Genomic DNA, 110,796 nt, shown 5'->3' with positions numbered 1-110,796 from the left:
TGCCCCTCGTGCCGGAACAGCGGAGCGAGGTCGTCGGCGGTCCGCGGCCGGGGAACCCGCATCACGACGGTCACCTGCAGGTCCGAGTCGACGAGCACGTCGAGGGCGAGGTCGACCGGGTCGGTCCCGGTGGCCTCGGCCGCGTCGGCGAGCGTCCGGCCCTGCAGCGCGTGGAACTCCGCGGCCGGCACGTGCGAGAGCGTGATCTGCTCGGTCCACCCGGTGCCGAGGTCGGCGCGGCCGAGCACCCGGTCGAGCACCGCGCCACGGACACGGGCACGACCGTCCTCGTCGGCGATCGCCCGGGCGAGGTCCGGCGTCCCCGGGCGGGCGAGGGCTGCCGGCAGGAGCAGCATCGACAGGATCGTGCAGCCCCGGGAGTACGGGTACGCGTCGAACGACATCGGGGTGCCGGTCCGCTCGAGGTCGGCGAGCGCCTCGAGGAGCAGGTCGACCGGGGCGTGCAGGTGCGACACGTGCGCCCGGACCCCTGACGACCGGACGATCGCGGCGATCTCGTCGAGCCCCGCGCGGGCGTTCGCCTCGTAGCCGCCACGCATGTGCGACACGTAGAGCCCGTCGACGGCCGCGACCTCGGTGCACAGCGCGGCGAGCTCCGCCGTGTCGGCGAAGAGCCCCGGCACGTAGTCGAGCCCGGTCGCGAGCCCCACGGCACCGGCGTCCAGGCCAGCACGCACCTCGACACGCATCGCCGCGAGCTGCTCGGGCGTCGCGGGACCGTCGACGTCGCCCATGACGTGCTGCCGGACGGTGCCGGCCGGAACGAGCGTCGCGACGTTCACCGGGGTCGTCCCGTCGTACGTGTCCAGCAGGGCGCCGATGCCGCCGCCGCGGTACGTCGGGTGTGGGCCGTCGATCGCGGCGAAGTACGTGTCCGCGTAGGACCCGTCCCCCGGGGCGGGCCCGACGCCGTCCTGCCCGGTGACGATCGTGGTGACGCCCTGGCGGAGGAGCGCGTGCTGGACCTCCGGTTCGAAGACCAGCGACCCGCCGTGCGAGTGCGCGTCGACGGAGCCCGGCATGACGAGGCGCTCGCCGCAGTCGACGGTGGTCGCGCCGGTCGGGACGTCGAGGTCGGTCCCGACCCCGGCGACCCGGCCGCCCTCGACGAGGACGTCCGCTCGGAGCACCCCGGTCTCGCCGACGACCGACCCGCCGCGGAGCAGGACGCTCGTCACCGTGACAACCCGGCGACGAGCCGTTCGGCCCGTCCGCGGAGCGCGTCGAGGTCGCCGGACGTCAGCGCGTCGCCGACGAGCGGGGAGCCGAGGCCGACCGCGACCGCACCGGCGGCGAGGTAGTCGGCCGCGTCGTCGACCCCGATGCCCCCGGTGGGGATGACGTCCACGAAGTCGAGCGGCGCGAGCACCTGCTTGAGGAACGCGGGGCCGCCGAGCGGTGCGGCGGGGAAGACCTTCACGGCCCGGGCACCGAGCCGCCACGCACGGACGATCTCGGTCGGTGTCGCGGCGCCGGGGTACCAGCCGAGCCCCCGCTCGTGCGCCCGTTCGCCGATCGCCTGGTCGGTGTGCGGGCTGACGGCGAAGGTCGCTCCGGCCGCCACTGCCTCGTCGAGCTGTCGTGTGTCGAGCACGGTGCCGACGCCGATCGACGCGGCGCTGCCGTAGCGCTCGGCGGCCCATGCGATGCCCTCGCGCCACCGCGGGGTGTTCGTGGTGATCTCGATCGCGCTCACGCCGCTGTCGACCAGCGTGCGGATGACGTCCTCGACGTGGTCACCCGTTCCGCCGCGCAGGATCGCGATCGTCGGGCCGGCGTCGTGACGGTGCCGCTGGGGGCGTGTGGCGGGGGATGCGGTGTCGGTCATCGTGCGTTCCTTCTTCGGATCGTGGTCAGCGGTCGACGCGGTCGTGGACGGCGTGGTCGATGCCGGCCGGGTCCACGACGCCGAGCGCTGCAGGGTCGGGACGGCGCCAGTCGCCGTCCACCGTGCAGGCGAGCGCACCGGCGTCCGCGGCCCGGTCGAGGGCCTGGTCGGGGGAGTCGCCGGCCAGGTCGGCGGCGAGCCAGGCGGCGACGAACGCGTCACCGGCGCCGACCGGGTCGACCACGGCGACGGGGCTCGCCGCGCGGCGGTGCAGCACGCCGTCGATCGAGGCGACCGCACCGCGCGACCCGAGCTTCACGACGGCACGACCGTTCGCGAGCGCGGCCAGCTCGTGCGCCAGCGACTCCTCGTCGCCGTCGTCCGCGTCCCGTCCGAGGACCAGCCGTGCCTCGTCGTCACCGGCGAACACGACCGACGACCGCGCTGCGACCGCGCGGTAGTACCCGCGTCCGGTCACGTCGTCGACGAGCTTCGGTCGGTGGTTGACGTCGAACGCGATCGGCACTCCGGCGTCGTGTGCCCGGACGACCGCGGCGTGCACGGTCTCCCGAGCGGTCTCGGAGAGCGCCAGGGTGATCCCGCTCACGTGCAGGAGCGACGCGCGCTCGACCAGCCCCGACGGCAGGTCCGCCGGCGTGAACGCGGAACCGGCCGAGCCGCGCCGGTGGTAGGTCACACGGGTGCGGCCGTCCGTCAGTCGTTCCTTGACCATGATCCCGGTCGACCGCTCGGGGTCCCGCACCGCGACCACGTCGACGCCCTCGGCCGCGACGTCGGCGAGCACCCTGTCACCGGCGGGGTCGGCGCCGACCCGGCCGATCCAGGTCACGTCGACCCCGGCGCGGGCCAGACCGATCGCGACGTTGCTCTCGGCGCCGCCGGTGTCGACGCGCATCGTGTCCAGGTCGGTCAGCGCTCCGCGTCCGGCGAGGAGCAGCATCGTCTCGCCGAAGGTCAGGACGCCGGTCACCGGGCGCCCCGCGCGAGGGCGAGCTGCGCGGACGACGACCCGAGCGCCACCGAGATCTCCAGCGCGGTGCGGACGACACCGTCACCGAGCTCGCGGACCGCCGTCGTGCGGAAGCGGGAGGCGAGGCCCGAGATGCTCATCGCCCCGACGACCTGGTTGGCGTGGTCGAAGACCGGGGCGGCGACGCAGCGGATGTCCGGCTCGTTCTCGCGGTCGTCGATGCCGTACCCGCGTTCCCGGGTCCTGCCGATCTCCTGCCGCCACCGGTCGTCGTCGGTGATCGAGTGCTCGGTCATCGCGGTCGCCGGGTGTGCGAGCACGCGGTCGAGCAGCTCGGGGTCCCCGAACGCGACCATGGCCTTGCCGGAAGCCGTGTTGCGCATCGCCAGGCGGTTGCCGATCCTGGACCCCATCCGGACGGTCCCGCGGGTCTCGACCTTGTCGACGTAGACGATGTCGGTGCCGTCCGGCACGACGAGGTGGCACGTCAGCCCGGTGCGTTCTGCGGTGCGTCGCAGGAACGGTGCGGCGGCCGCGCGGAGGTCGATGCCCTCGAGGTAGCTCTGGCCGAGCAGGAGCGCCCCGAGCCCGAGCGTGAACCCGGCGTCCGCGGTCCGGCGCAGCAGGTCGTTCTCGATCATGGGCGCCGTGAGCCGCAGGACCGTCGACTTCGACGTGCCGAGCTCGACGCTCAGGGTCGTGAGGCTGACGGACGGCTCGCCGTTCCTGGTGCGGTCGGCGACGAGGTCGAGGATGCGCAGGCCGCGGCGCAACGACAGGGCGGCGTTGCGGGCCGGCAGCTCCTGCGCGTCCGTCACGGTCATCAGAACCACGTCGCGATCGTCTCGCGCACGGTGTCGTCGTCGTCGATGACGTGCACCTGCCGCCACTTGTCGAACACCGTGCACGGGTGCGAGATGCCGAACACGACGACGTCGCCCGGCGTCAGGGCCACCCCCGTCGCCAGCGCGAGGTAGCAGTGCTGGTCGTCGAGACGGGTGACGGTGACCGACCCGGGAACGGGCGCGGTCCCAGGATCCTGCGCCGAGCCTCCAGGCCGAGCCGGCCGGATCTGCCGGACCACCGGCAGCCCCTCGTCGAAGGAGATGTCGCGCTTGCCGACGGCCACGAGTGCCAGGCCGGGCTCGGGGCACGACGTGACCCGCCCCCATACCTCGATCGCTGCGCGGAGCGCGCCCTCCGTCGGGTGGCGGTGGAACGGCGTGCGCTCCTCGTAGAAGCCGTCGTCGTGGGTCAGGTACGCGCCGGAGCGGAGCAGCACGTCGAGGTCGTCGGGGCGGGCCGCGACGGCCTCGCTCACGGCGTCGAACCAGGCGCTGCCGCCCATGCTCAGCAGGGCACGCGGGCCGGCGATGAGCGGGCGGACGGCTGCTGCCACGTCGAGGACGCCGGCCACGTACGCGCGGGCCTCGTCGACGCCGGGCAGACCGCCCTCGTACCCGGAGACCCCGCGGAGGACGAGACCGGCATCGGAGGCGGCTTCCGCGACCGACGCCGCTGCCGCCGCCGATCGGGCGCCGGTGCGACCGCCGGGGAACCCGACCTCGACCAGCACGTGGAGTTCGCCGTCGACCTCGGACGCGGCGGAGGCGGCCGACTCGACCCCGGCGGTCGAGTCGACGTAGCAGAGCACGTCCGACGAGGGGTCGACGGTGCGGCGCGACGCGAGCCAGCGGAGCCCTGCCGGGTCGAGGACCTCGTTCGCGATCAGGACGTGCCGGAGCCCGTGCTCCCACGCGACCATCGCCTGCTGCACGGACGCCAGCGTGACGCCCCACGCGCCGGCGTCGATCTGCCGCTGGGCGAGTGCCGGCGCCATGTGCGTCTTCATGTGCGGCGCGAACAGGAGCCCGTGCCGCTCGACGTACGCCTGCATGACGGCGGTGTTGTTCGTCAAGGCGGACTCGCGGAGCGTCATCACGGGCAGGTGCGCGTCCTGGAGCACGTGGTGCGGCGCCGGAGCGCTCGGCTCCCACGAGCCCTTCGCGGTCACGGTGGCGGGGGTGGTCGGCATCGATCCTCCTTCGACGGGTCCCACGCTGGTCCAGCGGCGCTCGCGCGGACAACGTCGTCACGTCCACCGTTCCACATTGCAGAACGTGTTGTGGTGGTGGCGGGCATAGCATTCGGTCTGACATGACGAGGACGACATCGACAGCAGCCCCTGCCCGCCGACGCACCGGGAGCACCGCGGTCGCCGTGCTCGTCGCGGGGACGTTCTTCATGGAGCTCCTCGACGGCACGATCCTCGCCACCGCGGCGCCCGCGATGGGTCGTGACCTCGGGGTGGACTCGGCGGCGATCGGCATCGCGATCACCGCCTACCTCGTCACGCTCGCCGTGTTCATCCCGGTGAGCGGCTGGCTGACCGACCGGTTCGGCTCGCGCACGGTGTTCGTGGGTGCCATCGCGGTGTTCACGATCGCGTCCGGACTCTGCGCGCTGTCGACCGGACTGGTCGAACTGACGATCTGGCGGATCGTACAGGGGATCGGCGGGGCGCTCATGGTGCCCGTCGGACGGCTCGTCGTGCTGCGGAGCGCCGGGCGCGAACAGCTCGTCACGGCGATCGCGATCCTGACGTGGCCGGCCCTCGCGGCGCCGATCATCGCGCCGTTCGTCGGCGGTGTGCTCGTCGACACCCTGTCGTGGCACTGGATCTTCCTCGTCAACATCCCGCTCGGGGTGATCGCCCTGATCGCCGCGCTCGTCCTCGTGCCGCAGGAGCGGGCGGCCCAGCGCGTGCCGTTCGACTGGCCGGGGTCGTTGCTGGCGTGCGTCGGCCTCGGCGGGGTCGTCGTGATGGCGTCGCTCCTCGCGCTCGACACCGTGCCGGTCGTCGCCACGATCGTGTCCGGCGTGGTCGGGGCCGCCTGCTGCTGGCTCGCGATCCGGCACTTCCGGCGGGCACAGCACCCGATCATGGGGCTCGACGCGTTCCGGCTCGAGACCTTCCGGGTGTCGCACGCGGGCGGCAGCCTGTTCCGCCTGGCCGTGTCGGCGGTGCCGTTCGTGCTGCCCCTGCTCTTCCAGGACGCCTGGGGGTGGACGGCCGTCGAGGCCGGGAGCGCCGTGCTGTTCGTCTTCGTCGGCAACCTCGGCATCAAGCCCGCGACCACGCCGTTCCTCCGCTGGTTCGGGTACCGGCCGGTGATCATCGTGTCGTCGGCGATCGCGGCGCTGACGGTCGTCGCGATGACCTTCCTGACGCCGGACACCCCGTTCTGGCTGCTCGCCGTCCTGCTCGTCGTGAGCGGCGCGGCACGCTCGGTGGGGTTCACCGCGTACAACACGATCGCCTTCGCCGACGTCGAGCAGGCCGACATGACCCCGGCGAACACGCTGTCCTCGACGCTGCAGCAGACGGCCGCCGGGTTCGGTGTCGCCGTCGCGGCCGTCGTCATCCGCGCCGGTGCCGGGCTCGCCGGCGACGGCGCGTACGTCCTGACGTTCTGGGTGATCGCGGCGCTGCTCGTGGTGGCGTGCATCGAGGGCGTCGTGATGAGCCGGACGGCGGGGGAGACCGTCCGACCGGCACGACGGGTGCGCGCATGAGGCCCGCGTCCGGGTCTCACGTCGCCACGACCGTTCGTGTCGCCGTCACGCGCACGAAACCCCGCAGGCGCTACAGTCTCAGAAACTGCTTGAGGTCGACGAGTACCGTTGCCGCGGCAGACTGAGCGGGACGCAGGGACCCCACTCCGGAAGGAAGGCAGCATGGCCGTGCCAGACCAGCAGGGGACGATCCCGACGGACACCGACGTCCGACCCACCACCATCCGCGTCGTCAGCTACAACCTGCGGGAGCACACCGCGAACGGCGAACTCGCCGCCCTGGCCGAGGCATCGGAGGCCGACGTCATCTGCGTGCAGGAGTGCGACAGCAACGACCTCGCGCCGTCCGTCGGCGGGCTCACGCTCGCGGCGTCGACGAAGGCGAACCGGCTCGGCCTCGCGATCTACAAGCGCGACGACCGCTTCGACGTGCAGGACTTCAGCATCCACTCGCTGCAGAAGTCGCTCCACGACCGGGTCCTCGCGCCGGCGCACGAACGACTCATCGCGATGCACCTCCGCGACCGCGAGGCATCGACCGACGTGATCGTCGCGTCGTTCCACGCCTCGCCCCTGACCGCGACGAACTCCCTCCGCCGCAAGCAGATCGAGGCAGCGCACCAGTTCGTCCGTGACCTGTCGAGCGAGGCCCCCGCGATCATGGTCGGCGACTTCAACTACCCCTGGTTCCAGACGAACCTCCGCCGCAAGATCGAGTCGCACGGCTTCGCGCTCTCGCTCTCCGACCAACCGACGTACCTGCGGTACCGGAAGTTCACGGGGCACTTCGACTTCGCCACGAGCGTCGGGCTGCACATCGCCGGGGTGGAGACGCTGCCGGCCGGGATCTCGGACCACCGCCCGATCCTGGTGCGGGCGCACTACGAGGCCCCGGCAGCGTCGTCGTCCCGTTCCGTCGAGGCCGACTCCGCCGCGTGACGGGCGCGGGCACGGGCCGCGTCCCGCTTCCCGTCCTGCGCGTCCCGTCCCGTGCCATCCCGTGCCGTCCCGTGCGCGGTCCGTCGAGGTTCCGAAATTCCGGCATCTCGAGGGCGTCTACACGCGCGTCGTGGCATCTCGACGGAACTGAGCGGCGAGTCGTGGAACCGCGCCCAGACCCGGACGGGAGGCACGCCCCACCTCCGCCCCCCACGTCTCGACCGACGTCCCGCGCGTCCACCCGCACGCACGAGATCGCACTCCGTGTCGCGTCCGTCATACGGGAGGCGACACGAAGTGCGATCTCAGGGGGGCCCGACTAGCGCCGGAGCGTCGCCCGCGCCAAGCGGTTGCCGATGAACTGCCCGAGCTGCACGATGACCACGATCGCGGCCACCGACACGTAGACGATCCACCAGTCGTACCGCTGCGAGCCGTACGTGATCGCGTACTCACCGAGGCCGCCGCCTCCGATCAGCGCACCCTGCGCGGTCATGTCGACGATGCCGATGAAGATGAACGTGTACCCCAGGATGAGCGGCCCGAGGCCCTCGGGGATGAGCACGGTCAGCAGGATCGAGATCGGGTGCGCACCCGAGGCCCGCGCTGCCTCGACGACGCCGGGGTCCACGGACAGCAGGTTCTGCTCGACGATGCGGGCGACCGCGAACGCCGCCGCCAGCGAGATCGCGAACGTCACGGCGGGGACGCCGATCGTCGTCTGCACGACCACGCGGGACAGCGGTGCGATCGCCGCGAGGAAGATCACGAACGGGATCGGACGGACGATGTTCACGACCAGGTTGATGATCGTGTACGCCGTCCGGCTGCCGAGCAGGCTGCCCGGTCGGGTGGCGTACAGCGCCAGACCGAGCGCCAGGCCGATGAGCCCGGCGATCACGAGCGAGACGAGCGACATGACGATGGTGTCGCGCACCGAGGACAGGAAGACGTCGAACGTGTCGATCACGCTCTGGAAGGAGTTGTTCACGCTCGGTCCTCCTCGTCGGTGGTGACCCCGTCGGCGCGGAGTGCGGCGACGGCGCGGTCGATCGTCGCGGCGGAGTCGCCGGACAGCTCGTACGTCAGGGAACCGATGCGGCGCTCCCGGATCTCACCGACCCCGCCGTACACGAGCTCTGCGGTCACCCCGGCGGACCGGAACACCTGGTCGATCCGGTTCTGCAGGCCGACCTCGTCGGTGATCTGCACGGTCACGAGCCGACCCGGGTGGCGTTCCCGCAACCGCGCCAGGGTCTCGGGCGACGGCCGGTCGTGCAGTGCCGTGCGCACGAACCGCTTCGTCGCCGGGTTGGTCGGCGTGGAGAAGACGTCGTACACGTCGCCGACCTCGACCACCCGTCCCTGTTCCATCACGGCCACCCGGTCCGCGATCTGCCGGACGGCGTCCATCTCGTGCGTGATGACGATGATCGTGACGCCGAGTTCCCGGTTCACGCGACGCAGAAGGGCCAGCACCTCGGAGGTGGTCTCCGGGTCGAGGGCGCTCGTGGCCTCGTCGGCGAGCAGCAGGTCGGGGTTGCCGGCGAGCGCACGGGCGATGCCGACGCGCTGCTTCTGCCCGCCGGACAGCTGCTCGGGGTAGGCGTACGCCCGGTCGAGCAGTCCGACGAAGTCGAGGAGCTCGGCGACACGGCGGTCCCGCTCCTCCTTCGCCACACCGGCGACCTTGAGCGGGTACGCCACGTTGCCCGCGATCGTGCGCGACCGGAACAGGTTGAACTGCTGGAAGATCATCCCGATGCGACGACGCGCCAGACGGCGATCCCGCTCGGGGATCGCCGTCAGCTCCTGGCCGGCGACCGTCACGGTGCCCGAGGAGGGCAGCTCGAGGGCGTTGACCAGGCGGACCAGGGTGGACTTGCCGGCACCGGAGTACCCGATGACGCCGAGGACCTCGCCCTGTTCGACGTCGAGGGACACGTCCTCGACGGCGACCACGGTCTCGCCGGTGTCGGCGCGGCGGTAGTGCTTCGAGACGCCGCGGAGTTCGACGAGGGCAGCCACTACTTCGTTGCCGCCTTCGCGTCCTTCTCGACGGACACGAGTTCCTGCTGCAGGGACGCAGCGCTCTCGTCGCTCGACACGGCGTCCGGGTAGTCCTTCGCGAAGACCTTCTGCACGGCGTCGTCCTGGAACAGCTTCGCCAGGTCGAGGTACGTCGTGTTGTCCTTGTCGGCGTCACGCACCGCGAAGACGTTCACGTACGGCTTGGCGGAGGCGCTCTTCGGGTCGTCCTGGAAGATCGCGTCCTTCGTGTCGAGCCCGGCCGAGGTGGCGTAGTTCACGTTGACGATCGAGCCCTCGACGGACCCCTGCTGCAGCGCGTTCGCGGTCTGCGAGGCGTCGAGCGTCTGCACGTCGACCTTGTGCGAGGTGATGTCGGCGGTCGTGGAGAAGGCGCTGCCGCCGTCCTTGAGCTCGAGCAGACCGGCCGACTGCAGCACCAGCAGTGCACGCGCCTCGTTGATGGCGTCGTTCGGGATCGCGATCTTCGCGCCGTCCTCGAACTCCGACACCTTGGAGACCTCCGTCGAGTACAGCGGCAGCGGGTACACGGCCGTCGCGCCGATCGGCTGCAGGTCGTCGTCCGAGGTGACGTTGTAGTTCGCCAGGTACTGGATGTGCTGGAACTGGTTGATGTCGATCTGCTTGTCCTTGAGCGCAGGGTTCGGCAGCGAGTAGTCCGAGAAGTTCTGCAGCTTCACGGTGACGTTGAGCTTGTCCTTCGCGAGCTTGACGTACGTGTTCCAGTACGGCAGCGACTTGTCGGAGACGCCGATCGTCACGGTCTTCGGAGCGGCGCCCGATGCGGCACCGTCGCTGTCACCGCCGGAGCGGACCGCGACGGCGACGACGGCGACGATGATCGCGACGACGACGATCGCCGCGGCGACGATCCAGCCGATCGGGCGCTTGCGCTTCGGCTTCTGGGGCAGTGCGGGGGCGGTCATGGGTGCTCCTCGTGGGGCGGGGGCCTCGCGGGCCGTGCTGCGGGGTCACACGGTCGTGACTGACCACGAGTGTGACGCGCAGACCGAGCCGCGGCGACTTGCGTTCCGCCGTGTTACATCCGTTGCGCAGGCGTGCGTGGGCAGACTCGATCCGTGCGGAGCATCGAGCTGGTCCTGGACGACGATTCGGATCGCGTGGTCCGTGCCGCGTGGAACGCCCTGACCGAGGCGGACCTGCCGAGCCTCGGGCGCTCCGGCACGAACGACCCGCACGTCACGCTGGCGGCCGGGGAGTCCCTGCCCGTCCCGGAGGGCTTCGACGTGCCCCTGCCGGCAGTGCTCCGTGTCGCGGGGATCCTGCTCTTCCCCGCAGGACCCGGTCGGCACGTGCTCGGCCTCGGCGTGGTCGTCGACGAGCCCCTCGCACGGTTCCACCAGGCGGTGCACCGCCTCTCGCCCGGGTCGCTCGACCCCTCGGCACCCGGACGGTGGGCGCCGCACGTCACGCTCGCCCGGCGCATCCGCGACGTCGACCTGCCCGCCGCGCTCCGGGCGCTGGCAGCGATCGGGCCCCTCCCGCAGACGCTCACCGTCGGCGGTCTCCGCCACTGGGACGGCGACGCGAAGGTGGTCACCCCGCTGGCGTGAGCGGGGTGGCGGGCCGGTGCGGAGCCTCCAGACCGGCGCTCGGACGGGAGGCCCGGGTCAGGTCCGCAAGACGCGCTCGCCGAAGGCGGACGCGAACGTCCGGTCCGGGTCGGCTCGGCGGACCAGATCGCGGAACGCGGCCAGCCGCGGGTAGAGCGCTGCCACCGCATCCGCGTCGAGCGAGCTCATCTTGCCCCAGTGCGGACGGGCGCCGAAGGGGGCGAGTCGCGCCTCGAGGTCGGGGAGGAGTGCCGCGACCTCGACGGGGTGCTTCTTCCACGTGAACGCGATGCAGAACACCTCCTCGTCCTGCGTGGGGGAGAGCCAGAGGTCGTCGGCCGCCATCGTGCGGAGCTCGGCGACGTGCAGGTGCGGCTGGATCCGGTCGGCCAGCCCGCGCAGGGCGTCGAGGGCGGCCGCGGCATGACGGAGCGGCACGAAGTGCTCGCTCTGCACCTCGGACCCGTGCGACGGGACGGTGCCGATCGGGAAGTGCGGGAGTCGATCCCACCACGGACCCATCGACCCGTCGCGGGCGGTGCGGTGCTCGTCGCCTGGCGTGCCAGGGAGCCGCGGCGCGCCGACGAGCTCGTCGGGCACGTGCTCGCTGCGGGTCTTGACGAGCACCTCGCTGATCTCGTCGCCGAAGCGCGTGTACGAGCAGACCGAGGTGCCGGCGGCGTGGATCTCGGCGGCGTGGTCGAGGAACGTCCGCCACGGGAAGGGCCCGTAGGCGTCCTGGCGCATGGCGTAGGTCGGCTCGAGGTCGAGCGTCACCCGGGTCACGATGCCGAGCAGGCCGAGGTGCAGGATGCTGCCGGCTCCGTCGGGGGCGTCGCTCGTGATGGTGCGCGTCTCGCCGTCCGGACCCAGGAGCTCGAGGGCGCGGACCGCCGTGGACAGCGACCCGAGTGCGGTGCCGGAGCCGTGCGTGCCGGTGGCGATCGCACCACCGATCGAGATGTGCGGGAGCGACCCCATGTTGTGGAGGGCGAAGCCCGCCTGGTCGATGGCGGGGGCGACGTCGCCGTACCGGGTGCCGGCGCCCAGTGTGGCGGTCGCGTGGCCGTCGGGCGTGCGGTCGATCACCAGGTCGGTCGGGATCGCCGTCAGGTCGAGCAGCACCCCGGGAGCATCCGCGACGTCGTTGAACGAGTGCCGGGTGCCGAGGCCGTGGACGCGGGGTTCCCTGGCGACGATCGTGGCGGCTTCGTCCAGCGTGCTCGGGCGTTCGACGCGCTCCGATGTGTACGTGACCGTGCCGGACCAGTTGAGCTCGCTCGTCGTCGACCGCATGCGCCCACGATGCCACGCGCGGCCGTGCGCCGCGGCGCTGTGCGGCGGGGAGCGGCGCCCGGCCAGGGCGCCCGCCGGCCGCGGCGCCCGCACAACCGAAAGCCGTCCGCGCCGCGGCGTTGCGCGGCGCGGACGGCTTTCGGTTGTGCGCAAGCGATTCGTGCCGCGGAGGCCAGAGGGTCGGCGGGAGCGCGGGCGGGCTGACCACAGGTCGCGCCCCGTCGCGAACATCGCGCCCCGTCGTGGCGGGGCGCGATGTTCGCGACCGGGTGCGATCGCGCGCGCAGCGCCGAGGGCGCGCTGGGGCCGGCGGCGGGCTAGTGCGCCGGCGGGGGCGTCGGGGCGCCCTCGGGCAGCTCGGGCTTCCGCACGAAGCAGGCGGTGAGGATCCCGAAGAGCGAGATGACGCCGCCGACGAGGAACGCCGTCTTCACGCCGGAGGCCGTCGCGAGCGCCACGCCCTCTGCCCCGGAGCCCGCCGTCGCCGTCGCCGCGCCGATCGTCAGGAACGTCACGAACAACGCCGTGCCGGCAGCGCCCGCGAGCTGCTGCGTCGTACCGAGGACCGCGCTGCCGTGCGAGTAGAGCTTCGGCGGCAGGACGCCGAGCGCCGCGGTGAAGAGGGGCGTGAAGGTCAGCGCGAGCCCGATGCTCAGCACGACGTGGGCGCCGAGGACGAACCACACGCTGGTGTCCGTACCGACCGTGGACAACCCCCACATCACGACGCTGATGATGATCGTGCCCGGGATGAGGAGGACCCGCGGCCCGCGCCGGTCGTAGATGCGGCCGACGATCGGGGAGAGCAGGCCCATGAGCAGGCCGCCCGGGAGCAGGAGGAGCCCGACGTTCAGCACCTCGAGCCCGAGGACGCGCTCCAGGTAGATCGGCAGCAGGATCAGCGTGCCGAGCATGACCAGGAAGCTCAGCCCCATGCCGACGATCGGGACGGTGAAGCCCCGGCTCTGGAACGTGCGGAGGTCGAGCAGAGCGCGGTCGCTGCGCTGGAGCCGGGTCTGGCGGAGGACGAACAGCACGAGCCCGACGACACCGACCACGAGGGCCGTGATCGGGACGACCGGACCGCTGGTGGCGATCTCGGCGATGCTCGACAGGCCGTAGACGACGCCACCGAACGCGAAGGCGGAGAGCACGACCGAGAGCACGTCGAGCGGGGCGGGCCGCGGGGTGCCGACGTTCCGGACCTTCACCATGCCGAGGACCAGCGCGGCGATCGCGATCGGCAGCACGAACCCGAACAGCCAGCGCCACGAGAACGCGTTGAGGATGAGCCCGGAGATGGTCGGGCCGACGGCGGGGGCGACCGAGATGACGATCGAGATGTTGCCCATGATCCGACCGCGGTGTGCCGGGTCGACGAGGGTCAGGACGGTCGTCATGAGCAGCGGCATCATGATCGCCGTGCCGCTCGCCTGGACGATGCGCCCGACGAGCAGGGTGGCGAACCCGGGAGCCAGGAGCGCGATCAGCGTGCCGGCGGAGAACAGGCTCATCGCCCACACGAAGACCGGCCGCGTGTTGAAGCGCTGCAGCAGGAACCCGGTGATCGGGATCACGACGGCCATCGTCAGCAGGAACCCGGTCGTCAGCCACTGCCCGGTCGCCGCACTGATGTCGAGGTCGTCCATGAGCCGCGGCAGCGCGACACCCATGATCGTCTCGTTGAGGATCACGACGAACGCGGACACGAGCAGCAGCCCGATGACCAGGCGGTCGTCGGCAGCCGTGCGCGCCGGCACGCTGCCGGTCCGTGGTGCGGTGTCGAGGGCGTGGTCGGTCATGTGGCGGCTCCGAACGGTGGATTGTGGGGAGTCCGCACGAGCGGACGCGTGACCAGGCATCACGCCGGGCACTGGGTGTGCAGCACCTGAACGGACTCGATTATTCCGCGATCCACCGACACCCGCGGTGAACGCTCAGTGCAGGATGTCGAACGACGCGGCGTCGCCGTGCGGGACCACAGGGCGCGTCGAGACCTCGGTCACGCTCGCCGACGGCGGCCCGGTGTGCAGCATCTCGACGAGGGCGTCGACGGCGGGCGACGGCCCCTCCGCCTCGACCTCGACCGTGCCGTCGAAGAGGTTCCGCGCGTAGCCCGTCAACTCGAGCCCGTCTGCCTTGCGTGCCGTCCAGTAGCGGAACCCGACCCCCTGGACCGTCCCCGAGACGATGGCGTGCACCCTGGTCACCGTTGTCATGTCGCCCAATGTATGCGGGCCGGGTTTCCCGGGCATCACCAGGGTTTTTCGGGGCCGTGACCGATTGTTTCGGCAACGTGTCGCCCGGATGTGGGAGCAGTGATAGAGTCACTGGAACCAGAACACTTAAGGTCAAACAAACCTGAAGGCACCAGCCATGGACGAAGCAGCCATCCGCGTCGCGGTCTCGACCGTGATCGTCGCGCTGCGCCCCCACCCCGACACGGGGGCGCCGGCGCTGTGGATGCCGCTCGTCCGCCGCACCGCCGAGCCGTACGAGGGATCGTGGGCGCTCCCCGGCGGCTGGGTCCGTCCGGACGAAGGGCTCGAGGACTCCGCCGCCGCCCGCCTGCGCGAGACCACCAACGTCCAGCCGCGCTACCTCGAGCAGCTCTACGCGTTCGGCGACGTCGACCGGTCCCCGACCCGCGTCGTGTCGATCGTGTACTGGGCGCTGGTCCGCCCGGACGAGGCGAGCGTCGTGCCGGACGACTGGAACGTGCGCTGGTTCCTCGCCGACGAGCACCCGCCGCTCGCGTTCGACCACGACCACATCGCCGAATACGCACTCTGGCGTCTGCGGAACAAGATGTCGTACTCCCGGATCGCACAGGCGTTCCTCGGCGACCGGTTCACCCTCGCCGAGCTCCGTGCCGTGTACGAAGCGGTGCTCGGGCGTGCGCTCGACCCCGCGAACTTCCGCCGGCAGGTCGCGCAGTCCGACGCCGTGATCGCCACCGACGAGACCACGAGCGGGGACCGGCACCGGCCGGCCCGGCTGTACCGCTCGAACCCCGACCTCGCCTACGCGGACAACGGCCCGCTGCAGCAGGGCAGCAAGGCCGCGCCACAGCAGGGCACCACGGCCCCGCTGCAACGGGGCACCACGACCGAGAACCAGACACGACCGCAGAACCGATAGGAACCACCGTGTCCATCGCCACCACCATCGAACTCATCTCCAACGGCAAGGCCGACGGCAGCACCTGCACGCCGGACCTCGCGATGCCGACGTGGGACTTCGACGCCCGGCCCGGCTACGGCCCCGGTTCGTCGATGTCCGACGTCATCCCGACCTCCGCACCGCGGCAGGGCGTGATCCCGGACGAGTACAAGCACGCGCCGGTGGAGGAACTGCACGAGCGCATCGAGCGGGCGAAGGCGACGTTGGGGGACCGGGTCGTGGTGCTCGGACACTTCTACCAGCGCGACGAGGTCGTCCGGCACGCGGACTTCCTCGGCGACTCGTTCCAGCTCGCCAACGCCGCGCTGACGAAGCCCGATGCCGAGGCGATCGTCTTCTGCGGCGTGCACTTCATGGCGGAGACCGCCGACGTCCTCGCCCGGGACGACCAGCGCGTGATCCTGCCGAACCTCGCCGCGGGCTGCTCGATGGCCGACATGGCCGACATCGACAGCGTCGAAGCGGCATGGGCCGAGCTCGAATCGGTCTACGGCACCGAACCGGACGCCGACGGCCGCGTGCCGGTCATCCCCGTCACGTACATGAACTCCGCCGCCGACCTCAAGGCGTTCTGCGGTCGTCACGGCGGCATCGTCTGCACCAGCTCGAACGCGGCGACCGTGCTCGAGTGGGCGTTCGAGCGTGGGCAGCGCGTGCTGTTCTTCCCCGACCAGCACCTCGGGCGCAACACCGCGAAGGCGATGGGCATCAGCACCGACCTCATGCCGATGTGGAACCCGCGGAAGCCCCTCGGCGGCAACTCTGCCGAGGACCTGCAGGAGGCCAAGGTCGTCCTCTGGCACGGCTTCTGCTCCGTGCACCGCCGCTTCACCGTCGACCAGATCGACCAGGCCCGTCGCGACCACCCCGGCGTCCAGGTGATCGTGCACCCCGAGTGCCCGATGGCCGTCGTCGACGCCGCCGATGCCGCCGGCAGCACCGACCTCATCCGGAAGACCGTCGCCGCCGCGACCGAGCCCACCACGTTCGCGATCGGCACCGAGATCAACATGGTCAACCGGCTCGCGGCCGAGTACCCGCAGCACACGATCTTCTGCCTCGACCCGGTCGTCTGCCCGTGCTCGACGATGTACCGCATCCACCCCGGGTACCTGGCGTGGGTGCTCGAGGCGCTCGTGCGCGGCGAGGTCCTCAACGAGATCGTCGTCCCGGACGACGTCAAGGCCGACGCCAAGGTCGCCCTCGAACGCATGCTCGCCGCGAAGCCGCGGGACTAGGACGACGCCGTGCACGTCGTCATCGTCGGTTCCGGCATCGCCGGCCTCACCGCCGCGATCCGTGCGAGCGCCCGCCACGACGTCACCCTCGTCACGAAGGGTGCCCTGGCGGACGCCGCGACGAGCCATGCGCAGGGCGGCATCGCCGTCGCACTCGGCGCCGACGACACCGTGGCACTGCACGCCGCGGACACGCACGTCGCGGCGGCCGGCAGCGCCGACGCCCGCGCCGTCGAGGTCCTCTGCTCCGACGGGCCGGCACGGGTCCGCGACCTGCTCGCGCTCGGCGTCCCGTTCGACCGCACCGACGACCCGGCGAGCCTCGACCGGTACGGCGACGACCTCGCCCGCGGACGGGAAGCCGCACACGGGCGCTGGCGGGTCGTGCACGCCGCCGGGGACGCGACGGGAGCCGCGATCGAGCAGACGCTCATCCGCGCGCTGCACCGCCAGCACGTGACGATCCTCGAGCGCACCTGCCTCACCGACCTGGTCGTGCGGGACGGCACCGTCGTGGGGATCGACGTGCTCGACCTGCTGGGCGAGCCGCGCCGCATCGACGCCGACGCCGTCGTGCTCGCCTCCGGGGGAGCCGGGCACCTGTACCGCGAGACGACGAACCCGCTCGTGGCGACCGGCGACGGCGCAGCGGCCGCCTGGCGTGCCGGAGCCGTCCTCGCGGACCTCGAGTTCATGCAGTTCCACCCGACCCGCCTCGCGGTCCCGGGCGGCGGCCTCGTCTCCGAGGCCGTCCGCGGCGAGGGCGCCGTCCTCCGGGACGCACGCGGGCACCGCTTCATGCCGGACGTCCACCCGGATGCCGAACTCGCCCCGCGTGACGTCGTGGCACGGGGGATCGCGGCCGCGATGCGCGACGGCGGCGACGTGTTCCTCGACGCGACCGGGCTCGAGCCGGACTTCCTCGTCGCACGGTTCCCCGGCCTCACCCGTGCGACCCGCGCAGCCGGCTTCGACTGGACGCGGGAAGGCGTGCCCGTCGCCCCGGCAGCGCACTACTTCATGGGGGGCATCGCCACCGACGCCGAGGGACGCACCAGCCTCCCCGGACTCCTCGCGATCGGCGAGGCCGCCTGCACCGGTGTGCACGGCGCGAACCGACTCGCGTCGAACTCGCTGCTCGAAGGACTGGTCTTCGCCGTCCGCGCCGCGGACGCGGTCGACGCGGCGCGACCCGGTCTGCTCCGCCTGCGCGGCGATGCGACGTTCCCCGTCACCACGGTGCCCGACGAGGCGGAGGCGATCCGGTCCTCCCGGCAGTGCCGTCCTGGAGGCCCGGATCACCCGGACCCGCAGGCGCACGTCCGCCAGACGGTGCAGACCGTCATGACCGAGCGCGTCGGCCTGCTCCGTGACGCCGGTGGACTGGCGGCCGCGCGTCGCGAGCTCGCGGCGCTCGCCGTGGAGGCGCCCCGAACGGTTCGGGAGCACGAGGACCGCGCGCTGCTCGACCTCGCCCGCCTGGTGGCCCGCGCTGCCGAGGCCCGCACCGAGTCCCGCGGCGCGCACGCCCGCACCGACCACCCGGACACCGACCCCGCTGCTCCGGCATCGACCGGCTGGGTCGCCGTCCGCTCGTCCGTCTCCGATCCCGTCCCCGAGGAAGCACTCGCATGACCACCGACCCAGGAACCATCCCGCCGCACGCGCTCCGACGCGTCATCGAGACCGCGCTCGAGGAGGACGCACCGTGGGGCGACGTCACCAGCGAGACGCTCATCCCCGTCGACGCGATCGCGACGGCGACGCTCGGCGCGCGGGAACCCGGCGTGCTGAGCGGAGGTGGGGTGTTCGTGGCCGTGATGCACGCGGTCGACCCGCTCATCTCGGCGACGGTCCTGATCGCGGACGGCGACCCGTTCGAGCCGGGTGACGTCCTCGCGACCGTGACCGGGCCGGCGCGAGCGGTGCTGCGGGCCGAACGGGTCGCACTGAACCTCGTGCAGCGGATGTCGGGCATCGCGACCTCGACGGCGCGGTACGTCGCGGCCGTCGCCGGCACCCGGGCGCGGATCGTGGACACCAGGAAGACCACGCCGGGGCTCCGGGCGCTCGAGCGGTACGCGGTTCGGTGCGGCGGCGGCCACAACCACCGGACGTCGCTGTCGGACGCCGTGCTCGCGAAGGACAACCACCTCGCCGTGTTGCTCGCGAGCGGGATCGGCATCGGGCAGGCGATCCGCGACGCCCGGGAGCGACTCGGGCACACCGTGCACCTCGAGGTCGAGGTGGACCGCATCGACCAGATCGAACCCGTCGTCGCCGCCGGAGTTGACACGATCATGCTCGACAACTTCTCGATCGACGACCTGGTGACGGGTGTCGATCTCGTGGCCGGACGCGCGCTCGTCGAGGCGTCCGGTGGGGTGAACCTCGACACCGTCGCGGCGATCGCGGCCACCGGGGTCGACATCGTCTCGGTCGGGGCCCTGACGCACTCCGCCCGCGCACTCGATCTCGGGCTCGACGTGTCCGTGTCCGGTGCCGGTGCCGGTGCCGGTGCTGGTTCTGGTTCCGGTTCCGGTTCCGGTTCCGGTTCCGGTTCCGGTTCTGCGGGCTGACGTGTTCTACCTCGACCGGGCCGCGACGACGCCCGTCCGCCGCGATGTGCTCGAAGCGATGTGGCCGTGGCTGACCGGCGGCTTCGGGAACCCGTCGTCGACCCACGGCATCGGGGACCAGGCCGCGCGCGGGCTCGCGGCGGCGCGGGCGTCCGTCGCCGACGTGCTCGGGTGCCGTCCGGCCGAGGTCGTCTTCACGGCAGGTGGCACCGAGGGGGCGAACACCGCGGTGAAGGGCATCGCGCTCGCGACCCCGCGCGGGCGGCACGTCGTGACGAGTGCGATCGAGCACGAGGCCGTCCTGGCGAGCTGCGAGTACCTCGAACGCTTCCACGACTTCACGGTGACCGTGCTGCCGGTCGACGCGTCCGGTCGGGTCGACCCTGCCGTGCTGGCCGCCGCGCTCCGACCGGACACCACCCTCGTGTCGATCGCCCATGCGGACAACGAGATCGGCACCGTGCAGGACATCCCGGCACTCGCCGCACTCGCGCACGGTGTCGGCGCGCGCTTCCACACCGACGCGGTGCAGTCCGCGCCGTGGCTGCCGATCGGGCTCGACACGCTCGGGGTCGACGCGCTCTCGTTCTCCGGGCACAAGCTCGGCGCCCCGAAGGGCACCGGCGTCCTCGCGATCCGTCCCGGCGTGCCGATGGAGCCGCTCGTGCACGGCGGGGGACAGGAGCGCGGGCGACGGTCCGGGACCGAGGACGTCGCCGGGGCAGTGGCGGTGGCGACGGCGCTGTCGGTCGGGCATGCGTCCGATTCGGCTGCCGCGGGGGCTTCATCGGTGCGTGATGCTGTGCTGGACGGGGTGCTCGAGCGGGTTCCCGGGGCGTTCGTGACCGGGTCGCGCGAGCACCGGCTCCCCGGACACGCGTCGTTCTGCTTCCCCGGGGTGAACGGCGAGACGGTGCTCCTCGAGCTCGAACAGCGTGACGTGGTCTCGTCGTCGGGGAGTGCCTGCGCGGCCGGCAGCACCGAGGCGTCGCACGTACTCACGGCGCTCGGGCTGTCCGACGACGTGGCGCGGAGCGCCGTGCGGCTGACGTTCGACGCGTCCTTGTCGGACGCCGATGTGCCCGTCGTGGTCGGGTCGGTCGCCGACGCCGTCGCGGCGGTCCGGGCCCTCGGCTGAGCCCTCGACTCCGCCGCCGTCTCAGGGTGTACTAGACGTTCTACTCCATCACTGGGGACCTGTCCCCCCTTTTGCGGACACGCGATCTCGGCCAGAGTGTTCACATGGCAAACGCGATGACGACTCGAGTCGCCCGGGAGGACCGCTTCCGGGTGGTGCAGCTCCTGCCGGCGCCCGCGACCGTCCTCGCACTCGCCGTCGCCGCAGGGCACGATCTCGGTTCGGCGCCCCTCGGGCTCATCGCCGTCATCGGGGCGCTCGCGACCATCGGGAGCGCGGTGCTCCCGATGATCCGCCCCGCTGCGACGTGTCGATCGATGCCCGCCCCGACCGAGTCGGAGCGGTACCGAGAGGACACCGAGCACCGCTGAAGACCCGCGCCGCCCGGATCCGGTTCCCCCCTCGGGATCCGATCGGCGCGATCAGCCGGACGCGTCCTGTGAAGCACGCGTCCGGAGCGGGTCACGACATCCCCTGTCGTCGTGCCCCGCAGCACCCGGAGCCCCGCCACGGATCGCGGGACGTCATCCCTGTACGACGTCCCCGGATCCCCTCCGTCCGTGGCGGGACCGGGTGCGCTTCCCCGTGCGCCGTGCCCCGTGCGCCGTGCCCCGTGCGCTGTGCGGCGCCGTGCGTCGCTACCGTTGGCCTGTGCCCTCGTACCGTGGGACCCTCGCCGTCGGTGCCCTGGCGCCCGGTGTCGCCCCCGACGCCGTGCTCCCGGCTGCCGCTCGACTCGTCGCCGAGCAGGTGGTCGTCGAGGCGCAGGACGTCCGGCTGATCCGGGGCGTCCCGTGCGCGGTGGTCCGTTACGAGGCGGGTGACGACGAGGTCGCGATCGCGGTCGCAAGGCTCGCGGTCGCCGGCCTGCGGGACACCGTGGAGATCCGCTCCGACCGGGTCACGCGCCGCGACGGCGGGAAGTGGACGCCGATCGCGTAGCCCCCGCCGACGGCACCGGCCAGACGTAGTCGAGGTCGTCGGGGACGTCGGGGAAGAGTGGCAGGTAGTACTCCCGGTCCTTCTGCACGAGCTTCGACCGATGCGACCGGTGCACGGCTTCGTCGTCGTTCCACGGCGGCACCGGGTAATCGCCGCGTTCGTAGGCGTCGAGGTCCTCGGGGGAGCGACCGAGGTCGGCCAGCGTCTTCGCGAGACACGTGTCGACGTGCCCGCGGTCCAGCCAGACGGCGCAGACGGCGTCCTGGTAGGCCATCAGCGCCGGCCGGTACCCGCGCCACATCGCCACGACGGGGTGGTGCTGCCATCCGTAGTCCGGCAGCGTCAGGGCCCGCATCACCTGCAGGGTCTCGACGCGCTGCTTGCCGAGCCGCCGGTCGTCGAGGGACTTGGCCGATGCGTGGAAGTCGGCGAACGGCAGGAACGTCTGCATGCGCCGAACGGTACGCGGGGGTGCCTGGGGCGACACATGTCGTCACAACCGTGCGGGGGTACCCGGGAGCGTGTGAGCATCGAACGCATGAGCGGAGAACTCGTCGTCGGCGTCAGCGGCAGCCCATCCGACCCGTCGCGCACCTCGACCCTGGTCGCCGCCACCGTCGCGCGACTCGGTGAGGAGATCGAGGACGCGCGCACCCTGACCGTCGAGATCGGACCGCTGCTCGCCGACCTCGGTGCTGCGTCCGACCGTTCGGCGATGTCCCCGACCACGGTCGCCGCCCTCGAGGCGGTGGAGTCGGCCGACGTGCTCGTCGTCGGCAGTCCGGCGTTCCGTGCCGCGTACTCCGGCGCGTTCAAGCTCTTCTTCGACTGGATCGGGCAGTACGACCTCGTCGACACCCCGGTCCTCCTCACCGCCACGGGCGGGAGCGACCGGCACGCACTGCTCGTCGAGCACCAGATGCGTCCGCTGTTCGGCTTCTTCCAGTCCACGACGCTCCCGATCGGCGTCTTCGGCAACGAGCGCGACTTCACCAAGCGCGAGGGCGGCTACGACATCTCGAACATCGACCTCGAGCTGCGCATCGACCAGGCCGTCCGCCGCGCACTGCCCATCATCCGCGGCGGCTTCGTCACGGCCGCCGCGACGGACGTCCCCCGACCCGCCGACTTCTAGCCGCGCCGCGGCCGCCCCGTCAGCGCGTCAGCAGCGACGCGACGTGCGCGACCGCCAGGCGGTAGCCGTCCGCGCCGGCGCCGGCGATCACCGCGGTGGCCGCCGTGGCCACGTGGTCGACGTGGCGGAACGGCTCCCGCTTCCAGGTGTTCGAGATGTGCACCTCGACGACCGGGACCGAGAGTGCCTCGACGGCGTCGTGCAGCGCGACCGAGGTGTGCGCGTACGCCGCGGGGTTGATGACGACGCCGACGAAGTCGTCGAGCGCCTCGTGCAGCCACTCGACGAGCTCGCCCTCACGGTTCGTCTGGCGGAAGTCCGCCTCGAGTTCGTGGACCGCTGCCTCGGTGTGCACGATCGCCTCGATCTCGGCGAGTGTCACAGCGCCGTACTGCTCCGGGTCGCGCCGGCCGAGGATGTCGAGGTTCGGGCCGTTGAGGACGAGGATGCGCGACTGCTCGGTCATGTCCAGAGCCTACCGGCGGGGATTGCGGCGTCCCCCGGTTCGCATGACACATGCCATGGCTATGTGAACGGTCACAATAGGCCACCGCGCGGATCGGCGCAAAAGTTACAAAACGGTACTACCCGGGTAGTGTCCCCCGATGGATCTGCGCAGACGCGGATCACAGCACATCGACGTGGAGTCAATACATGGTTCTCGCTGCAGCGAACAACGGGATCCAGCTCAACCTGGGCTGGGTCGACTACCTGATGATCATCGTGTACTTCGCGGTCGTCATCGGGATCGGGTTCACCGCCCGGAAACAGGTCAGGACGAGCATGGACTTCTTCCTGTCCGGCCGCTCGATGCCCGCCTGGATCACCGGTCTGGCGTTCGTGTCCGCCAACCTCGGCGCGACCGAGATCCTCGGCATGGCCGCCAACGGTGCCCAGATCGGCATGGCGACCCTGCACTACTACCTCGTCGGTGCCGTGCCGGCGATGGTGTTCCTCGGGCTCGTGATGATGCCGTTCTACTACGGCTCCAAGGTCCGGTCGGTGCCGGAGTTCATGCTCCGCCGCTTCGGCAAGGCGCCGCACCTGGTGAACTCGATCGCGTTCGCGGTGTCGAACGTCCTGATCGCCGGCATCAACCTCTACGCGATGGCGATCGTCATCGAGGCGATGCTCGGTTGGCCGGAGTGGCTCGCCATCATCGTCTCCGCGGGCTTCGTGCTGGCGTACATCACCCTCGGTGGGCTCTCGAGCGCGATCTACAACGAGGTCATGCAGTTCTTCGTGATCATCGCCGGGCTCGTCCCGCTGACGATCGTCGGCCTGCACCGCGTCGGCGGCTGGAGCGGCCTCAAGTCCGCGATCATCGAGACGCAGGGCGTGCAGCACCTGCAGGCGTGGGCAGGCACCGGCTTCGGTGACGTGACCAACCCGATCGGCGCCAACTGGCTCGCCATCGTCCTGGGCCTCGGCTTCGTGCTCGGCTTCGGCTACTGGACGACGAACTTCACCGAGGTGCAGCGCGCGTTCTCGGCGAAGAACATGTCCGCCGCCCGCCGCACCCCGCTCATCGCCGCGATCCCGAAGCTCTTCATCCCCTTCATCGTCGTGATCCCCGGTCTCATCGCCGCCGCGGTCGTCGGCAACCAGTTCGCCGACGGCACGCTGACGTACAACGACGCGATCCCGAAGCTCATCCAGATGTACCTGCCGACCGGCGTCCTCGGCGTCGCGGTGACGGGGCTCCTCGCGAGCTTCATGGCCGGCATGGCCGCGAACGTCTCCTCGTTCAACACGGTCTTCACCTACGACATCTGGCAGCGCTACATCAAGCCGAACATGCCGGACGTGCACTACCTGAAGACCGGTCGCTGGGTCACCGTCGTCGGTGTCCTCGTCGGCATCGCCACCGCGTTCATCGCCGCCCAGGCGGGGAACATCATGACGTACATGCAGACGCTGTTCTCGTTCTTCAACGCGCCGCTGTTCGCCGTGTTCATCCTCGGTCTGCTCTGGAAGCGGATGACCACCCAGGGCGCGCTGTGGGGCTACATCCTCGGCATCGTGACGCCGACGATCACCTGGATCGCGTACCTGGTCAACCCGAAGCTGTTCGCCACCGGGACCGCCGAGACGCTGTACGGCGCGATCATCTCGTTCGTCACGGTGCTCGTCGTCGGGTTCGTCGTGTCGATGTTCACCAAGCCCAAGGCCGAGAAGGACCTCGGCGGCCTGGTCTACGGCGTCGGCAAGATCGACATGCACGGTGACGCCGTCGCGACCGACACCGCCTGGTACCGCTCGCCGGCGCTCCTCGGCACGATCGCCCTCGTGCTCTGCGTCGTCCTCTACCTGCCGTTCCTCTGATCCGAAGGAGATCACCGCTCATGAGTGACACCACCACCTCGATGACGGACGAGCAGAAGGCCGCGCTCGTCCGCTCCACCCGCCGTCTCGACCTGCGCCGCATCCTCGGCGGCCTGTTCGTCCTCTACGGCATCATCACGACGATCGTCGGGATCGTGCACTGGGACACCGACCCGGAGAAGACCGGCGGCATCCACATCAACCTCTGGGTCGGGCTCTCGATGCTCGCCGGCGGGCTCCTCTTCTTCCTCTGGGACCGGCTCGCGCCCGTCCCGGCGGAGGACATCATCGGCCAGGCCGAGGCCGAGGCGAACCAGAAGGCTGCAGGCGAGGGCCGCGAGCTCGCCTGATCCTGTACCACCTCTCGGACGGGAGGCACGGTGCCAGCTGGCACCGTGCCTCCCGTCCGTGGGGTTCCGCGACGAAACGGTTGCGGTGCGCACCCGGGAGGGCCAGGTTGGGTCCATGCCGACCATGGTCTTCATCAACCTGCCCGTCGCCGACCTCGACCGCTCGAAGGCCTTCTACGAGGCGCTCGGGTACTCCATCAACCCGGTGTTCAGCGACGAGACCGCCGCGTGCGTCGTCGTCAGCGACACGATCTACGTCATGGTCCTGACCGCGGCCAAGTTCGCCGAGTTCACGGACAAGGCGATCGCCGACCCCTCGACGATCGAGGTGATCAACTCCCTCAGTGCCGACTCGAAGGACGACGTGCACCGCATCGTCGACGCGGCCGTCGCAGCGGGTGGAACCGAGGACCGGCCGGAGATGGACCTCGGGTTCATGTACCAGCGGAGCTTCACGGACCCGGACGGCCACCGCTGGGAGTACGTGTGGATGGACCCGCAGGCCGCCCAGGACGGTCCGCCCGCGGCGTGACGGTCGTGGCCGGTAGCATTCCGGCATGATCCACCAGGGGGAGTCGACCGTCGACCGCAGCGTCCCGGGGTGGGCGACCACGCTCTTCGTCGTGCTCGCACTCGGGGGAGCGTGGGCGGTGACGCTCCCGCTCTGGCTGTCCGGGCGCGGGCTCGGGACGCCGTTCGCCACGCTGTTCATCGTCGGGATGATGTTCACCCCGCTGCTCTCGGCGGTCGTCGTCCTCGCGCTGCTCGGGCGACGGCGTCCGCGTCCGGTGCTGCGGTTCCTCGGGGTGTGGCCGCTCCGCCCGGTCCGCCGCACGATCTGGGTGACCGTCTTCGCGTACCTCGGCGGGGTGCTCTTCCCGGTCGCGGCGCTCGTCGTCGCGGTGCTCGCCGGCTGGTTCCCGGTCGACCTCGTCGGCTTCTCCGGCTACCGGGACGTCCTCGCCGCGGCTGGCCTCCGCGAGCTGCCGATGCCGATCGGGCTGCTCGTCGCCGTGCAGCTGGCGCAGGTGCCCTTCGTCTCGGTGTTCAACGCGTTCGCCACGGTGGGCGAGGAGATCGGGTGGCGGGGCTTCCTCGTCCCGGCGCTCGAGCGGTACGGCACCGGGGTCGCGCTGGTCGGGTCCGGCGTCGTCTGGGGGGTCTGGCACGCGCCGATCATCCTGCTCGGCTACAACTTCGGTCGCACGGACTGGCTCGGCGTCGTGTTCATGGTCGTCGCGTGCGTGCTGCTCGGCATCGTCCTTGGGTGGCTCCGACTCCGCACGGGATCGGTCTGGCCCGCCGTCTTCGCGCACGCCGGTGTGAACGGCGCGGCTGGCGTGGGGGCGGTCCTCGTCGCTTCGGGCGTCGACGTGTCCGACGTGGCGCGCAGTCCGCTCGGGTACGGCGGATGGATCGTGCTCGCGCTCGTCGTCATCGTGCTCGTCACGACCGGCGCGATCCGCCGCCGGGGTGCACTCGCGTCCACCCCGACGACGACCGTCGCGTCCGCCGGGTCGATCCGCCCGGGAGACTGATCACACCGGGCGGCTGATCACATCGGGCGGCTGAGGAAGTACCGCCGGATCGCATCACCGTACGGGGTCGGGGTGCCGTTCCAGTCGCTGATCAGCGCCGAACCGCCGTACTGGCCGCCGTCGGGGCAGCCGGTCGTGCCGAAGTTCCAGAACACGTACCCGTCACCGCCGTTCGCGTCCATCCAGCGCATGAACGCCAGCGGCATGGCCGTCGAGCAGTCGTTCACGCCGATCTCCTCGGCGACCATCGGCATCCGCGCGGCGACCGGGGCGAAGTTCGCCGACCAGCACGACGCCGTCACGCAGCTCTTGAAGTTGTAGAGGTGCTGCCCGGCGACGAGGGCCTTCGCCGGGTCCTTCGGCAGCGAGCGCAGCATCGGCGACATGTCGTGGCCCCAGTCGAGACCGTTGACGATGATCGGTTGCTTCGCGCCGGTGGCCCGGATCGTGTTCACGAGCTGCTGGTACCCGGCCGCCTGCCACCCCTCCGGCATCGTGCAGCCGTTCAGCCAGCACGCCTCGGAGATGTCGTGGGGTTCGTTGAACGGCTCGTAGAGGACGGCGGGGCTCGAGGCGAACCGGCTCGCGACCGAGGTCCAGAACGGCAACGAGAACGTCGTGTTCGCCATCTCCTTCTCCTGCTCGCCCCAGATCGCGACCGGACCGGTGAAGTGCAGGTCGAGGATCGAACGGATGCCGTTCGCGGCCAGCCGGTTCACGTAGTCCTGCACCGCAGCGCGGTAGGGCTCGCCCGTCGACTGCGGTGCCCAGTCGATACCGAGCCAGCAGTGCTCGTTGAGCGGGATCCGCACGGTGTTGACGTTCCACGAGCGGAGCAGGTCGATCGACGCCTGGTCGGTCGGGCCGGAGAAGATCCCGCCACCCTGCTGGCAGTTGTACTCGGTGCCGGACCGGTTCACGCCGCGGAGCTTGACGGCCTTGCCGGCGGGGTCGACCATGACGTTCTTCGTGACGCGCAGCGCGGTGACCGGGGTCGCCGGGGTCGTCGCTGCGCCGGCGGTCGCCGCGGGGATCAGGGACCCCGCGAGGACGGCGATGATCGTGCATCCGGCAGCCAGGGTGCGCCGGACGAGTTCGGGTCGTCTCATGCGGCAATGGTGCGCCCTCGCCGTCGTCACCGCCACTAGGTACCCCTAGGGGGTATGGTGGACGGCATGGACGAGCACCGCCACGGAACCACCGTCGACGAGCACGCGGACCACCAGGGACACGTGCACGACGACCATGCCCACCACGAGCACGACGAGCACGCCGGCCACGACCACCACGCGGATCACGGCGGAACCGCGGGGCCCGGCGGGCACGACCACATGCACCACGGGCACGGCGAACACGGCGACCACGCGGCGATGTTCCGGGACCGCTTCTGGTGGAGCCTCGTCCTCGCGGTCCCGGTCGTGGCGTTCAGCACGATGTTCGCCGACATCCTGGACTATCCACTTCCCGACGCGGCCTGGGCGGGCTGGGTCTCCCCGGTGCTCGGCACGGTCCTGTTCGTGTACGGAGGCTGGCCGTTCCTGACCGGTGGGTGGTCGGAGGCCCGGACGAAGCGGCCGGGCATGATGCTCCTGATCGGCATGGCGATCGTCGTGGCCTTCGTCGCGTCGTGGATCACGAGCCTCGGCCTGTTCGGGCTCGACCTCGACTTCTGGTGGGAGCTCGCGCTCCTCATCGTGATCATGCTGCTCGGACACTGGATCGAGATGCGCGCCATGGGCGTCGCGTCGAGTGCCCTCGACGCGCTTGCGGCCCTGCTGCCCGACGAGGCGGACGTGGTCGACGACCAGGGCGACGTGTCCCGGGTGCCGGTGTCGAGCCTCCAGGTCGGCCAGACGGTCGTGGTCCGCCCAGGCGGCCGCGTCCCGGCGGACGGCGAGGTCGTCGACGGACGCGCGCAGGTGGACGAGTCGATGATCACGGGGGAGTCCGCAGCCGTCGAGCGGACCTCGGGTGACCGCGTCGTCGCGGGCACCGTGGCGACGGACAGCTCGATCCGCGTCCGGATCACCGCGACCGGCGACGACACCGCCCTGTCGGGCATCCAGCGGATGGTCGCCGAGGCACAGTCGTCGTCGTCGCGGACGCAGGTCCTGGCCGACCGTGCTGCGGCGCTGCTCTTCTACTTCGCCACCGGAGCGGCGATCATCACCTTCGTGGTGTGGCTGCTCCTCGGCAGCCCGACCGAGGCGATCACCCGCACCGTCACCGTGCTGATCATCGCCTGCCCGCACGCCCTCGGTCTCGCGATCCCGCTCGTCGTCGCGATCTCCACCGAGCGCGCCGCGAAGGCCGGGATCCTCGTGAAGGACCGGCTCGCGCTCGAGGCGATGCGGAACGTCGACACCGTCGTGTTCGACAAGACCGGCACGCTCACGACCGGGGCGCCGGAGGTCGTCGACACCGTCGGGGACGACGCCGTCCTGGGGCTCGCCGCGGCCGCCGAGCGGGACAGCGAACACCCGGTGGCGCGCGCGATCGTCAGCGCGGCGACCGGCCGTGGCGTGCCCGTGCCCGACCGGGTGACCGACACCGGGTCCGTCCCCGGCCGCGGGGTCAGCGCCGTCGTCGAGGGCCGACGTGTCGAGGTCGGCGGACCCGCGATGCTCCGGGAGAGCGGTGCGACCATGCCGTCCGCGTTCGAGTCCGCCGTCGACGGGTGGCGTGCGGACGGAGCGGCGGTCATCGTCGCGGTGGTCGACGGCACGGTGCAGGCCGCCTTCGCCGTGCGCGACGCCGTCCGCCAGGAGTCCGCCGAGGCCGTCCGTGCCCTGCACGACCGCGGGATCCGGGTGGCGATGGTCACCGGAGACGCCCAGCAGGTCGCCGATGCGGTCGCGCGGGAGCTCGGCATCGACGAGGTCCGTGCCGAGGTCCTGCCGGAGGACAAGGACGGCGAGGTCGCACGACTGCAGGAGACCGGAGCCGTGGTCGCGATGGTCGGCGACGGTGTGAACGACGCTCCGGCACTCGCCCGTGCTGACGTCGGCATCGCGATCGGTGCGGGGACGGACGTCGCGGTACAGAGCGCCGGTGTCGTGCTCGCCTCGAACGACCCCCGACGGGTGCTCACCGTGATCGACCTGTCACGTGCGACCTACCGGAAGATGGTGCAGAACCTCGTGTGGGCCACCGGGTACAACGTGCTCTCGGTACCCCTCGCGGCCGGGGTGCTCGCGGGGGTCGGGTTCCTGCTGTCCCCGGCGGTCGGCGCGGTGCTGATGAGCCTGTCGACCGTGATCGTCAGCCTGAACGCCCAGCTCCTCCGTCGCTTCCGCGCCTGACCGCCGGCGCCGCGCCGGCGCGGTCGTTGCGGTGAGATCGCACTTCGTGTCGGTTCGTCGGCCCGGCAACCGACACGAAGCGCGATCTCACCGACCGTCGAAGCTCAGACGCGCGCACCACCATGTCGGACGGGTCCGCCAGGATGGGGGCGTGACTGATCTGGTGACCGGGGACGACGGACTCGCCCGCCCGGTGTGGGCCTCGACCGACCCGATGCTGCGCGACTACTACGACACCGAGTGGGGCATGCCCGTTCGGGACGAGCGCGGGGTGTTCGAGCGGCTCTCGCTCGAGGCGTTCCAGTCCGGCCTCTCGTGGCGCACGATCCTCGCGAAGCGTCCGGCGTTCCGCGCGGCCTTCAGGGACTTCGACGCCGACGTGGTCGCGGGCTTCGGCGAGGCGGACGTCGCCCGACTGATGGCGGACGCCGGCATCGTCCGGAACCGGGCGAAGATTCTCGCCACGATCACCAACGCGAACGCCACGGTGGCGCTGCGGGACGACGGCGGACTGGCGGACTTCGTGTGGTCCTTCCGCCCCGACCGGACGCCCGAACCGGTCACGTACGCGGACGTCCCGACGAAGAGCGACGAGTCGCTCGCACTGTCGAAGGCCCTGCGGAAGCGTGGGTTCGCCTTCGTCGGTCCGACGACGATGTACGCGCTGATGGAGGCGCTCGGGATCGTCGACACGCATCTGGTCGGCAGCCACCGACGGGGCACCTCGGGCGTCTGGGCCTGAACGGGCAGCCGGGGCTAGGGTCGCGGGCATGACGCACGAGCACCCGAACCCCCGGGTCACGCCGATCACCCCCGTCGATGCGGTGCACGTCGACGTCCCGGTCGACGTCGAGGTCCCCGCCTCTGATCCCGTCGAGGACGACGTGACCACCCCGGAGCACGATCCGTCGGAGATCCGGATCGCGTTCCTGATGTTCCCGGACCTCACGCAGCTCGACCTCACCGGGCCGGCACAGGTCCTCAGTCGCGTGCCCGGCGCCCGGATCGAGTACGTCGCCGCCACACTCGACCCGGTGCCGAGCGACTGCGGGCTCTCCCTCGTCCCCACCGTGACGATCGCCGATGCCGCACCGGCGGACGTCCTCGTGGTCCCCGGTGGCGACGGCGCGTTCGAGGCGATGCTCGACCCCGAGATCGTCGGGTTCGTCCGGCGTGAAGCCGAACGCGCCACGTGGGTCACCTCGGTGTGCACCGGCGCGTTCGTCCTCGGCGCCGCCGGGCTCCTCGCCGGCAAGCGGGCGACGACGCACTGGGCCTCGAAGCCGATGCTCGCCGCGTTCGGCGCGACGCCGGTGGACGAACGGGTGGTCGACGACGGGTCGATCGTCACGGCAGCCGGGGTGAGCGCCGGGATCGACATGGCCCTGTGGTTCGCGTCCGAGCTCGCCGGGCAGCCGGCCGCCGAGCGCATCCAGCTGCAGATCGAGTACGACCCCCAACCACCGTTCGACGCGGGTTCGGCGGACCGAGCGGACGCGCGCGTGGTCGCCGAAGCGCGTGCAGCAGCCGAGGAGTCCCGCGGCGAGCGCGTCGCCCGGGCGGCAGTCGCCGTGATCAGGTGAGCGGCAGCTTCATCTGCATCGCGGTGACGCCGTACCCGAGCCGCTCGTAGAGGGCCGCCGCGCCCGCGTTGTAGCCGAACACGTTCAGCCCGATGCTCGTCGCGCCCTCGTCCTTCGCGACGGCGTGCCCGAGTTCGAGCGCCCGGCGGGCGTGGCCCCTCCGGCGGTGCGCCTCGTCGACCTCGATGTTGAAGACCCACCAGTCGGAGCCGTCCGGCTCGAACGGCCCGATCCACAGGTACCCGACGACGGTGTCGTCGCCGTCGAGGACGTCCCACACGTGGTGCCCGGCGAGCGGCTCGCCACCGGGGAACCACTGGTCGAGCGACTTCTGCTTGTTGGCCTCGGCCCGCTCGCGGGTCTCGCCGGCCTGCATGCGCGAATCGACGTACTCCGCCATCGTCACGTCGAGCCAGGCCGGGAGGCTCGTGGCCGGCATCGTCCGCAGGCGCGTGTCCGTCATCGGTTGCCCTTCGATCCGCGGCTCGGTTTGCCCCGCATCCGACCGCGACCGGGCTTCGGGGTCTTGCCGCTGTTCGAGCCCTTGCCGCTGCCGGACTTGGCACCGCCGGGCGACTTCGCCTTGGCCTTGCCGCCGGCGGCGTCCTTGCCACCCGCGGTGGCCTTGGCGCCGCCACGGGACGGACGTGCGTCGGCGTCGCCGGCGCGATCCGAGCCTCCCGGCTGGTCCGGCTGGCTCCGGGAACTGTTGGCGGTCCGCCCACGGACCACGCCGATGAACTCCTCGGTGAGCTCCGAGGCGTCCTCGTCCCGCCACACGAGCGCGATCCGCGTGCCGGGCGAGTCGACGAGCGCGCGAGCGACGAGGTCCTTGCGGCTGGCCTTGCGGAAGAGGGACTGGGGGAGCACGACGACACCGACGTTCGCCTCGACCAGGTCGAGCGCGCCGTCGACGTCCGCCGGCACCGGGCCGGCGTCGATGACGTGCACGGCGTCGAGGTCCACCTGGGTGATCTCGGACGAGTCCGCGAGCGTGGAGTCCTTCGGGGTCGCCACGACGGCCGTCTCGGTCCAGAGCGGGATCGCGTTGTGGACGTCCGAGACGGGCATCCGGGCGAAGACCATGTCGACGTCGTCGGCCAGCGCCGCATCGACGTCGGACGAGCCGATCGGACGGAGCCGGAGCTCCACGGAGGGGAAGCGATCACGCCACACGCGTGCCCACTTGGCCGGGGACACCCCTGGCACGAAGGCGATGGTGAGTGCCGCGGTCATGCAACCGAGCATAGGGGCCGTACCCTTGACACCATGGCGCAGGAACAGACGATGAAGCCCGAGACGGCTGCGAAGAAGCTCGGCATCCTGCTGTCGGCCGCTCCGGAGTCCTTCCGCGACGCGCCCGTCACGCGGACCGCCTTCGAGGAACTGCGGACCGAGCCGCCGACGTGGCTCGAGGAACTCCGTCGCGACGGCCCGCACCCGCGTCCCGTCGTCGCGCAGAAGCTCGGCGTGTCGATCTCCGGTCTCGGCCGATCGGGCATCGACGAGCCGCTGACGACCGCGCAGATCAAGGACCTGCTCGTCGAGAAGCCCGAGTGGCTCGTGCAGGAGCGTGCCACGCAGGCCGCCGTGCACGCCGAGAACGCCCGCGTGAAGCAGGACCGCGCCGCGCGCGCCGCGGCGAAGCAGGACTGACCTCCACCCGGGACCACCAGTGCACGAGACCGTCGCCGACGCCATGCTCGTCGTGCCGCAGTTCGCCTCGGTGTGCTGCATCGTCGGGGACCGGTACCGTCCGCGCCCCGGTGTGATCGTTCCCGCCGCGGTGATGCTCGTCGCGATGGTGATGCCCGTCGTGCACGCCGGGGCCGTGTGGACGCTCCTCGCGGCGACGCTGCTGCTGCTCCTCGCGCCGCTGCCGGTGATGCGTCGTCGCCGGGCGGACGGGCGCCGGGCCGAGCCGATGGACGTGCACCGGGCGCTCTCCTCGGTCGTGATGGCGGGGATGCTCCTGATGGGGCACGCGACCGGGATCGCGGACGCGCACGCCGGGCACGGGATCGCGCTGTCGGCGGTCCTCGGAGGCGGCGTGATCGGGTACTGCGCGTTCAGCGGCTGGCTCCTGCGGTACGAGTGGGCGCGCGATGACCGTCGTGCGGTGCGCAGCGGCGAGGTCTTCGCGATGACGGTCGCCGTGATCGGCATGACCCTGGCGATGTAGCGCCACGCGGGCGCCGTGTGATCGAGGGAACAGAAATCGTCGGGTCCCCGCGCGGCACTCGACGATTTCTGTTCCCTCGATCGCTGCAGGGCCGCGTTACGGTGGTGCTGTGTCCGATCGCCCAGTCCGCCGACCCGACCCGGCCCCGCGCCTCGACGAGGTCGACGAGCGCATCCTCTGGACCCTCGCCGCCGATGCCCGGATCCCGAACAACCGGCTCGCCGCCGCGGTGGGCATCGCGCCGTCGACGTGTCTCGCACGGGTCCGTGCCCTCGAGGACGCCGGGGTCATCCGCGGCTACCGAGCGGACGTCGACGTGGCTCGGCTGGGGTTCTCGATCGAGGCGATGGTCTCCGTCCGGGTGCACGCGGCAGCACGGCACGAGCTCCGGGACTTCGCGAAGCGCCTGCTCCGGGTGCCCGTCGTGCTCGACGTGTCCTTCCTCGCGGGGGACAAGGACTTCCTCGTGCACATCGCGTGCACGTCGACCGAGCAGCTGCGGGACTTCGTCGCGGACGAGCTGAGCGGGGACCCGTCCGTCGCGACGACGCAGACGAACATCGTGTTCGAGCGCCTGGTCGCGGACCGGGTGCGCCAGGCCCGTTCGTACGACGAGCTCCGCCGCTGGCGCGCCTGAGCGTCGAGTGCGCGAAGGACGGGCGCGCTACCGCGTGCGGGTCATCGGGATGTGCGGGATGCCGTCCTCGTGGAACCGGTCCCCGGAGCGGACGAACCCGAACCGGCCGTACCACTGTTCGAGGTGCTCCTGCGCGTCGATCGACACGACGGGGGAGCGCGTCTCGGCGATCGCGGCCTCCATGAGCTCTCCGGCGAGGCCCCTGCCCCGAGCCGCCGTCACGGTCGCCACACGCCCGATGCGCTCGGTGCCGTCGGGCTCGCGGAGCAGGCGCAGGGTGGCGTCGACCGAGCCCTCGCCCGCCCAGAACTGGATCGTGCCCGGCTCGAGGTCGCGGCCGTCGATGTCCGGGTAGGCAGCCGCCTGCTCGACGACGAAGACGTCCTGGCGGAGCCGGAGGATCTCGTGCAGCGTGACGATGTCGAGGTTGCGGGTGGGGGCGCTGAAGATCGAGGTCATGCCGAGCTGTTCCTGACGGTTCCTTGGGAAAAGGGATGCGCGTTCGCCCGATCGGGCGTAACGTGCCGGTCAACCACTCTACGTGCGCAGCCAGATCAGGAGGTGAGCGCATGGACAAGCCGTTGCGTGCACCCTGGCACGCTGCGATCCGGTACGCCCTCGTGGGCACCGGGGTGAGCGCCGCCGCCGTGCTGCTCTCGCTGACCTTCGGTGCGCACTCGGCGTCCGCCACGGAAGGCGTTCCAGCGCCGCCGGCCCAAACCCAGCCAGCACAGCCGCAGCCTGCTCAACAGGGGCTCGTCGGCGGGCTCGTGCAGGGCCTCGGCGACACCGTGCACGGCGTCGCCGGTGGTGTCGGGCAGGTCCTCGATGACGTCGTGGACCCCGTGCACCAGGCCGTCGTCCCCGCAGCCCAGGCCGCGCCTGCCCCCGCCGCACCGGCATCGGCACCAGCCCCGGCCGCGGCACCCGCCCCGGCGACAGCGCCCGCTCCGGCAGCACCGCCGTCGAGCACCCCCGCGCAGCCGTCCACGCCGCAGCCGGCCGCCACATCGACGGCTCCCGGACCGGCGACTCCGACCCAGCCGACCGCATCGCAGCCGGCCGAGCCGACCACCACGACGGCGCCGGGCACGTCGACCACGTCGGCCGACCCTGCGGAGGCGACCAGTGCCTCCCGTCCGCTCGCCGGCACCGTCGCCACCGTGCTCCGTCCCGTCACCGGGACCGTGCAGGCACTCACCGACGCACGCCCGGTCACGACGGTCGTCAGCACCCTCGACCACGTCGTCGGCGCCGTCCCCGTCGTGGGCTCGCTGCTCGGCGACGACACGCTCGGCACGGTGACCGCACCGGTCAGCGGGCTGGTCGATGACACCCTCGGCGGCGTCGGGACCGCCGTGGGAACCGTCCCGGACGTGCTTCCGGGCACGCCCGGGACCGGTGGGGGCACCCTGCCTGGAGGCTCGGTGCCCCACCCACAGATCCCCTCGCTTCCGGCAGGTGCCGGCGTCCCCGCCGTGGGAGGTTCCTCGACGTCGGTGGCCGACCAGTCGGGTGAGGCGGCCGCTCGGGCCGCTGCGGCACCTGCGGTCGTGGTCGCGCAGGCCACCCCGGCCGCGGACGACGTCACCGTGCTCGCGCCCGCCGCATCCTCCGGCGCGCATGACGCTCCCGCGACCGCGTCGATCGGCGGTGGCGCACTGCTCGTCCCCGACGGACACGGACACCAGGACTCGCCCCTCGGCGATTCCGGATCAGGACTCGTCGGCGGCACCACGACCGTCGGCTCGGCCGGCGCCGGTGTCGTCGGCACGGTCGGCGCGGACGCCGACCAGGACCCCCTCGCCGCGGGGACACGCGGCACCATCGCCGACGACGCCGTTCCCGCGTCGCTCACCGGCGACCACGACGTCGCCCCTGATTGAGATCGGCGCACCTGCCCGTCAGGCAGGACGCGCCACCGACCGCGACCGCGGTCGGGAACACATCTCGATCAGGAGTGATGACCATGAACAAGTACGTCTCGAGAGGGCTGTGGTTCGCCCTCTTCGTCGGCGGGCTGACGGTCGGAGGGGCCACCGCGGCGAACGCGGCGACGACCTCCGGCACGGACGGCACCGTCTCAGGAACCCAGGTGGCGCCGTCGATCGACGCGCCCGTCTCGGCAGTCGGCAACGCCATCGGGGTGCTCGGCGACGCGGTGTCCTCGGCCGCACCGGCTCCGGCCGTTCCCGCTGCTCCCGCGGCACCGGCCGTCGACCCTGCGTCGGCAGCGGTGCCTGCCCCGGCTCCCGCGGCCCCGTCGACCTCCGGGTCGGACGGGATCGCCTCGGGGACACAGGTCGTGCCGGACGTGAGCGCGCCCGTCGCCGTGACGGGCAACGCGATCTCGGTCGGTGGCGACGCAGCGTCGACCACAGTGCCGGCCGCCCCCGCCGCACCAGCCCCCGCCGCGGCACCGGCTGCCGCAGCACCTGCGCCGGCGGCTCCCGCGGCACCGTCGACCTCCGGGTCGGACGGGATCGCCTCGGGGACACAGGTCGCGGGTGACGTGGCCGCGCCGGTCGACGTGACCGGCAACGCGATCGCGGTCGGTGGCGACGCCGCGTCGACCTCGGCGACGGCAACACCCGCGGCTCCGGTCGGCGCGACCTCCGGCGGATCGACCGGGGGCTCGACCTCCGGCGCCGACGGGACCGCCTCCGGTACCCAGGTGGCGCCGCTGATCTCCATCCCCGTGACGGTCTCCGGCAATGGGATCGCCGTCGTGGGAGACGGTTCGTCCACCGGATCGGCGACCACGCCGGCCTCGACCACGCCGGCCTCGGGGGCTCCGGCAGCCGGTGCGCCGGCTACCGGCTCGACCGGTGCTCCGACGACCTCCGGGTCCGACGGCATCGCCTCGGGAACGCAGGTGACACCGGTCGTCTCCCTGCCGGTGACCGTCGCGGGCAACGGCATCGGTCTCCTCGGTGACGGCACCAGCACGGCCGGCACCGCGCCGACCGGCACCGCGCCGACCGGCGGAACGGGTACGGCTGACGGCAGCGCCAACGCCGGCCCGGTCACCGACGGCACGGACGGCACCGCCTCGGGCACGCAGGTCACCCCGGTGGTCTCGCTCCCGATCACCATCGGCGGAAACGGCATCGGTCTCGTCGGCGACGGCACCAGCACCGGGACGACGACGACCGTGCCGGCTGCAGGCACCGCGACCGGCACGACCGGTGGCGCGGCCGGCTCCACGTCGGGCTCGGACGGGCTCCTGTCGGGGACGCAGATCGCGCCGGTGGTCTCGCTGCCGATCACCATTGGCGGGAACGGCATCGGCCTGGTCGGCGACGGCACCAGCACCACGACGGTCCCCGGTGACGGCGGCACGACGCCCGGCGGCGGCACGACGCCCGGCGGCGGCACGACGCCCGGCGGCGGCACGGACCCCGGCGACGGCACCGACCCGGGTGACGGCACGACGCCCGGCGACGGCACCACGCCCGGTGACGGCACGGACCCGGGCGACGGCGGATCGACGCCCGGCGGCGTCACGACCCCGATCGGCGACGACGGCTCGGGGACCGGGGGCGACACCGTGACCACCGTGTCGACGGGCGGCTCGGGCACCGCGGTCACCACCGCGGGTGTCGCGACGGTCTCCACCACGGCAGCCCGCGCAGCGACCACCTGGGCGACGCAGTCCGGGCTCGCGTACACGGGCGCGTCCTCGCAGCTCGTGCCCGCGGGGATCGCGCTGATGCTGCTCATCGGGGGTGCGGGGACGCTCGTCCTCCGGCGCCGTCACTGATCACCCTCCGCGTTGCGGGGTACCGGTTCGCCGGTGCCCCGCAGCACCGTGCCCGCGGGAAGGAGTGTTCCTGGGAACAAGTCGGGTGCTTGCTGCAAGCGGGTGATGCCGATGCTGTGAGGAGCGGAAGCGGTTCGACAGCATCGGGCGAGCCGAGGCGCGGGACGATGAACACGTGTTCAACGAACTGCTGCGCGTGCCGATCGTCCGGCCCGACGTCCTCATCCCGGTCGACGTGGTGGCAGCGCTGCTGACCGCCTGGGCGCTGATCGGTCCGTTCCGTCGCAGCGCGCGCGCGGGCGGTCGAGGACGTCGGCTGCTCGTCCGCGTGGTGGCGCTCGTGGTGGGTGCTGCGGTCGGGCTCGTGCTCGTGTGGTGGTTCGGCGACGTCAAGGACGAGTTCGGCGTCGCGTTCACGCCGGTCACCCGGATGTGGATCGCGTTCGCGTGCGCTGCCGTCCTGATGTGCCTCGTCGTCCTGGTGCAGGGCGGCTGGGGGCGTCGCACCGTCGCGGTCGCCGCAGCCGCCGCCGTCCTCCTGGCGTCCGGGCTCGGCGTGAACGTCGACTTCGGCGCCTACCGGACGATCCAGCAGGCGATCACCACCAACCCCTACCCGTCGGGGTCGCTCGGCCACCAGCACGCGGTGGCTGCCGGGACCCCGGTCGTCGATGCGGCACGGTGGACCGCCCCCGCGAACATGCCGAAGTCCGGACGGACACTGTCGGTGCGGATCCCCGCGACGGTCTCGCACTTCCGGGCTCGGAAGGCGGTCGTCTGGCTCCCGCCGGCCGCCCAGACGGCGCACCCGCCGACGCTGCCGGTGCTGATCGCGCTGTCCGGGCAACCGGGTCAGCCGTCCGACATGTTCCAGACCGGCAACCTCGGCGGGTACCTCGACCGCTACGCGGCGGCACACCACGGCCTGGCGCCGATCGTCGTGTCGCCCGACCAGCTCGGGGCGCCGAACCGCAACCCGATGTGCGTCGACTCCCGCCGCCTGGGGAGGAGCGCGACGTACGTGATGACGGACACGGTCCGCTGGATCACCGACCACCTGGACGTGGCGTCGACACCCGACGCGTGGGGCATCACCGGCTTCTCCCAGGGCGCGACCTGCGCGATGCAGTTCTCCGCCGAACACCCCGGGGTGTTCGGCACGGCGCTCGCCATCTCGAGTGAGCTGACCGTGAAGAACGGGTCGCTCGCGAACACGGTCCGCGTCGGCTTCGGGGGCTCCCGGTCGGCCTACGAGGCTGCAGCGCCGATCGCCACCATGCGGCGGAACGCTCCGTACCACGACCACCTCACCGTCTTCGGGTTCGGGCAGGACGACGCTCCGTACCGCGCGTCGACCACCGCGCTCCGCAATGCGGCGGTGCAGGCGGGCATGCAGACGTCGGTCATCGTGTCGCCCGGATCGGCGCACGACTGGAACACCGTGCGGTACGTCCTCGCGAACGGGTTGCCGGCGGTGGTCGCGCACCTCGGGCTGCCGTCGATGCGAGGGTCGCTGTGAGCGGCGGGGGTCGCGTCCTCGACGAGGAGCGTGTCGCGCCCGTGCGCGCCCGGCTGTCCCGCGCGGGTCGCGGCGTCGTCGGCCTCGTCCGGCGGTACCCGGTCACGAGCGTCGTCGTGCTGCTCGTCGTGCTCACCTCCGCCATCGGCATCGCGATGCGCGTCCACCACGCAGCGTCCGGCGCCGCGGCGCTCGGGCCCTTCCGCGTGTTCGCCGCCTCGACCGGGTTCGTCGCCCTGGTCCTGACCATCGCGGGCGTGGTCGTCCTCGTCGGCGCCTCGGAACGGCTGATGGGCTCGTGGCGGACCGCCGTCGCGTTCGTCGTGACGACGGTGGTCGGCACCGGGGTCGGCGCGCTCAGCGCCTTCGTCGACCTCGACGGCCGCGGAGCCGGTCCGCTCCTCCTCGGGCGTGCGACCGCGTTCGACCCGTGGACCGCCGTGGTCGGCACGATCGTCACCGCGAGCGCGTTCGCCGGCCCGCTGTGGCGCCGGCGGATCCGCGTCAACGCCCTCGCGGTCGTCGCGGCCCTGTTCCTCTACGCCGGGCACGCTTCCGACCTGTACGCCGTGCTCGCGGCTGCAGCCGGGTGGATGCTCGGTGAGCTGCTCCGGGACACGCCGAAGCGCACCGGGTGGGTGCGGAGTTCGCACCGAGAGACACGCGTCCTGCTCGGGACCGTCGTCCTGGTGTCCGCCGTGGGGCCGGTCATCGCGCTCGTCTCGCGCGCCCGGGTCGGGATCCTCGCGCCGATCGCCGCCGTCGTCGGGGCCGGCCCGGTCACCCCGGTGTCCGGGTGCCGCGCGGACGGCGTCGCGGGGGAGTGCCTCCGGCGGCTCCTGGCCTACCACGCGGCCGATCCGTGGACGGTGCTGCTCGCGGTGCCGCCGCTCCTCGTCCTGGTCGTCGGCGGCCTCGGGTTGTTCCGCGGCAGCCGCTTCGCGGTGTGGCTCGTGGTCGCGGTCGACGTGGTGACCGCGCTCGCTGCGGCGGTCACCTACGGCGCGGTCCCCGGTCGGGTGGAGCGCCTGCACGGCTCTGAGGACCAGTTCGTCGTGACGCTCTCGATCCTCGCGTCCATCGCGGTCCCGCTGGCCACCGCGGTCGTCCTCGTCGTGCTCCGTCGGTCGTTCACCGTGCTGCCGTCTCGCCGCCGCACCGTCGGGTTCGTCGCGGCCGTGCTCGTCGCCGCGGCGGTGATCGTCACGGTGCTGCTGGTCGTCACCGACGCGTCGCCGAACCGGGTCCACGACCCCTTGCGCGTTGTCGTGGCGGCGCTCGGCCCGATCGCCCCGACCACGTTCTGGGACCACCTGCCGAGTCTCGACCCGGCGCTCCGCCTGTCGCTCGGCCTCGCCGGCCCGGTGCTCTGGCTCGTCGTCGCCATCGCGGCGATCGGTCCGACCGGTGCCGCACGACCCGACGCGGACTCCGACGAGGTCCACCGCGACCGGGAGCGTGCCCGCGCGCTGCTCGTCGCGGGCGGCGGCGACACCTTCGGGTGGATGACGACCTGGCGCGGCAACGCGTACTGGTTCGCCGCGGACGGTCGGGCCGGTGTCGCGTTCCGGCGCAACGGCGGCGTCGCGGTCACCGTCGGCGGACCGTTCGGGTACCCGGACGCCCGGTCGGCCGCGCTGACCGACTTCGCGCGGTACTGCGACGACAACGGGTGGACGCCGGTGTTCTACGGCGTGGACGCGGAGGTCGCCGGGACGCTGACCGCCGTCGGCTGGGGGACGCTGCCGGTCGCCGAGGACGCCGACTTCGACCCGCGGACCTGGACGACGAGCGGCAAGCGGAAGCAGGACGTCAGGACCTCGGTGAACAAGGCCGCCCGCGAGGGCGTGACGGCCACGTGGGCGAGCTGGGACGAGCTCCCCGCGACCACGACCCGTCAGATCGAGGCGATCTCGGAGGAGTGGGTCGCGGAGCGCGAGCTCCCGGAGATGGGGTTCACGCTCGGTGGGATCGACGAGATGCGCGACCCCGCCGTCCGCACGCTCGTCGCGCAGGACGCCGAGGGGACGGTCCTCGCCGTCACGAGCTGGCTGCCGTCGTTCCGCGAAGGGCGCGTCGTCGGATGGACCCTCGACGTGATGCGCCGCACCGCAGCAGCCCCGAACGGCGTGATGGAGTTCCTGGTCGCGAGCGCGGCCGAGCGGATGCGGGAGGACGGCGCCGAACGGCTCAGCCTCTCCGCCGCGCCGCTCGCCAGCGCCGGCGGCCCCGCCCCCGAAGGCGGACAGAACCTCCTCGAACTCGTCGGCGGTGTCCTGGAACCCGTCTACGGTTTCCGATCGCTCCTGCGGTTCAAGCAGAAGTTCGGCCCGGACCTGCACCCGCTCGCGCTCGCGTACCCGGATCCGGTGGCGCTGCCGGCCATCGGGGTCGCCGTGGTCCGCGCGTACCTGCCCGACCTCTCGCTCCGACAGGCCGTCGCACTCGCGCGCGGTCGCGGCTGACGAGCCCTCGCAATCGCGCGCGGCCGCGGCTGACGAGCCACGAACCCCACGACGACGTGACGGCGTGTGACCGGCGTCGATGCGACGCCCACACGGCTGGGGTATCGTTCGGGGTACGCAAGCGCTCCGGGGTCGGTGTAATTCCGAACCGGTGGTGACAGTCCACGAACTGACGACGGGTGCGAACCCGCCTGATGTTGACCCGGTGAAACTCCGGGACCGACGGTGAGAGTCCGGATGGGAGGCGCGCTGGCGGACACGACGCGACCACCCTGCGTGGGCGCACGGGTCCGTCGATGCCGACGATCGTCGAACGCCCCCGGAGTCCCGTTGAGAGGACACCAGTGTTCACCGGCATCATCGAGGAACTCGGCACCGTCACCGCCGTCGACCCCCAGGGCGACTCCGTCGCGCTCACGATCCGCGGCCCGCTCGTCGTCGCCGACGCACGACACGGCGACTCGATCGCGACGAGCGGCGTCTGCCTGACCGTCGTCGAGCAGACCCCGGAGACGTTCACCGCCTTCGTCATGAAGCAGACGCTCGACATGAGCGCACACGGGTCGCTGCGGGTCGGTGACCCGGTGAACCTCGAGCGAGCGGCCTCCGTCGGCGACCGGCTCGGTGGCCACATCGTGCAGGGCCACGTCGACGGCACCGCGACGGTGCTCGAGACCGTGGACGGCGACGGGTGGCGCCGCGTCCGGTTCGCCCTGACGCCCGAGCTCAGCCCACTCGTCGTCGACAAGGGCTCGATCGCGCTCGACGGCGTCTCGCTCACCGTCAGCGCCGTCTCCCCGGAGACGACCGACCCGGCTGACGCCTGGTTCGAGGTCAGTCTCATCCCCGAGACCCTCACCGCCACGACGCTCGGCGACCGGGTCCCCGGCGACCGGGTCAACGTCGAGACCGACGTCCTCGCCCGGCACGTCCGCCGCATGCTCCGGCTCGATGCCGCCGCGCAGTCGCAGGAACCCGTACTGGAGGCACGGTGATGGTCACGGAGACACCGCACGTCGTCGACGCGGCGGCACCAGGGCGCGTGGCCGGGTTGTCGACGATCGAGGACGCCGTCGCCGCCATCGCGGCCGGTCGGCCGGTGATCGTCGCGGACGACGAGTCCCGCGAGAACGAGGGCGACGTCATCCTGTCCGCCGAGCTCGCGTCGCCGGAGTGGATCGCCTGGACCGTGGCGCACTCGTCCGGGTTCATCTGCGCGCCGGTCAGCGCCGCGATCGCGGACACGCTCGACCTCCCGCCGATGGTCGCCCACAACGAGGACGTCCGTGGGACCGCCTACACCGTGACGGTCGACGCGGCCGTCGGGGTCACGACCGGGATCAGCGCCCACGACCGTGCCCGGACGCTCCGGGTGCTCGCCGACCCGGCATCGGTCCGCGGCGACCTGCACCGACCAGGGCACGTCGTGCCGTTGCGCGCGCGTCCCGGTGGGGTGCGCGAGCGCGCCGGGCACACCGAGGCAGCGATCGACCTGGTCACCGCGGCGGGCTTGCGGCCCGCGGCGGCGATCTGCGAGATCGTCGACGAGGACGGCAGCATGATGCGGTTGCCGCGCCTCGTCGAACTGGGGGCGCGCGAGGGCGTGCCCGTCATCACCATCGCCGCACTCGCCGAGTGGCTGGACGCGGCTGACCGGGCAGCGGCGGACGCCGCGCCCACGGAAGGAACGACACGATGAGCGGAGCAGGCGCGGCGGACCGCGACCAGGTCGACGGCAGCGGCATCCGGGTGGCGATCGTCGCCGGGCAGTGGCACGACACGATCGCGGCGGGACTCCTCGCCGGGGCCCAGCGCGAGGTGGAGCGTCTCGGCGCCGACGCCACCGTGCTGCCCGTCCCCGGGAGCTTCGAGCTGCCCGTCGTCGCGAAGGCGGCCCTCGAGAGCGGTTTCGACGCGGCGGTCGCCCTCGGCGTGATCATCCGCGGGGGGACGCCGCACTTCGAGTACGTGTCCGACGCGGCGACGAGCGGACTCACCCGCGTCGCGATCGAGACCGGCAAGCCCGTCGGCTTCGGCGTGCTCACCCTCGACGACGAGCAGCAGGGCATCGACCGAGCAGGGCTGCCCGGCTCGAAGGAGGACAAGGGTGCCGAGGCGGCGCACGCCGCGATCTCGACGGCCGTGGTGCTGCGGAGCCTGCGCGCCGCGACCGTCCCCGCCTGACCCGCACCGAGCCTCCCGGCTGCCGAATCGCGCGGAGGTGACCGAATCGCGCGGAGGTGACCGAATCGCGCGGAGGTGACCGAATCGCGCGTAGGAGGCGAGTTCTTCCGTCCTCCTACGCGCGTTCCTGCTTTCCACGGCGAGCGTCATGGGAACGAAGAACGGGCCCCGCACCGAGGAGGTGCGGGGCCCGTTGTCGTGCGGTGTGTGACTACCGCTTGCCGAACACGTGGATCGGCAGGAAGAACGAGATGCACATGAGCAGGATGCCGCCCATGAACACGAATGCCTGACCCGAGCTCACCTGGAACGCGACGCCGAACAGGTACATCGACACCAGCAGGAGCAGGATCGAGAAAACAGCGGCGATGACGCGGCCCACAGTGGTACCTCCGGAATCAGGCGGGTGGATCGGACCCAGTCTATCCCCAGGTCGGGGCGTGCTGGTTCACGCCACGGGTTTCGTGGACACCAGACGGTCGACGACGACGAGCAGCGGCTCCATCTCGACCGATGCGCGGTCGGGGCGGCCGTCGCTCGCGGCGCCGAGCGACGCGGCGTGGTACAGCCCGTCGCCCATCAGCTTGATCGCCTGCGCCGTCGGGACGTCCCCGAGCGCGTCGACGAGCGTGGCGAGCCAGGCGTTCTCGGTCTCGTCGAGGGTGCGGCCGGCCTCTTCGTACCCGGCCTGCTGCAGTCGGCTCGCGGCGAGGAGGGCGAGGTCGAGCTCGCTGCCGACGTACTGGCAGTTGCGGACGAAGTAGCGGGCGGGGCCGTCCTCGGCTTCGCGCATGCGGTCGACGTCGACGGCGGAGAGGTCGGCGAGCCGGTCGCAGAGGCCCTCCACCAGCGCGGCCTTCGAGCCGAAGTGGTAGAGCAGTCCGCCCTTCGAGACGCCGGCGCGCGCGGCGACCGCGTCGAGGGTGGCGGTGCGCTCGCCTTCCTCGCACACGATGGCGACGAAGCTGTCGAGGACACGGTCGCGAGCACTTGCCATGGCAGTGAGTCTAGGAGGCGTCGAGGACACGGTGCAGCGCACATCCGAGGGCACTTGCCATAGAGGGGAGTCTCGGCAGTACAGGGCAGCGACGCGGTACACGCGCCGCCGCCCTGCCCTCAGCCCTTCAAGGCACCTGCTGCGATGTTCGCGATGAAGTGCCGTGACCCGATGATGAACACCCCGATCAGCGGGAACACGCTGATCACCGCGCCGGCCATCACGGCGCCGAGGTCGGTCGCGTTCACCGAGCTCAGGCCGGCGAGGGCGACCTGCAGGGTCTGCCCCTTCGGGTCGATCAGCACGATGAGCGGCCAGACGTAGTCGTTCCACGCGGTGATGAACGTGAAGATCCCGAGGAACGCCAGCCCGCCGCGGAGCATCGGCACGCCGACCGACCACCACGTCCGGAAGAACCCGGCACCGTCCACCCGGGCGGAGTCGATGAGCTCGTTCGGGATCGACGTCGTCGCGAACTGCCGCAGCAGGAAGATGCCGAACGCGTTCGCGGCGCCGGGGATGATGAGCGCCTGCAGGCCACCGATCCAGCCGAGCTTCGCCATGAGCACGAAGCTCGGGACGAGGGACAGGCTCCCGGGCACCAGGAAGGTGGCGAGCATCACCGTGAACAGCGCGCGTTTGAACGGGAACTCGTACTTCGCGAACGCGAACGCCGCCAGCGAGTCGAACAGCATGACGAGGACCGCCGTGCCACCGGCCACGATCACGGTGTTGAGGAGCGCCCGGAGCATGTCGACGCTGCCGAACACGCTCGCGATGTTCGCGAACGCGTTGTCCCCGAACCACAGCGACGGCGGGTACCCGAAGATCTCGGCGTTCGTCGACGTCGACATCACGAGCAGCCAGTAGAACGGGAAGATCGACAGCAGGACCCCGACGACCAGGCACAGGTGCGTGACGAGCGTCCCGAGCCAGCCGCGACGGAACCCGTGGCGGTGGTCGGTCTCGGCGGCGCCGGGGCGACCGAGCGCGGCGGCGGTGTTCGTGGTCGTGGCCTCGGTGGCGGTCATGCGTCGACGCCCTTCTTCGTGGTGCGGACGGTGACGGTGCGCGCCGTGCGCAGCCGCCTGGGGGTCTTCAGGCCGTCGCGTTCACTGAGCAGGCGCCAGTTGATGATCGCGAACACCACGGAGAAGATGAACAGCACCCAGGCGATCGCCGAGCCGTACCCGAAGTCGAACTGGTTGAACGCCTGTTCGTACTGGTACAGCACGATCGTCATGCCGGCCTCGTCGGGACCACCGACCGCGCCGCCGTTGAACAGGATCTGCGGCTCCGTGAAGAGCCCGAGCCCGCCGATCGTCGACGTGATCAGGGTGAAGAGGATGACCGGCCGGAGCATCGGGACGGTGATCCTCGAGAAGATCTGCCACGTGTTCGCACCGTCGACCTTGGCGGCGTCGTACAGCTCGGTCGGGATCGACTGCAGCCCGGCGAGGTAGATGATCGCGTTGTAGCCGGTCCACCGCCAGATCACCATGACGGAGATCGTGATCTTGATGCCCCAGTACGACGACAGCCACCCGACGGGGTCGGCGCCGAGTGCACGCATCGCGGCGTTCACGAGTCCGAAGCCGTCCGAGAAGACCGAGCCGAACACGATCGCCATCGCGACCATGCTCGTGACGTTCGGGATGAAGAACGCCACCCGGTAGAAGCCCTTCGCCCGGATGTTGCCGTGCAGCAGGAACGCCAGCACGAGGGCGAGGAAGAGCATCGGGATCGTCGACATGATCCAGATGAGGAACGTGTTGCCGACGGCGTTCCAGAACCGCGGGTCGCCGAGCAGGTACTGGTACTGCGCGAAGCCGACCCACGTGGGGCTGCCGATGCCGTCCCAGTCGGTGAAGGACAGCACGATCGAGAACACGATCGGGAACAGCCCGAACACCAGGAACAGGACGTAGAAGGGCGCGATCGCGACGTACTGCGGCCAGAACCGACGGAAGCCGAACCGCTTGCCGGTGGCCGCGGTCGTGATCGACGCGGTGGGCGTCCCGACGACGGCGGGGATGCTCGTCGTGGGCGGTGCCTGCTTGGTGCTCATGCCGTGACCCCGCGCTTCTCGAGGACCCGGTTCGTCTGGTCGACGGCGTCCTGCCAGGCCCGGTCCGGGTCCTTGCCCGCTGCCTCGACGTTGGTGATCTCGGTCGCGAAGGCGCCGATGAAGCGCTCGTTGTTCGAGATGTAGGTGACCGGGACGTCCATCGCGGTGTCACTGAAGAACGACAGCGGGTCCTGGTCGCCGAAGAAGTCACCCGGCTTCCGCATCAGCCCGTTGTCGAACGAACCGGGCGTGGACGGGAAGAGCTGGATGTCGTTATAGGTGTGCGACTGCACCTCGGGGGAGGTGATCCACTGCGCGAACGCCACCGCGGCCGCCGGGTCCTTCGACGTCTCCGGGACGGCGAGGAACGAGCCGCCGCTGTTGCCGGGGCGTTCCGGCTGCCTGGCCATCCGCCACTTCCCCGATGAGTCCGGCGCGGTGTCGTGGATCACCTGGGTCCACCACGCGCCCTCGATCTGCCCCGCCACGCGGCCGGACACCCATCCGGCGTTCTGGTCGGTGCCGGATTGCAGGTTCCCGGTCACGCCGGACTTCGCGCACGCGACGGCGTTCTCCCACGCCTTCCGGATGCTGCTGTCGTCCTGCTCGAAGACGGGCTGGTCGTCACGGTCGAAGTACCGGGTGGGGCTGGCGTACACGTACTGGTTGAACAGCTGGTTGGCCGTGATGACCGTGGCCACGTCGGCCTTCTTCCGGAGGGTCGACCCGAACGTCCGGAAGTCGTCCCACGTGCTGATCGACGCCGAGACCTCGTCCGGGTCGGTCGGCAGCCCGGCCTTCGCGAGCACGTCCTGCCGGTAGAAGAACGCGGTCGGTCCGGTGTCGACGGGCCAGAAGCACTGCCGGCCGCTCGGGGTGGTGCCGAGGGCGCGCTTCCAGTCGTAGTACTCGGACTGCTTCGCGGCGCCGCCGTGGTCGTCGAAGTCGGTGAACAAGTCCTCGTCGGGGAAGTACAGCCAGCAGTTCGAGTTCACCATGAGGACGTCGGGGATGAACGCGTTGCCCGCCAGTGCCGTCCGGAACTTCGTGTCGTAGGACGCGCCGCCGATGAGGTCGGGGCGGAGGCGCATCGGCCGGTGTCCGTCGATGCCCCCTGCCGCCTGCTTCAGGAACTTCGGGTCGAGCGACCGGTTCCAGTACCAGAGGACGAGCTCGTCGGGGTCCTTCGAGATGGCAGTGCCGGTGGAACACCCGGCAAGGAGCGCTGCGGCGCCGAGTGCGCCGGCGCCGGCGAGGAACCCCCGCCGGCTGAGACTGGTCGATGGTGCTGCTGTCACGGGGGATGCCTGCTCTCGTCGTTGAGATCGGGGAGTCCGTGAGCGATCGACCGTGAACGCTCACGAATTGGGTCAGAGCATGCTCCGCCCGACACGCCGTGTCAAGCATCGATTGCATTGCGGGAAGGGGCCCGGCGCGTTAGCGTCGAGGCGACCGTGAAGGTTCACGAGACGAACAGGATCCGCATGTCAGCGCAGACCGCGACCACCACCGGCACCCCGACCGCCGCGACCGACGACACCCCCGGCTGGGCGGTGCTCGGCCCGGGTGGCATCGCCCGCCGGTTCCTCTCCCAGCTGTCGGCGAGCGAAGCGGGCGCCACCCTCGTCGCGGCCGGCAGCTCCTCCGCCGAGCGGGCGCAGGCCTTCGCGGACGAGGCCGTCGGACACGGCTTCGCCGAGGTCACCGCGGCGACGTACGACGAGGTCCTCGCCGACCCGCGCGTGCACGCCGTCTACGTCTCGACCGTGCACACCGGGCACGCCCGCCTCGTCCTCGCGGCGCTCGCCGCCGGCAAGGCGGTCCTGTGCGAGAAGCCCCTCGCGCCGAACCACGGCACCGCGATGGCGCTCGCCGACGCCGCCCGCCAGGCCGGACTGCCCCTGGTCGAGGCGTACATGTACCGCTTCCACCCGCAGACCGCCGCACTCCTCGAGCTGGTCCGGCAGAAGGCGATCGGTGACGTCACGCACATCGACGCGTCGTTCGCGTTCCGTGCCGGGTCCCGCAGCGGTCGACTGTTCGACGTCGACACCGCCGGTGGCGGGATCCTCGACGTCGGCGGCTACCCGGTGACGATGGCCGCCGCGATCGTGCAGGCCGCGACCGGTGTGGCCGTCGCCGAGCCGACCGAGCTCACCGCCACGGGGACGCTCGGCCCGACCGGGGTCGACGAGTGGACCACGGCGCAGCTCACCTACCGGGGCGGCATCACCGCCGACGTCCGCACCGGCGTCCGCGTGCAGGACGACAACGCGGTGACGATCCACGGCACGAGCGGGAAGATCACGCTGACCGACCCGTGGACCCTCGGGGAGGACCCGACGATCGAGATCCGCACCGTCGACGAGGACCCCAGGACCCTGTCGTTCGGCGGCGCGAAGCCGTACGCGCTCGAGGCCGACGCGACCACCGCTGCCCTGGCCGCCGGACGCGTCGATGTCCCCGAGTACACGCTCGACGAGTCCCTCGCCACCGCCAGGACCCTCGACAAGTGGCGCGCGGCGATCGGGCTGCGCTACCCGTTCGAGGCCGAGACCGCCGACATCCCCACCGTGAGCGGCCGCCCGCTGACGGTGCAGGCGGACAACCCGATGCAGTACGGCGAGATCCCCGGCGTCGGCAAGCGCCTGTCGCGCCTGGTCATGGGCGTCGACAACCAGCCGGACCTGGCGCACGCCAGCGCGATCTTCGACCTCTTCGTCGAGCAGGGCGGCAACGTCTTCGACACCGGGTACATCTACGGCGGCGGCGTGCTCGAGGGCCGGCTCGGCAAGTGGATCCAGAACCGGGGACTCCGCGAGGACGTGGTCGTCATCACGAAGGGGGCGCACACGCCGTACTGCGACCCCGAGTCCCTCAGCCGCCAGCTATTCGAGAGCCTCGAGCGCCAGGGCACCGACTACGCGGACATCTACATGATGCACCGCGACAACGAGGACATCCCCGTGGGGGAGTTCGTCGACGTCCTCGACGAGCACCGTCGCGCCGGCCGCATCCGCGTGTACGGCGGATCGAACTGGAGCCTCGCCCGGTTCGACGAGGCGAACGCCTACGCCCGCGCGAACGGCAAGCACGAGTTCGAGGTGCTCAGCAACCACTTCGGACTCGCCGAGGCGTACGACGTGCCGTGGGCCGGCTGCCGCCACGCGACCGACGCCGCGTCGAAGGAGTGGCTGGCGGAGCGCCAGGTGCCCCTGCTGCCGTGGTCGTCCCAGGCCCGCGGGTTCTTCACGGGACGCGCGACCCCCGAGGACACCAGCGACGCCGAGCTCGTGCGCTGCTACTACTCGGACGAGAACTTCGAGCGACTGCGCCGCGCCCGCGAGCTCGGTGAGCAGTTCGGGGTCCCGGCGACCGCGATCGCCCTCGCGTACGTCCTGAACCAGCCGTTCCCGACGTTCCCGCTCTTCGGACCGCGTACGATCGCGGAAGCCCGGTCGTCCATGACCGGCCTCTCCGTCGACCTCACTCCCGAACAGGTGGCATGGCTGGACCTCCGCGACTGACCGACGCCACCGAACCGGTCCCGGCACCTGGCGGCCGCGCGACGATCATCGACGTCGCCGCGGCCGCCGGGGTGTCCCGGCAGACGGTCACGCGGGCGATGAACGGCATGTCCGGGATCAGCGCGGCGACCAAGGAGCGGGTGCTCGCGGTCGCCGAGCAGCTCCACTACCGCCCGTCGCGCTTCGGCCGCGGGCTCGTCACGGGTGGGGACCACCAGCTCGGCCTCGTGGTGAACGACCTCAGGAACCCGTACACGCCGCAGCTCGCGGCGTCGGTGTTCCAGCTCGCCGCCGAGCAGGGGTGGAACGTCATGCTCGCCGACGTCGACCTGGCGAGCGACCCCGACCGCATGGTGACGGCGCTCGGCGCGCAGACGGACGTGGTCATCGGGTACTTCGGCTCCCGTCGCGAGCGCTGGAACGACCTGCTCGGCTCGGTCCCGATGGTGGAACTCGACCCGATGACGGACCCGCCGACGGCGGCGGTCTGGATCGACCCCGCTGACGGCATCGAAGTCCTCGCCGATCACCTCGTCGCCACAGGGGTGCGCCACCCCGTGGTGCTCGACAACTCCTCGCCGGACGACACGAGCGTCCGGGGTGTGCTCATGCTGGACGCCCTGCGTCGACGCGGCTACCTGCCGGAGGTCGTCCACGCACCGCACGGCACGGCCGAGTGCGGGGCGGAGGAGACCGTGCGCATCCTCGGGCGGAAGCGTCGGCTCGACGCGATCATCGCCTTCAACGACGTGATGGCCCTCGGTGTGCTGCAGGCCTGCCGCCGTGCGGGCGTCGACGTCCCCGGTGACGTCCGCGTGGTCGGGGTGGACGGGCTCCCGCTCGGCGGGCTCGTGTCGCCGACCCTCACGACGCTCGCGGTCGACCTCGACGCGGTCGCGCGCGAGGCGCTCGACCTCGCCCTCGGCATGCTCGCCGGTGACCTGCCGCGCTCCGGCACCGCGGTGCAGCGCAGCGTGCGCCACCGGTTGCTGCTCCGCGAGTCGGCCTAGGTACCGGGGCGACCGGACGCCGGACTGGAGGCTCGTGGCGGGCCCGCCACGAGCCTCCAGTCCGCCTGTTGGTTGTATTTGCAACATACCCGTCCAGACGGTACAGTAAAGGGGTCTTGCCGGGCGGCGTGACGACTTCCGCGCCCGGGGCACCACCCTCGAAGTCCGTGGAGCACCACCATGTCCGCACTCCTCACCAGTCCCATCGCCACGCGGGTCACCACCAGCCGCCCGCGACGGTTCCTGGCGCTCGCCGTGCTCATGCTGCCGGTCCTGCTGATCTCGGTCGACAACACCATCCTGAGCTTCGCCCTGCCGTCGATCGCGCGCGCGCTGGACCCCGACGCCACCACGCAGCTCTGGATCGTCGACGCGTACCCGCTCGTCCTCGCCGGGCTCCTCGTCGTGATGGGCAGTGTCGGCGACCGCATCGGCCGCCGACGGATCCTGGTCATCGGCGCCTCCGGCTTCGCGGCGATGTCCGTCGCGGCCGCGTTCGCCACCGACGCCTGGATGCTCGTCGCCGCCCGGATCGCGATGGGTGTGTTCGGCGCCATGCTCATGCCGGCCACGCTGTCGATCATCCGCAACGTGTTCACCGACGCCACCGAACGACGGATGGCGCTCGCCGTGTGGTCGACGATGTTCGCCGCGGGCAACGCGCTCGGTCCGCTCGTCGGTGGGGCGCTGCTCGCGCACTTCCACTGGGGGAGCGTGTTCCTCGTCGCGGTGCCGATCCTCGTGCTGATGCTCGTCGGCGTGGCGTTCTGCGTGCCGGAGTCGAAGGACCGCAACCCCGGTCCGGTCGACGTCCTCAGCATGCTGCTGTCGCTCGGCACGCTCGCGCCGATCGCCTGGGCCATCAAGTCCGTCGTGCACGTCGAGGAACGCGGGCTCGCGATCGCGATGCTCGGCGTCGGGGTGCTGTGCGGCATCGCGTTCGTCCGCCGGCAGCTGCGCTCCCACACGCCGATGCTCGACCTCCGGCTGTTCCGCAGCACGGCGTTCACCGGCAGCGTGCTCATGAACATGGCGGCGATGTTCTCGCTGACCGGGTTCCTGTTCTTCATCGCGCAGCACCTGCAGCTCGTCGCCGGGCTCGACCCCTTCACGTCCGGGGTCGTGCTCATCCCGGGCTCGGTGCTCACGATCGTCGCGGGACTCGTCGTCGTGCCGATCGTCGGCCGGGTGGCCCCGCGGTGGGTCGTCGCCGTCGCACTGCTGTTCTCGGCGGCCGCGTACGCCATGGTCGCCGTGCTCGGGCACCACGCGTCGATCGTCGCGCTGGCGTTCGCGTTCGTGCTGCTGGGCATCGGGATCGGCGCGTCGGAGACGGTCACGAACGACCTCATCATCTCCACGGCGCCTGCGGACAAGGCTGGTGCCGCATCGGCGCTCTCCGAGACCGCGTACGAGATCGGTGCGGTGCTCGGGACGGCGGTGCTCGGGACGATCCTGGCGACGACCTACCGAGCACACGTGGTGGTCCCCGACGGACTGTCCTCGTCGGCGCACATCGCGGCGCAGGAGACCCTCGGCGGCGCGGTGTCGGCGGCTGCCGACCTCGGCGGGTCGGCGGGGCAGGTGCTCCTCGAGTCGGCGCGGGCCGCGTTCGACTCCGGCGTCACGATCACGGCCGGCGTCGCCGCCGTGCTGATGGTCGTCGCCGCCGCGGGTGCCGTCGTGATGCTCCGCCGCCGCTGAGCGCGCGCCCGCGCGCCGCGCGCTGCGCTGCGCGCTGCGCGCGCTCCGGATCGAGGGAGCAGAAAACGTCGGGTCCGGCCCGCGGACCCGACGTCTTCTGTTCCCTCGATCGCGTCCGTAGGCGGGCGCGGTAGGGCGCGGGCGGGCGGGGGAAGGCGCCGGCGGGCGCGCAACGGCGTCACGGGGCGTCATCCGGCGCGCCCGGGATACGTGGAACCTGGGAATCGTTGACCTCAACCATGGTTGAGGTCATACGTTGGGACGTGGCCGCCGAGGGGCGAGCCGCACCGATCCGAACGAGGAACGAACCAACGACTCCCATGCCCGAAGCAGCTCCGGCGAACGCCGTCCCGTCGAACATCGCGGACGCCTACAAGTCGGCCTTCCGTGGTCACCCCGCGGGTGTCGCCGTCATCACCGCAGAGGGGCCGGACGGACCGACCGGCCTCACCGCGTCCAGCGTCGCGAGTGTGGCGATCGACCCACCCGTCCTGGTGTTCTCGCTCTCGACGAACTCGGGCTCGGCCGGCGCCGTCCTCGGGGCTCCGGTGTTCGTGGTCCACCTCATGGACTCGCACGGCGTGGCCCTGGCGAGGCGCTTCGCGTCGACCGGCAGTCCTGCGGCCGACGACCCGATCTGGGGCACGCTCCCGTCGGGTGACCGGTACCTGCCCTCCGCCGCGTCCGCACTGCGGTGCCGACCGCTCTCCACGACCCCGATCGGCAGTTCGACCGTCGTCGTCGCCGAGGTGCTCGACATCGTCATCGGGGACGAGCGGGGCGAACCGCTGGTCTACCACAACCGGGAATTCCACTCCCTCACCGATCGTTCCCGGCTCTCGTGAGCCGCGGAGCACCATCCGCCCATCCACTGATCGAAAGGAACTCACATGGCTGAGTACACCCTGCCGGAGCTGCCGTACGACTACGCCGCACTCGAGCCGCACATCAGCGGCAAGATCATGCAGCTGCACCACGACAAGCACCACCAGACCTACGTCACGGGTGCGAACACCGCGCTCGAGCAGATCGCGGAAGCGCGCGAGTCGGGCAACCTCGGGGCGATCAACAAGCTCGAGAAGGACCTCGCCTTCAACCTCGGCGGTCACGTCAACCACTCGATCTTCTGGACCAACCTCGGCCCGGACACGAAGGTCCCCGAGGGCGAGCTCGCTGCAGCCATCGACGAGTTCTTCGGCTCCTTCGAGAAGTTCCAGGCCCAGTTCACCGCCGTCGCGACCGGCATCCAGGGCTCCGGCTGGTCCGTCCTCGCCTGGGACACCGTCGGCCAGAAGCTGACCACGTTCCAGCTGTTCGACCAGCAGGCGAACGTGCCCTTCGGTCTCGTCCCGATCTTCATGCTCGACATGTGGGAGCACGCGTTCTACCTCGACTACCTCAACGTCAAGGCGGACTACGTCAAGGCCGTGTGGAACATCGTCGACTGGGAGAACGTCGCGGCTCGCTTCGCGAACGCGAAGTCGCAGCGCTTCGTCACGCTCTGATCTGACGGCAGAACGGACGGGAGGCACGGTGCCAGCTGGCATCGTGCCTCCCGTCCGTCGCGGGGTCGCGTCAGGCCGAGGTCAGGGTCGCGCCGGCGACGAGCCGGTGCGCGAGGTCGCGGAGGGCCGTGTCGGGATCGGCGTGTTCGCGGTCCACGATCGCGCCCCACTGGATGCCGCGCGCGAGGTGCACCGCCGCCTGTGCCGCATGGTCGGCATCGTGTTCCCCGTAGCCGTGCGCTCGGCACCAGCCGGCGATCGACGCGATCTGCGCCCGGTGCACCGATCGCTCGTGGACGCGGCCGTCGAGCGACTCGACGGCTCCGCGTTCGAAGGTGAGCCGTGCGGCCAGGGAGCGCTCCGGGTCGTCGAGGCCGCCGAACACCTGCACCAGGTAGGACGCGAGTGCGAGGTCGTCGGCGTCCGGGTCGAGCACGATGTCGGCCGTCGCTGCCGCGAGGTGCTCCACGACCGCGTCGATCAGGGCCTCGCGCGTGCCGAAGTGGTACACGATCGGGTACGCGCTGGTGCCGAGCACGCGCCCGAGGCTGCGCACCGACACGTCTTCGATCTTGGTGTCCTGCAGGTGCAGCGCGACCTTGCGCACGATGGCGGGCTTCAGGGTCGGGTCTGGCTTGCGCGGCATGTCGTCTCCGGCGGTGGTCTCAGCGGGCCGCTGGAATGCGACCCAGATGTATATTAGCGGCGGAGCTCGACATTGTGCTGAAAGTTTTGATAGCGCACGCAAGGAAAACGTCGGCAAAGTGGAGATTTACTCGCCTTCACGTACACTGAGTGCGATGTCATCACCGCCCGAGCCCTCCGGGGCCGCTCCGAGCGCCGCCAGGGCCAGCGATGGAGGCCGGGTCGGTGGGCGCCGTCGCGGCGTCGGGAAGCGGTTCCTGGTGGTGGGCGACCTGCTCGACGGGGTGCTCGTCCAGACCCGGGCGGCGGCGGTCGGCGACCACGACTCCGCTGCGGTGATCCGACACCGCCCCGCCGGGGCTGCTGGCGCGACCGCGACGTGGCTCGGGTGGCTCGGTGCCGAGGTCGACATGGTGGGTCGGGTCGGCGTCGACGACGTCTACCGGCACGAGCGCGCGCTCGAGGACGCCGGCGTCCGACCGCACATCCGGTACGACGCCCGCACGTCGACCGGTGCGCTCGTCTCGGTCCGAGGACAGCGCGGCAGGACGTCGATGACGGACGGGGCCGCGAGCGCCCTGCTCTCCGCCGCCGACGTGCCGATCGAACTCGTCGCACGCGCCGACATCGTCCACCTGACCGGAGAAGCGATGCTCGGGTCCGGCGGAACGGACCGCCTCGTGGACCTGGTCGCCCGGGCACGCACCGGCGCCGCACGGGTCTCGCTCGACCCGTCCTCGGTCGCGGCCGTGCGCCTGGTCGGCGGTCCTGCGTTCCTCGCGGCGGTGCGCGGCGTCGACCTCATCATCCCGAACCGTGCCGAGGCGCTCGAACTCACCGGAGCGGACGGGCCGGAAGACGCCGTGCGCGTGCTCACCCGCCACGTCCCGTTGGTCGTGGTGACGCTCGGAGTCGACGGCGTGCTGGTCGGGCGTCCCGGGCGCACCCCGCAGCGGGTCCCGGCGACGCCGGCCACGGTGGTCGACGGGATCGGTGCGGGTGACGCGTTCGCGGCGGGGTTCATCCGTGCGTGGGCGACCGATCCGGTGCGTGTCGGTGCGGCCGCACGCGAGGGCACCCGCGTGGCAGCCCGCGCCGTCGGCTTCGTCGGGGGACGCCCGCCGGTGTGACCGAGTGACTCGGCGGCCGCGGCGCCGTGCTCAGCGTTCGGCGGGCTCCGGCGTGCAGATCATGGTCTGGACGAGCCCGGCGGCGAGCGGTGCCAGCCGGATCTCCACACGGAGTCGGCCGTTCGTCCCCGGCAGCCACCAGCGGAGGTGCGTCGGCGTGGAGGACTCCTCCGCGACCGGTTCGGCCGACAGATCGGCGCCGACCGTGCGGACCGCTTCGGCGATCGCCGAGCGACGGCGATCGTACGGCACGTCCAGGGCGACGTTCGGCGTGCAGATCGCGTCCGCAAGGTCGTCGCGCCATGCGGATAGGAGGCGCGACACGGCTGCCTGCGCGGCTCGCGTCTCCGGGAGCACCGTCACGGGTGACGGGCCGGTGGTGGTCGTCGCCGCGGTCGCGGCGAGCAGCAGGTCGTGCGCGGTCTCGGTCGGGACGGAGACCTTCGCCTGTGTCGCGTTCTCGAAGGCGACGACACCGAGGCCCGTCTGCACGGACCACCGCATGTGTGCCGAAAAGCCCGGGTAGCCGCCGGAGTGGGAGACGATCGGGCCGTGGACGTCGTCGTGCTCGACGAACAGCCCGAAGCCGTAGCCGATCGGACGCTTCGCGCTCGGGAACGCGCTGCGTGGGATCTGCCGCATCGCCTGCTGCATGAGCCGACGATCGGCGGGGGAGACCGGTCCGGCCTCGGCGGGAGTGCCGGTGCGGATCGGGGCGAACGCCGACGACAGGTGCCGTGCCCACCGCGACAGGTCGGCGACGGTCGAGAAGAGCCCGCCGATCGGTGAGAACGCACCAGGGCCGGAGATGGGGAGGGGCTCCCATGACCCGTCGTACGGCCGGGCACCGACCACGACGTACCCGCGGGCGTCGGTGGCGGTGAAGACGGTGTCGTCGAGCCCGAGCGGGCGGAGGACGGCGTCCGAGGCGACCTCGGTGAACGGACGACCGGCCACGACGGCGATCGCACGGCCGAGCAGGGCGTACCCGAGGTTCGAGTACGCGAAACCGGTCCCGGGGACGGAGTCGAACAACAGGCCGGCACGGAGCACGGCGTCGAACTCGTCGTCGGAGATGGGCTCTTGCCGGTCGCCCCACGGATCGTCGGTGGGGAACCCCGCGGACATGGTCAGCAGCATCCGGAGCATGGGGACGTGGGAGTCCGGTGTCGGCAGCCGCACGTCGGCGAACGCGGGGACGAAGTCGGTGATCGGTGCGTCGAGGGAGACCAGGCCCTCGGCGACCAGACCGAGGAGTGTCGCGGCCGTGATGCTCTTCGTGCAGGATGCGATCCGGTACACGGTGTCGGCGTCCGGCGCAGCACCGTCCCCGCGGTCGCCGTGCCCACCGGAGGACACGAGTCCGTCCGCGTCGAACACGCCCCACACGGAGCTCGGCGCGACGCCCCGGTCGACCCGGTCCCGGAACAGCGCGTCGATCTGCTCGATCGTGGCGGAGTCGATCGTCATGCGTGTCGCATCCTGTCGTAGGCGTCGAGCGCCCGCTTCCGGGTCTCCTTGAGGTCGACCATCGGCTCGGGACGGTCTTCGTCCGACGGGACCCATCGGCGCACGTACTCCCGGTGCGGGTCGAACCGTTCGAGCTGCCGCTCGGGGTTGAAGACGCGGAAGTAGGGCGCGGCGTCGAACCCGGAGCCGGCGACCCACTGCCAGTTCCCGGGGTTGTTCGCGGCGTCGGCGTCCACCAGGGTGTCCCAGAACCACTGCTCACCGACACGCCAGTCGACGAGGAGGTTCTTCACGAGGAAGCTCGCGGTCACCAGGCGCATCCGGTTGTGCATCGCGCCGGTGTGCCAGAGCTCGCGCATCCCGGCGTCGACGAGGTCGATCCCGGTCCTGCCCTGCTGCCAGCGTTCGAGCTCGGATGCGGACGCGCGTCGCCACGGGAAGGCGTCGAACTCCCGTCGGACGTTGACCGTCGCGATGTCGTCGCAGTGGAAGTACTCGTTCCAGTTGAACTCGCGCCACGCCAGCTGCCGGAGGAACCCCGGCGCCTGCTTGCGCTGGTCGGGCTCGAGTCGCTCGTGCAGTCGGTGCCACACCTGGTACGGGCTGATCTCGCCCCAGCGCAGGTGCGGGGACAGTCCGCTCGTGGCGTCCATCGACGGCTCGTCGCGCTGGTCGTAGTCCTCGAGCGCGTGGTCGACGAAGTGCTCCAGCCGACGTGCGGCGACCTGCTCGCCGGGCTCCCACGTGTCGCGGAGCCCGCCGGCCCAGTCGGGCGTGGTCGGCAGGAGGTCCCAGTCGTCGAGGGAATCGCCCGTGGCACGCGCCGGCGTCGGGAGGTCTCGGGGCTTCGGCAGGGGGTGCCGCGGTTCGGGCATCGCCTGCGCTGCGTTCCAGAACGGCGTGAAGACCTTGAACGGCTCGCCCTGCCCGGTGAGCACGGTCCACGGTTCCCAGAGCAGGTTCGCCGCGAAGCTGTGCGCCTCGATCCCGCGGTCGGTCAGCGACGACTTGAGGCCGGCGTCGATCTCTCGCTCGGCAGCCCCGTAGCGGCGGTTCCAGTAGACCGCCTCTGCTCCGGTGTCCCCGACGAGCCGGTCGATCGTGTCAGCGGCCGCTCCTCGGCGGAGCACCAGCCGTGAGCCGCGGTCGTGCAGTTCGGCGTCGAGCGCGGCGAGGGAGTGGTGCAGCCACCACCGGGCGGCGGCGCCGATCGCTCGGACGCCGGGGCTCTCGTCGTCGAGTACGTAGACCACCGTGACGTGTCCACCGTGGTCGATCCCGGCGCGCAGGGCGGGGTTGTCCGCGAGACGCAGGTCGTCGCGGAGCCAGACGATCGAGCCCGTCACACCACGGCCGGATCGGTCTGGGGCAGGGCCCGGTCGATGCGTCGGGCAGGTGGGGCGTCCGCCGAGGCGACGCGCAACTTGGTGCAGAGGTCGGTCAGCGTCCGCTGCTCCGCCTCCGTGAGCCCGGCACCGACCTGGGCGGCGATGCTCGCCGCATGCTGGACGGCGACGGCGCGGTAGACGTCGAACCCGAGCGGCGTGAGGGCCACAATGACCCCGCGGGCATCGGTCGGGTCCGGCTGCTTCTCGACGATGCCGCGCGCGGTGAGCCGGTCGACGAGGCGGCTGACGCTCGGCTGCGTCAGGAGGAGGTGGCCGGTGAGGTCACGCATCCGACAGCGTCGTCCGGGCTGCGTGGAGAGGTTGAAGCAGACGTCGTACTCGTTGAACGAGATCTCCCCGCCGGGGAACTCGGAGTTGAGGTTCCGCATCACCGTGACCTGGGCGCGGAACAGCGCTTCCCATGCGGCCACCGCGGTCGCCTTGTCGCTGACACGCGCCTTGTCGTTCACGCTGTCACTCCCTCTGTCCGGTGGTCCTCCAGCCTACCGACGGCATCCGACACCGGGGGCGGACATGCGCTTCCGGACGTGCACGAGGGCCGGCCGCTCATCGAGCGACCGGCCCTCTCCCTTGCACCAAGAGTGTCCTGCAATCACATTCCGCAGACGCTGCCACAGCAAACACCGTCTGCACGAACGACTGTATAACGAAGCGGTAACGGGCGCCAGCCGGAAGTGCCGTCGTTCGCTGCGAGTTCACCAAGAGGGGCACAAGCGTCGGGTGTGCGTGCCCCGATGGCTCAGAAGAGGTCGGGCGACGGGGTCGACGCGTAACGCACGGCGACGTCCGCATGACGGTCGAAGCGGTAGCCGACGCCACGGACCGTACGGACGATCTCCTCGAACGCGCCGAGCTTCGACCGGAGGCGCCGCACGTGCACGTCGATCGTCCGCTCGTTCGGGGTCTCGTCCTCGCCGTCCGACCAGAGTCCCTCGATGATCGCCGAGCGGTCGACGGTCCGCCCCTCGCGGAGGACGAGGAACTGCAGCAGCTCGAACTCCTTGTACGTCAGGGGAGCGGCCTCGCCGTCGAGCACGACGCGCTTCCGGGAGATGTCGATGACGACGCCGGTCTCCTCGGGCTCGGGCTTCTCGGCCTGCTTGCGCGCGGCGACGGCCGAGCGGTCCTGCAGTGCGAGGCGGACGACGTCGACGTCGCGTCCGCCGGAGTTCTCGGCGGCGACGGCGACTGCCGCGTAGGTCTCGGCGGTGGGGACCAGCTGTGCGGTCAGTGCCTTGAGCTGCTCCACGACCGCAGCGAGTGTGGTCCCGGCGGCTGCGGCCTTCTCCTCGTCGATGCCGACGTAGAGCGCGAAGCCGCGGGCCTCGGTGCCCTCGGGCAGCGCACGGTTGCGCTGCGGGGCGACCACGGGGCTGGTCGGGATGGTCGGGATGGTCGTGGCCTCCGGCTGGACGGCAGCACGGCGGGGACGGATCGGCGTGACCGTGCCGAGGTCGATGGGTGCCGGGGCGGCGGTGCGGAGCGAGGTGCGCGGCTGGGCGATGGTGAGCGACATGGTGGTTCTCCGGGCGATGAAGGTGTCGAATGCGTCGGCCCGGGTACGGCTGTGCCGATCGACGGAGCGTCGATGCGCCCTGCGGTCCTGCTGCGGACCGGGGCGGACCCGGGGGTGCTGGTGAACGACCTCGCGACGAGCATGCGCGTCGTCGGTGGTCGTCACCCGGGGATCACTCGCTCGCGACCGGGGTGGTGTCGCGGGGGATCCGGCTGGAACGGGTACCGATCAGGCACACATTCGACAACGCATGACGGCCATCGCCGGCATCATCGTGCCGGCGGTCCCCACTGCCCCTGCGGAGGAGCACGCCTTGGGGAAGACGCGGGTGGACACGGTTGCAGTCATGTCCATGAGTATCGGCGGTATACCAACCCGCTGTCAACCGTCCGACCGGACGGTCCGCCGCGCCCGGCGCTACTCGGCCAGGCCGTAGAGACGGTCGCCGGCGTCGCCGAGTCCCGGGATGATGTAGCCGTTCTCGTCGAGCCGCTCGTCGAGCGCACCCAGCACGATGGTGACGTCACGGTCGGCGACGGCGTCCTCGACGGCCTTGAGGCCTTCCGGAGCACCGAGGATGCACACGCACGTGACGGATTCGGCGCCGCGGGCGAAGAGGAAGTCGATCGCCGCGGCGAGGGTGCCACCGGTCGCGAGCATCGGGTCGAGCACGAAGCACTGCCGACCGGTGAGGTCGTCCGGCAGGCGCTCGGCGTAGGTCTGCGGCTCGAGGGTCTCCTCGTTGCGCGCCATGCCGAGGAAGCCGACCTCTGCCGTGGGGACGAGCTTGACCATGCCCTCGAGCATGCCGAGCCCGGCACGCAGGATCGGGACGACCAGCGGGCGGGGCTTGGCGATGGAGACGCCCATCGTCTGTGCCACCGGCGTCGAGATCGGGGTCGCCGTGACCCGGACGTTGCGCGTGGCTTCGTACGCGAGGAGCGTGACGAGCTCCTCGGTGAGTGCCCGGAACGTCGGGGAGGGTGTGGTCCGGTCGCGGAGCACCGAGAGCTTGTGGGTGATGAGCGGGTGGTCGGCGACGTGGACTCGCATAGGGTCGAGCCTACCGTGCCGCCAACCGCCAGGAGGTCCCGTGGAAGAGCCGGCAGCCCGCCCGTACCTCGCCGCGATGGAACGCGCGCTCGAGGAGGCCAGGGCGTGTCTGGCGACGGAGGACGTCCCCGTCGGCGCCGTCGTCCTTGACGAACTCGGCGCGGTGGTCGCCACCGGGCGCAACGAGCGCGAGGCAACGCAGGACCCGACGGCGCACGCCGAGGTGCTCGCGCTCCGGGCGGCCGCACGGGCGACGGGGGACTGGCACCTGGAACGGCACACCCTCGTCGTGACGCTCGAGCCGTGTCCGATGTGTGCTGGCGCGATCCTCGCCGCGCGGGTGCCGCGGATCGTCTTCGGCGCGTGGGACCCGAAGGCGGGAGCGTCCGGCAGCGTCTACGACATCGCCAGGGACCGTCGTCTGCCGCACCGGTCCGAGGTCGTCGCCGGTGTGCTCGAGGAGGAGTGCGCGTCGCTGCTCGACGACTTCTTCCAGCAGCGCCGCTGACCTGCTACTTCCAGAGCACCGCGACGAGCACGTTGACGATCGCGAGCGCACCGGCCGAGTGGAAGAACGGCAGCGCCGCCTTCGCCTTCGCGGTGCCGGCGTCCGCCCGCTTCTGGCGGGCACGGGCGACGAACGCCAGCACGAGCGCCACGGCGGCGATGACGAGCTTGACGCCGAGCTTGGCGTGGTTCGCCCCGCCGTCACTCGTCGCGTCGATGATCCCCATCATCCCGAGGCCGGTCACGAGCTGCGTCACGAGACCGGTGATCACCCAGAACGTCTGGAAGCCGCCCTTGCGGCGCATCTGCACCAAGAACGCGCCGATCACGGCCGCGAGGCCGATGAAGTGCAGGACGAGCAGGACGTTGAAGAGCACCGACATGCCTCCATCGTGGCGGACCGTCCGACGGCTCCGCCACGAAGGGGAACCTCAGTCGGCGGCCCTGATGACGATCGCCTCGGTCGGCGGACGCGGACCGGTGCGGAGCACGTCCGGCTCGACGTAGATGACCCGTGCGATCGGCACGGCCGCGCGGACCCGCTGTTCGACCGTGTCGATGCCGGCCGCGACGTCACCGAGTCGGCGGTCCCCGTCGACGGCGACCTTCACGCCGACCATCAACTCGTCCGGGCCGAGGTACAGGGTCTTGATGTGGATGATCGACTCGACCTCGGGGCCGTCGAGCACCGCGGCCTTGATGCGCTGGACGTCGGCGGCGGTCGCGCCCTCGCCGACGAGCAGGCTCTTCGTCTCGACGCCGAGCACGAGCGCCACCGCGATGAGCAGCACCGCGATGAGGATGGTGCCGATCGCGTCGAACACCCCGTTGCCGGTGAGCACCGTCAGCCCGACGCCGAAGAACGCGAACACGAGGCCGCAGAGCGCCGCGGTGTCCTCCAGCATGACGACGGGCAGCTCGGGGGCCTTGGCCCGGCGGACGTACTGGACCCAGGACAGCGCGCCCTTGTGCGGCTTCGCCTCCTTGAGCGCGGTCCGGAGCGAGAAGCCCTCCAGTCCGATCGCGATGACGAGCACCAGGAGCGGCAGCCACCAGTTCTCCAGCGGGTGCGGGTGCCGCAGCTTCTCGATGCCCTCGTACAGGGAGAACACGCCACCGACGGAGAACAGCACGATCGACACGACGAACGCGTACACGTAGCGCTCGCGTCCGTACCCGAACGGGTGTTCCTCGTCCGCAGCACGCCGGGCGCGTCGTCCGCCGAGGAGCAGCAGGAGCTGGTTCGCCGAGTCGGCGAGGGAGTGCACGCCCTCCGCGAGCATCGATGCCGATCCGCTGATCGCCGCGGCGATGAACTTCACGATCGCGATGCCGACGTTCGCGCCGAGTGCGGCGAAGATGGCCCGGTTGCCTCCGGAAGCGCTCACTGTGACCCCTGTCTCCTGATCTGCTGCACGATCCTACGCAGCCGGTCGATCGGTAGGGTCTGGGCATGACGATCGAACTCCCTCGCACCGCCCTCGTCGGCGTCGGATCCATGTCCGGCGCGGTCCTCGACGGGCTCCTCGCCGCCGGACTGTCCCCGGACACCGTGGTCGTGACGACGAAGTCCGAGTCGTCCGCCGCCGCACACCGGGAGCGCGGACTCGACGCCCACGCGAGCGACACCGACGCCGACGCGAACCGCGCGGCCGTCCGCGGTGCGGCACTCGTCGTGCTCGGCGTGAAGCCGTTCGCCATCGGCGACGTCCTCGACGAGATCGCCGGCGACCTCGAACCGGGTGCCGTGGTCGTGAGCGTCGCCGTCGGCGTCACCACCGCCGCGATGGAGGCGCGGGTCCCCGACACCGTGCGGGTCGTCCGTGCCCTCCCGAACACCCCCATCGCCGTCGGTCACGGCGTCACCGGGATCAGCGGCGGTGCGGCGGCCGACGCGGAAGCCGTCGCGCTCGCCTCGAGCCTCTTCGACGTGTCCGGCTCGGTCATCGAGGTACCCGAGGACGAGCTCGACGCCCTGTCGGCGGTGTCCGGCTCCGGTCCCGCGTACGTGTTCCTGTTCGTCGAGGAGTGGCAGCGCGCCGCCGAGTCGCTCGGCTTCACGCCCGAGCAGGCGGAGACGATGGTGCAGGGGACGGTCCGCGGCGCGGTCGAGCTGCTCGAACGGTCCGGCAAGGAACCATCGGAGCTCCGCCGCGCGGTGACGAGTCCGAAGGGAACCACCGAACGCGCCGTCGCGGTACTGCAGGAGGCGGACCTGGCGGACACGCTCCGCCGCGCCGCGGACGCGGCGATCGCGCGCGCCGAGGAGCTGTCGACGCTCTAGACGCAACCAGCAGACGGATGGGAGGCTCGTGGCGGCGCCGCCACGAGCCTCCCGTCCGTCTCCGCCCTACTCCAGGGCCGCGAACCGCTCCAGCGCGGTCGTGGACCCGGACACGATGATCACGTCGTGCTCGCCGATGACGCTGTCCGGCGTCGCCGGCACGAAGGCCTCACCCGGCGGCTTGATGCCGAGCACCGTCAGTCCGAAGCGCGTCCGGATCGCGGTGGTGCCGAGGTCCTTCCCACGGACCGCGCGCGGCGGGAACATCTTGACCACCGCGAAGTCGTCGTCGAACTCGATGAAGTCGAGCATCCGACCGGAGACGAGGTGCGCCGTGCGCTCGCCGGCCTCGCGTTCCGGGTAGACGACGTGGTTCGCGCCGATGCGGGACAGGATCGTGCCGTGCGAGCGGCTGATCGCCTTCGCCCAGATCTGGGGGATGCCGAGGTCCACGAGGTTCGCCGTGATGAGGACGCTCGACTCCAGGTCGCTGCCGGTCCCGACCACCGCGATCGGGAAGTCCTGCGCGCCGATCTGCCGGAGCGCGTCGATGTCGGTCGCGTCGGCCTGGACCGCGTGCGTGACCCGGTCTGACCACTTCTGGACGAGCCCGGCGTCCGTGTCCACGACGAGGACCTCGCGGTCCTGCCGTTCGAGCTGCCCTGCCGTGGCGGCGCCGAACCGGCCGAGGCCGATGACGAGCACCGGGGCGTCGTGGCTGACGGCACCGAACGGGTGCTGCTGATGGGTTCGGTCAGCCAACGATCGGCCTCTCCTCGGGACGGCGGAACAGTTGCCGGCTCTGGCTGGCGGCCAGTGCTGCGGCGATGGTCACTGTACCGACACGACCGAGGAACATCGTGGCCGCAAGGACGTACTTGCCGGACTCGGGCAGGTCGGCGGAGACCCCGGAGGACAGGCCGCACGTGGCGAAGGCCGAGATCACCTCGAAGAGCACCCGGTCCAGGGACTCGTGCGTGATCTGCAGCAGCACGACCGTGGCGACGGCGACGATCGTGGCGCCCCACAGCACGACGGCCACGGCGACGCGGAGCACGTCGCTCGGGATCCGTCGGCCGAACGCCTCCATGCTCTGTCGGCCGCGCGCCTCGGCGACCGCCGCGAGGAACAGGACCGCGAGCGTCGTGACCTTGATCCCGCCCGCGGTCGACGCCGAGCCGCCGCCGATGAACATGAGCATGTCCGTGACGAGCAGGCTCGAGCCGTTGAGCTGGTCGAAGTCGACGAGCGAGAAGCCGCCGGAACGGGTCATCGTCGACAGGAAGAGCGCCTGGAACGCGGTGCGGCCGGCGCCCTCCTCGCCGAACGTGGTCGGGTTCGAGGCCTCGAGGGCGATGTAGACGATCGCGCCGCCGACGAGCAGCACGGCGCTGGTGGCCAGGGTGAGCTTGACGTGGATCGGCCACTTCCGGGGCGTGCGGAGCTGTTTCGTGAGTGCGCGGATCACCGGGAAGCCGATCGAGCCGGCGACGACGCCGACCATCAGCAGCGAGAGGAACCAGTAGTCGTGTGCGAACGGGTCGAGGCCGCTGGCGTTCGGCGCGAACCCGGTGTTCGTGAACGCCATGGCCGCGTAGTAGAAGGAGTCGCCGACGGCCGTCCAGAAGGGGATGCCGGCGATGAGCACCGACGGCAGGAGCAGGAGCCCGAGGACGATCTCGATCGACAGGGTGCTCACCGCGACCGTCGCGAGCAGCGTGCCGACCTCACCGAGCCGTACGGCCTGCCCTTCCGGGACGGCGCCGTGGTGCGTGCGCAGGGGGTTCGAGTCGCCGGCCGCCATGAGCTTCGCGCGGAGCCCGAGCTTCCTGGTCACGAAGAGCCCGAGGATCGACGCGAACGTGAGCACCCCGACCGCACCGATCTGCGTCCCGATCACCACGAGCGTCTTGCCGAACACCGACCAGTGCGTGGCCATGTCGACGGTGGACAGCCCGGTGACGCAGACGACGGACGCCGCGGTGAAGAGCGCGTCCGCAAAGTGCGTCGACTGGCGATCGGCGGCGGCGATCGGCGTCATGAACAGGAACGTGAACACGAAGATGAGTGCGACGAACACCATGATCGCGAGGCGCGACGGCGACGAACGGAGCACGGTCCCGATCCGGGAGGCCCGTCGCCGGGCAGGGCTCGCTGAGACGGACGGCGGCTCCGTGCGGTCGAGCATCGTATGCCTCCGGGGACATGGGCGGGACGCATCGCATGGTACATCCGCGCCGGGCCGGTTAGCCTTTCCCCATGGCCGACATCTTCAGCGTGGTCGCGGACCCGACGCGGCGGGAACTCCTCGGGGCGCTCCTCGCGGCCTACGGCGCCGACGCGACCGGCGGGGAGCTCAGCGTCGGCCAGCTCGTCGAGAAGCTCGGGGTCAGCCAGCCCACCGTCTCGAAGCACCTCCGCGTCCTCCGCGACATCGGGCTCGTCACGAGCCGTGAGGAAGGGCAGCACCGCTACTACCGGCTCGACCCGGAACCGCTCCTGCACATCGAGGAGTGGGTCGTGCCGTTCACCGGTGCGGTCGACGCCGACGGCACCCCGGCGACCACGGCGTGGACCCTCGACGGGCAGCCCGTCTCGGTCCGTCGGAACGGCGCGGCCGGCAAGGCCACGGTCGAGGTCGGCACCGAGCTCGGGCGCGTCATGGCCGAGGCGTCGTACCGCGCCACCGCGGCGTTCTCGGGCGCGCAGCAGGGCTGGGAGCGGGTCGTCGAGAGCTCGCGCCGCCGGTTCACGAAGCGCGGCGAGGACGACTGACCTCACCCGTTCCGGGTGGTCGTGCACGGCGTGCTGTGCGGTGTTCCGCACCGCCCGTCCAGCGACCTCGTGGATGCTGGACACGGGGCATCACGCGCCCCTACAGTTACCAGTGACCACTCAGGTCACACATGAACTCCCGCGCTCGGGACCGAGCGCGAGCCCACCCGAAGGCGGACCATGACCGGCAGTTTCGACGACGTGCGCTTCCTCACCGTCGCTGAGGTGGCCGAGATGATGCGCGTGTCGAAGATGACCGTCTACCGCATGGTGCACGCCGGCGAGCTCCCCGCCATCCGGTTCGGCCGGTCGTTCCGGGTGCCGGAGTCCGCGGTCGCAGCGGTCCTGCGCGGCGGGATCGCGGACGTCGGCTGAGCGCGCTGCGTCGCCCGTTCGACATCACAGCGGCCCTCCGGTAGGATCGGGCAGGTTGATTTTCCGCGGCTTCATCGGCCCGGTGTCCGTACATCAGCATCAGTCCGAGCGAGGTCCACATGGGTTCTGTCATCAAGAAGCGTCGCAAGCGCATGGCGAAGAAAAAGCACCGCAAGCTCCTTCGCAAGACGCGTCACCAGCGTCGCAACAAGAAGTAAGTCGCGAGACTTGCCGCAGAAGCCCCGGTTCGCCGGGGCTTTCGTGTTCCCGGGGGACACTGCCGTGGCGACGCCCCGAGCGGCGCTACGCTGATCCCATGCCAGCCGTGACGCTCCTCACCAAGCCCGGATGCCATCTCTGCGACGACGCTCGACCCGTCGTCGAGCGGGTCGTCGCAGCGCATCCGGGGGCGACGTTCACCGAGACGTCGATCCTCGACGACGACGCGCTCCGGCTCGAGTACGCGGAGGACATCCCCGTCGTGCTCATCGACGGTCGCGTGCACAGCAACTGGCGCGTCGACGAGGACCGACTCGTCCGTGCCCTCGAGCAGGCAGGAGCCTCCGCATGATCCAGCACGTCGTCTCGTGGACGCTCCGGGAGGACCTCGACCGGGAGTCCTCCATCGACCGGATCCGGACGCTCCTGCACGGGCTGATCGGTGTCGTGCCGTCGATCCGCACGCTGCAGGTCGTCGAGAACGTCGCCTACCCCGGCAAGAACCAGGACGTCGCCGTCGTCGCGACCTTCGACGACCTCGCCGGGCTCGACGAGTACCAGGTGCACCCGGACCACCAGGCGGCCGCGGCCGAGATCCGTGGACTCGTCACGGGGCGGGCCGCCATCGACTGGCAGAGCTGAGCCGAGCCTCCCGTCCGGCGTGCGTGTGCCGCGCCCCTCGTCTCCGCGTCCGTCGTCCCGGGGTCGAGGGAACAGAAAACGTCGCCTCCCGAAGCTGGGGGCGACGTTTTCTGTTCCCTCGATGCCGCGACGGCGGCGTGAACCTACGGGGTGAGGCGCGTCGGGCCGCGGAACAGGTACGTGACCTCGCGGATGGACGGCTCGCCCAGCATGAGCATCAGGACGCGCGCCAGGCCCATGCCGAACCCACCGTGCGGCGGCACGCCGTAGCGGAAGAAGTCGAGGTACCAGCCGAGCTCGGCGGCGTCGAGCCCCTTCTCCTCCGCCTGTGCCGTGAGGACGTCGACGCGGTGCTCGCGCTGCGCGCCCGTGGAGATCTCGGCGCCGTTGAACAGCAGGTCGTAGCTGTTCGTGAGCGTCGGGTCGTCGGCGTGACGCATGTGGTAGTACGGCCGGATCGAGGCGTCGTAGTCGGTCACGAAGACGAACTCGGAACCGTGGTGCTCCTTGGCCCAAGCGGACACGCGGCGCTCGCCCTCCGGGTCGAGGTCGCCGTCGGCGCGGACGACGTCGTGGCCGCTGTCTGCGACGATCTTGCGGGCCTCGGCGAGGGTGACGCGAGGGAACGGCGTGGTCGGGACCTGCAGCTCGAAGCCGAAGACCTCCTCGATGTCCTTGCCGTACTTCTCCTTGACCGCGGTGATGCCCGCGACGAGGACCTCTTCATGCATCGCCATGACGTCCTCGTGCGACTCGATCCACGAGAACTCGGCGTCGACCGAGGTGAACTCGGTGGCGTGACGGCTGGTGAACGAGGGGTCGGCGCGGAACGCGTCGGCGATCTCGAACACGGCACCGAAGCCGGCGGGCTGGGCCATCTGCTTGAAGTTCTGCGGCGACTGCGCGAGGTACGCCGTCGTCTCGAAGTACTCGAGCTGGAAGAGCTCGGCACGGGACTCCGACGCCGAGGCCATCAGCTTCGGGGTGTGGATCTCGATGTAGTCGCGCTCCACCCAGTACGAGCGGAACGCGTGCTCCATCGTCGTCTGGATGCGGAAGATGAGGTTCTGCTTGCGGTTGCGCAGGTCGAGGAAGCGCCAGTCGAGTCGCTTGTCGAGCGAGGAGTCGTCGGCGATCGGGGTCTCCGGGATCGCCGCGCTGACGAGGGTCAGCTCGCCGACCTTGACCTCGAGGCCGCCGAGCTTGACGCGCTCGTCGTGCTTCAGGGTGCCGGTGACGTGGATGAAGGAGCCGTGCGCCAGACCCGAGATCGACTCGGTCGTCGCGAGTGCCGCCGCCGACGCGTCGTCGCCCTCGGTCGCCTCGCGCGTCGCGGGGTTGACGAGCTGGACGGCGCCGGTCTCGTCGCGCAGCACGACGAACTGCACCTTCTTCTGATCGCGGACGGTCTCGACCCATCCGGCCACGGAGACGGGACCGTCGGGGAGGGCGGCGAGGTCGCTGATGCGGGTGCGTTCGATCACGGTCGTCGAGTCTACCGGCCTGGCAGTTCTGCACAGCCCGGTTGCGTCCGGTGGTCGTCCACAGATGCGGCCTGGAGGCCCGGATCGCCTCCGCCGCGCTCGTAGCGTTCTCGATGTGGCCGGGTCGCGAGCGGGGAGGAGGTCCTCATGACGGAGGGGATCGAAGCACTCGCGGCCTGGCCACCTGCTGCGGTGGCGACGGTGGTCGCGGCCGTCTCGGGTACGCCTTCGCCGCGGCGATGTGCGACATGCAGAAGATTCCACGAGGTGAGGAACGGGGTGCGAAGGTGATGCGGGAACTGCTCAGCAGATCGAGGGAGACGGGATGACGACGATCTTCACACGCGCACGCGCAGGCGTCACGCGCTGGTTGGACCGACATGAACACCCTGCGGTGAGTGACGAGGAACTGGACGCGATGTGGGCTCGCGCGAAGGCCGGCGCGGCGGCATGGCACGCACACATCGAACAGCGGAAGCGCGAGATCGCGGCCGCGCGCGACGCGGCGTCAGGGGAGCGAGGCGCGCAGGGTGCTGAGGGTACCGATGAACTCCTCGGCCATGCCCGCCCGCTGAACGAGCTTCGCGTGCCGGGCCCGCGCGTCCTCCAGGAAGGCATCGAGGCGCGCTGCGCGTGCGGCCGTGTCCTCCGCATCACCGCCGGGGAGCCCGTCGACGATGCTGAGCAGGTCACCCATCTCCTCGAGTGAGAACCCGAGCGGCTTCATCCGACGGATGACGAGCAGGCGTTCCAAGTCGCGCGGGGTGTACACGCGGAACCCACCGGCGGTCCTGCCACTCGGGACGAGCAAGCCGACCTCGTCGTAGTGCCGGATCGTCCGGAGGGACATCCCTGCGCGGTCGGCGAGCTCGCCGATGTGCATCGTGCCGGCATCGTGCGCGTCGTCCTGGTCGCTCATCGGTGACAACCCTACCCTCACGTAACGGTAGAGTCGTCGGCGATGACGACCCTCACCTCAGCGCCGGCGGCCCCGAGCGTCCTGTCCGCACTCCGTTCGCCGAGGCTCCTGACGCGCGAGGTCCTGGCCGGCGTGGTCACCGCGCTGGCCCTCATCCCCGAGGCCATCTCGTTCTCGGTCGTCGCGGGCGTCGACCCGGCGGTCGGGCTCTTCTCGAGCGTGGTCATCGCCGTCGTGATCGCGATCGTCGGTGGCAGGCCCGCGATGGTGTCCGCCGCTGCCGGCTCCGTCGCGCTCGTGATCGCCCCGCTGGTGCGCGAGCACGGGATCGACTACCTCGTGCCGACGATCGTGCTCGGCGGCGTGATCCAGCTCGTCCTCGGGTTCCTCGGCGTCGCGCGGCTGATGCGCTTCATCCCGCGCAGCGTCAACGTCGCGTTCGTGAACGCCCTCGCGATCCTCATCTTCACGGCGCAGCTGCCGAACCTCTTCGGTCACGACGTACCGCTGGTGGTCTGGCCGTTGACGGCGCTGGGCGTCGCGATCATCGTCGCGTTCCCGTTCCTGACGAAGGCGGTCCCGGCGCCGCTCGTCGCCGTGGTCGTCATCACCGCGATCACCATCGTCTTCAGCGTCGCCGTCCCGACGGTCGGCGACGAGGGCGCGCTGCCGACCGCACTGCCGGGCTTCACCGGGATCACGGTGCCGTTCTCGTTCGAGACGCTGACGATCATCGCGCCGTACGCCTTCGGCATGGCGATCGTCGGGCTCATCGAGACGCTGCTCACGGCGCAGCTCGTCGACGCCATCACCGACACCGGCTCGAGCAAGTGGCGCGAGTCCTGGGGGCAGGGCATCGCCAACGTCGTCTCGGCGTTCTTCGGCGGCACGGGTGGCTGCGCGATGATCGGGCAGACGGTCATCAACGTGAAGACGGCCGGCGCCCGGACCAGGATCTCGACGTTCGTCGCGGGGGCGTCCGTCCTCGTGCTCACGATCGTGCTGCACGACGTGGTGGCGGAGATCCCGATGGCGGCGCTGACGGCCGTGATGCTGATGGTCTGCGTGGCCACCTTCGACTGGCACAGCATCCGCCCGAGGACCCTCGGCCGCATGCCCCTCGGCGAGACTGCCGTCATGGTCATCACCGTCATCGTCGTCGTCGTGACGAACAACCTCGCCACCGGTGTGATCGTGGGTGTCGTCGTCGCGGCGCTGGTGTTCGCGCGGCGGGTGGCGCACGTCGTGACCGTCGTGCGGGAGCCCGTCGACGAGCACACCGTCCGCTACCGGGTCCGCGGCGCGCTGTTCTTCGCGTCCTCGAACGACCTCGTCACCCGGTTCTCCTACGCCGAGGACCCCGAACACGTCGTCATCGACATGTCCGAGGGACACGTGTTCGACGCGAGCACGGTCGCGGCGCTCGACGGCGTGGAGCAGCGGTTCGCGGGGCACGGCTCGACCGTCGAGGTCGTCAACCTGAACACCGGGTCGGTCGCGCTGCACGGCAGGCTCTCCGGCCACCTCGACTGAGTGCTCCCGAAGCCGTGGATCGTCTGTGCGGGCGGTGGGAACAGCTGAGCGACCTAGACTGGAACCCATGCCCGCGACCCGAATCCACCTCGTGCGGCACGGCGAGGTACACAACCCGGACCGTGTGCTCTACGGCCGACTCCCGGGCTTCGGACTGAGCGAGCTCGGCACCGCCATGGCCGCAGCGTCCGCCGCCGCGTGGAAGGACTCCGGCGTCGACGTGCGCCGGATCATCGCCTCGCCGCTGCAGCGCACACAGGAGTCCGCCGCGCCGTGGGCCGCGGCGTACGGCCTCGACGTCACGCTCGACGAGCGCCTCATCGAGCCCACCAACCGCTACGAGGGACAGCCTCCCGGGTTCACGAAGCGATCGCTCCGTCGTCCGGCCGAGTGGCCCTGGATCGCGAACCCGCTCCGCCCGAGCTGGGGCGAGGCGTACGAGTCGATCGCGAACCGCATGCTCGCCGCCGTCGCCACGGCCTGGGAGAGCACGGACGAGGGCGACGTGGTCCTCGTCAGTCACCAGCTGCCGATCTGGATGGTGCACCGACGTCTCGCGGGGGAGCCTCTGTGGCACGACCCGCGCAAGCGTCGCTGTGACCTCTCGAGCATCACCACCCTCGAGCGTGTGCCCGCCACGCCGAGCGGTCGGTTCACCGAGGTCGGGTACGCCGACCCGGCCGAGGAACTCCGCGGGACGGCGATCGACGAAGGAGCAGTGTGACCGAGCGCAGCACGAAGGGGCGGCTCCTCGCCGTCGGAGCGACCGTGTTGGTCGCCGCGATCGCCCTCACCGGCTGCTCGTCCGGCAGCAGCGACAAGCTCTCGCAGCAGTACGGCAGCGGGACGACGCAGAACTACATCTCCGGCGACGGCGCGGTGACCGAGGTCGCCCAGGACAAGCGCACGGACGCGGTCGACTTCGACGCGACGACCGCCGACGGCGACGAACTGACGGCGAAGGCGCTCCGGGGCAAGGTCGTCGTCCTGAACTTCTGGTACGCCGGCTGCCCGCCGTGCCGTGCCGAGGCGAAGTACCTCAACGAGGTGCACCAGAAGTACACCGACGACCAGGTCCAGTTCATCGGCGTCAACGTGCGCGACCAGAAGGCCACCGCCGCCGCGTTCGAGCGCACCTTCAAGGTCGACTACCCGACCGTGCTCGACGCCGACAAGGGCGAGATGCAGCTCGCGCTCTCCGGTCAGATCGCCCCGAACGCGGTCCCGGCGACGATCGTCCTCGACAAGCAGGGCCGGGTCGCGGCCCGCGTGCTCGGCGCCGTGGACAGCACGAGCATCCTCGACACCCTGGTGTCGGACGAGCTCACCGGCAAGGCCTCCTGAGCCGTGGGCAGCAACCCCTTCGCCGACGCGATCCTCAGCGGGCAGATGCTCGTCGCCCTCCCGGTGGCGCTGCTCGCGGGGCTGGTCTCGTTCCTGTCGCCGTGCGTGCTGCCGCTCGTCCCCGGGTACCTCGGGTACGTCGGCGGTGTCGCCGAGGGCGGACGGGGACGCGGCCGCGTCGTGCTCGGGGTGCTGCTCTTCGTCCTCGGCTTCACGGCGGTGTTCGTCGCCTACACGACGGTGTTCGGTGCGCTCGGGTTCTGGCTCGTCCGCTGGCGCGACCTCATCACGCAGGTCCTCGGTGTCGTGGTGATCGTGATGGGCCTGGTGTTCGTCGGCCGCTTCACCTTCCTGCAGCGCACCCTGAAGCCGTCGTGGACCCCGGCGACGGGCCTCGTCGGCGCGCCGCTGCTCGGCATCGTGTTCGGCCTCGGCTGGACCCCGTGCCTCGGCCCGACGCTCGCCGCGATCAACCTGCTGAGCGTGCAGTCCGGCAGCGCCTGGCAGGGGATGTGGCTCGGCGTCGCCTACTGCCTCGGCCTCGGCATCCCGTTCCTGCTCGTCGCGCTCGGCGCCGGCTGGGCTTCGGGAGCGATCCGCGTCGTCAAGCGCCACATGCGCATCGTCAACATCATCGGAGGAGCGATCCTGATCGTCATCGGTCTGCTCATGGTCACCGGTATCTGGTCGGCCGTCATGTCGAGCGTGGGGGCGGTGATCCAGAGCTATGTCCCGGCAGTCTGAGTCCGAGAACGACCTCACGGGCACCGACCAGGTGACGAACGAGGGCGCCGACACCGCATCCGACCCGCAGCGGCCGTCCGACCACGTCGACGGCACCGCAGCGGCACCGACCGACGCCGGCGTGAACCAGCCGAAGCTCGGCTTCGTCGGGTACGTGCGCTTCTTCTGGCGCCAGCTGACGAGCATGCGCACCGCGCTGTTCCTGCTGATGATGCTCGCTCTCGCGGCGATCCCGGGATCCCTCGTGCCGCAGCGCACGGCGGACCCGAACGGCGTCGTGCAGTACAAGGCCGACCACGCGACGCTCTACCCGATCCTCGACAAGCTCCAGGTCTTCGACACCTACACCTCGGTGTGGTTCTCCGCGATCTACCTGCTGCTCTTCGTGTCGCTCATCGGCTGCATCGTGCCCCGCACCCGGCACCACTGGCAGGCGCTCCGCACCCGCCCACCGAAGACGCCGGTCCGCCTGACGCGACTCGCGGGGTTCCGCACCGTGGCGGTCGAACCGGACACCATGGCGGACGGCGCGACCGAGACGGACGCGGCCACGGGCCTCCCGTCCGTCGACCGCGCGGTCACGCGCGCCATGGCGCTCCTGAAGCGATCCGGCTACCGCGTCGAGCGGTTCGGCGACTCGGTGAGCGCGGAGCGCGGCTACCTGCGCGAGACGGGCAACCTGGTCTTCCACGCGGCGCTCGTCGGCGTGCTGATCGCCGTCGGCATCGGTGGCGGCTTCGGGTACACGGGCCAGCGGCTCCTCGTGGAGGGCCAGACCTTCTCGAACGTGCTCGGCTCGTACGACTCGTTCAACCCCGGTCGGTGGTTCGACCAGGAGCAGCTCAAGGGCTACAACCTGACCCTCGACAAGTTCGTCACGAAGTACGAGGAGCGGAACCTCAACGCCCTCGGCCAGGCGACGGACTACTCGGCGACGGTGACGAGCAAGGAGAAGGGCGGCGAGTCGAAGACCAGCCGCCTCGGCGTCAACGAGCCGCTCTCCATCGGTGGCACGAACGTCTACCTGCTCGGCAACGGGTACGCGATGAACGTGACCGTCCGGGACGGCGACGGCAACGTGGCGTTCCAGGACGTCGTGCCGTTCCTCCCCGCGGACGCGAACTACACCTCCACCGGCGTCATCAAGGTCCCGGACGCGTCGCCGGACCAGCTCGGCATGGTCGGGTTCTTCTACCCGACGGCGGTGAAGCAGACGACCGGCGCGTACGCCTCGACGTACCCGGACATCGAGAACCCGCTGCTCTCGCTGCAGGTCTACACGGGCGACCTCGGGCTCGACGACGGTGTCCCGCGGAGCGTCTACCAGCTCGACACGAAGGGGCTGACGCAGATCGCCGGCACCAAGGCGGACGCCGCGAGCATCCAGCTGAAGCCCGGCCAGACCAAGAAGCTGCCGGGGAACGCCGGGTCGATCACCTTCGACGGCGTCAAGCGGTACGTGTCGCTCGACGTGCACCACGACCCCTCGCAGCTCTTCGTCGGTGGCTTCGCGGTGCTCGCCGTGCTCGGCCTCCTGACCTCGCTCTTCGTCCCGCGCCGTCGCGTCTGGGTGAAGGTCGTGCCCCGCACGGGCGCGACGAACGGCGAGTACGACCTCGAGTACGCGGGCCTCGCCCGCGGCGAGGACCCCAATCTCGAGCGTGCCGTCGGCGAGATCGCCACGCGGCACACGTCGGACCTCGGAGTTAGGATGCCCCAGTGAACATGACGGAGAACCTCGCGACCTACTCGGTCGTGCTCACGTACTCGGCGATGGCCGTCTACGTGATCGCGTTCATCTCGTTCGCGCTGGACATGGCCAAGCGCGCGGGCGAGGTGTCCGTCGCGACCGACACGCAGTCCGTGACGGCGCAGCAGCAGGGCGCGGCGAAGACGGTCGCCACCGTCCAGGGCGGCACCGTCGTGCTCGAGCGGGTGGAGGCACCGGCGAAGACCGGCTCCGGCCGTCGTGGCACCCGGTTCGAACGGGTCGGCATGGCGATGACGATCCTCGCGCTCATCCTGCACGTCGGCTCGATCGTGCTCCGTGGCATCGCGGCCGACCGTGTGCCGTGGGGCAACATGTTCGAGTTCTCGCTGACCGGCACCGGGCTGATCGTGCTGATCTTCCTGCTGGTGCAGCTCTGGCAGAACCTGAAGTTCCTCGGCGTCTTCATCACCGGCCTCACGCTCATCCTGCTCGGCATCGCGACGGTCAACTACTACGTGCCCGTCGTCCCGCTCCAGCCGGCGCTGCAGTCGTACTGGCTCGTCATCCACGTGTTCGTGGCGATCGCCGGCACCGGCTTCTTCGCGCTCGGCGCCGGGCTCGCGGTGGCGCAGCTCGTGCAGACCTACCGGCTCGGGCACCCGGCCGTGTCCAAGAAGATCCGCTTCATGGAGACGCTGCCGGACGCCGACCGGCTCGAGGTCCTCACCTACCGTGTGCTCCTCGTCGGCTTCGTCCTCTGGACCTTCACGCTCATCGCCGGTGCGATCTGGGCCGAGCGTGCCTGGGGTCGCTACTGGGGCTGGGACACGAAGGAAGTCTGGACGTTCATCATCTGGGTCGTCTACGCCGGGTACATCCACGCCCGTGCGACCCGCGGGTGGCGTGGTGCGCGGTCGTCGTGGCTGGCGCTCATCGGGTTCGCGGCCGTCATGTTCAACTTCTCCGTCGTGAACGTGTTCTTCAAGGGCCTGCACAGCTATTCCGGCCTGTGAGTCCGGTCGCGTCCGCCGCTCGTCGGTGGTTCGCGCCCGCTGGTTGACATCGCGCCCCGTCACGACGGGGCGCGATGTTCACGTGGGGGCGCGACACCGGGTCAGGTCGGTCCGCCACCGGTCGCCCAGCCTGGAGGCTCGGTGCCGGTCCCTTGGTCGGCGCGCGGCTCCTGGCGGCTGAGATCGCACTCCGCGTCGGTTCCGGGAATGGCGTACCGACACGGATTGCGATTTCACGGGCCCGTCCGGCGCGGCGGGCCCGTCCGGGGGGACGCTACGCGCCGGGCGCGGCGGCGAGGAGCGCGTGGACGCGCTCGACACGGGCGCGCCACCACGCTTCCCGATCCGGGGCGGCCCGGAAGCGCTCGAGCAGCGCCGACGACGGCTCCACCCGACGGACCGCGATCCTGCCGTCCTCGGGCAGCAGCGGCGACGCGGTGACGTCTCCCTCGAACATCGCCGCGGTCCCGAGTCCCGCCGCGTACCCGGGGGACATCGCCGCCGCGGCGAGGAACGCCCCCATGCCGAGGCCGACGGACGTGTCGAGCGCGCTGGACACCACGCAGGGGAGCCCGGCCGACGCGATGACCTCCCGGGCGGCGGTGATCCCGCCGAGGGGCTGCGCCTTGACGACGAGCACGTCAGCCGCCCCCGCCCGGGCGACCGCGAGCGGATCCGATGCCTTCCGGACGCTCTCGTCGGCGGCGATCCGCACGCCGAGCCCGTCGATCCGTGCACGCAGCGCCGCGAGCTCGGGCACGGTCCGGCACGGCTGCTCCGCGTACTGCAGGTCGAACGGAGCCAGACGTTCCAGCGCCTCGGCTGCCTGGTCGAGGGTCCACAAGCCGTTCGCGTCGACACGGACGGCCGCGGACGGACCCATCACCCGCCGGACCTCGGCGACCCGGGCGACGTCGTCGTCGATCGAGGTCCCGGGTTCCGCGACCTTGACCTTCGCGGTCGTGCAGCCCGGGTACCGCGCGAGCAGTCCTGCCACGGCACCGGGATCGACGGCGGGGACGGTGGCGTTGACCAGGACGGATGGCATCGCGGGGGTGTGCGGCGTCCAGCCGAAGTCGATCGCACCGCGAAGCCACGCGGCGGCCTCGGCGTCGTCGTACTCGACGAACGGCGAGAACTCCGTCCAGCCCTCCGGCCCGCGGAGCACCATCGCCTCCCGCGTGGTGATGCCGCGGAACCGCACCCGCATCGGGAGGGCGACGACGTGGGCATCGGCGAGGAGGTCGGCGAGATCGGGGAGCACGGATCCATCCTCGCAGCCGGACGGCACGTGTCCAGCGGACCTCACAGTTCCTCGGAGGGGACCGCCAGGGCGGAGCATTAGCATGCATCGGTCGGCCTCGGTCGGCTCCGATCGGCCACGACCAGAGGGAGGCTCCGTGACGTCCAACCCGCACCAGCGGTCGTCACGCAGCACGTCCGGAGGCAGCGACGAGTTCGCGCGTCTCATGCGGAGCAACACCGTCGACGTCCGGGCGAAGACCGCCTCGCGTCGCCGCAAGAACCCCCTCGTCGGCAAGATCGCCTTCGGCCTCGCGATCGTCTCGGCCGCCGTCGACGCCAGCGCCTTCGCGGTGTTCATGGGCGGCGACACGACCTTCGCGTTCGGCATCTGCTTCGTCGTCGTGTTCCTGACGCTCGTCGCCGCCGTGCTCGGGTTCATCGCCGCGGTCGGTGGGTTCGGCCGGTGGTACGGCTCCATCGGCGTCGTGGTGGCGTTCTTCGCGAACCCGGTGATCCTCATCGTCCTCGTCGTCATGGTCGCCCCGGAGCTCCTCACCGACATGGGGGCCTAGGGCTCCGGCGATAGGTTGGGTGCATGCCCGACACCGTGTCCGACCTGTTCGACCCCGACGTCTGGACGACCGCTCCCGCAGCCGCGTCGTTCACCGACATCACCTACCACAAGCACGTGTCGAAGGGCATCGTCCGCATCGCCTTCGACCGCCCCGAGGTCCGCAACGCCTTCCGTCCCCGCACGGTGGACGAGCTCTACCGCGCACTCGACGACGCCCGCCAGGACCCCCGCGTCGGCGTCGTCCTGCTCACCGGCAACGGCCCGAGCCCGAAGGACGGCGGCTGGGCGTTCTGCTCCGGCGGCGACCAGCGCATCCGTGGCCGCAGCGGCTACCAGTACGTCGGTGACGAGGGGGCCCCGCCGGAGGGCGTCGACCCGGCCGCAGCCCAGGCGTCGATGGGTCGGCTGCACATCCTCGAGGTCCAGCGACTCATCCGCATGATGCCGAAGGTCGTCATCGCCGTGGTCCCCGGGTGGGCGGCCGGCGGCGGGCACTCGCTGCACGCCATCTGCGACCTGACGATCGCCAGCGCCGAGCACGGGAAGTTCAAGCAGACCGATGCCGACGTGGGATCGTTCGACGGCGGGTACGGCAGCGCGTACTACGCCAAGCAGATCGGCCAGAAGGTCGCGCGAGAGGTCTTCTTCCTGGCACAGGAGTACTCGGCGCAGCGCGCGTACGAGATGGGCGCCGTGAACGCCGTCGTGCCGCACGAGGACCTCGAACGCGAGGCGATCCGCTGGGGCGAGATCATCCTCGGCAAGTCCCCGACGGCGATCCGGATGCTCAAGTACGCCTTCAACGCGGTCGACGACGGCATGGTCGGCCAGCAGGTCTTCGCCGGCGAAGCCACCCGCCTCGCCTACGGCACCGACGAGGCCGTCGAGGGCCGCGACTCGTTCCTCGAGAAGCGCGCGCCCGAGTGGACGTCCTTCCCCTGGCACTACTGATGCGGCGCGCCTGATGCCCCGCCCCCTGGTCCGGCTCGGCACGTCGGATCCGCTGGCCGTGCTGCGCGGCCTGGAGGCCGCCCTCGCCGGCGGCCCCGCACTGCTCCCGGTCGCCGAGGACGCTCCCGCACTGCCGACCCCGGCTCCGGCTGCCGTCGAGCAGCGGGTCGCCCTGGTCGTCGAGACGAGCGGTTCCACCGGCACCGGCAAGCGGGTGGCGCTGTCGTCCGACGCGCTCCTCGCCGGCGCGGCCGCAGCCGACGCTGCCCTCGGTGGACCGGGCGGGTGGGTGCTCGCGCTGCCCACGCACTACATCGCCGGCCTCAACGTGCTCACCCGGTCGATCGCGGCGGGTACTACCCCGTCGGTCGTCGCTGCAGGGCACTTCGACGCCGGTGCGTTCGCGGACGCGGCCGATCGGCTCGTGACCGGTCCGGCTGCACCACGTCGGTACACGTCGCTCGTCCCGGTGCAGCTCGCCCGCGTGCTGGACGACCCTCGTGCGACGGCAGCGCTGGCCGGCTTCGACGCGGTCCTCGTCGGCGGGCAGTCGACCCCGGCACCGCTGCGTGAGCGTGCGGTGGCGGCCGGTGTGCCCGTCGTCACCACGTACGGCGCGAGCGAGACGAGCGGCGGGTGCGTGTACGACGGACGACCGTTCGGTACCGTCCGCACCTCGCTCGTCGACAGTGAGCTGTGGCTGCACGGTCCGATGCTCGCGGAGGGGTACCTCGGCGACGACGACCGGACCGCGGCGACGTTCGTCGAGCGTGACGGGCTCCGGTGGTACCGCACGGGCGACGCGGCGACGCTCGACGACGGCCGCGTCCGGGTGCTCGGCCGACTCGACGACGTGATCATCTCCGGTGGCGAGAAGGTCCCGCTCGGACTGGTCGAGCGTCACGTCCGGGAACTCCCCGGGCAGGACGCCGCGGTGGTCACCCGTCGGGACTCGGCGGAGTGGGGCGAGGTCCCGGTCGTCGTGACGGCGACACCGCTCGACCTCGACACGGTCCGTGACCACGTCGGCGCCGCACTCGGACGCGCGGCGAGGCCCGCCGAGGTCGTGGTCGTCGACCGCGTGCCGATGCTCGCGTCCGGCAAGCCCGACCGGCGGGCGATCCGAGCACTCGTCGCTGATCGATAGCTCCCGCGAATAGGATTGACGGTCGTGGCACGAGCGAAGAACGAGACGCACAAGCAGGGCAGGTCGGGCAACCCGGCCAAGGCGGCATCCCCGGCACGGACCCGCGGTCGCGCGACCGCACGCGACTGGATCGGCGGGGCACGGCTCCGCACCCTGACGCTCGGTGTCGTCCCGGTCGTGCTCGGCACCACGGTGGGCTTCGTCGACAGCGGCATTGCCGGTGACTTCGGCGCGTTCCTCGCGAAGGACGGCCACCTCACGATCGCGATCCTCGCGCTGCTCGTCGCCCTGTTCCTGCAGATCGGCGTGAACTACAGCAACGACTACTCGGACGGCGTCCGGGGGACCGACGAGTTCCGTGTGGGCCCCGCCCGGCTCACGGGCGCCGGCCTCGCGAAGCCGCGCACGGTGCTGACGGTCGCCCTGACGTTCTTCGGGCTCGCCGCCGTCGCCGGCATCGTCATCGTGGTCCTCACCCAGCTCTGGTGGCTGCTGATCGTCGGCGCCGCAGCGATCGTCGCCGCGTGGTTCTACACCGGCGGCAAGAAGCCCTACGGGTACAACGCGCTCGGCGAGGTCTTCGTCTTCGTGTTCTTCGGTCTCGTCGCCGTGCTCGGGACCGAGTACGTGCTCATCGGCCGGGTCACCGCGAGTGGCTGGGCAGCGGCCGTCGCCGCCGGGTTCTTCGCCTGTGCGGTGCTGATGGTGAACAACATCCGCGACATCGACGAGGACCGGCTCGCCGGCAAGCGGACCCTCGCGGTCACCGTCGGGCTGCCGGTCGCCCGCGTGCTCTACGGCCTGTTCCTGCTGCTGCCGTACGTGCTGCTCGTCTGGTTCGTGCTGCTGTACTTCCGGACCGGCTTCACGTACTTCTCGCTGCTGCTGGTGCTGCCGGCACTCGCGATCGGGGTGTCGTCCCGCAAGCCGCGTGAGCTCATCACCGCGCTGCAGCTGTCGTCGTTCGGGTCGCTGGCCTACGGCGTCGTGCTCGGCGTCATGCTCGCGCTGCAGCCCTAGCCCGAGCCGCGGGCCGGGGCGAACCGGGTCAGTCGGTGGGGTGCTCGCGGCGCTCCGCGTGACGGTCGGCGTCCGACACCGGGGCCTCCGCGTCGGTGTCCGAGGCCGAGACGAAGTCGTCCTCGAAGTCGGAGTCGGCGTCCCGCTCCGGACGGCCGCGTCGGTTCGCCATGCTCGTCGTCACCTGCGAGCGGAGCTTCGGCAGCGCGATGTACGAGACGAGCAGGCCGATGAGCGCCGCGCCGATCGTCGCCCAGTACCACGGGAGACCGATCACGAACAGGACGACCAGCGCCGCCGCGAAGATCCCGAGACGGGCGAGGGTGTACACGAGCCACGCTTTCACCCGGCAAGTCTACGGACCCGTCAACCGTGAGGTCGGTCACAGCCTGTGCACCTACACTCCTGGGCATGGTCCGCTTGTGGCTCGTCGTCGTCGTCGCCGCCGTGGCGTTCACGGTCTTCACGCTCATCGACTGCGCCACGATGCCGAAGCACCGCATCCGATCGCTCGGGCGCGGCCTCTGGATCCTCTTGATCATCATCCTGCCGGTCCTCGGCGGGGTCCTCTGGTTCCTGCTCGGCCGGGCCCCGGCGGCTCCGGAGCGCGTCGCCCGGTACCGTGGTCCCGAAGACGACCCGGACTTCCTCGGTGAGCAGGCTCCCGAGCGGCCCCGCACGGACAAGGACCAGGACGACGCGACCCTCCGCAACCTCGAAGAGCAGTTCCACGACACCGACGACGACGGCCGCACCGATCGCTGACGGCGTTCAGCAGGGCTCCGGCAGCCCGGCGTCCGACTTCGCCCTCGCGCTCCTGCAGGAGTTCGCCCGCGCCGGGGTCACCGACGTCGTCGTGAGCCCCGGATCCCGATCCCAAGCCCTCGCCCTCGCGGCGGTCGCCCTCGAACGTGCCGGCGGCGTCACCGTGCACGTGCGACTCGACGAGCGGACGGCCGGGTTCTTCGCGCTCGGGCTCGCCGTCGAGACCGGTCGTCCCGCGCTCGTGGTCACGACCTCCGGCACCGCCGTCGCGAACCTGCACCCGGCCGTGCTCGAAGCGCACCACTCCGGCGTGCCGATGATCGTCGTGTCCGCCGACCGTCCGGCCGAACTCCGCGGGATCGGCAGCAACCAGACCACCGTCCAGCCCGGCATCTTCGCGCAGGCGGTCTCGTTCGTCCGCGAGGTCGAGGCCCCGACCCAGCACGGCGTCGACGACAGCACCCGCGACACCATCCGGAGCACCGTGCGCGAGACCGTCGCCGCGGCATCGGGACACACCGGGCAGCCGGGGCCCGTGCAGCTGGACGTCGCCTTCCGCGAACCGCTCTCCGCGACGCTCACCGACGTCGAGGGCGTCCCGGAGGACGAGATCGACCTCGCGTTCGCCACCCGCCGCGTCCACACCGGGCTCCCCGTCGCGGAGCTCACCCCGGACGACGAGCCCGCGACTGTCGTGATCGCCGGGCACGACGCCGGCGAGGACGCCGAGCGCGTGGCGTGGGAGCTCGGTGCGCCGTTGCTGGCCGAGGTGTCGAGCGGAGCGCGCTTCGGGCGGAACCTGGCCGTGACCTACCGCGAGCTGCTGCGCGACCCGGACTTCGGCGGCCGGGTCCGCCGTGCCGTCGTGCTCGGCCACCCGACGCTCAGCCGCGAGGTCCCGGCGCTCCTGCAGCGCGACGACGTCGAGGTGGTGACCGTCCGCGGGGCCGGAGCCGACGCGTACGACCCGAGCCGAGCCTCCGACCCGAGCCGAGCCTCCCGGCTGGTCTCCGATGTCACCGTGACGGGCCGGACCCGTCCGGAGCACCGCGCGTGGGTGGGTCGCTGGGTGGCCGCGAGCCGAGCCGCGCTCGGCAACGGCGACGCCGGGCCGGACCTGGACGCGAAGCGGTCGGAAGACCGCGCCGAACGCAACCGGTTCCTCCGCGACGAGGTCGCGCTGCGTCGTCGACCGGTCGACCGGGCGATGCTCGCCGACGCCGTGTGGGGCGTGACGTGGCCGCACGACCGGTTGGTCCTCGGCGCGTCCCAGATCATCCGCGTGGCCGACGGTCGCGTCCTCGGCAAGAAGATCCGCGTGCACGCCAACCGCGGGCTCGCCGGCATCGACGGCACGGTGTCCACCGCGCTCGGGATCGCCGCCGCGCTCGAGCAGACGCAGGCGGCCGGCGGGACGACCCGCGTGCTCCTCGGGGACCTGACGTTCCTGCACGACCTCGGGGCGTTCGTCACCGGGACCGAGGAACGCACCAGCCGCGTGCAGGTCGTCGTCGGCAACGACTCCGGCGGCGCGATCTTCCGCGGGCTGGAGGTCGCCGAGACCACCCCGGCGTCGGACATGCGCCGCATGATGACGACGCCGCAACACGTCGACGTCGAGCGGGTCGTCACGGGGCTCGGGTGGGAGTACCGCCGCGCGGCGACGTGGGGCGACCTCGAGCAGGTGCTCACCGACCCCGCCGAGCGAGTGGTCATCGAGGTGCCCCTGGCCGACTGAGCCCGCGCTGCGCTCCTGAACGCGCTCTCGTTCTCTGGCTCGACTCGCTCCCCATCGGCCCGAGTCGGGGGGTGAGAGAGACGGAGCGGGAACCCGCGCGCTGCCCTACGCCAGCGCGTCGCGGATCGGGCGGAACTTCAGCGCGGTCTCCGCGACCTCGCGCGCCGGATCCGACTCGCCGACGATGCCCGCGCCGGCCCAGGCCCGCACGGCGCCGTCGGGGTCGATCTCGGCGCTCCGGAGCGCCAGCATCCACTCGCCGTCGCCCGACGCGCCGAGCCAGCCGACGGGTCCGGCGTACCGACCCCGGTCGACCCCTTCGAGCTCGGCCACCAGCCGGACGGCCACGTCGGTCGGGGTCCCGGCGACGGCGGCGGTCGGGTGCAGCGCGTCGGCGATGTCGAGCGACGTCGTCCCGACGGGCAGCGTCGCCTGGACGTCGCTGGCGAGGTGCCACAGGTTCGGCAGCTGCAGGCGGAACGGCTCCGGGTCGACCCGCAGGTCCGTGGCGAGCGGGCGGAGCGCGTCGACGAGGCTCCTGATCGCGAACGCGTGCTCGGAGACGTCCTTCGCGCTCGATGCCAGTGCTTCGGCGGCGGCGCGGTCCGACACGGCGTCGGTGCCACGTGCTGCACTGCCGGCGAGCACCCGGGCGGTGAGTCGTGTGCCGTCGGTGCGTGCGAGGGTCTCCGGTGTCGCTCCCACCAGGCCGTCCACGGCGAACGTGACGCACTGCGGGTAGGTGTCGGCGAGGTCGAGGAGGAGCGCACGGCGGTCGGCACCAGGGGGCAGCGAGCCGACGAGGTCCCGGGCGAGGACGACCTTCTGCGCGTCGCCGGCGGTGATCCGTCGGACGGCCTCGGCGACCGACGCGGCGTAGGCGTCCTCGTCGATGCGCCCGGGGGAGAACGTGACGGACAGGTGTGGTCCCACGTGCGGGACGGGCACCGAGGTCCGGGTGAAGGCCAGGGGAGCCGGGTCGGGCGTGGTGTCGATCGCGGTCAGCCATGCCTTGCCGCGCCGGCGTCCGACGACGACCCGCGGCACGATCAGCACGCTGGTCGCGGCCGAGTCGTCGGCGAACGCGAACGCGCCGAACGCGACGAGACCGGACCCTCGGAGCTGCACCGGGTCGTCGACCACCGCGCGCTCGGCGATGGTCTTCCAGGCCTCCGCCGCGTCGCGCATCCTGGCCGGGCCGGTGAACTCGAACCGGAGCGCCTCGCCGATGCCGACGATGCCGTCACCGTTGCGCACGAAGGCGAGCGGGGTGTCGGGGAGCGTGTGGCGGAGCACGGCGCCCGGGTCGTCGAGGATCCGGGTCGAGACCGTGAGCGGCGGGGCCGCCGTGGCGGTTCGGGTCACGGGACGATCGTACGCGCGCCGCCCGGACGCGAGCGCCGCGCCGCGTGCAGCGGGACGCCGCGCCGCGTGTCCCGGGAACGCACGGGACGGACCTCTAGGATTGGTCGGGTGAGTAGAGCGGACATGCACAAGCGGCCGGACGAGGTGGCGGCCATGTTCGACGACGTCGCGGAGAAGTACGACCTCACCAACGACATCCTCTCCGCCGGCAACGCCCCGCTCTGGCGAGTGGCGACCGTGCGCGCCGTCGACCCCCAGCCCGGTGAGCGCGTGCTCGACATCGCCGCCGGGACGGGCACGAGCGCTGCGGCGTTCGCCAAGAAGGGCGCGGACGTCACGGCGCTCGACCTCTCCGCCGGCATGATCACCGTCGGTCGTGAGCGCCACCCCGAGATCACCTTCGTCGAGGGCGACGCGGAGCACCTGCCGTTCGACGACGACACGTTCGACGCCGTCACGATCTCGTTCGGCCTGCGCAACGTGAACGACCCGATGCAGGCGCTCACCGAGATGCTCCGGGTCCTGAAGCCCGGCGGCCGCGTCGTCATCTGCGAGTTCTCCACGCCGCCGCTCGCCGCCCTGCGGTTCGGGTACGGCACCTACCTCAAGCGCGTCCTGCCCGGTATCGCGAAGCTCTCGAGCAGCAATCCGGCGGCCTACAAGTACCTCGCCGAGTCGATCGAGGCGTGGCCGGACCAGCAGGTCCTCAGCCAGTGGCTCCGTGGTGTCGGCTTCACGATGGTGGCCCACCGCAACCTCACGGCCGGTATCGTCGCACTGCACCGCGGTCGCAAGCCCGTCGCGGGGACGGTCCGAGAATCCGTCGCGCGGCGTGCGAAGGCCCGTCGTGAGCACCAGGCGACCGGCGAGCAGCCGAGCGTCGAGCCGACCGACAGCTGACCGGCCCCCACCCCGACGGACTTCCCCGAAACACGGAGCAGCACTTGAACCCGAGCGTCCCGGTCGCACGCCGCGCACCGAGTCTCCGAGCGTCGCTCGGCATCGGCGAGCGGATGTTCGCCAGTCCGGCGGAGCGTCGGTTCATCACCGCGGTCGACGACGGACTCGAACTCGTCGAGCAGGGCCTCGAGGACGCCATGCGCTCCGCCGACACCCTCGCCGACACGACGAGCCGCTACCTGCTCTCGGCCGGGGGCAAGCGGATCCGGCCGACGCTGACGCTGCTCATCGCGCAGCTCGGCAACGGCGTCACCGACCACGTCGTGAAGGCGGCGGTGAGCGTCGAGACGACCCACCTCGCTTCGCTGTACCACGACGACGTCATGGACGAGGCACCCGTGCGCCGCGGGGTCCCGGCCGCCCACGTCACCTACGGCAACAACGTCGCGATCCTCACCGGTGACCTGCTCTTCGCCCGTGCCAGCCTCATCACGGCGGACCTCGGGCCCGAGGGCATCCGGATGCAGGCGGAGACGTTCCAGCGCCTGTGCATGGGGCAGCTCCACGAGACCACCGGCCCCCAGCCGGACGACGACCCGCTCGAGCACTACATCCAGGTCCTCAGCGACAAGACCGGCTCCCTCATCGCGACCGCCGCCCGCGCCGGCGTGCTGTTCTCCGGTGCGGACCGTGCCTACCTCGACGCCGTCGGGACGTTCGGCGAGAAGGTCGGCGTCGCGTTCCAGCTCGTGGACGACGTCATCGACCTCGCCCCGGCGAAGGACAAGACCGGCAAGATCGCCGGCAACGACCTGCGCGCTGGCGTCGAGACGCTGCCCCTGCTGCAGCTCCGCCGCCGTGCCGCCTCCGATCCGGGCGCGGCCGAGCTCGTCGAGCGGATCGAGCGCGACGTCACCGGTGCGCCGGACGACGCGGTCACCACGGACGCGTACCTGTCGGCCGTCGCAGCACTCCGCGATCACGAGGCGACCGCGGCGACCCGTGCGCTCGCCGGCCAGTGGGCGGACGAAGCCGTGGTTGCCCTCGCACCCCTGCCGGACGGCGTCGTGAAGCGCGCCCTCACCCGGTTCGCCGAGTCCGTCGTGGACCGCACGCACTAGCTGCGGCGACCACACGCCACCGGGAGCACCCCACCCGAACGAAACTGGAGACGATCAGTGCCCACCCTCCGCCTCGCCATCGTCGGCGCCGGCCCCGCCGGCATCTACGCCGCGGACATCCTCCTGCGGGAAGCGCACGCGTACGACGTGTCGATCGACCTCTTCGAGCAGCTGCCGGCACCGTACGGTCTGGTCCGCTACGGCGTCGCACCGGACCACCCGCGCATCAAGGGCATCGTGAACGCCCTCCGCGACGTGCTCGACCGCGGCGACATCCGCATCTTCGGCAACGTCCGCTTCGGCGAGGACATCACCCTCGACGACCTCAAGAAGCACTACAACGCGGTCGTGTTCTCGACCGGTGCCATCAAGGACGCCGACCTCGACATCCCCGGTGTCGACCTCGAGGGCTCGTACGGCGCCGCCGACTTCGTCAGCTGGTTCGACGGGCACCCCGACGTGCCGCGCACCTGGCCGCTCACCGCGGAGAGCGTCGCGGTCATCGGCAACGGCAACGTCGCCCTCGACGTGTCGCGCATCCTCGCCAAGCACGCCGACGACCTGCTGCCGACCGAGATCCCGGACAACGTCTACGAGGGACTCAAGGCGTCGCCCGTCACCGACGTGCACGTCTTCGGCCGCCGTGGCCCCGCGCAGGTGAAGTTCACCCCGCTCGAACTCCGCGAGCTCGGCGAGGTCCCCGACGTCGACATGGTCGTGTACGACGAGGACTTCGACCACGACGAGGCATCGCTCACGGCGATCCAGACGAACAAGCAGGTCATGGTCATCAACCGTGTCCTCGAGCAGTGGCGGAAGCGCGAGCCCGGCACCGCCAGTCGTCGGCTCCACCTGCACTTCTACGCGAAGCCGCTCGAGTTCGTCGGCGAGGACGGCAAGCTGACCGCGATCCGGTACGAGCGCACCCGGCCGAACGGGCAGGGCGGCGTCGAGGGCACCGGCGAGATCCGCGAGATCCCGATCCAGGCGGCCTACCGCGCGGTCGGGTACTTCGGGTCCGAGCTCCCCGGTGTGCCGTTCGACGAGCGACACGGCGTCATCCCGAACCACGAGGGCAAGGTCCTCGACGACGACAACCGCCAGATCCCCGGCGTCTACGCGACCGGTTGGATCAAGCGCGGACCCGTCGGGCTCATCGGCCACACGAAGTCGGACGCGATGGAGACCGTGCAGCACATCGTGGGGGACCAGGCGAGCTGGTGGACCCCCGAAGACCCGTCCCCCGAGGCGATCCCGGCGCTGCTGCGCGAGCGCGGCGTGGAGTTCACGGACCTCGAGGGGTGGCACCGGTTGGATGCGCACGAGATCGCGCTCGGCGAGCCGCACGGCCGTGCGCGCGTCAAGGTCGTCCCGCGCGACGAGATGATCGACGCGTCGCTCGGTCGCACGACCGCCGGGCAGACCGCCGACCGGAGCTGATCCGATGACCACCGTGCGCCCCGCCCTCGTCACCGAGGTGCGGGGCGCACGCTTGTACGGGGTGGACGTCGCCCGTGCCGTCGCACTCCTCGGCATGGTGGCCGCGCACGTCGGAGGCGTCGCCGAGCAGCTCGACTGGTCGGACCCCTCCACCTGGTCGGCCGTGGTGAACGGGCGGTCGTCGACGCTGTTCGCGGTGCTCGCCGGCGTCTCGGTGGGCCTGGTGAGCGGCCGGACCGACCCGCCGGGTCAGCCCGAGATCGGGCGGGTGCGCGCACGTCTGGCGATCCGGGCCGTCGTCATCGTCGTCATCGGCCTGCTGTTGATGGCGCTGAACACGCCCGTCTACGTCATCCTGCCGACCTACGGCGTGCTGTTCCTGCTGGTGCTCCCGGCACTGCGCTGGCCCCGGTGGGCGCTCCTCACCGCCGCCGGTGTCTGTGCGCTGCTGTCTGCGCCGATCGCGATCGCGATCGTCCCGGCCTACGCGGACGCGAGCACCTTCACCCTGCAGCTCGGCTTGGTCTACCCGGTGATCACCTTCCTGACGTACGTGCTGGTCGGGCTCGCGGTCGCGCGATCCGGTTTGGGCCCACGCCGCCGGTTCCCGGACGACGCGCCAGCGGCGTCCGGGCCGTGCCGGTGGGGAGAGGCTCGGAGCACGCAGGTCACGCTGCTCGCGTCCGGCGCACTGGTCGCCACCACGGCGTACGTCGTCGGGGCAGTGACGGCGCCGGTTCCGGGGAACGCGGGCGACGCGTTCCCCGGGGTCCCGTTCGTGCCGCAGGGCGCGACCGCGGGGCAGGCCTTCGCGCAGGTGTTCCTGTCCCCACGGGACCACTCGTCGTCGATCGTCGACGTCGTCGGGACCGCCGGCGTCGCCGTTGCGGTCATCGGGCTCTGCACGCTCCTGTTCGACGGACGCGGCGCCGTGGCCCGCCGGATCGCATCCCCGCTCGCCGCGATCGGGTCGATGCCGCTGACGATCTACGCGCTGCACCTCGTCGTCATCGCGGTGCTGCCGCCGCTCCCGCAGGAGCCGGCCACGTGGTGGTGGTTCGCGATCGGTGCCGCCCTGTTCGCCGTGCTGTGGAGCCGGTTCCTGGGGCGTGGGCCGGCCGAGCGTCTGGTCGCACGGATCGCGTCGGTGGTCCCGCGCTGACCGAGCCGGCGCGCCGGACGCGCGCTGAGCCTCCCGGCCGCTACTGCAGGGCTGCCGTGAGCCGCGCGATGTTGTCGAGCACCTGCGATCGACGCGTGCGACCGACCCACGCGTCGAGGTCGAGCGGCATGCTGTCCCTCCGGTAGGCGTCCTGCACGCCGCGGAGCGCGTCGACGAACCGTTGCCCGCGGACCATCACCGAGATCTCGAGGTTCAGGCTGAACGACCGCATGTCCATGTTGCTCGACCCGATCACGGCGACGTCGTCGTCGATCGTGAAGTGCTTCGCGTGCAGGATCGTCGGCGAGCGGTACAGCCAGATCTTCACGCCGGCGCGGAGGAGACCCTCGTAGTAGGAGCGTTGCGCGTGCCAGGTCATCGCGTGGTCGCCGATCTCCCCGACGAACAGCTCGACCTCGACCCCGCGCTGCGCCGTCGTCGTGATGGCGTACAGCATCGAGTCGTCGGGGACGAAGTACGGCGAGGTGATCGACACCTTCTTCTGCGCCGAGTACAGCAGCGCGTTGAAGAGGCGGAGGTTGTTCTCACCGTCGAACCCGGGGCCGGACGGCACGACCTGGCAGTCGAGCGCGTCGCCCCGGTCGGCTCGCTGCACCGGGTCGCTCTCGCGGAGCAGGAGCTCGTCGGTCTCGCTGTACCAGTCGGTCACGAACAGGGCGTTGATGCCGGCGACGACGGGACCCTCGAAACGGGCGAAGAGGTCCTTGTACGCGAGCCCCTTCTCGATGTGCGCCTTGAGGTCGTAGGACTTGTCGATGAGGTTCTGCGACCCCGTGAACGCCACCGAGCCGTCGATGACCATGATCTTCCGGTGGTTCCGCAGGTCAGGGCGCTGGAACTTCCCCTTGAACGGCTGCAGCGGGAGCATCAGGTGCCACTCGATGTCCGCGCGGTCGAGGAAGGCCAGCGTGTCCTTGTACCCGGGGTAGCCGCGGCTCGCCCAGTGGTCCATGAGGAACCGGACCCGCACACCGCGCGCCTGCGCCCGAGCGAGTGCTTCGAAGAACTCCCGCGTCGTGTCGTCGAGCGTGGCGATGTAGAACTCGACGTGCACGAACCGCCGTGCATCGTCGATGGCGCGGGCCATCTCGGCGATCGACTCGTCGTAGTCCGGGTAGAGCTCCGCCGAGTTGCCGCCCACCAGCGGCATCGCGCCGAGCTTGCGGTTCAGCTCCGTGATGCTCTCGAACCACGGCGGCCACGGGTGGTCCCGACGGACGCGTTCGATGCCCTCGGTCTGCTCGAGGATGTACGCGTTGATCTCGGTCTGCTTCTCACGCCTGGCCTTCGGCAGCTTCGTCGACCCGATCACCAGGAAGACGATGAAGCCGATGTAGGGGATCAGGAAGATCGCGAGCAACCACCCCGTCGCCGTCTGCGGCTTCCGGTTGATCGGGACGTAGATGAGCGAGAAGGCACGGATCGCCAGGTCCAGCAGGACCAGGAGAACGGTCAGGGTGACGGAGAGCCAGTGCTCCACGGGGGCGTCGAGTCGTCTTTCGCGGGCGCGCGGGGCGTCAGCGGAAGTTGATGAACTGCAGGGGCACGTCGAACTCTTCACCCTTGAGGAGCTGGATCGTGTTCTGGAGGTCGTCGCGGCTCTTCGAGGAGACCCGGAGCTCGTCGCCCTGGATCTGGCTCTTCACGCTCTTCGCCGCGTTCGCCCGGAGGAACGCGCCGATCTTCTTCGCGACGTCCTGCTCGATGCCGTTCTTGAACTTCACCTCGATGCGGAACTCCTTGCCCGACGGGTACGGCTCACCGGCGTCGAGGCTCTTGAGGCTGATGCCGCGCTTGATCGCCTTGGACTCGAACACGTCGAGGACCGCGGTCGCCCGCTCGGAGGTGTTCGCCTTGATGAGGACGTCCTCACCGCTGAACGCGATCGACGCGCCGACGCCCTTGAAGTCGTAGCGCTGTTCGATCTCCTTGGCGGCCTGGTTGAGGGCGTTGTCCGCCTCCATCTTGTCGACCTTGCTGACCACGTCGAAGGAGCTGTCTGCCATGCCCGACAGCCTAACGGGGAGCGCCGACCTCGGTCCGCGCCACGGTGGTCACGACCATCGTCGGCCATCCGGTATGCTGTTCTGGCGCCTCCGGTTGGTGACTACACGGGCTGGGTGCGCACATGGCGAGTTACCCAAGCGGCCAAAGGGATCTGACTGTAAATCAGCCGGCGTAGCCTTCGGGGGTTCGAATCCCTCACTCGCCACACGACCAGAAGCCCCGTCCACAGGACGGGGCTTTCGTCGTCTCGGCCACCGTGTTGCTGCAAGGATCGATCGCATGAGCGCAGACCCGACCCCGACCGAGCTCGCCGACCTGGCCGAGTCCATCGCGACCGAAGCCGCCGAGCTCGCCGCCCGCCGTCGTGCGGAAGGAGTCGAGGTCGCCGACCGGAAGTCGAGCATCGTCGACGTCGTCACGGCCGCCGATCGAGAGGTCGAGGCACTCGTGCACGACCGCATCCGTGCGGCCCGCCCGGACGACGGGTTCTTCGGCGAGGAGACCGGCGGGGCCGACGGCACCTCGGGCATCACGTGGGTGGTGGATCCGATCGATGGCACCGTCAACTACCTCTACGGCAGCCCGCAGTACGCCGTCAGCATCGGTGTCGTCCGCGGCGACGCGGACCCCGCAGCCTGGGAACCGATCGCCGGTGTGGTCATCGCCCCGGCGACGGGTGACGTGTTCCGCGCGGTCGCCGGCGAACCCGCCACTCGCAACGGCGCCGTGATCACGGTGGGGGAGCCCGCCTCCCTCGGGGAGACGCTCGTCGCGACGGGCTTCGGGTACACCGCCGACCGCCGTCGGCAGCAGGTCGCGGTGCTCACCGGGCTGCTCGGCGAGGTCCGCGACATCCGTCGTGGCGGGTCCGCCGCACTCGACTGCTGCTCGGTCGCCGCCGGGGTCGTCGACGCGTACTACGAACGCGGGATCAACCCGTGGGACATGGCCGGCGGATCGATCGTGGCCGCCTCCGCCGGGGCGGTCGTCACCTCGTGGGAAGCCGGCGGAACGCGCTCGTTCCTCTTCGCCGCACCCTCGATCGCCGCCGAGCTCGAGACCCTGGTGCGCCGGGTCGAAGCCGAGGTCCTCGCGTCCTGACCCCACCTCTGGGGCCGCTGTGTGGTCATGACCACGACTGGCGGCACGCTACGACCCCTGGTACCGTCGCTGCAGTCCCGTTATCTGCTCGTTATCAACGAGCGCCGACAGCCCTGATCAGGATCCCCACCGAAACGCATGCTCGAAGCCACGCTGCAGCCCGGCGTCTCCGGACGAACCACCCCCGACGGAAGGACCCCCGACGGCGCCGTGCCCGCGGTCCACATGACCCGTCGGGCCCGCATCGAAGCGGAGCGCGCAGCAGCGAAGCACGGCGTTCAGCACGCGGACGGCACCGCATCGGCCGCGCCGGTCGACGCTGCGCCGGTCGACGCTGCTCCGGTGTCCCCGTCCGACCAGGCCGTGCCCGTCACGCCGCCGGCGCCGTCCTCGCCCGTCCTACCGGCATCCGTGATCGAGCCGGCGACCCCGCCCGCGCCGTCGTCGCCCGTCGTCGCACCCGCAGCGAGCCGCCGGGTGAGCGCGCAGGTGCCTGCCGCGCGTCGCCGGACCACCGCCCCCGCTCCCCGCGTCGACCGGGCCACGCGCCACCTCGGTGCCGGACGCCCGTCCGCGGCCGCTGCGCCGGAGCCGACGAAGCGCACGGGCGCGTCGTTCCGCAAGAACGCCTCGCGCGCGACCGCCGTCGGCGCGCTGCTGTTCGTCGCCGGGCTGGTCGTGTCGACCTCGCTGCCCGCGCAGGCCCTCTACACGCCGGAGCCCGGCTCGACGACCGTGCAGGCCGCTGTCGACGGCGACACGCAGTCGCTCCGCGTCGGGGACGCGACCGAGGGCTCGACGAACCGCGATGCCTACACGGTCTCCGACGCCACGCAGTACAAGAACGTCGACTCGTCGAGCTTCACGAACGACCCGGACGGCACCATCCAGTGGCCGTTCCTGACCGGTGTGCCGATCACCTCGGGGTTCGGCGGCCGCCAGGTCGAGGGCTGCTCGTTCTGCTCCACGAACCACCAGGGCGTCGACTTCGCCCCCGGTGCTGGAACGCCCATCCGTGTCATCGCCGCCGGAACCGTCATCAAGGTGCAGCCGAACGACGGCGGCTTCGGCAACGACGTGTGGGTCGAGCACGACGTCGACGGCAAGCAGTTCACGAGTGTCTACGGTCACATGATGGACAACTCGTTCAAGGTCGTGAAGGGGCAGCAGGTCGCGGTCGGGGACGAGCTCGGGCTCGTGGGCTCGACGGGCAACTCGACCGGCCCGCACCTGCACCTCGAGGTGCACGTCGACGGCGTCCCGGTGGACCCGCTGGCGTGGCTCCAGGCCAACGCGAACTAGCTCCAGGAGGCGGCGCGCCCGGGCGTCACGGCCGGTTCCAGACCACCGTCCGGGTTCTGCTATCCTCGTGTGGTGCCGCTCGCGGTACACGCCCCGATAGCTCAGTGGTAGAGCACTTCCATGGTAAGGAAGGGGTCGTCAGTTCAATCCTGACTCGGGGCTCCGACCCGGCGAGAAACCAGCGCCGGATCTGTGGCGGGGTAGCTCAGTTGGTTAGAGCACACGACTCATAATCGTGGGGTCGCGGGTTCAAGTCCCGCCCTCGCTACCGCAAGCCCGGCGTCCGCGCCGGGCTTTCGTCGTTTCCGGGCCCGGTGTCGCGCACGGTCTCGCCACGTGCGCTTCGTCTGGCGAGGACGGCGCCGATCGTTTTTGCACAACCGAATGCCGTCCGAACCGCGGCGATGTGCGGCGCACTTCGCTTTCGCTTGTGCGAACGACCCGGGCCGCTCGCCGGAAGCGACGGAGGGACGGCCGGCGCCGCGCCGCGGAGCTACCGGCCCGCGCGATCGGGGTCGGCGACGAGCAGCCCGGCGGACCGGAGCGTCCGCTCGAGGATCCGGACGACGTCGTGCCAGCGCTCCCGGCGTCGAGCGGCTCCGATCGACCCACCAGCGACGGCCGGCCCGTGTCCGGCGTGCCGGAGCGTCAGCAGCGACCTGCCGCCCGCCGTGGACACGATGACCTCGTACCGGCGGTACTGCTTCGCCGGGTGCACCAGTGCCCCGAGCAGCACCGTCAAGAGCCGACTGCCGGACGTCGCGGTGATCGACCCGGGTGCGGCGACGACGTCGTGGCCTTCGGACCGCAGCGCCGCGGCCGCGAGCTCCATCGCCGTGCGACGATCGCCGGTGTGCACGGCGAACTCGATCGTCGATTCCACGTGCATCCCCCTCGAACGGACCGACGCCCCCCGGCGCCGCGGGGACAAGCATAGCCGATGCATACTCATGAATCGCAAGCCCCGAGTGGCCTCGGTAGACTCCCCGTCGTGTCAGTGAACCCCGAGCTCGTCGGCAGGACGTTCCCGCCGGCCCCGAAGTACCTGGTCGGTCGAGAGAAGGTGCGCGAGTTCGCCCGCGCCACGTTCGCGACGAACCCGATCCACCACGACCCCGACGCCGCACGCGCAGCCGGCTACGACGACGTCGTCGCCCCGGCGACCTTCGCGGTCGTCGTGCAGGAGGCCACACTTGCCCAGCTCCTCGCCGAGCCTGACGCCGGCATCGACTTCTCGCGCGTGGTGCACGGCGAGCAGAAGTTCACCTACGACCGACCGATCGTCGCCGGGGACGAACTCACCGCGACGCTGACGGTCACGAGCGTGAAGACGCTCGGCGGCAACGCGATGGTCACCGCCGAGAGCACGATGGACGACGCCGCGGGGGAACACGTCGTCACGGCGACCTCCACCCTCGTGGTCCGGGGAGACGACGCATGACCGACGCAGCAACCGAGACCGCCGTGGGGACCGTCGTCGCCGAACGACAGGTGCACGTCACGCGCGACTCCCTCGTCCGGTACGCCGGCGCCTCCGGTGACTTCAACCCGATCCACTACCGCGACGACGTCGCCGCGTCCGTCGGGCTCCCCGGTGTCCTGGCGCACGGCATGCTCACGATGGGCATCGCGGTCCAGCCCGTCTCCGAGTGGCTCGGCGACCGCGGCTGGGTGTTGTCGTACGGGGTGCGCTTCACCCGGCCCGTCGTGGTCGACCCGGAGACCGGCGCGGACATCGGCATCGTCGCCAAGGTCGGCACGGTCGACGACGACGGCCGTCCGCAGCGCATCGACCTCACCGTGACCGCTGCCGAGCAGACCGTGCTCGGCAAGGCGCAGGTCACGGTGGCGTTCCGCTGACCGTGTCGCAGCAGGCGTTCGCGGAGCTGACCACCCTCCGCGTCGGCGGTCCGGCCGGGCGGCTCCTGGTCGCGGAGACGACCGACGAGCTGGTCGCGCACACCCGGGACGCCTGGGCGGACGACGAGTGGCTCGTGGTCGGCGGGGGCAGCAACCTGCTCGTCGCCGACGCCGGGTTCGACGGCACCGTCGTGCTCGTCCGCACGCGCGGCGTCGAGCACGAGTCCACGGCGGACGGCGTCACCGTCCGCGTCGCGGCCGGAGAGCCGTGGGACGCGTTCGTCGCGTCGACCGTCGACAACGGCTGGACCGGACTGGAGGCCCTGAGCGGCATCCCGGGCACCGTCGGTGCGTCCCCCGTACAGAACATCGGGGCGTACGGCGTCGAGCTCTCCGACGTGCTCACCCGCGTCGAGTTCCTCGATGCGGCAACGGGGGAGCGCACGTGGGTGCCGGCCGCCGAGCTGGCGCTCGGGTACCGCACCTCCACCCTGAAGCACGGGCGTCGCGGCGTCGTCCTCACCGTGGAGTTCGCGCTCGGCACCGACACCGAGGGCGGCGTACCGGTCCGCTACGCACAGCTCGCCGGATCGCTCGGGGTGGCCCTCGGCGACCGCGTCGACCCCGCCGTGGTGCGCTCGACCGTCCTCGGCCTGCGGGCCTCGAAGGGCATGGTCCTGGACGCCGAGGACCCGGACACCTGGAGCGCCGGGTCGTTCTTCACGAACCCGATCGTGTCGGCCGGGTTCGCGGAGTCGTTGCCGACGGACGCACCGCGCTGGCCCGCCGGCGAGGACGTCAAGCTCAGCGCCGCCTGGCTCATCGAGCACGCCGGGGTGCACCGCGGGTACGCGCTCGCCGGGTCGCACGCGGCGATCTCGTCGAAGCACACCCTCGCGCTGACGAATCGCGGCGACGCGACGGCCGCGCAGGTGGCGGAGCTCGCGCGCTACGTCCAGCTGACGGTGCTCAACCGGTTCGGTGTGTCGCTCGTGCCGGAACCCGTGGTGGTCGGCGACCTGCTCGCCTGACGCACCACGAGCCTCCCGGCTCTGCCTGTGCCGATCTGCCCCGCCAAAGCGACAGTGTCCGCCCGGAATCCGGGCGGACACTGTCGCTTTCGCGGGAGGACGGTCAGCTGAACAGCTTGGCCAGCCGCGCGACGCCCTCGGCGATGTCGTCGTCACCGAGCGCGTACGACAGGCGGAGGTAGCCGGAGGGGCCGAAGGCCTCGCCGGGGACGACCGCGACCTCGGCGTGCTCGAGGATCAGGTCGGCGAGCTCGAGCGACGTCGTCGGGGTGCTGCCGGCCCACTCGCGACCGAGGAGCGCCGTGACGTCGGGGTAGACGTAGAAGGCGCCCTTCGGGGTCGGCGTGACGAACCCGGGGATCGCGTTGAGCCCGGCGACGATGGCCTTGCGGCGGCGGTCGAACGCCTCACGCATCTCGGCGACGGGCTCCTGCGGGCCGTTCAGGGCGGCGATCGCTGCGCGCTGGGACACGTTCGACACATTGGACGACAGGTGCGACTGCAGGTTCGACGCGGCCTTCACGGCGTCCGCCGGGCCGATGAACCACCCGACGCGCCAGCCGGTCATCGCGTAGGTCTTCGCGACGCCGTTCACCAGGATCGTGGTGTCGGCGAGGGCGGGGACCTGCTGCAGGATCCCGGCGAACTCGGTGCCGTCGTAGACGAGGTCCTGGTAGATCTCGTCGCTGATCACCCAGATGCCGTGCTCGAGCGCCCACTCGCCGATCGCCCGGGTCTGCTCCGCGGAGTACACCGAGCCGGTCGGGTTCGAGGGGGAGCAGAACAGCAGCGCCTTCGTCTTCGGGGTGCGCGCTGCCTCGAGCTGCTCGACCGTGACGAGGTAGTCCTGGTCGCTGCCGGCGAAGACCTCGACGGGCTCACCGCCGGCGAGACGGATCGCCTCGGGGTAGGTGGTCCAGTACGGGGCGGGGAGCAGGACCTCGTCGCCGTCGTCGACGATCGTGGCGAACGCCTCGTAGACCGCCTGCTTGCCACCGTTCGTGACGATGACCTGCGAGGGGTCGACGGTCGCACCGGAGACGCGGGCGGTCTTCTCGGCGATCGCCTGCTTGAGCTCCGGGAGGCCCGTCGCGGGCGTGTACCGGTGGTTCTTCGGGTCCTGCGCCGCGGCGACGGCTGCGTCGACGACGTGCGCCGGCGTGGCGAAGTCGGGCTCGCCGGCCGCGAAGGAGATCACCGGGCGACCGGCGGCCTTCAGCGCCTTGGCCTTGGCATCGACCTTCAGCGTGGCGGACTCGGCGATCGCGGCGATGCGGGACGCGATGCGCGGGCGCTGGTTGGCGGTGGACTCGGGGCCGTTGGCTGCGGTGCTCACCCGCCCAGCCTATCGGCGCGGCACGCCGGAGCGGCCCTCAAGTGGACACCGTGTGACGCACTCCCGTACACTCGTCTGCGGTGGTCACCGCCTGCCTGATGGCGGACGTGTTCACCCAGGAGCCGGATCGGCCTCTGAAGGGCGGTGGCTCAATTGGTAGAGCAGCGGTCTCCAAAACCGCAGGTTGCAGGTTCGAGTCCTGTCCGCCCTGCAACTCTGGAAGGGTAGAAGTTGGCGAGCAAAGACGTGGAAGCGACGGCGGACGACGTCGTCGCCAAGGCGAAGCAGGACCGGGCCGGGCGCCGCGGGCCGTTCGCTGCGATCGCCCTGTTCATCCGCCAGGTCATCGGCGAACTCCGCAAGGTCGTCACGCCGACCCGCAAGGAGCTCTTCAGCTACACCGGTGTCGTCCTGGTCTTCGTCGTCGTGATGATGATCCTCGTGTCGGTCCTCGACTTCGTGTTCGGACTCGGTGTCGGCTACGTCTTCGGCAACGGTCCGACTGCCTGATCAGGCCGTCCACGTAGGCTCGTCCACACGAGCCGACTCCCGGGTCACCCGGTTCCCCGCCCGCGCAGATCATGCAGATCCCGCGGGCGGAGCCGAAACCAGGCACACCCAGAGACCGAACGCCAACCCGATCCGCACCACCGAACGGAAAGAACCGACAGTGTCTGACAACTCCCGCGACGACATCGACCTCGCGACCGCTGCAGAGCAGTCCTCCGAGGTGGAGGAGAACCAGGAAGGCGACGTCGAGACCGGCGAGGAGCGCTCGGCGGAGTCCGCCGAGGAGCGCGCGATCTCGGTCGAGGACGAGGACGACGAGTCCCTCGGCATCGACGAGAGCCTGACCGCGCTCGCGGAGTCGCAGGACCCCGAGGCCGACGCGATCGTCGACGACGCGCTCGAGATTGACACCGCCGACGAGGCAGAAGCCGCTGTCGAGGCCGTCGAAGACGAGGAAGAGTCCGAGATCGAGGACGAGTCCGCTGCCGAGGCGAACGCCACGATCGCCGCGGACGAAGCCGCCGACGCGCTCGAGGACGAGGAGCCCGCCGAGGTCGACCCGTACGAGGCCTTCAAGGCCGAGCTGCGGATGAAGCCGGGCAAGTGGTACGTCATCCACTCCTACGCGGGCTTCGAGCGCCGCGTGAAGTCGAACATCGAGAACCGCATGGTCTCGATGTCGATGGAGGACTACATCTACCAGGTCGAGGTCCCGATGGAGGACGTCGTCGAGATCAAGAACGGTCAGCGCAAGCTCGTCACGCGCGTCCGGATCCCGGGCTACGTGCTCGTGCGTCTCGACCTCAACGAGGACTCGTGGTCCGTCGTCCGGCACACCCCGGGTGTCACCGGCTTCGTCGGCAACGCGCACAACCCCACGCCGCTCCGCTTCGACGAGGCGTTCGGCATGCTGAAGTCCCTGGTCCAGGTCGCCGAGCCGGCACCGACCAAGGGTGGCAAGGGCAGCGGCCAGACGCAGGCCTCCCCGGCCGCAGAGGTCGACTTCGAGGTCGGCGAGACGATCACGATCAAGGAAGGTTCGTTCGCGGGCCTGCCCGGATCGATCTCCGAGATCAAGCCGGAGAGCGGCAAGCTCACCGTCCTCGTCTCGCTGTTCGAGCGCGAGACCCCGGTCGAGCTCAGCTTCGACCAGGTCACCAAGCTCTAGTCGAGTACACTTATCGAGTTTGGGCCCGAACGCCTCGTGCGTCGGGCTCGTGACCGCGAGCCGGAACCGCCGGCCACGCGGGAGAGTGCACGGATCCCCGTGCGTTCGATTCCAGGAGGAAGCACAACATGGCACCGAAGAAGAAGGTCACGGGCCTGATCAAGCTGCAGATCAACGCGGGGGCCGCCAACCCGGCCCCGCCGATCGGTCCGGCGCTCGGTCAGCACGGCGTGAACATCATGGAGTTCTGCAAGGCGTACAACGCCGCGACCGAGTCGCAGCGTGGCAACGTCGTGCCGGTCGAGATCACCGTCTACGAGGACCGTTCGTTCACGTTCATCCTCAAGACCCCGCCGGCCGCCGAGCTCATCAAGAAGGCTGCGGGTGTGCAGAAGGGGTCCGCGACCCCGCACACGGTCAAGGTCGCGAAGATCTCGATGGACCAGGTCCGTCAGATCGCCGAGACCAAGCAGGCCGACCTGAACGCCAACGACATCGACCAGGCCGCGAAGATCATCGCCGGCACTGCTCGTTCGATGGGCATCACGGTCGAGGCGTAGCCCGACCCGCTTCAGGTACACACCCCAAACCTTTCCGTGGGAGAGCCTCGCCGGCTCGCCAACCACGTATCTCGCAAGGAGACCACCATGGCGAAGAAGTCCAAGGCCTACCAGGCCGCGGCCGCGAAGATCGAGGCCGACAAGTTCTACACCCCGACCGAGGCCGTCGCACTGGCCAAGGAGACCGGCTCTGCGAAGACCGACTCCACGGTCGAGGTCGCGCTGAAGCTCGGCGTCGACCCCCGCAAGGCGGACCAGATGGTCCGTGGCACCGTCATCCTGCCGCACGGCACCGGCAAGACCTCCCGCGTCATCGTCTTCGCGACGGGTGCCGCTGCTGAGGCCGCCATCGCCGCAGGCGCCGACGAGGTCGGTGGCGACGAGCTCATCGCGAAGGTCGCCGAGGGCTACACCGCCTTCGACTCGGCCGTCTCGACCCCGGAGCTCATGGGCAAGGTCGGTCGTCTCGGCAAGGTGCTCGGCCCGCGTGGCCTCATGCCCAACCCGAAGACCGGCACCGTGACCCCGAACGTCGCGCAGGCCGTCAACGACATCAAGGGCGGCAAGATCGAGTTCCGCGTCGACAAGCACGCCAACGTGCACTTCGTCGTCGGCAAGGCCTCGTTCACCGCCGAGCAGCTCGACGAGAACATCTCGACCGCGCTCGAGGAGATCAACCGCCTCAAGCCGAGCGCCTCGAAGGGTCGCTACGTCATGAAGGGCGCCGTCTCGACGACCTTCGGCCCGGGCATCCCGCTCGACGTCAACAGCATCTGAGTCCATTGACTCGACGAAGGCCCCGCACCGGATCGGTGCGGGGCCTTCTGCGTGCCAGCCGCTAGCGTGGTCGGGTGCGCACGTTCGTGAACTCCCTGCGGCTCATCGCCGTGATCGCGGTCGCCGCCGCGGTCGTCGCCCAGTTGCTCAGGAGCCTGCAGAGCCCCACGTTCCTGTTCTGGAACTTCTTCGGCTACTTCACGATCCAGTCGAACCTGATCATCGCGGTCGCACTGGCGGTCACGCTGGTCACCGCCGCCCGGAGACAGCGCGGCGACGTCCGGCTCTCGGTGTTCCGTGGGGCCGCGACGGTGTACATCGCGACCACCGGCATCGTCTACAACACGTTGCTCGTCAACGCGGCGCTCGACAACTCGTTCACGGTGCCGTGGTCGAACGACGTCCTGCACAAGATCATCCCCGTGTACGCGGTCCTCGACTGGCTGTTCTTCTCGGACCGCGCGCGGCTCGTCATGCGCCACGTGTGGTGGTTCCTGCTGTACCCGGCGGTGTGGCTCGTGGTGATCCTGATCCGCGGGGCGACGGACGGTTGGGTGCCGTACCCGTTCCTCGACCCGGCACAGGGCTACGGCGTCGTGGCGCTGTACTGCCTCGGCGTGGCGGTGTTCATCGCGCTGATGGGCGTCCTGGTCGTCGGGATGAGCCGGCTCCGACTGGTGAGGGTCTAGCGGGCGTTCAGCGCGAGGAACGCAGGCGGTCGAGCACCATGTCCGCCAACTGCACGAGCTCGCGGATCTGGTCGTCGTCGCGGTCGATCCACCGGCACTCGGGCTCGTCCGCGATCGGCACGAACCCGTCGTGCTCCTCCCACACGAACAACGTGCGCTCGGCACCGAGCACGTACTGCTGCCACCAGACCTGCCGGAGGTAGTGGCGCGGGACACGCTTCCAGCCCGACGAGGTGGTCTTGATCTCGGCGAGCAGGAGTCGGCCGTCCCGGTCCTGTCCGACGCCGTCCGGGGTGGCGAGGTGGGCACGGTTCGCGCTCGCATGGAACAGGTGCGCGGAGGGCTGAATGCCGTGCGTGGCGGCGACCCACGCGGCGATCACGGGCTCCCGTTCCTTGCCGTGCTCGGTGTAGGCGTTGCCGGAGAACCGGGAGCCGTACCGCTTGTCCGCGATGACGGCCTCGACCGCGCGGAGCGAGGCGAGTCGCGCGACGTCCGTCGCGGTGATGCCCGCGGCGCGGGCGCGGAGCCACGCGACGCGGTCCGAGGAGTGCGCGACGATCCGCTCGGTGTGGCCCCGGAGGCTCGTGAACGCGTCGTGCGCGCCGGTGACGGGCGCGCCGGGGCCGGGTTCGGCCTCCAGGCTGTCCCACAGGGTGGGCTGCACGATCGTCACCCGACGATTCTCTCCCCGAGCACCGACGGACGGAAACCGGCGCACCGCGCCGACCGGAACGCGCGGTCAGGAGACCAGCTCGCGCCCCTCCGCGTACGCGACCAACTCGTCGACGCCGGCGGGGGAGAGGGCGTAGCCGATGGCGAGCGCTGCTGCTCCCTTGAGCGCCGCGATGCCCCCGGCGCGGGAGGGCGCGATGACGAGGTGTTCGGTGGCGAGCGGCATCGAGCGGGAGTACACGACCTCCCGCACGCCGGCGAGGAGGTGCTCACCCGCCTGCGTGATCGACCCGCCGAGCACGATGACCGACGGGTTCATCAGGGAGACGCACGTCGCGAGGACCTCACCGATGTCCCGGCCCGCCTGCCGGACCGCCCCGATGGCGTCGAGGTCCGATCGGGTCACGAGGTCGATCACGTCGGCGCTGGTGTGCACGTCGTGGCCCTTCGCCCGGAGCGACCGGGCGATCGCGGGGCCGGAGGCGACGGCCTCGAGACACCCCGTGTTCCCGCAGTGGCACGGCATGTCGCCCGCACGGGACACGCGCACGTGCCCGATGTCACCGGCGGTGCCCTGTGCGCCCCGTTGCAGTCGTCCCTCGGACACGATGCCCGAGCCGATGCCGGTGGCGACCTTGACGAACAGCAGGTGGTCGACGTTCGGCCACCCGTGCTCCCGCTCGCCGAGCGCCGCGATGTTCACGTCGTTGTCGAGCAAGACGTGCGCGGAGACGTGCTGCCGGAGCCAGCCGGGGACGTCGAAGCCGTCCCAGCCGGGCATGATCGGGGGGTTCGCCGGACGCCCGGTGGAGAACTCGACGGGCCCGGGGACGCCGATGCCGATGGCGATGACGTCGTCGCGGGAACGGCCGACCTCGGACAGGAGCTCGTCGATCGCCTGGACGAGCCAGGTCAGCGTCGGGACGGGTCCTGCGGCGATGTCGATGCGGGCCTCGCGGGTGGCGAGGGGCGCGGCGACGAGGTCGGTGACCGCGACACGGCCGTGCGACGCCCCGAGGTCCGCGGCGATCACGAGGCGTGAGGTGGAGCGGAGCGCGATCTGCGCCGGCGGGCGGCCGCCGGTGGACGCCGCGGTCTCCACGGGCCCGATGAGCCCGATGTCCGCGAGCGCGTCCAGGCGCACGCCGATGGTGGAGCGTGCTGCTCCCGTCAGTGCGGCGAGCTCTGCCCGGGTCCGCGGCACACCGTCGCGGAGGATCTGGAAGAGCTCGCTCGTCCCGACCGGAGGCGACGCTGCCGTCCGTGTCAAGTCGACCATGGGGGGAGTGAACCACACATCGAACAGGGCACGCAACGAAGTCCGCCGAAGATTTGCGGACTTCTGCTTGACCGCCGACAGAAGTGCTCGTAGTGTGACGCTCGGTCAGTGACGACCACCGTCTCGATGAGGAGAACACTGGTGACACAACCGCTTTCGGTCCAGCTCTACACGGTCCGCGACGCACTCGGAGCCGATCTTCCCGGCACCCTGCAGCGCATCGCCGGCATCGGCTTCACGAAGGTCGAGCTCTTCGGCTACGTGGACCGCGCCGACGAGTACGCGGCCGCGCTCAAGGAGGCAGGACTCGAGGCCCCCAGCGGCCACGCACGTCTGCTGGACGCGGGCGAGCAGGACCTCGAGCGCATCTTCCACGCCACGGCGACGATCGGCACCGAGACGCTGATCGACCCGCACATCGACGAGGCCCGCTGGACCACCCGCGAGGACGTCGAGGCCATCGCCCGCGAACTCAGCGCCCTCGCACCGCGCGCAGCGGACCACGGCCTGACCCTCGGGTACCACAACCACGCGTTCGAGTTCTCAAACCGCATCGACGGCGTCAGCGCCTACGAGGTCTTCGCCGGAGCCCTCTCCGAGGACGTCGTGCTCGAGCTCGACACCTACTGGGCGAAGGTCGGCGGTGACGACCCGGTGGCCGTCATCGAGAAGCTCGGCGACAAGGTGCAGTTCCTGCACGTCAAGGACGGCGACGGATCGCACGACGACAAGCAGCAGGTCGCGGTCGGCAACGGCATCATGCCCATCCGTGAGATCGTCGCGGCTGCACCGAACGCCCTGCACGTCATCGAGCTCGACGACCACGACGGCGACGTCTTCCAGGCCGTCGCCGACTCGTACACGTTCCTGCAGGGAGTGGACGCATGACCGACACCGCAACGGGTGCCGAGGCCCAGACCACCACGAAGACCGGCCCGGTCGGCGTCGGCGTCATCGGCGCCGGGGTCATCTCGGACCAGTACCTCTCGAACCTCACCGTCTTCCCCGACGTGAAGGTCCACTTCATCGCCGACATCGACCTGCCCCGCGCGGCTGCGCAGGCGGAGAAGTGGGGCGTCGCGGGCTCCGGCACCGTCGAGGAGCTCCTGGCGAACGACGACATCGAGATCGTCGTCAACCTGACCATCCCTGCCGCCCACGTCGAGGTCGCACTGCAGGTCCTCGCCGCCGGCAAGCACGTGTGGGGCGAGAAGCCCTACGCGCTCGACCGCTCGAGTGCCGCACAGCTGCGCGACGCCGCGGTGGCTGCCGGCAAGACGGTCAGCGTCGCGCCGGACACGTTCCTCGGCGCCGGCCTGCAGACCGCGCTCCGCACCATCCGCGACGGCCGGATCGGGACCCCGCTGAACGGCCTGACGCTCTTCCAGAGCCCCGGCCCGGAGTCGTGGCACCCGAGCCCCGAGTTCCTCTTCGCCTACGGCGCCGGTCCGCTGTTCGACATCGGCCCGTACTACATCACCACCCTCGTACAGGCGTTCGGCCCGGTCGCGAAGGTGACGGCGACGTCGTCGAAGTCCCGCGCGACGCGCACGATCGGCTCCGGTCCGAAGGCCGGCACCGAGTTCCCGGTCGAGGTGCCGACGAACCACTCGGCGCTCATCGAGTTCGAGAACGGCGGGAGCGCGCAGAGCGTGTTCTCGTTCGAGTCGGACCGCGGCCGCACCGGTTTCGTCGAGATCGCGGGGGAGACCGGGACCGTCGTGTTCCCGGACCCGAACAACTTCGACGGCGACACCGAGCTGTACGCGCTCGGTTCCGAGGAGCCGGAGACCATCCCGGCCGTCGGCTCCACCTACTCGCGCGGCACCGGCGTGGTCGACCTGGCCCGCTCCCTCCGCGCAGGCGAGGAGAACCGGGTCCCCGGCGCCCTCGCGTTCCACGTCCTCGACGTGATGGTCTCCATCGCCGAGAGTGCCGAACGTGGTGCGGCAGTGCTCGTCGAGAGCACCGTCGCACCCTCCCCGACCCTCCCCGAGGGTTGGGACCCCGCGGAGCAGACCCTGGCCTGACGGCCGGGGTCCGCCCCGCACCACGTCGTCGGACGACGCAGCCCGCCGACACCACACAGCAGCACCCGAAACCGCTCCACCCGGAGCACCTCGCAGATCCCACTGCACCATCTCAACGACGAGAAAGTAGAGAGTCATGCGCACTGCCATCCGCGCACTGGCCATCACCGCGGCCGCGGCACTCACCGTGACCGGCCTCGCAGCCTGCTCCTCCGGAGGCTCCGGTTCGTCCGGCGACTCCAAGACGCTCACCTACTGGGCGTCGAACCAGGGCACGTCCCTGCAGAACGACAAGGAGGTGCTGACCCCCGTCCTCAAGAAGTTCACCAAGGAGACCGGGATCAAGGTCAACCTCCAGGTCATCGGCTGGAACGACCTGCAGACGAAGATCCAGACCGCCGTCACCTCCGGTCAGGGCCCCGACGTGGTCAACATCGGCAACACCTGGGCGACGTCGCTCCAGGCGACCGGTGCGTTCCAGGAGTTCGGCGACTCGGAGATGAAGGCGATCGGCGGCGCCGACAAGTTCGGCAAGGTCGCGCTCTCCACCGGTGGTGCCCCCGGCAAGACCGTCACGAGCGTCCCGCTCTACGGCCTCGCCTACGGCCTGTACTACAACAAGCAGATGTTCAAGGACGCCGGCATCGAAGCCCCCACCACGTGGGAGGACCTGACCGCCGACGCCAAGAAGCTCACCACCGACGGCAAGTACGGCTTCACCATCGCGGGTGGTTCGTACACCGAGAACGCGCACTTCGCGTTCATCAACTCGGCGCAGAACGGCGGCGAGTGGTTCGACAAGAGCGGCAAGCCGACCTTCACGTCGAGCGCCAACGTCGACGGCATCAAGCGCTACCTCGACCTGATGCAGAGCGACAAGGTGGTCAACACCTCGAACGCGCAGTACGACAACGGCACCCAGGCGGTCTCGGACTTCGCGAACAAGAAGGCCGCGATGATGCTGACGCAGAACAACGCGAACGCGACGATCACGTCGAACGGCATGTCCGCCGACGACTTCGGCGTGGTCCCCTTCCCGGCTCCCAAGGGCGGTAAGGACATCGCGAGCTTCCCGGCCGGCATCAACCTGTCGATCTTCAAGAACACGAAGAACAAGGACGGCGCGCTGAAGTTCGTCAAGTACATGACGAGCGCTGACACGCAGTCCACGCTCGACAAGCCGTACTCGGCCCTGCCGGTGCTCGCCTCCGCTGCCGACTCGGTCACCGACGAGCAGACGAAGACGTTCCTCGACATCTACAACAACAAGGCGAAGCCGCTCCCGCTGGTGCCCGCCGAGGACCAGTTCGAGTCCACGGTCGGCAAGGCGATGAACGACATGTTCGCCAAGATCGCGACCGGCGGCACGGTGTCCGACAGCGACATCAAGTCCGCGCTGCAGACCGCCCAGGACCAGGTGTCCCAGGCGAACGGCTGATCCAGCCTGGAGGCTCGGGGCGCGTCCGCAAGGCCGCCCCGGGCCTCCACCCCTCACCGCCACCGGCCGCTGCCACGGCCGGCGCAGCACCCGAACCCTCCTCAGCCGAAAGGCCCTGCCCATGTCCACGACGGTCCTGCCCGACTCCGAGGCCCTCGACCTGACGCGCACGAAGGCCCCGACCCTCTCGGGTCCTCCACCGAAGCGCAAGCAGCACCTCCGCTGGCTGCCGTACGCGCTCGTCGGTCCCGCGATCCTCTTCGAGCTGTTGATCCACATCATCCCGATGCTCACCGGCATCTGGATCTCGTTCATCCAGCTCACCAAGTACTTCATCGCGAACTGGGGCGCCGCGCCGTGGGCCGGTTTCCGCAACTACTCGGTGGCGGTCGACTTCAACCAGGCGATCGGCAAGGGGCTGCTCAACTCGTTCCTCATCACCTGCGCGTTCACGGTCATCGTCGTCGGCCTGTCGTGGGGCTTCGGGATGATGGCGGCCGTCGCGCTGCAGAAGCCGTTCAAGGGTCGCGGGCTCTTCCGCACGCTGTTCCTCGTGCCGTACGCGCTGCCGATGTATGCCGGCGTGATCACGTGGAAGTTCATGTTCCAGCGTGACTCGGGTGCGATCAACCACATCCTGGTCGACCAGCTGCACCTGGTCAGCGGGAGCGGGCCGTTCTGGCTCATCGGCAACAATGCTTTCGTGGCCGTGGTCGTCGTGGCGATCTGGAAGACGTGGCCGTTCGCGTTCCTCATGCTGATGGCCGGCCTGCAGTCCGTGCCCGCTGACGTGTACGAAGCGGCGTCGGTCGACGGTGCGAAGCCGTTCCGGCAGTGGCGCTCGATCACGCTGCCGATGGTCCGCCCGGTGAACGTGACCCTGGTGCTCGTGATGTTCCTCTGGACGTTCAACGACTTCAACACGCCGTACGTGCTCTTCGGCTCGACGGCGCAGCCTCCGGCGGCCGACCTGCTCAGCTTCCACATCTACAACGCCTCGTTCATCACCTGGAACTTCGGTTCGGGTGCCGCGATGAGCGTCCTGCTCCTCCTCTTCCTGCTCGTCGTCACCGGCATCTACCTCGCCGTGACCAACCGGAGGTCCGTCCGTGCGTGAAACAGTGGGCGCAAAGTCCTTCAAGATCATCGTCCTGGCACTCCTGACCGTCTTCACGGTCGTGCCGCTCTACGTGATGATCACCACGGCCATCAAGCCGCTCGGTGACGTGCAGAACGACTTCACGTGGATCCCGACCAACATCACCCTGCAGCCGTTCATCGACATGTGGTCGACGGTGCCGCTCGGGCAGTACTTCATCAACTCGCTCGTCGTCTGCACGGTCGCGACGGTGTTCTCGCTCATCATCGCCACCTTCGCCGCCTACGCGGTGTCGCGCTGGAACTTCAAGGGCAAGAGCGCCTTCACCACCACGGTGCTCTCGACCCAGATGTTCCCCGGCGTGCTGTTCCTGCTCCCGCTGTTCCTCATCTTCACGAACCTCGGGAACTCGCTCGGCATCCAGCTCGTCGGCAGCTGGACCGGCCTGATCATCACGTACCTGACGTTCACGCTCCCGTTCTCGATCTGGATGCTCGCCGGGTACTTCGAGACGATCCCGCGTGAACTCGACGAGGCCGCCATGGTCGACGGCTCCGGCCCGAT

Annotated in this window: 114 protein-coding genes, 4 tRNA genes, 1 pseudogene and 1 riboswitch (2 of these 120 only partly in view); of the genes and pseudogenes, 76 read left to right on the top strand and 43 right to left on the bottom strand. The window is 70.9% G+C overall.

Going from position 1 to position 110,796, the window contains the following annotated elements; all coding sequences use genetic code 11:
• The 5 genes in view from ACO0E1_RS11610 to ACO0E1_RS11590 are tightly spaced (at most 25 nt apart) and all read right to left on the bottom strand, a layout consistent with a single transcriptional unit that may run on beyond the window.
• Positions 1-1,199 carry the 5' portion of an N-acyl-D-amino-acid deacylase family protein gene (locus ACO0E1_RS11610; RefSeq protein WP_422874316.1) on the bottom strand. Its footprint begins 364 nt before the window's first position, so the window shows 1,199 of its 1,563 coding nt (coding positions 1-1,199); its start codon is at positions 1,197-1,199; the stop codon falls past the left edge of the window.
• Entirely contained in the window at positions 1,196-1,849 is a 654-nt protein-coding gene (locus tag ACO0E1_RS11605) for a bifunctional 4-hydroxy-2-oxoglutarate aldolase/2-dehydro-3-deoxy-phosphogluconate aldolase (protein WP_422874315.1), read from the bottom strand. The genes ACO0E1_RS11610 and ACO0E1_RS11605 overlap by 4 nt, the downstream gene beginning before the upstream one ends.
• Positions 1,850-1,874: 25 nt before the next feature.
• On the bottom strand, positions 1,875-2,840 hold the full coding sequence (locus ACO0E1_RS11600; RefSeq protein ID WP_422874314.1) for a sugar kinase: 966 nt from the start codon (positions 2,838-2,840) through the stop codon (positions 1,875-1,877).
• Complete coding sequence (locus tag ACO0E1_RS11595) at positions 2,837-3,664, bottom strand: IclR family transcriptional regulator (RefSeq protein WP_281265223.1); 828 nt, start codon at positions 3,662-3,664, stop codon at positions 2,837-2,839. Before ACO0E1_RS11595 ends, ACO0E1_RS11600 begins: the two co-directional genes overlap by 4 nt.
• Positions 3,664-4,875 carry an alanine racemase gene (locus tag ACO0E1_RS11590; RefSeq protein WP_422874313.1) on the bottom strand — a complete coding sequence of 404 codons (1,212 nt, stop codon included), beginning with the start codon at positions 4,873-4,875 and terminating at the stop codon, positions 3,664-3,666. Before ACO0E1_RS11590 ends, ACO0E1_RS11595 begins: the two co-directional genes overlap by 1 nt.
• 122 nt (positions 4,876-4,997) lie before the next feature.
• Between ACO0E1_RS11590 and ACO0E1_RS11585 the strand changes: the two genes are divergently transcribed.
• Entirely contained in the window at positions 4,998-6,416 is a 1,419-nt protein-coding gene (locus tag ACO0E1_RS11585; protein ID WP_422874312.1) for an MFS transporter, read from the top strand.
• A gap of 162 nt (positions 6,417-6,578) precedes the next feature.
• Positions 6,579-7,355, top strand: coding sequence for an endonuclease/exonuclease/phosphatase family protein (locus ACO0E1_RS11580; protein WP_422874311.1), 777 nt, complete (start codon positions 6,579-6,581; stop codon positions 7,353-7,355).
• A 319-nt stretch (positions 7,356-7,674) separates the two neighbouring features.
• On the opposite strand, the gene ACO0E1_RS11575 is transcribed toward ACO0E1_RS11580, so the two are convergent.
• From ACO0E1_RS11575 to ACO0E1_RS11565, 3 genes are read right to left on the bottom strand one after another with little or no spacing between them, the layout of a single operon-like run.
• The gene (locus tag ACO0E1_RS11575; protein WP_402729499.1) at positions 7,675-8,346 is read right to left on the bottom strand and encodes a methionine ABC transporter permease; all 672 of its coding nucleotides are present in this window, start codon (positions 8,344-8,346) and stop codon (positions 7,675-7,677) included.
• Positions 8,343-9,383, bottom strand: coding sequence for a methionine ABC transporter ATP-binding protein (locus ACO0E1_RS11570; RefSeq protein ID WP_422874310.1), 1,041 nt, complete (start codon positions 9,381-9,383; stop codon positions 8,343-8,345). Before ACO0E1_RS11570 ends, ACO0E1_RS11575 begins: the two co-directional genes overlap by 4 nt.
• Positions 9,383-10,330: a MetQ/NlpA family ABC transporter substrate-binding protein gene (locus tag ACO0E1_RS11565; RefSeq protein WP_422874309.1), complete on the bottom strand. Its 948-nt coding sequence runs from the start codon at positions 10,328-10,330 to the stop codon at positions 9,383-9,385. The genes ACO0E1_RS11570 and ACO0E1_RS11565 overlap by 1 nt, the downstream gene beginning before the upstream one ends.
• Before the next feature lie 153 nt (positions 10,331-10,483).
• On the opposite strand from ACO0E1_RS11565, the gene ACO0E1_RS11560 reads away from it, so the two are divergent.
• Positions 10,484-10,978 (top strand): 2'-5' RNA ligase family protein, encoded by a 495-nt coding sequence (locus ACO0E1_RS11560; protein WP_422874308.1) that lies wholly within the window; start codon positions 10,484-10,486, stop codon positions 10,976-10,978.
• Between the two features lie 57 nt (positions 10,979-11,035).
• Here ACO0E1_RS11560 and ACO0E1_RS11555 read toward each other — a convergent pair whose 3' ends face one another.
• From ACO0E1_RS11555 to ACO0E1_RS11545, 3 genes are all read right to left on the bottom strand, one after another.
• Entirely contained in the window at positions 11,036-12,274 is a 1,239-nt protein-coding gene (locus tag ACO0E1_RS11555; protein WP_422874307.1) for a D-arabinono-1,4-lactone oxidase, read from the bottom strand.
• Positions 12,275-12,591: 317 nt separating this feature from the next.
• Entirely contained in the window at positions 12,592-14,076 is a 1,485-nt protein-coding gene (locus tag ACO0E1_RS11550) for an MDR family MFS transporter (RefSeq protein ID WP_422874306.1), read from the bottom strand.
• Between the two features lie 135 nt (positions 14,077-14,211).
• The gene (locus ACO0E1_RS11545) at positions 14,212-14,493 is read right to left on the bottom strand and encodes an acylphosphatase (protein WP_281265213.1); all 282 of its coding nucleotides are present in this window, start codon (positions 14,491-14,493) and stop codon (positions 14,212-14,214) included.
• Between the two features lie 157 nt (positions 14,494-14,650).
• On the opposite strand from ACO0E1_RS11545, the gene ACO0E1_RS11540 reads away from it, so the two are divergent.
• The 7 genes from ACO0E1_RS11540 to ACO0E1_RS11510 all read left to right on the top strand — a co-directional run bounded on the left by ACO0E1_RS11540 (position 14,651) and on the right by ACO0E1_RS11510 (position 21,354).
• Positions 14,651-15,415: an NUDIX hydrolase gene (locus tag ACO0E1_RS11540; protein WP_422874305.1), complete on the top strand. Its 765-nt coding sequence runs from the start codon at positions 14,651-14,653 to the stop codon at positions 15,413-15,415.
• Between the two features lie 8 nt (positions 15,416-15,423).
• A complete protein-coding gene (nadA, locus tag ACO0E1_RS11535; protein WP_422874304.1) occupies positions 15,424-16,695 on the top strand; it encodes a quinolinate synthase NadA in 1,272 nt (423 codons plus the stop codon).
• Positions 16,696-16,704: 9 nt separating this feature from the next.
• A complete protein-coding gene (gene nadB, locus ACO0E1_RS11530) occupies positions 16,705-18,330 on the top strand; it encodes an L-aspartate oxidase (protein WP_422874303.1) in 1,626 nt (541 codons plus the stop codon).
• A complete protein-coding gene (gene nadC, locus ACO0E1_RS11525) occupies positions 18,327-19,274 on the top strand; it encodes a carboxylating nicotinate-nucleotide diphosphorylase (RefSeq protein WP_422874302.1) in 948 nt (315 codons plus the stop codon). The genes nadB and nadC overlap by 4 nt, the downstream gene beginning before the upstream one ends.
• Before the next feature lies 1 nt (position 19,275).
• Complete coding sequence (locus ACO0E1_RS11520; protein ID WP_422874301.1) at positions 19,276-20,412, top strand: cysteine desulfurase family protein; 1,137 nt, start codon at positions 19,276-19,278, stop codon at positions 20,410-20,412.
• A 104-nt stretch (positions 20,413-20,516) separates the two neighbouring features.
• Complete coding sequence (locus ACO0E1_RS11515; protein ID WP_422874300.1) at positions 20,517-20,783, top strand: hypothetical protein; 267 nt, start codon at positions 20,517-20,519, stop codon at positions 20,781-20,783.
• A gap of 280 nt (positions 20,784-21,063) precedes the next feature.
• Positions 21,064-21,354 carry a hypothetical protein gene (locus ACO0E1_RS11510; RefSeq protein ID WP_422874299.1) on the top strand — a complete coding sequence of 97 codons (291 nt, stop codon included), beginning with the start codon at positions 21,064-21,066 and terminating at the stop codon, positions 21,352-21,354.
• On the opposite strand, the gene ACO0E1_RS11505 is transcribed toward ACO0E1_RS11510, so the two are convergent.
• Positions 21,314-21,805 carry an MSMEG_6728 family protein gene (locus tag ACO0E1_RS11505; RefSeq protein WP_422874298.1) on the bottom strand — a complete coding sequence of 164 codons (492 nt, stop codon included), beginning with the start codon at positions 21,803-21,805 and terminating at the stop codon, positions 21,314-21,316. The two genes, ACO0E1_RS11510 and ACO0E1_RS11505, sit on opposite strands and share 41 nt — an antisense overlap.
• A gap of 87 nt (positions 21,806-21,892) precedes the next feature.
• Here ACO0E1_RS11505 and ACO0E1_RS11500 point away from each other — a divergent pair, with 87 nt between their 5' ends.
• The gene (locus tag ACO0E1_RS11500; RefSeq protein ID WP_422874297.1) at positions 21,893-22,489 is read left to right on the top strand and encodes an NAD(P)H-dependent oxidoreductase; all 597 of its coding nucleotides are present in this window, start codon (positions 21,893-21,895) and stop codon (positions 22,487-22,489) included.
• Between the two features lie 19 nt (positions 22,490-22,508).
• Here the strand turns inward: ACO0E1_RS11500 and aroQ are convergent, their stop codons facing one another.
• Positions 22,509-22,955, bottom strand: a complete 447-nt coding sequence (gene aroQ / locus ACO0E1_RS11495; protein WP_422874296.1) for a type II 3-dehydroquinate dehydratase — start codon at positions 22,953-22,955, stop codon at positions 22,509-22,511.
• A 188-nt stretch (positions 22,956-23,143) separates the two neighbouring features.
• On the opposite strand from aroQ, the gene ACO0E1_RS11490 reads away from it, so the two are divergent.
• The 4 genes from ACO0E1_RS11490 (at position 23,144) to ACO0E1_RS11475 (ending at position 26,702) form a co-directional block, all read left to right on the top strand.
• Positions 23,144-24,814, top strand: coding sequence for a sodium:solute symporter family protein (locus tag ACO0E1_RS11490; protein ID WP_422874295.1), 1,671 nt, complete (start codon positions 23,144-23,146; stop codon positions 24,812-24,814).
• A gap of 20 nt (positions 24,815-24,834) precedes the next feature.
• Positions 24,835-25,164: a hypothetical protein gene (locus ACO0E1_RS11485; RefSeq protein ID WP_422874294.1), complete on the top strand. Its 330-nt coding sequence runs from the start codon at positions 24,835-24,837 to the stop codon at positions 25,162-25,164.
• A 115-nt stretch (positions 25,165-25,279) separates the two neighbouring features.
• Positions 25,280-25,696, top strand: a complete 417-nt coding sequence (locus tag ACO0E1_RS11480) for a VOC family protein (protein ID WP_422874293.1) — start codon at positions 25,280-25,282, stop codon at positions 25,694-25,696.
• Between the two features lie 25 nt (positions 25,697-25,721).
• Positions 25,722-26,702, top strand: coding sequence for a CPBP family intramembrane glutamic endopeptidase (locus tag ACO0E1_RS11475; protein WP_422874292.1), 981 nt, complete (start codon positions 25,722-25,724; stop codon positions 26,700-26,702).
• Between the two features lie 17 nt (positions 26,703-26,719).
• Here ACO0E1_RS11475 and ACO0E1_RS11470 read toward each other — a convergent pair whose 3' ends face one another.
• Positions 26,720-27,811, bottom strand: a complete 1,092-nt coding sequence (locus ACO0E1_RS11470; RefSeq protein WP_422874291.1) for a glycoside hydrolase family 5 protein — start codon at positions 27,809-27,811, stop codon at positions 26,720-26,722.
• A 66-nt stretch (positions 27,812-27,877) separates the two neighbouring features.
• Between ACO0E1_RS11470 and ACO0E1_RS11465 the strand changes: the two genes are divergently transcribed.
• The 3 genes from ACO0E1_RS11465 (at position 27,878) to ACO0E1_RS11455 (ending at position 31,587) form a co-directional block, all read left to right on the top strand.
• Entirely contained in the window at positions 27,878-30,004 is a 2,127-nt protein-coding gene (locus tag ACO0E1_RS11465) for a copper-translocating P-type ATPase (protein WP_422874290.1), read from the top strand.
• A 214-nt stretch (positions 30,005-30,218) separates the two neighbouring features.
• Entirely contained in the window at positions 30,219-30,746 is a 528-nt protein-coding gene (locus tag ACO0E1_RS11460; RefSeq protein ID WP_422874402.1) for a DNA-3-methyladenine glycosylase I, read from the top strand.
• A 28-nt stretch (positions 30,747-30,774) separates the two neighbouring features.
• The gene (locus ACO0E1_RS11455; RefSeq protein WP_422874289.1) at positions 30,775-31,587 is read left to right on the top strand and encodes a DJ-1/PfpI family protein; all 813 of its coding nucleotides are present in this window, start codon (positions 30,775-30,777) and stop codon (positions 31,585-31,587) included.
• Here ACO0E1_RS11455 and ACO0E1_RS11450 read toward each other — a convergent pair.
• Together ACO0E1_RS11450 and ACO0E1_RS11445 are read right to left on the bottom strand one after the other, a co-directional pair.
• Positions 31,580-32,050: a GNAT family N-acetyltransferase gene (locus tag ACO0E1_RS11450; RefSeq protein ID WP_422874288.1), complete on the bottom strand. Its 471-nt coding sequence runs from the start codon at positions 32,048-32,050 to the stop codon at positions 31,580-31,582. The genes ACO0E1_RS11455 and ACO0E1_RS11450 overlap by 8 nt on opposite strands.
• Positions 32,047-32,823: a LysR family transcriptional regulator substrate-binding protein gene (locus ACO0E1_RS11445; RefSeq protein WP_422874287.1), complete on the bottom strand. Its 777-nt coding sequence runs from the start codon at positions 32,821-32,823 to the stop codon at positions 32,047-32,049. Before ACO0E1_RS11445 ends, ACO0E1_RS11450 begins: the two co-directional genes overlap by 4 nt.
• A 33-nt stretch (positions 32,824-32,856) precedes the next feature.
• Between ACO0E1_RS11445 and ACO0E1_RS11440 the strand changes: the two genes are divergently transcribed.
• The 3 genes from ACO0E1_RS11440 (at position 32,857) to ACO0E1_RS11430 (ending at position 34,406) form a co-directional block, all read left to right on the top strand.
• Positions 32,857-33,243, top strand: a complete 387-nt coding sequence (locus ACO0E1_RS11440) for a DUF5997 family protein (protein ID WP_281265193.1) — start codon at positions 32,857-32,859, stop codon at positions 33,241-33,243.
• A 19-nt stretch (positions 33,244-33,262) separates the two neighbouring features.
• A complete protein-coding gene (locus ACO0E1_RS11435; RefSeq protein WP_281265192.1) occupies positions 33,263-33,769 on the top strand; it encodes a hypothetical protein in 507 nt (168 codons plus the stop codon).
• A gap of 109 nt (positions 33,770-33,878) precedes the next feature.
• Entirely contained in the window at positions 33,879-34,406 is a 528-nt protein-coding gene (locus ACO0E1_RS11430) for an Lrp/AsnC family transcriptional regulator (protein ID WP_422874286.1), read from the top strand.
• A 27-nt stretch (positions 34,407-34,433) separates the two neighbouring features.
• Here ACO0E1_RS11430 and ACO0E1_RS11425 read toward each other — a convergent pair whose 3' ends face one another.
• A complete protein-coding gene (locus ACO0E1_RS11425; protein ID WP_422874285.1) occupies positions 34,434-34,865 on the bottom strand; it encodes a GNAT family N-acetyltransferase in 432 nt (143 codons plus the stop codon).
• A 110-nt stretch (positions 34,866-34,975) separates the two neighbouring features.
• Here ACO0E1_RS11425 and ACO0E1_RS11420 point away from each other — a divergent pair, with 110 nt between their 5' ends.
• From ACO0E1_RS11420 to ribH, 7 genes and pseudogenes are all read left to right on the top strand, one after another.
• Positions 34,976-36,292 carry a hypothetical protein gene (locus ACO0E1_RS11420; protein WP_422874284.1) on the top strand — a complete coding sequence of 439 codons (1,317 nt, stop codon included), beginning with the start codon at positions 34,976-34,978 and terminating at the stop codon, positions 36,290-36,292.
• An 83-nt stretch (positions 36,293-36,375) separates the two neighbouring features.
• The gene (locus tag ACO0E1_RS11415) at positions 36,376-38,169 is read left to right on the top strand and encodes a beta strand repeat-containing protein (RefSeq protein ID WP_422874283.1); all 1,794 of its coding nucleotides are present in this window, start codon (positions 36,376-36,378) and stop codon (positions 38,167-38,169) included.
• A gap of 175 nt (positions 38,170-38,344) precedes the next feature.
• A complete protein-coding gene (locus ACO0E1_RS11410; RefSeq protein WP_422874282.1) occupies positions 38,345-39,688 on the top strand; it encodes an alpha/beta hydrolase in 1,344 nt (447 codons plus the stop codon).
• Complete coding sequence (locus ACO0E1_RS11405; protein ID WP_422874281.1) at positions 39,685-42,153, top strand: bifunctional lysylphosphatidylglycerol flippase/synthetase MprF; 2,469 nt, start codon at positions 39,685-39,687, stop codon at positions 42,151-42,153. The genes ACO0E1_RS11410 and ACO0E1_RS11405 overlap by 4 nt, the downstream gene beginning before the upstream one ends.
• Positions 42,154-42,271: 118 nt before the next feature.
• A riboswitch (FMN riboswitch) is annotated at positions 42,272-42,406 on the top strand.
• Between the two features lie 91 nt (positions 42,407-42,497).
• Positions 42,498-43,148 carry a riboflavin synthase gene (locus tag ACO0E1_RS11400; protein ID WP_422874280.1) on the top strand — a complete coding sequence of 217 codons (651 nt, stop codon included), beginning with the start codon at positions 42,498-42,500 and terminating at the stop codon, positions 43,146-43,148.
• Positions 43,148-43,831, top strand: a pseudogene (gene ribB, locus ACO0E1_RS11395) (3,4-dihydroxy-2-butanone-4-phosphate synthase); the annotation flags it as partial. The gene ACO0E1_RS11400 and the pseudogene ribB, both read left to right, overlap by 1 nt.
• Before the next feature lie 17 nt (positions 43,832-43,848).
• A complete protein-coding gene (ribH, locus tag ACO0E1_RS11390) occupies positions 43,849-44,337 on the top strand; it encodes a 6,7-dimethyl-8-ribityllumazine synthase (RefSeq protein ID WP_422874279.1) in 489 nt (162 codons plus the stop codon).
• A 211-nt stretch (positions 44,338-44,548) separates the two neighbouring features.
• Here the strand turns inward: ribH and ACO0E1_RS11385 are convergent, their stop codons facing one another.
• From ACO0E1_RS11385 to ACO0E1_RS11365, 5 genes are all read right to left on the bottom strand, one after another.
• Positions 44,549-44,719 (bottom strand): hypothetical protein, encoded by a 171-nt coding sequence (locus tag ACO0E1_RS11385; protein ID WP_281265183.1) that lies wholly within the window; start codon positions 44,717-44,719, stop codon positions 44,549-44,551.
• Positions 44,720-44,785: 66 nt separating this feature from the next.
• Entirely contained in the window at positions 44,786-45,334 is a 549-nt protein-coding gene (locus ACO0E1_RS11380; protein ID WP_281265182.1) for a TetR/AcrR family transcriptional regulator, read from the bottom strand.
• A 119-nt stretch (positions 45,335-45,453) separates the two neighbouring features.
• Positions 45,454-46,365 carry a carbohydrate ABC transporter permease gene (locus ACO0E1_RS11375; RefSeq protein WP_422874278.1) on the bottom strand — a complete coding sequence of 304 codons (912 nt, stop codon included), beginning with the start codon at positions 46,363-46,365 and terminating at the stop codon, positions 45,454-45,456.
• Positions 46,362-47,402: a carbohydrate ABC transporter permease gene (locus tag ACO0E1_RS11370; protein ID WP_422874277.1), complete on the bottom strand. Its 1,041-nt coding sequence runs from the start codon at positions 47,400-47,402 to the stop codon at positions 46,362-46,364. Before ACO0E1_RS11370 ends, ACO0E1_RS11375 begins: the two co-directional genes overlap by 4 nt.
• Positions 47,399-48,700 (bottom strand): ABC transporter substrate-binding protein, encoded by a 1,302-nt coding sequence (locus tag ACO0E1_RS11365; RefSeq protein ID WP_422874276.1) that lies wholly within the window; start codon positions 48,698-48,700, stop codon positions 47,399-47,401. Before ACO0E1_RS11365 ends, ACO0E1_RS11370 begins: the two co-directional genes overlap by 4 nt.
• Positions 48,701-48,886: 186 nt before the next feature.
• Here ACO0E1_RS11365 and ACO0E1_RS11360 point away from each other — a divergent pair, with 186 nt between their 5' ends.
• The 5 genes from ACO0E1_RS11360 (at position 48,887) to ACO0E1_RS11340 (ending at position 55,148) form a co-directional block, all read left to right on the top strand.
• Positions 48,887-50,929, top strand: coding sequence for an aldo/keto reductase (locus tag ACO0E1_RS11360; RefSeq protein ID WP_422874275.1), 2,043 nt, complete (start codon positions 48,887-48,889; stop codon positions 50,927-50,929).
• Complete coding sequence (locus ACO0E1_RS11355; protein ID WP_422874274.1) at positions 50,908-51,939, top strand: LacI family DNA-binding transcriptional regulator; 1,032 nt, start codon at positions 50,908-50,910, stop codon at positions 51,937-51,939. Before ACO0E1_RS11360 ends, ACO0E1_RS11355 begins: the two co-directional genes overlap by 22 nt.
• 180 nt (positions 51,940-52,119) lie before the next feature.
• Positions 52,120-53,643, top strand: a complete 1,524-nt coding sequence (locus ACO0E1_RS11350; RefSeq protein WP_422874273.1) for an MFS transporter — start codon at positions 52,120-52,122, stop codon at positions 53,641-53,643.
• 320 nt (positions 53,644-53,963) lie between these two features.
• Positions 53,964-54,488 carry a flavin reductase family protein gene (locus ACO0E1_RS11345; protein WP_422874272.1) on the top strand — a complete coding sequence of 175 codons (525 nt, stop codon included), beginning with the start codon at positions 53,964-53,966 and terminating at the stop codon, positions 54,486-54,488.
• Positions 54,489-54,533: 45 nt separating this feature from the next.
• Positions 54,534-55,148, top strand: coding sequence for a superoxide dismutase (locus ACO0E1_RS11340; protein ID WP_402729535.1), 615 nt, complete (start codon positions 54,534-54,536; stop codon positions 55,146-55,148).
• Between the two features lie 70 nt (positions 55,149-55,218).
• Here the strand turns inward: ACO0E1_RS11340 and ACO0E1_RS11335 are convergent, their stop codons facing one another.
• Positions 55,219-55,794: a hypothetical protein gene (locus ACO0E1_RS11335; RefSeq protein WP_422874271.1), complete on the bottom strand. Its 576-nt coding sequence runs from the start codon at positions 55,792-55,794 to the stop codon at positions 55,219-55,221.
• A gap of 154 nt (positions 55,795-55,948) precedes the next feature.
• On the opposite strand from ACO0E1_RS11335, the gene ACO0E1_RS11330 reads away from it, so the two are divergent.
• Complete coding sequence (locus tag ACO0E1_RS11330; RefSeq protein WP_422874270.1) at positions 55,949-56,923, top strand: carbohydrate kinase family protein; 975 nt, start codon at positions 55,949-55,951, stop codon at positions 56,921-56,923.
• Positions 56,924-56,953: 30 nt separating this feature from the next.
• Here ACO0E1_RS11330 and ACO0E1_RS11325 read toward each other — a convergent pair whose 3' ends face one another.
• The 5 genes from ACO0E1_RS11325 to upp form a co-directional block, all read right to left on the bottom strand.
• Positions 56,954-58,393, bottom strand: coding sequence for a serine hydrolase domain-containing protein (locus tag ACO0E1_RS11325; RefSeq protein ID WP_422874269.1), 1,440 nt, complete (start codon positions 58,391-58,393; stop codon positions 56,954-56,956).
• Complete coding sequence (locus ACO0E1_RS11320) at positions 58,390-59,739, bottom strand: cryptochrome/photolyase family protein (RefSeq protein WP_422874268.1); 1,350 nt, start codon at positions 59,737-59,739, stop codon at positions 58,390-58,392. Before ACO0E1_RS11320 ends, ACO0E1_RS11325 begins: the two co-directional genes overlap by 4 nt.
• Complete coding sequence (locus ACO0E1_RS11315) at positions 59,736-60,251, bottom strand: MarR family winged helix-turn-helix transcriptional regulator (protein WP_422874267.1); 516 nt, start codon at positions 60,249-60,251, stop codon at positions 59,736-59,738. Before ACO0E1_RS11315 ends, ACO0E1_RS11320 begins: the two co-directional genes overlap by 4 nt.
• A 290-nt stretch (positions 60,252-60,541) precedes the next feature.
• On the bottom strand, positions 60,542-61,318 hold the full coding sequence (locus ACO0E1_RS11310; protein WP_422874266.1) for a winged helix-turn-helix domain-containing protein: 777 nt from the start codon (positions 61,316-61,318) through the stop codon (positions 60,542-60,544).
• A 417-nt stretch (positions 61,319-61,735) separates the two neighbouring features.
• Positions 61,736-62,371 carry a uracil phosphoribosyltransferase gene (upp, locus tag ACO0E1_RS11305; RefSeq protein WP_402729541.1) on the bottom strand — a complete coding sequence of 212 codons (636 nt, stop codon included), beginning with the start codon at positions 62,369-62,371 and terminating at the stop codon, positions 61,736-61,738.
• Between the two features lie 76 nt (positions 62,372-62,447).
• Here upp and ACO0E1_RS11300 point away from each other — a divergent pair, with 76 nt between their 5' ends.
• Positions 62,448-62,879 carry a nucleoside deaminase gene (locus tag ACO0E1_RS11300; protein ID WP_422874401.1) on the top strand — a complete coding sequence of 144 codons (432 nt, stop codon included), beginning with the start codon at positions 62,448-62,450 and terminating at the stop codon, positions 62,877-62,879.
• Between the two features lie 4 nt (positions 62,880-62,883).
• Here the strand turns inward: ACO0E1_RS11300 and ACO0E1_RS11295 are convergent, their stop codons facing one another.
• Positions 62,884-63,261 carry a hypothetical protein gene (locus tag ACO0E1_RS11295; protein ID WP_422874265.1) on the bottom strand — a complete coding sequence of 126 codons (378 nt, stop codon included), beginning with the start codon at positions 63,259-63,261 and terminating at the stop codon, positions 62,884-62,886.
• A gap of 48 nt (positions 63,262-63,309) precedes the next feature.
• Positions 63,310-64,266: a cation diffusion facilitator family transporter gene (locus ACO0E1_RS11290; RefSeq protein WP_422874264.1), complete on the bottom strand. Its 957-nt coding sequence runs from the start codon at positions 64,264-64,266 to the stop codon at positions 63,310-63,312.
• Between the two features lie 65 nt (positions 64,267-64,331).
• On the opposite strand from ACO0E1_RS11290, the gene proC reads away from it, so the two are divergent.
• Positions 64,332-65,162 carry a pyrroline-5-carboxylate reductase gene (proC, locus tag ACO0E1_RS11285; protein ID WP_422874263.1) on the top strand — a complete coding sequence of 277 codons (831 nt, stop codon included), beginning with the start codon at positions 64,332-64,334 and terminating at the stop codon, positions 65,160-65,162.
• A 66-nt stretch (positions 65,163-65,228) separates the two neighbouring features.
• Here the strand turns inward: proC and ACO0E1_RS11280 are convergent, their stop codons facing one another.
• Both ACO0E1_RS11280 and ACO0E1_RS11275 read right to left on the bottom strand, forming a co-directional pair.
• Entirely contained in the window at positions 65,229-65,924 is a 696-nt protein-coding gene (locus ACO0E1_RS11280) for a potassium channel family protein (RefSeq protein WP_281265163.1), read from the bottom strand.
• Entirely contained in the window at positions 65,917-67,350 is a 1,434-nt protein-coding gene (locus tag ACO0E1_RS11275) for a TrkH family potassium uptake protein (protein ID WP_422874262.1), read from the bottom strand. The genes ACO0E1_RS11280 and ACO0E1_RS11275 overlap by 8 nt, the downstream gene beginning before the upstream one ends.
• Positions 67,351-67,421: 71 nt before the next feature.
• Between ACO0E1_RS11275 and ACO0E1_RS11270 the strand changes: the two genes are divergently transcribed.
• From ACO0E1_RS11270 to ACO0E1_RS11250, 5 genes are all read left to right on the top strand, one after another.
• On the top strand, positions 67,422-67,937 hold the full coding sequence (locus ACO0E1_RS11270) for an ArsR/SmtB family transcription factor (protein WP_422874261.1): 516 nt from the start codon (positions 67,422-67,424) through the stop codon (positions 67,935-67,937).
• A 180-nt stretch (positions 67,938-68,117) separates the two neighbouring features.
• Positions 68,118-68,312: a helix-turn-helix domain-containing protein gene (locus tag ACO0E1_RS11265; protein WP_281265160.1), complete on the top strand. Its 195-nt coding sequence runs from the start codon at positions 68,118-68,120 to the stop codon at positions 68,310-68,312.
• Between the two features lie 119 nt (positions 68,313-68,431).
• Positions 68,432-68,530 (top strand): 30S ribosomal protein bS22, encoded by a 99-nt coding sequence (locus ACO0E1_RS11260; RefSeq protein ID WP_003792170.1) that lies wholly within the window; start codon positions 68,432-68,434, stop codon positions 68,528-68,530.
• Positions 68,531-68,628: 98 nt separating this feature from the next.
• On the top strand, positions 68,629-68,883 hold the full coding sequence (locus tag ACO0E1_RS11255) for a glutaredoxin family protein (RefSeq protein ID WP_422874260.1): 255 nt from the start codon (positions 68,629-68,631) through the stop codon (positions 68,881-68,883).
• Complete coding sequence (locus ACO0E1_RS11250; protein ID WP_422874259.1) at positions 68,880-69,173, top strand: Dabb family protein; 294 nt, start codon at positions 68,880-68,882, stop codon at positions 69,171-69,173. Before ACO0E1_RS11255 ends, ACO0E1_RS11250 begins: the two co-directional genes overlap by 4 nt.
• 143 nt (positions 69,174-69,316) lie before the next feature.
• On the opposite strand, the gene aspS is transcribed toward ACO0E1_RS11250, so the two are convergent.
• Positions 69,317-70,657 (bottom strand): aspartate--tRNA(Asn) ligase, encoded by a 1,341-nt coding sequence (aspS, locus tag ACO0E1_RS11245; protein WP_422874258.1) that lies wholly within the window; start codon positions 70,655-70,657, stop codon positions 69,317-69,319.
• A 508-nt stretch (positions 70,658-71,165) separates the two neighbouring features.
• Positions 71,166-71,576: a helix-turn-helix domain-containing protein gene (locus ACO0E1_RS11240; protein ID WP_422874257.1), complete on the bottom strand. Its 411-nt coding sequence runs from the start codon at positions 71,574-71,576 to the stop codon at positions 71,166-71,168.
• 42 nt (positions 71,577-71,618) lie between these two features.
• Between ACO0E1_RS11240 and ACO0E1_RS11235 the strand changes: the two genes are divergently transcribed.
• From ACO0E1_RS11235 to ccsB, 6 genes are all read left to right on the top strand, one after another.
• A complete protein-coding gene (locus tag ACO0E1_RS11235; RefSeq protein ID WP_422874256.1) occupies positions 71,619-73,109 on the top strand; it encodes a SulP family inorganic anion transporter in 1,491 nt (496 codons plus the stop codon).
• A 67-nt stretch (positions 73,110-73,176) separates the two neighbouring features.
• Entirely contained in the window at positions 73,177-73,833 is a 657-nt protein-coding gene (locus tag ACO0E1_RS11230; RefSeq protein WP_422874255.1) for a histidine phosphatase family protein, read from the top strand.
• A complete protein-coding gene (locus tag ACO0E1_RS11225) occupies positions 73,830-74,453 on the top strand; it encodes a TlpA family protein disulfide reductase (protein WP_422874254.1) in 624 nt (207 codons plus the stop codon). The genes ACO0E1_RS11230 and ACO0E1_RS11225 overlap by 4 nt, the downstream gene beginning before the upstream one ends.
• A gap of 45 nt (positions 74,454-74,498) precedes the next feature.
• Positions 74,499-75,197, top strand: coding sequence for a cytochrome c biogenesis CcdA family protein (locus ACO0E1_RS11220; RefSeq protein WP_281267612.1), 699 nt, complete (start codon positions 74,499-74,501; stop codon positions 75,195-75,197).
• Positions 75,181-76,920 (top strand): cytochrome c biogenesis protein ResB, encoded by a 1,740-nt coding sequence (gene resB, locus ACO0E1_RS11215; RefSeq protein ID WP_422874253.1) that lies wholly within the window; start codon positions 75,181-75,183, stop codon positions 76,918-76,920. The genes ACO0E1_RS11220 and resB overlap by 17 nt, the downstream gene beginning before the upstream one ends.
• Positions 76,921-76,922: 2 nt before the next feature.
• Positions 76,923-77,921 (top strand): c-type cytochrome biogenesis protein CcsB, encoded by a 999-nt coding sequence (gene ccsB, locus ACO0E1_RS11210; protein ID WP_281267611.1) that lies wholly within the window; start codon positions 76,923-76,925, stop codon positions 77,919-77,921.
• A gap of 274 nt (positions 77,922-78,195) precedes the next feature.
• Here the strand turns inward: ccsB and ACO0E1_RS11205 are convergent, their stop codons facing one another.
• Positions 78,196-79,185 carry an o-succinylbenzoate synthase gene (locus ACO0E1_RS11205; protein ID WP_422874252.1) on the bottom strand — a complete coding sequence of 330 codons (990 nt, stop codon included), beginning with the start codon at positions 79,183-79,185 and terminating at the stop codon, positions 78,196-78,198.
• Positions 79,186-79,321: 136 nt separating this feature from the next.
• Here ACO0E1_RS11205 and ACO0E1_RS11200 point away from each other — a divergent pair, with 136 nt between their 5' ends.
• From ACO0E1_RS11200 to ACO0E1_RS11185, 4 genes are read left to right on the top strand one after another with little or no spacing between them, the layout of a single operon-like run.
• Positions 79,322-79,738, top strand: coding sequence for a hypothetical protein (locus tag ACO0E1_RS11200; RefSeq protein ID WP_422874251.1), 417 nt, complete (start codon positions 79,322-79,324; stop codon positions 79,736-79,738).
• A 23-nt stretch (positions 79,739-79,761) separates the two neighbouring features.
• Positions 79,762-80,691, top strand: coding sequence for a 1,4-dihydroxy-2-naphthoyl-CoA synthase (locus tag ACO0E1_RS11195; RefSeq protein ID WP_422874250.1), 930 nt, complete (start codon positions 79,762-79,764; stop codon positions 80,689-80,691).
• A 13-nt stretch (positions 80,692-80,704) separates the two neighbouring features.
• Positions 80,705-81,838 (top strand): AMP-binding protein, encoded by a 1,134-nt coding sequence (locus ACO0E1_RS11190; RefSeq protein ID WP_422874249.1) that lies wholly within the window; start codon positions 80,705-80,707, stop codon positions 81,836-81,838.
• A gap of 24 nt (positions 81,839-81,862) precedes the next feature.
• Positions 81,863-82,858, top strand: coding sequence for a 1,4-dihydroxy-2-naphthoate polyprenyltransferase (locus tag ACO0E1_RS11185; protein ID WP_422874248.1), 996 nt, complete (start codon positions 81,863-81,865; stop codon positions 82,856-82,858).
• A 28-nt stretch (positions 82,859-82,886) separates the two neighbouring features.
• On the opposite strand, the gene ACO0E1_RS11180 is transcribed toward ACO0E1_RS11185, so the two are convergent.
• On the bottom strand, positions 82,887-83,204 hold the full coding sequence (locus ACO0E1_RS11180; RefSeq protein WP_422874247.1) for a DUF4229 domain-containing protein: 318 nt from the start codon (positions 83,202-83,204) through the stop codon (positions 82,887-82,889).
• Between the two features lie 65 nt (positions 83,205-83,269).
• On the opposite strand from ACO0E1_RS11180, the gene ACO0E1_RS11175 reads away from it, so the two are divergent.
• Together ACO0E1_RS11175 and menD are read left to right on the top strand one after the other, a co-directional pair.
• Positions 83,270-83,623 carry a PLDc N-terminal domain-containing protein gene (locus ACO0E1_RS11175; RefSeq protein WP_422874246.1) on the top strand — a complete coding sequence of 118 codons (354 nt, stop codon included), beginning with the start codon at positions 83,270-83,272 and terminating at the stop codon, positions 83,621-83,623.
• Positions 83,511-85,361, top strand: coding sequence for a 2-succinyl-5-enolpyruvyl-6-hydroxy-3-cyclohexene-1-carboxylic-acid synthase (menD, locus tag ACO0E1_RS11170; protein WP_422874245.1), 1,851 nt, complete (start codon positions 83,511-83,513; stop codon positions 85,359-85,361). Before ACO0E1_RS11175 ends, menD begins: the two co-directional genes overlap by 113 nt.
• 105 nt (positions 85,362-85,466) lie before the next feature.
• Here menD and ACO0E1_RS11165 read toward each other — a convergent pair whose 3' ends face one another.
• Positions 85,467-86,726, bottom strand: a complete 1,260-nt coding sequence (locus ACO0E1_RS11165) for an isochorismate synthase (protein ID WP_422874244.1) — start codon at positions 86,724-86,726, stop codon at positions 85,467-85,469.
• 108 nt (positions 86,727-86,834) lie between these two features.
• Here ACO0E1_RS11165 and ACO0E1_RS11160 point away from each other — a divergent pair, with 108 nt between their 5' ends.
• The 4 genes from ACO0E1_RS11160 to ACO0E1_RS11145 are packed head-to-tail and all read left to right on the top strand — an operon-like array spanning position 86,835 to position 91,349.
• A complete protein-coding gene (locus tag ACO0E1_RS11160) occupies positions 86,835-87,626 on the top strand; it encodes a demethylmenaquinone methyltransferase (RefSeq protein WP_422874243.1) in 792 nt (263 codons plus the stop codon).
• Between the two features lie 44 nt (positions 87,627-87,670).
• Positions 87,671-88,747: a polyprenyl synthetase family protein gene (locus ACO0E1_RS11155; protein WP_422874242.1), complete on the top strand. Its 1,077-nt coding sequence runs from the start codon at positions 87,671-87,673 to the stop codon at positions 88,745-88,747.
• A gap of 57 nt (positions 88,748-88,804) precedes the next feature.
• A complete protein-coding gene (locus ACO0E1_RS11150; protein ID WP_422874241.1) occupies positions 88,805-90,187 on the top strand; it encodes an FAD-dependent oxidoreductase in 1,383 nt (460 codons plus the stop codon).
• Between the two features lie 4 nt (positions 90,188-90,191).
• Positions 90,192-91,349, top strand: coding sequence for a heparan-alpha-glucosaminide N-acetyltransferase domain-containing protein (locus ACO0E1_RS11145; protein ID WP_422874240.1), 1,158 nt, complete (start codon positions 90,192-90,194; stop codon positions 91,347-91,349).
• Between the two features lie 40 nt (positions 91,350-91,389).
• Here the strand turns inward: ACO0E1_RS11145 and cls are convergent, their stop codons facing one another.
• Positions 91,390-92,850 carry a cardiolipin synthase gene (gene cls, locus ACO0E1_RS11140; protein WP_422874239.1) on the bottom strand — a complete coding sequence of 487 codons (1,461 nt, stop codon included), beginning with the start codon at positions 92,848-92,850 and terminating at the stop codon, positions 91,390-91,392.
• A 37-nt stretch (positions 92,851-92,887) separates the two neighbouring features.
• Positions 92,888-93,376 (bottom strand): YajQ family cyclic di-GMP-binding protein, encoded by a 489-nt coding sequence (locus tag ACO0E1_RS11135; RefSeq protein ID WP_281265137.1) that lies wholly within the window; start codon positions 93,374-93,376, stop codon positions 92,888-92,890.
• A gap of 124 nt (positions 93,377-93,500) precedes the next feature.
• Here ACO0E1_RS11135 and ACO0E1_RS11130 point away from each other — a divergent pair.
• The 5 genes from ACO0E1_RS11130 (at position 93,501) to ACO0E1_RS11110 (ending at position 96,048) form a co-directional block, all read left to right on the top strand.
• Positions 93,501-93,582 (top strand) — tRNA-Tyr (locus ACO0E1_RS11130).
• A 74-nt stretch (positions 93,583-93,656) separates the two neighbouring features.
• Positions 93,657-94,478 carry an inositol monophosphatase family protein gene (locus ACO0E1_RS11125; RefSeq protein ID WP_422874238.1) on the top strand — a complete coding sequence of 274 codons (822 nt, stop codon included), beginning with the start codon at positions 93,657-93,659 and terminating at the stop codon, positions 94,476-94,478.
• A 138-nt stretch (positions 94,479-94,616) separates the two neighbouring features.
• On the top strand, positions 94,617-95,780 hold the full coding sequence (locus ACO0E1_RS11120; RefSeq protein ID WP_422874237.1) for a peptidoglycan DD-metalloendopeptidase family protein: 1,164 nt from the start codon (positions 94,617-94,619) through the stop codon (positions 95,778-95,780).
• Positions 95,781-95,870: 90 nt separating this feature from the next.
• Positions 95,871-95,942 (top strand) — tRNA-Thr (locus ACO0E1_RS11115).
• Between the two features lie 32 nt (positions 95,943-95,974).
• A tRNA-Met gene (locus ACO0E1_RS11110) sits at positions 95,975-96,048 on the top strand.
• A gap of 225 nt (positions 96,049-96,273) precedes the next feature.
• Here ACO0E1_RS11110 and ACO0E1_RS11105 read toward each other — a convergent pair.
• The gene (locus tag ACO0E1_RS11105) at positions 96,274-96,663 is read right to left on the bottom strand and encodes a hypothetical protein (protein WP_422874236.1); all 390 of its coding nucleotides are present in this window, start codon (positions 96,661-96,663) and stop codon (positions 96,274-96,276) included.
• A 108-nt stretch (positions 96,664-96,771) separates the two neighbouring features.
• On the opposite strand from ACO0E1_RS11105, the gene ACO0E1_RS11100 reads away from it, so the two are divergent.
• From ACO0E1_RS11100 to ACO0E1_RS11090, 3 genes are read left to right on the top strand one after another with little or no spacing between them, the layout of a single operon-like run.
• The gene (locus tag ACO0E1_RS11100) at positions 96,772-97,221 is read left to right on the top strand and encodes an FAS1-like dehydratase domain-containing protein (protein WP_422874235.1); all 450 of its coding nucleotides are present in this window, start codon (positions 96,772-96,774) and stop codon (positions 97,219-97,221) included.
• On the top strand, positions 97,218-97,640 hold the full coding sequence (locus tag ACO0E1_RS11095) for a MaoC/PaaZ C-terminal domain-containing protein (RefSeq protein WP_422874234.1): 423 nt from the start codon (positions 97,218-97,220) through the stop codon (positions 97,638-97,640). The genes ACO0E1_RS11100 and ACO0E1_RS11095 overlap by 4 nt, the downstream gene beginning before the upstream one ends.
• Entirely contained in the window at positions 97,637-98,671 is a 1,035-nt protein-coding gene (locus ACO0E1_RS11090) for a UDP-N-acetylmuramate dehydrogenase (RefSeq protein ID WP_422874400.1), read from the top strand. The genes ACO0E1_RS11095 and ACO0E1_RS11090 overlap by 4 nt, the downstream gene beginning before the upstream one ends.
• 103 nt (positions 98,672-98,774) lie before the next feature.
• On the opposite strand, the gene ACO0E1_RS11085 is transcribed toward ACO0E1_RS11090, so the two are convergent.
• Complete coding sequence (locus ACO0E1_RS11085; protein ID WP_422874233.1) at positions 98,775-100,007, bottom strand: pyridoxal phosphate-dependent aminotransferase; 1,233 nt, start codon at positions 100,005-100,007, stop codon at positions 98,775-98,777.
• Between the two features lie 138 nt (positions 100,008-100,145).
• On the opposite strand from ACO0E1_RS11085, the gene ACO0E1_RS11080 reads away from it, so the two are divergent.
• From ACO0E1_RS11080 to ACO0E1_RS11055, 6 genes are all read left to right on the top strand, one after another.
• Positions 100,146-100,218, top strand: a tRNA-Trp gene (locus ACO0E1_RS11080).
• Between the two features lie 35 nt (positions 100,219-100,253).
• Positions 100,254-100,517 carry a preprotein translocase subunit SecE gene (gene secE / locus ACO0E1_RS11075; RefSeq protein WP_402729718.1) on the top strand — a complete coding sequence of 88 codons (264 nt, stop codon included), beginning with the start codon at positions 100,254-100,256 and terminating at the stop codon, positions 100,515-100,517.
• 160 nt (positions 100,518-100,677) lie between these two features.
• Positions 100,678-101,685 carry a transcription termination/antitermination protein NusG gene (gene nusG / locus ACO0E1_RS11070; RefSeq protein ID WP_422874232.1) on the top strand — a complete coding sequence of 336 codons (1,008 nt, stop codon included), beginning with the start codon at positions 100,678-100,680 and terminating at the stop codon, positions 101,683-101,685.
• Positions 101,686-101,813: 128 nt separating this feature from the next.
• Entirely contained in the window at positions 101,814-102,245 is a 432-nt protein-coding gene (rplK, locus tag ACO0E1_RS11065) for a 50S ribosomal protein L11 (protein ID WP_281265127.1), read from the top strand.
• Positions 102,246-102,332: 87 nt separating this feature from the next.
• Positions 102,333-103,022 carry a 50S ribosomal protein L1 gene (gene rplA, locus ACO0E1_RS11060; RefSeq protein ID WP_281265126.1) on the top strand — a complete coding sequence of 230 codons (690 nt, stop codon included), beginning with the start codon at positions 102,333-102,335 and terminating at the stop codon, positions 103,020-103,022.
• Between the two features lie 74 nt (positions 103,023-103,096).
• On the top strand, positions 103,097-103,711 hold the full coding sequence (locus tag ACO0E1_RS11055; protein WP_422874231.1) for a Pr6Pr family membrane protein: 615 nt from the start codon (positions 103,097-103,099) through the stop codon (positions 103,709-103,711).
• A 7-nt stretch (positions 103,712-103,718) separates the two neighbouring features.
• On the opposite strand, the gene ACO0E1_RS11050 is transcribed toward ACO0E1_RS11055, so the two are convergent.
• Both ACO0E1_RS11050 and ACO0E1_RS11045 read right to left on the bottom strand, forming a co-directional pair.
• Entirely contained in the window at positions 103,719-104,387 is a 669-nt protein-coding gene (locus tag ACO0E1_RS11050; RefSeq protein WP_422874230.1) for a YqaJ viral recombinase family protein, read from the bottom strand.
• A 66-nt stretch (positions 104,388-104,453) separates the two neighbouring features.
• A complete protein-coding gene (locus ACO0E1_RS11045; protein WP_422874229.1) occupies positions 104,454-105,665 on the bottom strand; it encodes an ROK family protein in 1,212 nt (403 codons plus the stop codon).
• A 141-nt stretch (positions 105,666-105,806) separates the two neighbouring features.
• On the opposite strand from ACO0E1_RS11045, the gene ACO0E1_RS11040 reads away from it, so the two are divergent.
• The 5 genes from ACO0E1_RS11040 to ACO0E1_RS11020 form a co-directional block, all read left to right on the top strand.
• Entirely contained in the window at positions 105,807-106,553 is a 747-nt protein-coding gene (locus ACO0E1_RS11040) for a sugar phosphate isomerase/epimerase family protein (RefSeq protein WP_422874228.1), read from the top strand.
• The gene (locus ACO0E1_RS11035; RefSeq protein ID WP_422874227.1) at positions 106,550-107,695 is read left to right on the top strand and encodes a Gfo/Idh/MocA family protein; all 1,146 of its coding nucleotides are present in this window, start codon (positions 106,550-106,552) and stop codon (positions 107,693-107,695) included. Before ACO0E1_RS11040 ends, ACO0E1_RS11035 begins: the two co-directional genes overlap by 4 nt.
• A gap of 136 nt (positions 107,696-107,831) precedes the next feature.
• Positions 107,832-109,133 carry an ABC transporter substrate-binding protein gene (locus tag ACO0E1_RS11030; protein WP_422874226.1) on the top strand — a complete coding sequence of 434 codons (1,302 nt, stop codon included), beginning with the start codon at positions 107,832-107,834 and terminating at the stop codon, positions 109,131-109,133.
• A gap of 121 nt (positions 109,134-109,254) precedes the next feature.
• Positions 109,255-110,250, top strand: coding sequence for a carbohydrate ABC transporter permease (locus ACO0E1_RS11025; RefSeq protein ID WP_422874225.1), 996 nt, complete (start codon positions 109,255-109,257; stop codon positions 110,248-110,250).
• A protein-coding gene (locus ACO0E1_RS11020; RefSeq protein ID WP_422874224.1) for a carbohydrate ABC transporter permease crosses the window boundary here: on the top strand, positions 110,243-110,796 show its 5' portion. It continues 286 nt past the right edge of the window; the window shows 554 of its 840 coding nt (coding positions 1-554); the start codon lies at positions 110,243-110,245; its stop codon lies off the right edge, out of view. The genes ACO0E1_RS11025 and ACO0E1_RS11020 overlap by 8 nt, the downstream gene beginning before the upstream one ends.

It is taken from the genome of Curtobacterium guangdongense (assembly GCF_049341845.1).
GTDB lineage: Bacteria > Actinomycetota > Actinomycetes > Actinomycetales > Microbacteriaceae > Curtobacterium > Curtobacterium guangdongense.
This window is presented reverse-complemented; position numbering and strand designations above follow the sequence as displayed.

What these genes read in the sequence shown, in the direction of transcription:
- ACO0E1_RS11515 (WP_422874300.1), top strand. Translation starts at nt 20,517, where the DNA reads ATGGCAAACGCGATGACGACTCGAGTCGCCCGGGAGGACCGCTTCCGG.
- ACO0E1_RS11415 (WP_422874283.1), top strand. Translation starts at nt 36,376, where the DNA reads ATGAACAAGTACGTCTCGAGAGGGCTGTGGTTCGCCCTCTTCGTCGGC.
- ACO0E1_RS11550 (WP_422874306.1), bottom strand. Translation starts at nt 14,076, where the DNA reads ATGACCGACCACGCCCTCGACACCGCACCACGGACCGGCAGCGTGCCG.
- ACO0E1_RS11375 (WP_422874278.1), bottom strand. Translation starts at nt 46,365, where the DNA reads ATGACCGCCACCGAGGCCACGACCACGAACACCGCCGCCGCGCTCGGT.
- ACO0E1_RS11555 (WP_422874307.1), bottom strand. Translation starts at nt 12,274, where the DNA reads ATGCGGTCGACGACGAGCGAGCTCAACTGGTCCGGCACGGTCACGTAC.
- ACO0E1_RS11030 (WP_422874226.1), top strand. Translation starts at nt 107,832, where the DNA reads ATGCGCACTGCCATCCGCGCACTGGCCATCACCGCGGCCGCGGCACTC.
- ACO0E1_RS11505 (WP_422874298.1), bottom strand. Translation starts at nt 21,805, where the DNA reads ATGCAGACGTTCCTGCCGTTCGCCGACTTCCACGCATCGGCCAAGTCC.
- nadC (WP_422874302.1), top strand. Translation starts at nt 18,327, where the DNA reads ATGACCACCGACCCAGGAACCATCCCGCCGCACGCGCTCCGACGCGTC.
- ACO0E1_RS11470 (WP_422874291.1), bottom strand. Translation starts at nt 27,811, where the DNA reads ATGAGACGACCCGAACTCGTCCGGCGCACCCTGGCTGCCGGATGCACG.
- ACO0E1_RS11125 (WP_422874238.1), top strand. Translation starts at nt 93,657, where the DNA reads ATGAGCGCAGACCCGACCCCGACCGAGCTCGCCGACCTGGCCGAGTCC.
- ACO0E1_RS11490 (WP_422874295.1), top strand. Translation starts at nt 23,144, where the DNA reads ATGGTTCTCGCTGCAGCGAACAACGGGATCCAGCTCAACCTGGGCTGG.
- ACO0E1_RS11370 (WP_422874277.1), bottom strand. Translation starts at nt 47,402, where the DNA reads ATGAGCACCAAGCAGGCACCGCCCACGACGAGCATCCCCGCCGTCGTC.
- ACO0E1_RS11275 (WP_422874262.1), bottom strand. Translation starts at nt 67,350, where the DNA reads ATGCTCGACCGCACGGAGCCGCCGTCCGTCTCAGCGAGCCCTGCCCGG.
- ACO0E1_RS11420 (WP_422874284.1), top strand. Translation starts at nt 34,976, where the DNA reads ATGGACAAGCCGTTGCGTGCACCCTGGCACGCTGCGATCCGGTACGCC.
- ACO0E1_RS11345 (WP_422874272.1), top strand. Translation starts at nt 53,964, where the DNA reads ATGCCCGAAGCAGCTCCGGCGAACGCCGTCCCGTCGAACATCGCGGAC.
- ACO0E1_RS11335 (WP_422874271.1), bottom strand. Translation starts at nt 55,794, where the DNA reads ATGCCGCGCAAGCCAGACCCGACCCTGAAGCCCGCCATCGTGCGCAAG.
- proC (WP_422874263.1), top strand. Translation starts at nt 64,332, where the DNA reads ATGACGATCGAACTCCCTCGCACCGCCCTCGTCGGCGTCGGATCCATG.
- ACO0E1_RS11250 (WP_422874259.1), top strand. Translation starts at nt 68,880, where the DNA reads ATGATCCAGCACGTCGTCTCGTGGACGCTCCGGGAGGACCTCGACCGG.
- ACO0E1_RS11235 (WP_422874256.1), top strand. Translation starts at nt 71,619, where the DNA reads ATGACGACCCTCACCTCAGCGCCGGCGGCCCCGAGCGTCCTGTCCGCA.
- ACO0E1_RS11270 (WP_422874261.1), top strand. Translation starts at nt 67,422, where the DNA reads ATGGCCGACATCTTCAGCGTGGTCGCGGACCCGACGCGGCGGGAACTC.
- ACO0E1_RS11585 (WP_422874312.1), top strand. Translation starts at nt 4,998, where the DNA reads ATGACGAGGACGACATCGACAGCAGCCCCTGCCCGCCGACGCACCGGG.
- ACO0E1_RS11455 (WP_422874289.1), top strand. Translation starts at nt 30,775, where the DNA reads ATGACGCACGAGCACCCGAACCCCCGGGTCACGCCGATCACCCCCGTC.
- ACO0E1_RS11025 (WP_422874225.1), top strand. Translation starts at nt 109,255, where the DNA reads ATGTCCACGACGGTCCTGCCCGACTCCGAGGCCCTCGACCTGACGCGC.
- rplA (WP_281265126.1), top strand. Translation starts at nt 102,333, where the DNA reads ATGGCGAAGAAGTCCAAGGCCTACCAGGCCGCGGCCGCGAAGATCGAG.
- ACO0E1_RS11260 (WP_003792170.1), top strand. Translation starts at nt 68,432, where the DNA reads ATGGGTTCTGTCATCAAGAAGCGTCGCAAGCGCATGGCGAAGAAAAAG.
- ACO0E1_RS11425 (WP_422874285.1), bottom strand. Translation starts at nt 34,865, where the DNA reads ATGACCTCGATCTTCAGCGCCCCCACCCGCAACCTCGACATCGTCACG.
- ACO0E1_RS11095 (WP_422874234.1), top strand. Translation starts at nt 97,218, where the DNA reads ATGACCGACGCAGCAACCGAGACCGCCGTGGGGACCGTCGTCGCCGAA.
- ACO0E1_RS11480 (WP_422874293.1), top strand. Translation starts at nt 25,280, where the DNA reads ATGCCGACCATGGTCTTCATCAACCTGCCCGTCGCCGACCTCGACCGC.
- ACO0E1_RS11580 (WP_422874311.1), top strand. Translation starts at nt 6,579, where the DNA reads ATGGCCGTGCCAGACCAGCAGGGGACGATCCCGACGGACACCGACGTC.
- ACO0E1_RS11485 (WP_422874294.1), top strand. Translation starts at nt 24,835, where the DNA reads ATGAGTGACACCACCACCTCGATGACGGACGAGCAGAAGGCCGCGCTC.
- ACO0E1_RS11540 (WP_422874305.1), top strand. Translation starts at nt 14,651, where the DNA reads ATGGACGAAGCAGCCATCCGCGTCGCGGTCTCGACCGTGATCGTCGCG.
- ACO0E1_RS11240 (WP_422874257.1), bottom strand. Translation starts at nt 71,576, where the DNA reads ATGAGCGACCAGGACGACGCGCACGATGCCGGCACGATGCACATCGGC.
- ACO0E1_RS11300 (WP_422874401.1), top strand. Translation starts at nt 62,448, where the DNA reads ATGGAACGCGCGCTCGAGGAGGCCAGGGCGTGTCTGGCGACGGAGGAC.
- ACO0E1_RS11325 (WP_422874269.1), bottom strand. Translation starts at nt 58,393, where the DNA reads ATGACGATCGACTCCGCCACGATCGAGCAGATCGACGCGCTGTTCCGG.
- ACO0E1_RS11500 (WP_422874297.1), top strand. Translation starts at nt 21,893, where the DNA reads ATGAGCGGAGAACTCGTCGTCGGCGTCAGCGGCAGCCCATCCGACCCG.
- ACO0E1_RS11135 (WP_281265137.1), bottom strand. Translation starts at nt 93,376, where the DNA reads ATGGCAGACAGCTCCTTCGACGTGGTCAGCAAGGTCGACAAGATGGAG.
- rplK (WP_281265127.1), top strand. Translation starts at nt 101,814, where the DNA reads ATGGCACCGAAGAAGAAGGTCACGGGCCTGATCAAGCTGCAGATCAAC.
- ACO0E1_RS11380 (WP_281265182.1), bottom strand. Translation starts at nt 45,334, where the DNA reads ATGGCAAGTGCTCGCGACCGTGTCCTCGACAGCTTCGTCGCCATCGTG.
- ACO0E1_RS11360 (WP_422874275.1), top strand. Translation starts at nt 48,887, where the DNA reads ATGTCAGCGCAGACCGCGACCACCACCGGCACCCCGACCGCCGCGACC.
- ACO0E1_RS11460 (WP_422874402.1), top strand. Translation starts at nt 30,219, where the DNA reads ATGCTGCGCGACTACTACGACACCGAGTGGGGCATGCCCGTTCGGGAC.
- ACO0E1_RS11255 (WP_422874260.1), top strand. Translation starts at nt 68,629, where the DNA reads ATGCCAGCCGTGACGCTCCTCACCAAGCCCGGATGCCATCTCTGCGAC.
- ACO0E1_RS11340 (WP_402729535.1), top strand. Translation starts at nt 54,534, where the DNA reads ATGGCTGAGTACACCCTGCCGGAGCTGCCGTACGACTACGCCGCACTC.
- ACO0E1_RS11445 (WP_422874287.1), bottom strand. Translation starts at nt 32,823, where the DNA reads ATGACCGCGGCACTCACCATCGCCTTCGTGCCAGGGGTGTCCCCGGCC.
- aroQ (WP_422874296.1), bottom strand. Translation starts at nt 22,955, where the DNA reads ATGACCGAGCAGTCGCGCATCCTCGTCCTCAACGGCCCGAACCTCGAC.
- ACO0E1_RS11605 (WP_422874315.1), bottom strand. Translation starts at nt 1,849, where the DNA reads ATGACCGACACCGCATCCCCCGCCACACGCCCCCAGCGGCACCGTCAC.
- ACO0E1_RS11035 (WP_422874227.1), top strand. Translation starts at nt 106,550, where the DNA reads ATGACCGACACCGCAACGGGTGCCGAGGCCCAGACCACCACGAAGACC.
- ACO0E1_RS11355 (WP_422874274.1), top strand. Translation starts at nt 50,908, where the DNA reads ATGGCTGGACCTCCGCGACTGACCGACGCCACCGAACCGGTCCCGGCA.
- ACO0E1_RS11450 (WP_422874288.1), bottom strand. Translation starts at nt 32,050, where the DNA reads ATGACGGACACGCGCCTGCGGACGATGCCGGCCACGAGCCTCCCGGCC.
- ACO0E1_RS11120 (WP_422874237.1), top strand. Translation starts at nt 94,617, where the DNA reads ATGCTCGAAGCCACGCTGCAGCCCGGCGTCTCCGGACGAACCACCCCC.
- ACO0E1_RS11330 (WP_422874270.1), top strand. Translation starts at nt 55,949, where the DNA reads ATGTCATCACCGCCCGAGCCCTCCGGGGCCGCTCCGAGCGCCGCCAGG.
- upp (WP_402729541.1), bottom strand. Translation starts at nt 62,371, where the DNA reads ATGCGAGTCCACGTCGCCGACCACCCGCTCATCACCCACAAGCTCTCG.
- ACO0E1_RS11440 (WP_281265193.1), top strand. Translation starts at nt 32,857, where the DNA reads ATGGCGCAGGAACAGACGATGAAGCCCGAGACGGCTGCGAAGAAGCTC.
- ACO0E1_RS11595 (WP_281265223.1), bottom strand. Translation starts at nt 3,664, where the DNA reads ATGACCGTGACGGACGCGCAGGAGCTGCCGGCCCGCAACGCCGCCCTG.
- ACO0E1_RS11350 (WP_422874273.1), top strand. Translation starts at nt 52,120, where the DNA reads ATGTCCGCACTCCTCACCAGTCCCATCGCCACGCGGGTCACCACCAGC.
- ACO0E1_RS11175 (WP_422874246.1), top strand. Translation starts at nt 83,270, where the DNA reads ATGGTCCGCTTGTGGCTCGTCGTCGTCGTCGCCGCCGTGGCGTTCACG.
- ACO0E1_RS11590 (WP_422874313.1), bottom strand. Translation starts at nt 4,875, where the DNA reads ATGCCGACCACCCCCGCCACCGTGACCGCGAAGGGCTCGTGGGAGCCG.
- ccsB (WP_281267611.1), top strand. Translation starts at nt 76,923, where the DNA reads ATGACGGAGAACCTCGCGACCTACTCGGTCGTGCTCACGTACTCGGCG.
- ACO0E1_RS11220 (WP_281267612.1), top strand. Translation starts at nt 74,499, where the DNA reads ATGCTCGTCGCCCTCCCGGTGGCGCTGCTCGCGGGGCTGGTCTCGTTC.
- ribH (WP_422874279.1), top strand. Translation starts at nt 43,849, where the DNA reads ATGAGCGGAGCAGGCGCGGCGGACCGCGACCAGGTCGACGGCAGCGGC.
- ACO0E1_RS11145 (WP_422874240.1), top strand. Translation starts at nt 90,192, where the DNA reads ATGACCACCGTGCGCCCCGCCCTCGTCACCGAGGTGCGGGGCGCACGC.
- ACO0E1_RS11475 (WP_422874292.1), top strand. Translation starts at nt 25,722, where the DNA reads ATGATCCACCAGGGGGAGTCGACCGTCGACCGCAGCGTCCCGGGGTGG.
- resB (WP_422874253.1), top strand. Translation starts at nt 75,181, where the DNA reads ATGTCCCGGCAGTCTGAGTCCGAGAACGACCTCACGGGCACCGACCAG.
- ACO0E1_RS11265 (WP_281265160.1), top strand. Translation starts at nt 68,118, where the DNA reads ATGACCGGCAGTTTCGACGACGTGCGCTTCCTCACCGTCGCTGAGGTG.
- ACO0E1_RS11195 (WP_422874250.1), top strand. Translation starts at nt 79,762, where the DNA reads ATGCCCGACACCGTGTCCGACCTGTTCGACCCCGACGTCTGGACGACC.
- ACO0E1_RS11230 (WP_422874255.1), top strand. Translation starts at nt 73,177, where the DNA reads ATGCCCGCGACCCGAATCCACCTCGTGCGGCACGGCGAGGTACACAAC.
- ACO0E1_RS11565 (WP_422874309.1), bottom strand. Translation starts at nt 10,330, where the DNA reads ATGACCGCCCCCGCACTGCCCCAGAAGCCGAAGCGCAAGCGCCCGATC.
- ACO0E1_RS11045 (WP_422874229.1), bottom strand. Translation starts at nt 105,665, where the DNA reads ATGGTCGACTTGACACGGACGGCAGCGTCGCCTCCGGTCGGGACGAGC.
- ACO0E1_RS11190 (WP_422874249.1), top strand. Translation starts at nt 80,705, where the DNA reads ATGCCCCGCCCCCTGGTCCGGCTCGGCACGTCGGATCCGCTGGCCGTG.
- ACO0E1_RS11310 (WP_422874266.1), bottom strand. Translation starts at nt 61,318, where the DNA reads ATGTCGCTCACCATCGCCCAGCCGCGCACCTCGCTCCGCACCGCCGCC.
- ACO0E1_RS11465 (WP_422874290.1), top strand. Translation starts at nt 27,878, where the DNA reads ATGGACGAGCACCGCCACGGAACCACCGTCGACGAGCACGCGGACCAC.
- ACO0E1_RS11295 (WP_422874265.1), bottom strand. Translation starts at nt 63,261, where the DNA reads ATGTCGGTGCTCTTCAACGTCCTGCTCGTCCTGCACTTCATCGGCCTC.
- ACO0E1_RS11545 (WP_281265213.1), bottom strand. Translation starts at nt 14,493, where the DNA reads ATGACAACGGTGACCAGGGTGCACGCCATCGTCTCGGGGACGGTCCAG.